Origin of the sequence: Desulfofustis glycolicus DSM 9705, assembly GCF_900130015.1 — a bacterium.
GTDB lineage: Bacteria > Desulfobacterota > Desulfobulbia > Desulfobulbales > Desulfocapsaceae > Desulfofustis > Desulfofustis glycolicus.
This window is the reverse complement of record NZ_FQXS01000010.1, coordinates 1-115,343: the sequence shown is the minus strand read 5'-3', so window position 1 is coordinate 115,343 and position 115,343 is coordinate 1. Positions and strand designations below refer to the sequence as shown.

Here is a 115,343-nt window from a genome sequence, read left to right as displayed (position 1 = left end):
TGAGGTCTTTGTCCGCCATTTCGATGTCTATGATGAGGGGTTGCCGCCGCTGTGGGTTATCTGCGAGATAATGACTCTCGGGCAGCTTTCCAAGTGGTATTCGAATCTGTGTCATGGCAAAGATCGGAACGCAATCGCCAAGGTTTATGGTCTTGATGAAGTCAATCTGACCTCCTTTCTGCACCACCTGAGTATAGTCCGCAATCTTTGTGCTCACCACGCAAGGCTATGGAACCGAGAGTTTGTATTCGCATGGAAACTCCCGCGACTGACCCCTTCGGAGCTCTTGGAAAATTTCAATACTGAGGATGGTAAAAGGCTTTACAACACATTGGTTATGCTGGCGTATTTGATGGACCAGATCAATCCTCACAGCTGGAAAAAACGGCTAGGGATACTATTGACCAAACACCCAGACGTAAGAGACCGCCATATGGGTTTTCCAGATGATTGGCGGCATCGGCCAATTTGGCATGGTCATATATAAAAATGGGCATGATGCCTTTTTTACAAAGGTTACTGTTATGGAAAAATTGAAAATGCACTCCCCGAACCTGACCCAGGAAAACATCGCCCGTATCCGCGAGCTTTTTCCCGACTGCGTGACCGAGGGCCAGGGCGAAGGCGGTCAGTTAAGGCTGGCAGTCGACTTCGACCAGTTGCGGCAGGAGTTATCCGAGTCCATCGTGGAAGGCCCGCAGGAGCGCTACCACCTCAACTGGCCAGGCAAGCGGGAAGCCCTGCTCACCGCCAACGCGCCCATCGCCAGGACCCTGCGCCCCTGTCGGGAAGAGAGTGTATATTTCGATACCACGAAGAACCTGTTTATCGAGGGCGACAACCTGGAGGCCTTGAAACTGCTCCAGGAGACCTACCTCGGCAAGGTCAAGATGATCTACATCGACCCACCTTACAACACGGGTAACGACTTTATTTATGAGGACGATTTTGCGGAAAACGCAAAAGAATTCCTGATAAGGTCGAATCAGAAGGATGAGGAAGGTAATCGGCTGATAGCAAACACAGAGGCAAATGGGCGATTCCACTCTGATTGGCTTTCAATGATTTATCCACGATTGAGACTGGCGAGAAACCTTCTACGAGATGATGGGCTGATTTTTATCAGTATTGACGATGGTGAGGTGCATAATTTAAGGAAAGTCCTTGATGAGATTTTCGGAGAACAGAATTTTGTAGCTGTTAACGTTTGGAAAAAGTCTTATGGGGGCGGGGCAAAATCAAAGCATGTCATTGTTCTTCATGAATATGTGATGATGTATGCAAAGTGTAAAGATAATCTTGGAACTATCGTATTACCTCCTGATGATGGCGTATTGAAATATTACAAATTCAAAGATGAAAAATTCAACTTTAGAGGGCCCTACAGAAAACAGCCTCTTGCAACTAACAGTATGGATGAACGACCCAATTTACGATTCCCAATAAAGTGGAGAGGACTTGAAATATGGCCAGAAAAACAATGGCAATGGTCAAAGAAAAGAGTGGACAACGCTCTAGAACAAGATGAGCTCGTATTCACGCAGAAGAAGGGTGGATGGACAGTTGATTATAAACAATATTTAAAGGACGAGGATGGACAAATTCGCGGATCAAAAATGTTTTCTATTTGTGAGGGACCATATACTCAGGCCGGAACTGGAGAAATTAACGAAATGTTTGGTAATGGAAAGATATTCTCTTTTCCAAAGCCATCTAAGTTAATCAAGCATTTTGTACAAATTACTTCGTCGAATGATGTTATTCTCGATTTTTTTGCTGGATCTTCTCCTACCGCTCATGCCGTTATGCAACTCAATGCAGAAGACGGCGGCAACCGTAGGTTCATCATGGCACAACTGCCTGAACTCTGCGACGAGAAATCAGAGGCATTTAAAGCTAATTACAAAAACATTGCAGAAATCAGCAAGGAGCGTATCCGCCGCTCTGGCAAAAAGATTCTCGAAGGCGAATGCCATGAAGGCTGGAAAAAGGATATCGGCTTCCGTGTTCTCAAAATCGATTCATCCAACATGACCGACGTCTACTATAAACCGGACGCCATCGAGCAAGGCCAGTTGAAGTTATACTCCGACAACATCAAGCCGGACCGTAAACCCGAAGACCTGTTATTTCAGGTATTGCTGGACTGGGGCGTGGATCTTTCACTGCCCATCCGAAAAGAGACCATCCAGGGCAAGACTGTCTTCTTTGTCAATGAGCCGCCCTACGATCTTGTCGCCTGCTTCGATACCAGCGTGAATGAGGACTTGGTCAAGGAGCTGGCCCGGTTTGAGCCGCTAAGAGTTGTGTTCCGTGACACCGGTTTTGTCTCCGATGCCGTCAAGATCAACGTGGAGCAGATCTTCAAACAGTTGTCTCCAGGCACTGAAGTGAAATCGATATAAGGAGGGCTTGGCATGAAACTGAAGTTCAAAGTCCAGGCCTATCAGACTAACGCTGTTGAGTCCGTGGTTGACTGCTTTGCCGCGCAGGTGAATACCACTGGTATTGCATATCGTATTGATCCCGGAGTTGGAAAGAGGGATGAGCAAGGCCAATACCAGACTTCATTTTTAGCGTTGTCAGGTTTCAAGAACGCCGACATTCAGTTGACCGACACCCAGCTGCTCGCCAACATCCAGGCAGTGCAGCGACGGCAGAACCTACCTTTGTCACAGGCATTAGATGATTTCCATGTAAAAGATTCTCGCAAAGATATTTATGTAGCTGCACCAGCCATATACAAGAAGGAAGCGAAAACCATTTGCCCCCTTCATCTTGATGTCGAGATGGAAACCGGGACCGGCAAGACCTACTGCTACGTCAAGACCTTCTTCGAGATGAACAAGCGGTACGGCTGGACCAAGTTCATTGTGGTCGTCCCCAGCATAGCCATCCGCGAGGGCGTGCTCAAGTCGCTGGAAATTACCGCCGAGCATTTCACCGAGAGTTACGGCAAGAAGGCCCTCTTTTTTGCCTACAACTCAAAGCAGCTGCACCATCTGGAAAGCTTCTCTTCCGATGCGGGCATTAATGTCATGGTCATCAATATCCAGGCATTTAATGCCACGGGAAAGGATAACCGCCGCATCTATGACGAGTTGGACGACTTCCAGTCGCGCAAGCCTATTGATGTGATCAGCAGCAACCGCCCTATCCTGATCCTGGATGAACCACAGAAGATGGAGGGCAAAAAGACGCTGGAGGCGTTGGCCAAGTTCAAACCGCTGATGATCCTGCGTTATTCGGCCACCCACCGGACCACGCACAACAAAATCCACCGCCTCGATGCCCTGGACGCCTATAACCAGAAGCTGGTGAAGAAGATCGCGGTGCGTGGAATTGCCGTCAAGGGCCTGGCTGGCACCAACGCCTATCTCTACCTGGAATCCATAGAAATTTCCCAAAAGGCACCAGTTGCCCGAATCGAAATGGAAGTGCGCCAGGGCGGCGGGATCAAGCGGATCGTCAAACGCCTGGAGCAAGGCAAGGATCTGTTCGTTGAATCAAACGAGCTGGACCAATATCGCGGCTTTGTTATCGCCCAGATCGACGCCAACAAGGACACGGTGGAGTTCACCAATGGCCATGTTCTGTGTGCGGGAGATGCAACCGGCGACATCACGGAAATGGCTATCCGGCGGATTCAGATCCGGGAGGCGATCAGGGCTCACCTTGAGAAGGAGCAGGTTCTTTTTGCCCAGGGCATCAAGGTGCTGTCCCTTTTCTTTATCGACGAGGTGGTCAAATACCGGGACTATAGCCAGGCCGATGAACAGGGAGAATACGCCAGGATTTTTGAAGAAGAGTACGAACGGCTAAGGGCCGAATATTTAAGCCTTCTTCCATTGGATGGTGGGATGTACCAGGAATATCTGAAAGGTATTCCCGTCGGTCGCACCCACAACGGTTACTTCTCCATCGACAAGAAAACCAAGAAGCTCACCGATCCGAGCTTCAAGACGCGTGGAGAGGAAGCCGGGCTTTCCGATGACGTGGATGCCTATGATCTGATCCTGAAGGACAAGGAACGGCTGCTCTCCTTCACGGAACCGGTCCGGTTTATTTTCTCCCACTCTGCCCTGCGGGAAGGCTGGGACAACCCCAATGTCTTCGTCATGTGCATGCTCAAGCACAGCGACAACACGATCTCGCGCCGCCAGGAAGTTGGCCGGGGGTTGCGGATTAGTGTCAATCAGCATGGGGACCGCATGGACAACCCGGCGACGGTCCATGACGTGAATATCCTTACCGTTGTCGCCAGTGAGAGCTACAAGGACTTTGTCGGAAATCTTCAGCGTGAGATCAGCGATTCCCTCTCTGCGCGCCCCCACAAAGCGGACGAAGCCTACTTCACAGGAAAGACCATCACCACGGAAACCGGCACGTTGGAAATTACGCTGGTCCTGGCCAAGCAGATATACAAGTATCTGCTCAAGAACGACTACACCGATGACGTTGATCAGGTTGCCGAAGCCTACCACGAGGCAAAAGCCAATGGGACCCTGGCGGCGCTTCCGCCCGAACTCGCCTCTTATGCGGAGCAGATTTTCGGCCTGATCGACAGCGTCTTCAGCGAGTCCCAGCTGCCCGACGTGGGTGATGACCGCAAGCCGAAGACCAATCCGCTCAATGCCAACTTCGACAAAAAAGAGTTTAAGGCGCTCTGGAGTCGGATCAATCAAAAGGCGGTCTACCGTGTCGAATTTGATTCCAGTGAACTCATTCGAAACAGCATCCAGGCTCTGGACAAAGAGCTGCGAGTGACGCCGCTGCAATACACCATCCAAAGCGGTGTCCAGGGCAATCAGATCACCGATGGCCAACTCAGAAGCGGTGACGGATTCACGCTGACTAATACATCAGTCGAAACCCATAATGCCTCAATCCATTCCATGGTCACCTATGACTTGCTCGGGAAAGTCGCCGAAAGCACCCAACTGACAAGAAAGACCATCGCCGAGATATTGAGCGGCGTTCAGACGGCGGTTTTCAAGCAATTCAAGCAGAACCCGGAGCATTTCATTGCCGAAAGCTCACGGCTTATCAATGAGCAGAAGGCCACGATCATCATCGAGCGGCTGAGTTACGACAACATTACCGAGACTCACGATATCGATATTTTCACTGCAGGCCAAAGCAAGCAGGACTTTACCAAAGCCAGCGAGAAGCTGAAGAACCACATCTATGACTACGTGATTACTGACTCCAAGGTTGAGCGGGAGTTTGTCAAAGAGCTGGACACCAGCACCGAGGTGGTCGTTTATGCAAAGCTCCCCAGAGGCTTCCTGATTCCTACTCCCGTCGGCGACTACAACCCGGACTGGGCCATTTCCTTCAAGGAAGGCTCGGTCAAGCACATTTATTTCGTTGCCGAGACCAAAGGCTCCATGTCCAGCATGGAGCTGCGGGCAATCGAACAAACCAAAATCGAATGCGCCCGTAAGTTTTTTGCGGAGGTCAACCGCAAAATTGATCCCGAACACGTGAAATACGACGTGGTGACCGACTACGGGAAGCTGATGGAGATTATCGGTGCGGGAGGTGCATACAATTGAATGTGCAAGCTGCTGCATTGGAGATTTTGAAAGGAGCTGAAAGGCCTCTCCATGCTAAAGAGATTGCCGAGCGGATTATGGCTGCTGGTCTCTGGCACTCCGAAGGAAAGACCCCAGACGCCACCGTCAGCGCCCGCCTCTACTCCGACATCAAGCGCAATGGGGACAAGTCGCCTTTTATAAAGGTCGGTCCTCAGACCTTCGCACTTCGGGATTCAACTTCAGTATCGAGCGGCGCCGCGCCGGTTCCTGCAACCATCCAAAAGGCTCCAGAACCTAACTCTGGTTTTTCGTTCACTGATTGTGCTCAGAAAGTGCTTGAGGAGTTCGGCGGCAAGAAGCCGATGCATTACAAGGAAATTACCAAGAAGGCCCTGCAAAAAAGTTGGCTAGTGACAGGCGGCAAAACGCCCGAGGCCACCATGTACGCCCAGGTAATTACCGAAATCAAACGCCAGCAGAAACGCGGTGAGCGCCCTCGCTTTGTCCAACACGGCCGTGGCTATGTGGGCCTGAGCCGATGGATGGGACAAGGCCTCGCGTTCCAAATCGAGCAGCACAACCACCAGATTCGAAGAACCCTGCGCGAGAGGTTGCTGGACATGAAGCCTGGTGAGTTCGAGGAGCTCATCTCACAGTTGCTGGCGGAGATGGGTTTTGAGATGGTCGAAGTGACCAAGCTCAGCGGCGACGGCGGCATTGATGTTCGGGGCACCCTGGTGGTGGGTGACGTGGTCCGCATCAAGATGGCCGTCCAGGTCAAGAAGTGGAGGATTAAAAACAACATACAGGCTCCGGTGGTGCAGCAGGTGCGCGGCAGTCTGGGGGCGCACGAACAAGGTTTGATCATCACCACGAGCGACTTCAGCTCAGGAGCCGTCAAGGAAGCTGCCCAGTCTGACAAGACCCCCATCGCCCTGATGAATGGCGAACAGCTCGTGATGCTCCTGATGGAACACGGCATCGGCGTTCATCGCTCGACGCCTGACTTGTTTGAAATTGATGAAGAATATACGGCAGGAGGAGAGTAAGAAAATGCAGGGGAAAGCCTTGGTTCACGGAGCGGTTGCGAAGCATCTTAGCGACGTAGCCGGGCAGCTCGCCGTATTTCTAGAAAGAGTGTTACCTCCGCTGTTTGACGACTGGTGGAACAAAGCGGTCGTAAACACCCTGTCGTTTCAGCAAAAGAGACGGTTGGAGCAACGCAACATCACGTCACTGGGTGGCCTTGACCTCGCTGGACTTCTTCGGGTGTTGGACCAGAACTGGTATCAGATTTCCAACAGCCTGGACCTGACCTCCGAAGCCCGTCACTTCGTCAAGGAAATGCAAACGGTCCGTAATCACTGGGCACACGCGGACACAGAGGGCTTCCCCGTTGACGACATATACCGAGATCTGGACACCCTTCAGCGTTTTGCGGTTGTTATCGGCGCGGATGACACGTTGATTCAAGAATTACGGAAGACAAAGGCGGCTCTCCTCGCGACGGAGATCCAGCCGCAACCTGACCCAGGCGCAGAGACGTCCTCCGCGCCTCAAGAAAGGAAAAACGATGCAGCCGAATTCGAACCCGGCCAAATCGTCTTCGCCAAATCAAACCCATCAAGCCGTGGCGCTGTGATTGCCGTGTTGCCCGGAAAGCCGGAGAACCGATTCAAGGTCTTCTTAGACGGGACAACCCAAACGTTTTACGCGTCGCAATTGCAAGCCGAAGATCAGCGTGAGGAAAAGGTAGAAGCCTTACCCTGCGACCAATTCCATGCCTATCTCACCGCGCTACAGATAAAGTATCCGGGACTATCCACCCTCTACTCACTCAACGCCGCCCGTGTTGACTTCATCCCGTATCAATTCAGACCGGTGTTGCGATTTATCCGGTCGGATCGCCCACGCTTGCTCATTGCCGACGGCGTTGGTGTAGGAAAGACCATTGAAGCCGGCCTCATCCTGCGCGAGCTCCAGGCGCGGCGAGAGATACGTTCCGTGCTCATTGTCTGCCCGCGCCCGCTGGTTACCGAGAAAAAGTGGCAGAACGAGATGAAACGCTTCGAGGAGCGTTTTACCCATCTTGATGGCGCTACCTTGCGGTATTGCATTAACGAGATGGATCTGGATGGTGTCTGGCCGGAGCAACACCAGAAAAGCATCGTCCCGTACTCCCAGTTCGATGAAACACTCCTGTATGGCTCGGCTCCCGAAGGAAAGCGTAAGCGGAAAAAAGGCCTCCTGGACCTTGATCCGCCACCGCGCTTCGATCTGGTTATTGTCGATGAGGCTCACCACATTCGAAACCAGGATACATTCAGCCATAAGGCCGTGAAGTTTTTCTGCGATCATGCTGAAGCGGTAGTTTTCTTGACGGCTACCCCGATCCAGCTCGGCAGCAACGACCTCTTTGTTCTTCTTAACATGCTCCGCCCCGATCTCATCATCGACCATGAGAGCTTCTCGCACATGGCTGAGCCAAACCCGTTTATTAATCAGGCGGTGTCGGCGATGCGGTCTCAAATGCGGGAATGGCAAAACCTGGCGATAGAAGCTCTCGATCAGGCGGCATCCACGCCCTGGGGCCAGTCCATACTCAGGCATAATCCGGATTTTGGTCGGGTCCGCTCTAAACTCTTGGAGAGCGCGGTTACACACGAGGAACGCATAAGGATGATCTCCGACACAGAGGGGATGCACACCTTCACCGGTATCATCAACAGAACCCGCCGCCGCGACATTGGGAATTTCACGGTCAGGAAACCCGAGACGGTCGTCGTGCCATTCACTCCAGCTCAGCAGCATTTGCATGACGAACTTTTGAGAATCCAGGCTGAAATATTCAACCAGATTCACAATGGGGTTAACGTGAAGTTCATGATGACCACCATCAGGCGACAAGCGGCCAGTTGCCTCTTTGGTCTTGCCCCCTTTCTTGAGGAAATCCTCAATCGCCATCTCGACGAACTGTCCTGGGAAGAAGCGGATGACACCGGAGTCCCTGAGGACGAGGCCATCATTCCCATCCAAAGCCAAATCGAGAATCTGCTGAAGGCGGCTCGTACCCTGGAGGCAAGCGACCCCAAGCTCGAAGCTTTACGCAACATCATCCGCGACAAGCAAAGCCTCCCGAACAACAAGGTCATGCTGTTCAGCAGCTTCCGGCATACCCTAAGCTACCTCTTCGACCATCTCAGCAAGGACGGTTTCCGCGTCGGGTTGGTCCATGGTGGAACGCCTGATGAGGATCGTGTGTCCCTTCGCGCCCGTTTTGAGAAGCCGAAGGAGGATGAGGACTGTCTCGACCTGTTGCTGTTTTCCGAAATCGGCTGCGAAGGTCTCGATTATCAGTTCTGCGACTGCATTGTGAACTACGATCTTCCCTGGAATCCCATGCGAGTAGAACAGCGCATCGGCCGTATCGACAGAAACGGGCAGAAGAGCGAGAGCGTCGCCATCGTCAACTTGATCACGCCGGGAACCGTGGATGCGGATATCTACGAGCGGTGCCTGGTGCGCATCGGGGTCTTCAATAACGCCCTCGGAGGGAGCGAGGAAATACTCGGGGAAATCACTCGTGAGATCAAAAACATCGTGGAAAACTACGAGCTGAGTGAGGAGGAGCGCAAGGGGAAGCTCCAGCAACTATCCGACAACAAAATCCGGCTCATCCTGGAGCAGGAAGACCTGGAGCAGAAGCAGGCGGAGCTGTTTGGCATTCGCCTTCCCCAAGAGCAGATGAACCGCGAAATTGCCGACGCGGCGAGTTTCTGGCTATCACCGGCTTCACTCCGCAGGCTGGTGACCTTTTACCTGCAGCGCGTGTGCGGTAAAGACCAGGAGTTTATTCTGGGCGAAAAGCCGCTCAAGACCCTCCGGCTGGCCCAGGAATCCCGTGGCCACCTTTTAAAGGATTTTCAGCAGCTCCCCCGGCAGAACACTTCCGCTTACCGCGAATGGGAAAATTGGCTCAAGGGCGGGAGCCAGCATTTGGCCATCACCTTCGAGTCTGATTGCGCCATGCAGCATCCCGAGGCCGCCTTCATCATGCCCCTCCATCCATTGGTCAAACAGGCGGCCCTGTCATATGATACCAAACAACGGGTCATAACCAATCTGGAGGTAGCGTCGAACGAGATACCTATTGGGCGCTACAAATTCGCCATTTACCAGTGGCACTTCCACGGCATCAGGGAAGACTTGGTGCTTAAGCCTATCGCCTCGAACACCATGGTGAACGAACATCTTGGTCGCCTTTTGGAGAATGCGGCGGATTGTCCTGGCGCTATGCCAAGCGGGCTTGGCGCTTCAGTTTGGGACGCTTTGGATGCTCACCACTACAACTCATGGAGCGACGCGAGAAGCAGACACCGGCAAAAGACCCAGGAACAGGCCGAATACCGGCGGGAAAGCCTAACCACCAGTCACCGGGCGCGAATCGCTCTTTTAGAAGAACAGCTCAGCCAAGCGACCAACGAAAAGATACAAAAAATGCGTCGGTCTCAAATCGCCGCCGCAGAGGCAGACTACGCAAGGCGAAGCCAAGAGCTGGACATCGCTCTGGAGAGAGCGGATATCGTCGCTGGTCCTGTTGCGTATGGTGTGCTTCATGTTTCCGGGGGAAGAGCCAATGCCGACTGACTACGACAAGATACGAGAGGACAATATCCGTGAGTACGGTCAAGGGACACGCCACCTGTCCTTTCTGGGTCGACTGTACACAGATCGAACGCATTTCGTTTTCGAGCTTCTTCAGAATGCGGAGGATGCTGGCGCTACCCGGATACTCTTCAGCCTTTTTGACGACAGACTGGAGGTTACCCATGACGGCCGCCTTTTTAATGAGCGGGATGTCAGGGGGGTATGTGGTGTAGGTGAAGGAACCAAAGCCGAAGATCTGACGCAAATTGGAAAGTTTGGGATTGGTTTCAAGTCGGTCTACGCCTACACGGCTACTCCGGAAGTTCACTCAGGCGGCGAAGGTTTCAGGATAGAGAACTACGTGCGCCCTTACGCGGTGACCTCAAAGCCAGCCGGTAACTCCTGGACCACGCTCTTTGTCTTTCCCTTCAATACTGAAGAAATAGCACCCGAAACCGCATGCAAGGAAATCGGCGCTCGCCTCCACAACCTGAGCGCCAGAACGCTTTTATTCCTCCGAAGGATCAACGAAATCGAGTACAGGCTGCCAAACTCAACAGGCGGTGTCTATCTGCGAGAAGAGATTCCACGAGGGCCCGCCCGACAAGTCAGCGTCATCGGTCAAAACAACGGCAAGGAAGAGGAGGAAAACTGGCTCATTTTTGAACGACCGCTACCAGTACCGGGAAATTCGGAAACTGTGCGTGTTGAGGTCAGCTTCCGGCTGGAGGCTGAAGACAAAGGCGGAAAGAAGCCCGAACGTATAGTTAAAGTCAAGGATTCTCCCCTGGTCGTTTATTTCCCCACAGAGAAGGCCACAAGGTTCGGATTCCTCATCCAAGGACCATATAGGACAACCCCATCTCGTGACAATATACCAAAAAACGACGAATGGAATGAGACTCTGGTAAAAGAAACCGCTGAACTCATCGGAGACATTCTTTCTGAGATAAAAGATCTTGGCTTACTCTCGGTATCCTTCCTCGAGGCGCTTCCTATTAGAACCGAAGATTTCCCAGACGACAGCATGTTTTATCCAATTGTCGAGTCGGTTCGGAACACGTTGATCAAAGATGAACTCCTACCAGCCGATGACGGTTCCTTCGTTTCCGCCGGGAACGCAAAACTCGCTCGAGGTGCTGACCTCAGAAAACTACTGAGCCAGAAGCAGCTTGGTCAGTTGTTTCAGTCCCCAGCCGCCGCGATAAAATGGCTTGCCGCGGATATAACCCGGGAACGAACGCTTGACCTACGGTTTTATTTGATTCTTGAACTTGATGTGGAGGAAGTGACTCCTGACGTTTTAGCCCGAAGAATCAACCATGCCTTTCTGTCTAGCCAGTCAGATGAATGGTTTGTTGATTTTTATGGATATTTATCCGGCCAGGAAGCGCTTTGGAGACCAAAAGGTGTTCATGGGCATCCAGCAGAAGGTCCCCTTCGCAGGAAACCGATTATCAGATGTCAGGACGGACGGCAACGCACTCCTTTCGATGAATTAGGTAATCCCAACGTCTTTCTCCCTGTCGAGTCAAGGGTGGAGTACCACGTTGTCCGCAAGTCTATCTACGAAAACGAGAAGGTAGCGGAGTTTATGCAGCGGCTTGGTATAGTCGCTCCTGACATCTGCACGCGTGTGCTTAATGACATCATCCCTCTTTATCAGGACGATTCTGAAATAGAAGATGACACACACACAGACCATGTTTCGGTCATCGCCGATGCCATGGACTTGGAAGATTCTCCACATTACAGCAAAATGATATCCGCACTTAAGGACACCACTTGGGCGCTGGCTACTAACGCAAAAACAAGCGAGCAATTCTACGACAGGCCAACTAATTTGTTCTTTCAGTCTCCGGAGTTGCAAACCTTTTTCGAGGAAAATGTGAATATCTGGTTCCTGGCCGAACAAGTGGAGAACATCGACTGGCAGAAGCTGGGCGTCCGCACTGGTCCGGTCATCAATTGTCGCGGCCTCCATACAAGTCGCAATCACTTTGTTCCTTTGTGTTCATATCATGGATGGCATAAGCGTGGGGCCGAGGGGTTTGACCCCGATACGAGTATCGACGATTTGGAACACGCACTCATGCACATCTCACTTCCAAAGGCGGTTTACATCTGGAACGAGTTGTTGCCTCCTCTAATTAGGTTTCTACACGGCCGCTACCAACATGCCACCCACCAGAACTACGACAATGCCACCACCTACGAAGAGGACTCGAAGTTGTGCAAGATGTTAAAGAACCATGCGTGGTTACCCGTTGCTGTCGACGAATTCAAGAAGCCTTCTGAATGCAGAATCGCCGACTTGGTTGGTGAATTAAAGCGTAACGAAGAGCTTGCAGAGGCTCTTGGTGTTCAACCCGACCCCGAGAAGGCGGATCAGGATGTGCTGAAGAGCGAGGATGAGCTGAAACGTGAACACGCAACAGAACTCGGAGTTAGCCTCGAGGACATCGATTTCCTGAAAAGCCATCGTGGCGAGATTGAGCAGTTGAAAGCCGCCTTGGCTGGCCGAAAAGAACGCCCAACATTTCCAACCCGGCAAGTGTCAAATCCGGAACGACGTCAAGAGCGCCTTGGCGAGCAACTATCCGACGCGCCCGATAAGGAATACGAGAAACGCGAAAGAAGTGTTCGAACCACCAACGGTACCATTGATCCGATCACATGGCTCCGGAACCAATACACGAATGAGGCAGACCAAATGGTCTGCCAGATATGCAAAGAAGAGATGCCCTTTCGAAAGCGAGATGGAGCACACTACTTCGAGAAAAAGGAAGTGCTCTCCAAAAAATATCTGCCGAAGGAACATGAAACTCAGTATCTGGCCCTTTGCCCCCTATGCGCGGCTATGTACGAGGAGTTTGTAAAGAGCGACGACGATGCGATGGCTGACCTAAGAGACAAATTGGTCAGTACGGTAGATTGCGACATCCCAATTACGCTCGGTGATCAGGAAACGAGCATTCGCTTCGTCGAGACACACCATCACGATTTGAAGGTGATAATTGAGGGAACGGAATGACTCTGGGGATATCATGACATATCTGGAAAGCACATATCTATTGGGTCTCGTGACACGCTTCTGGATGGAATGGAAGAATCTGCACTAACCAGCTCTCTAATTGGGCGTACCTTGCCATCGGCATCCGCATAAGAAAGTGAAATATGGCTTTTTGGCCGATGTTGAGCGAGCAAAGGATAGTCTGTGACACCTAATCGTCAATTTTCTAAAAAAGCATTCTGTAAATACAGGAGTTGCGTACCCACAGACACCAGTTTTCAGAACAAGAAATCGTCAACAGATAAAAATGAAAAATCCGATGATCCCATATAGGTGGATAGAATTGTATGTTGTTATCTGTTAAATAATCGCATCAATATTTTCTTTATAATACATACTGCAAATACATATTTTTCTGTTAAATAATTGTTAAAATAATTTTATTAAAATGGCAGGAACTATCGATGGAAAAAACAAGTAAGTGGAACAACTTTCAGTCCACCTTTGAAGAATTCATGATTAAATGCAAAATCAAGCAGTTTTTTCAGATATTTGGACTTGTTATTGCCCCTTTTATTTTTATTAGAACTCTTGGATTTTTTATAAATATTGGAGAGCAAACTTATGATCTAGTCCTGACAGTTACAGTTTCCATAGTCTTGTTGTTATTGTTAGCATATGTGATAGCACGTGAATATCTTTCTTCTAGAAAAGAAAAATATGCAAATATAACAGAATTTCACCATAATTGTTTGCACAATACTCGAGACTTATTCACGTTTTTAAGCGAAGTAGATACAAAAGATTTAAGTGAAAAAGAACTTAATCGAATATTCACTGTAACAACTCATGGTCTTATAAAAGTCCTCGATTCACTTTCTTCTATTTTCACACTGTTAACTGGGACAAGTTGCAGAGCATGTATAAAAGTTATTTATGAACATGATGGCAAATTGTTCGTTAGAACACTCGCTAGAGATAACTCTTCGTACTTGTACAATGCTTTAATCGACAAAAAGCGTTATAACAATCATGAAGATCAATTGATGGAAAATATTGATTTTCAGATGCTTTACAATAAAGGGTACCCAGGACAAAGTAGCTTTTTTTGTAATAATCTGGCCGCTAGAGAAGATTATCAGAGTAGTAGTTTTGGTGTTTATGGGAAAATCCCTGAAAAGCGAAGCTGGTACTCAAAACTCACATGTAAAGACTGGACCTTACCTTATAGGAGTGCTATAGTGTGGCCAATACAGCAGGTGGAAAGCCCTTACTTTCATTTTAACGCAGCCGGATGTATAGGTTTTCTTGCAGTTGACAGCAACTCTCGAGGAGTTTTCAATAGGAAATGGGATGTTTGGATTGGAGCAGGAATCGGAGACGCGCTATTCCATGTGATCAATTTACTATATGTTATCAGTGGATTACAACTTGAAAACCAAGAGAAAACCAATGGCAAGCAAATCGAATCATAGCAACTGGAAAATGGACGATGTAAAGTCCTATGAGATTCACGAAATTCCTGGTCAAAGGACAAGAACGGTAGAAATCGTGGTAACCGAGGGCGCATTAAAAGGCAATAAGGCCATTGTTATTACGATGCCAGACAAGCTCAGAGGTTTTTTCCCTGAAATCGATACAAAAATTTTTCGGGATGAGAAGCCAAGGATTTTTTCTCTGAAAAAGATTTACCATAACTACCTTAATCGTAAGAGAAATCCTTTACAAAAGGAGTCCCAACCTATTTAGACTGTTTTATTTCGGTCTCTCACAGACCATGAGGCCTGCCCCACTCTCTTCCTTGAATTGACCGTTCAAGCTCTACGCGTCAATTGCATTCACTGCGTTTTTGGTATCAAATAGATAAAGATTATATCAGGCCGAAGACGTTCCATTATTCCAGGCTAGTCTTCTCTTTTAAGATTTCGTGACACGATCACGCACGGTTGGCTTTCATTATGGCTATTGCGTCGGCCATGCTTCTTCTAACCGGGTCAAGGTTCAATCTTTCATACACTGCCGTCGACTTCTTGTCTCGATGACCTAGTCCTTTCCCAACAACGGTTGTTGTTGCACCTGCTATGGTCATATATGATCCCATACTTCGCCTTAAATCATGGAAACGCAAATTTTCTACTCCGGCTCTCTGCAAAAGAGATGCCCAGCTTTTTCTTGGCGCTTGCAAATGACCTTCTTTACTCTTTTCAACTGGGAAAACAAATTTAGAGCGTGATTCCTTTTTTCTCCTTTCAAGAATAATTATAACCTCATCTGCAAGCGGGATAACCATCTCCTCCTTATTTTTTGAGTCGGATGCTGGTATTGTCCAAGTTCGAAGATCTAGGCTAATATCCTCCCATTTCATGCTCCCAACATTTCCACGCCTGGCTCCAGTAAACAGAGAGAGATAGACAAAATCTCGTAAATAGAGTGGAGTCTGTGATGATTCCAATGCATTAAAAAAATTAATCAGTTCGTCAGGCTGTAGGAACCGAGACCTGCTTTGCTCTCTGAAAGGAACGACCCCCACAGTTGGATTTGGGAAATCCGGTCGTTGACTATTAAATACTGTAGAAACCAATGCTAGACACCGATTAGCTGTGTGCGGCCCGAGCATTCTCATCCCCTTGCCTCTCTGACTTGGAATACCTTTTAATCCAGAATGCCAACGCTTTATTCTCTCCCTCGTAAACCAAGACAATTTTTTGCTCCCCAATGGTTTTTTAATATAGAGCTCATAGCGCCGCTGGTCGGTCTCCCATGTCTTCTTTTCTCGATGCCTTGCCTCAATCAACCAATTTGAAAAAAGAGCCTCAAATGTTTGTTCCTCACGTATATCTCTGGAAATCTGCTCAATATCCTTCCCTTCGATTAGGTCTGCAAGATAATGAGCGGCCATCTCACGCGCTTTGGCAATACCCAGACCATTCGGTTCGTATGTACCGAGAGTTTTCGTTAAAACTTTCTTTAACCTAGCGCTCCAACGTTGAAACTGAAAAGTAATTACGCCTTTTGGTGTAAGCTGTATCCTCAAACCAGGTTGTACAGTGTCTTGAAAATATTGGCGTTTTTTTGTGTGTGGCTGCAGTTTTGCGAACTGCGCATCGGTAAACTTGAATTTGCTAGCTACCATAAACACCCCACTTCGGTTCTAATTCGGTTCTAATTAACAGGTCAAAAGAAAGCGAACTCCGTCAACTTCCAATTCAATAGTATCATGCTGTTCTAACTCGATTACGAAGAAATATCAACTTGTATCAATCAATGTAATTGAATAATTTACTAAGGACCCTTTGAATGGCATTCAAGAGGTCGTCGGTTCGATCCCGTCTAGCTCCACCAATTCATAAAAGCGGTTACGAGAAAACTCCTCGTAACCGCTTTTTCCATATTGGTGATACATTCTCTTCTTTCACCTTCCCCGTTCGTTTCGTTACTGTTGTGGAGAATTGCAACATTGGCAAACGTCTTCAGACTGGGTGCTCGACATCACCACCGTCATAGATCTCGAAGCCCGAGGAATTTGGTCTCGATTTTTAAGGCTATCTCGACAGAAGGGCCGCCGGCGCCCGTAGCGCTTCATTCCTCATCTGTTCCCTGGAAAATCATTGCTGAGCAATTATACTAGGTCAAGGATCAGCTTTGTCGTCAGCGTGCCGCGCCCGGTCGCATCCGGCAATCACAGCCTGTCCGGCAGTTACCTCTTGCACCCGGGTTGCCCGGCAGCGGTATTGGCCGCTACACGATATACAGTGGTTGCCATGGTACGAATTGCCGTCAAGGCAGATGCCTGAGACACCCCCCATGAACGGGAGTCACAACGAACAGTGAAAATCGGCGTCGCGGTTGAAAGGGCTGGCCGGGCCTCCGCGATGTAGCCTCCGGCAGAACCGGTCAGCCCGGGAAAATGATTTTCATATACAAAAGCAGTTGAATCCGAAGGAGGTCGGTAATGCAAATCGGGGTTCCGAAGGAAGTTTGGCCGGGAGAGAAAAGAGTTGCGACAACTCCCGAGGTCGTGCGTCTGCTCATCAAGCTCGGCTACGACGTCGCCATCGAGTCCGGCGCCGGCGTCCCGGCTGCATTCAGCGATGCCACCTATGTCGAAGCGGGGGCGGAGATTCTCGCCGATGCCCCTGAGCTCTACCGAAAATCCGACATTATCCTGAAAGTCAGGCCACCACAGGGTGATGCCAGCCAAGGTCTCAACGAGGTCGAGCAGGTCAGGGAGGGGCAGGTCCTGATCAGCTTTCTGCAGCCGGCCCAGAACGAGGCCCTGCTCAATGACCTGGCCAAACGGCAGGCTACGGTGTTGGCCATCGATGCGGTACCCCGGATCTCTCGGGCCCAGAAAATGGATGCGCTCAGTTCCATGGCCAATATCGCCGGCTATCGGGCCGTCATTGAGGCTGCGCAGCATTTCGGCCGTTTTTTTACCGGCCAGATTACCGCCGCCGGTAAAATCCCGCCGGCCAAAGTGCTGGTCATCGGGGCCGGAGTTGCGGGACTTGCCGCCATTGCTGCCGCGCGCAGCATGGGGGCGATCGTTCGGGCCTTCGATACCCGCCCCGAAGTCAAGGAGCAGGTCGAGAGTCTCGATGCCGAGTTCCTGCTGCTCGAATTCGGCAGCGAAGACGGTACCGGGGAAGGCGGCTACGCGAAGGTCATGAGCGATGAGTTTATCAAGGCCGAAATGGAACTATTCGCCCGGCAGGCCGAAGAAGTGGACATCGTCGTCACCACCGCCTTGATTCCCGGTCGCCCTGCCCCGGAATTGATTACCGAGACGATGGTCATGAGCATGAAGGATGGCAGCGTCATTGTCGACCTTGCCGCCGAAATGGGTGGCAACTGCAAACTGACAGAGGCTGACCGGGTCGTCGTCAAGCACGGGGTAACGATCATCGGCTACACCAATTTACCCTCACGGCTGGCAGCACAGTCCAGCCAGCTCTATGCCACCAATCTCCGGCACCTGCTTGTCGATCTCACGCCCGGCAAGGACGGACGGCTGGTGATCAACATGGATGACGAGGTCATCCGCGGCGCCACTGTAATCCGTGACGGCGCCATTACCTGGCCGCCACCGCTAGTCAAACAGGTGCCGGCAAGCCCCAAGCCCAAACCGGCCACGGCCCAGCCGGCCCCGCCGCAGAAACCGCGCGCTGCCGGTCTGGTACTGCCCTTTGCCCTCGGCGCCCTGGCACTGCTGGGACTTGGCGGCTCCGCCCCACCCGAATTCATGTCGCATCTCACCGTATTCGTGCTGGCCTGCTTCGTCGGCTACATGGTGGTCTGGAATGTCACCCCCGCCTTGCACACCCCGCTGATGAGCGTCACCAACGCCATCAGCAGTATCATCATCATCGGGGCGCTGTTGCAGATATCATCTACTAACGTATTGATCATGATCCTGGCAGGCATCTCGATTCTGATCACCAGCATCAACATCTTCGGCGGCTTCGCCGTCACCCAGCGGATGCTGGCCATGTTCAGGAAATAGGGAGGCGCAGATGACACACGGCTATATCTCAGTCGCCTATATCGGCGCCACAATTCTTTTCATTCTTGCCCTCGGCGGTCTGAGCAGACAGGAGACCTCACGGCGGGGTAACATCTTCGGCATCATCGGCATGTCCATTGCCCTGTTGGCCACCATTGGTGGCATTGTCACGGATAACTATGCCATCCTGCTGGGCGGATTTCTCATCGGCGGAACCATCGGGCTAGTGCTGGCCCGCCGGGTTGCAATGACCCAGATGCCGGAGCTGGTGGCCATCCTGCACAGTTTTGTCGGCCTGGCTGCGGTGCTGGTCGGCTTCGCCAATTTTCTCGACCACGGCCTGCAGCTTTCCGGCGCCGCGAAGACAATCCACGATATCGAAACCTATCTCGGCATCCTGATCGGTGCCTTGACCTTTTCCGCTTCCGTTGTCGCCTTTCTCAAACTCAGCGCCAGGATCGGCGGAAAACCGCTGTTGTTGCCCGGCAGGCACTGGATCAATCTGGGCCTGCTGCTCGCTGCCGTTTGGTTCGGGGTACTGTTCGTGCAACAGTCCGCGACCGGGGGCGGCAGCACACCGCTGGTTCTGATGACCATCATTGCCCTGGTCTTCGGCGTGCACATGGTCATGGCGATCGGCGGCGCCGACATGCCGGTGGTCGTGTCGCTGCTCAACAGCTATTCAGGGTGGGCCGCCGCGGCCACCGGGTTCATGCTCAGCAATGATCTGCTGATCGTCGTCGGCGCACTGGTCGGCAGCAGCGGCGCCATCCTCAGTTATATCATGTGCCGGGCGATGAATCGCAGGTTCCTGGCGGTGATCGCCGGCGGTTTCGGCACCGGAGGCGGCGGAGTGACTGCTGCAACCGGCGAACCGGCCGGCGATGTCCTGCCGATCGAAGCGGATGAAGCAGCGGAGCTGCTGCTCGACGCCCGCGAGATTATGATCATCCCCGGATACGGCATGGCTGTCGCCCAGGCGCAGCATGTCGTGTACGAGATAACCAGGATACTTCGAGAACGCAAAATCAACGTCCGCTTCGGCATTCACCCGGTTGCCGGCCGCATGCCGGGGCACATGAACGTCCTGCTCGCCGAGGCGAAGGTGCCCTACGACATTGTTTTCGAACTGGACGAGGTAAACGATGATTTTCCTGCCGTCGATGTATCGATCGTCATCGGCGCCAACGATATCGTCAACCCGGCAGCACAGGAGGTTCCCGGCAGTCCGATCGCCGGCATGCCGGTACTCCAGTGCTGGAAAGGGAAAACCACCATCGTCCTCAAGCGCTCGCTGGCAACCGGCTATGCCGGCGTCGACAACCCGCTGTTCTACAAGGACAACACGAGGATGCTGTTCGGCGACGCCAAGGACAGTCTGGAAGCGGTACTGCGCGGTCTGCACTAGCACCACCGCGCATGCGTTGCTTTCGCGCCGGCAGATTCCGTAACTTCGATCATTGTCGAGCATGTCCTCCGAACGGCCTGGCGGCCGGTCTCGGAGGCCTGCTCGGCAAACCGGCGATCCAGGTCTCCAAGATGCCCGGCAAGGGGGCTAGTGTACCTTGTCTGCAACCGGCTTGATATTCTGGTTCATCCGGAAAAAATTGGCCGGGTCATATTTCGTTTTGACTGCAACCAGTTTCCGATAGTTATTACCGTAGCTCGATCGCCATAAATGCTGTGGGTTCTCCCCGAACCCGGGAAAATTGACGTACACTCCGCCATTTGAGTAGCGGCTCATGGCTTCCCAAAACCCCCGGATCCAGGCGATATTTCGTTCCGACTCGGCGGGATCGGTCCAGGCCCCATCAATGCTGAACATAAATTGAGCCGCCCGGTTCTGGTAAGCGGTCGCATCCTCGGCAACCCGGCTGATGGCACCACCCAGATGCCGGATGATGACCAGCAGGCGCGGGTTGGGACGCCGCCTGACCCAGGACATCATGGTGCCGATCGCATCGTCGCTCATCTCGTTCAGGTAGAGCGACTTCCAGTAGTACAGGTCGCCATCCCGCATGAATTCGTCGAAGCTCTTCTGGGCCTCGAGATAAGTGGTGGGACCGCCGAGGTCCATGATCGGCTCAGCCACTTCACGAAGCGGTTGAAAGAGCGCTTCGCCCTGTGGTCGCGGACCGGAATACATGCCGTCCAGCAGGCACACCGGCATGCCGTGCAGTTCAACCGGAAGGTCGGGATGTTCGGGGATACCCCAGATGGCAAACGCGGTCGAGGCCTCATCGGGCGCGGTGTCGGTGAACCGGCGCCAGGCCTCGAGCAGGGAGCGGGCCTGGTCGAACGGATAGATCGGGTTCAGGGTGACGACCTCCGGGCCGACCGGGTGCAAACGAAATTCAAAGGCGGTGACCACCCCGAAATTGCCGCCACCGCCGCGCAGGGCCCAGAAGAGATCGCTGTTTTCACTCTGGCTTGCCCGGCGTTTCTGGCCGTCGGCGGTGACGATTTCCACGGCCAGCAGGTTGTCGCAGGACAGGCCGAATTTGCGCCGCACATAGCCGACACCGCCTCCCAGGGTCAACCCTGCCACACCGGTCAGCGAGACCTCGCCGCCGGGGGTGGCCAGTCCGTGGGGCTGGGCCGCACCATCCACATCTGCCCAGAGGGCGCCGGCCTGCACCCGGGCGGTTCGCGCCTGAGGATCGATGTCTACCCTGCGCATTGCCGACATGTCAATCATCATGCCGTCATCGCATACGGCATAACCCGCCACATGATGGCCTCCACCGCGGATCGAGACCAGCAGATCATTCTCCCGGGCAAAGAGAACAGACCTGACCACGTCATCTGCGCTGGTACAGCGCGCGATAAGGGCCGGTCGCCTGTCGATCAGTCCGTTCCATACCGTGCGGGCGGCATCGTAATCGGTGGCATCGGGATGGATGAGCCGGCCGCCGAAACTTTCTGCATAGCGTGTGAAACTGTCGCTGTCTATCGTTGTTGCTGTCATGGTGCTTCTCCTGTTGGTGGTTGGCTTGGACGTCAGTCGCTTCTCCCGGAAGCGAACAGATTTTCTTTCAACAAAGTCCGGGCAGGACTCGATCGTCTCTTCGCAGAAAGTGTGCCAACCGGCGTATCTTTCTCTATTAGTGTGATTTCAGATCAGTGTACGCGAGCAAACAGGATGGTTGCAGAGCGGGGCACCATCGGAAAACCGAGAAATCGCAAAAACCGGTAGCGAAAATTGGAAAATCAACGATATGTCGAAAATTGGGCCAACCGACAGCGAGGGGCTCCGATCAATCGGAACGTTTGATCCCCAGTGACTTAATGCGCGAATTCAGCGTGGAAGAGGGAAGACCAAGCAGCCGGGCGGCACCCTTTGTCCCCGATACCCGCCAATTGCTCGCTTTGAGGGCATTGACGATATTTCGTTTTTCGTATGCTTTCACCTGAGCATCCGTCAAGATCCGCTCTTCCGTGGCCACGGCCTGCGCGGCAGATGCATCGTCAAGGTCGTGGAGGGCGTCCGGCAGACATCGGCAGAGATCTAGCCAGCCATCTTTGGCGGTAATAACCGCCCGTTCCATGACATTTTGCAGTTCCCGGACATTGCCGGGCCAGGCATATGATTTCAGGCGGAGCTCGTCGACAGGCCTGAACGGCATAACGCGACGACCCATCCGGCGGGCAAATCGCTCGACAAAGTACGTGGCCAGCAGGATCACATCGTCCCCGCGGTCGCGCAGCGGCGGCAGCACAATCGGAAACACGTTCAGCCGGTAATACAGGTCCTGCCGGAACTGGCCGGCGGCCATCACCTTTTCCAAATCTTTGTTGGTGGCCGCCACGACGCGCACATCAACGCTGCGTGTTTGCGAACTGCCCACCGGCTCAAATTCACCCTCCTGCAGTACCCGCAACAGTTTGGACTGAAGCTCCAGCGGTAATTCTGCTATTTCGTCAAGAAAAAGAGTGCCGCCATCGGCCAGTGCAAATCGGCCCTCACGGTTCTGAGTAGCGCCGGTAAAGGCACCTCTGCGATGACCGAACAACTCGCTTTCCATCAATCCGGTCGGGATGGTCGCGCAGTTGAGTTTGATCAGTGGCTTTTCTTTTCTGTGGCTTGCGGCGTGAACCATGCGAGCCAGCAACTCTTTGCCCGTACCCGTTTCCCCGCACAGCAGGACGGTAGCGTCGGTATCTGCCACCTGGCTGACATCATTGAGAACACTTAACAGTGCCTGGCTGCTGCCGATAATCTCGTCAAAACCGCCAATATCTTTGAGCTCTTCTTTGAGCTGTTCGGCCTCCGTGCGCAGGGTTCGGATCTTTGCTTCAGCATCCAGGCGCTCGGTGATGTTGCGCAAGATAAGGATTATCGAGCAGTACGTGGCGACCTCGAACCGGGATATGGTGGCCTCGGCTCTGAATTCGGATCCATCCGCAGCGCAGACGATCAGATGGTCGGGCAGCCAACATTTTTTTGCCAGGTGTTGATCGGCGGCCATCTGCCCAACCACATCGCGTAGCAGGGCGGCACCTGATGCCGACAAAAAATCGGTAAAGCGCCGCCCCCGGGCCCGATCAACGGAAATGTGCAAGGCGTTGACGGCCTCGGCGTTAATCAGGCGAATAGCCAGCTGATCGTCGAGTTCGACAATCGCATCCGGGGCCGTGTCGAGCAGCCGACTCAACCGCTGTTCACGCTCCAGTACACGGTTTTCAGCCTCGATGCGACGTAACTCAGCTGCGGCACGCGCGGCAAAAATACGCATGATGGCGAGCGTGATTTCCTTGTGAGGCATCGGCTTTCGATCCATGACCGCCAAGTGCCCCAGAATCTTTCCGGCGGTGTCTTTGAAGGGGATTCCGAGATAGCTGACCATGCCCATAGCGGCCAGATCCGGATCATTCGGAAAGGTTCCGGCAACCTCATCGGCCACATGGTAAATCTGCCCGCTTTTGACGACCACTTCACAAGGTGTGCCCCTGACGGCTGCTTCGACATCGCCCCGCAAACGGCCGTCCAGGAAAAACGCCAGCGGCCTGAGTGTTTCGTATTTGGCGGTGTACTCGGTTACCCAGGCCGCAGGCACCTGAAGCGCACCGGCCAGATTGACCACCAGCGCTGAAAAAAATGCTTCTCCGGTCTCAGTGGCAGTCCCATCGAGGATTGTGCACAAAACGGAATTCATGCTCTGCTGGTCGACAAGATTTTTCATCTGTCCCGTGCCCCCGGCATGATGCTTTCAAGGTTCCCTGTAAAGGGGCGCTTGAAAAATTCGGAATTTCGTTCAAGATCAAGGCGCACAAGAAAATTTTACCGCAGGCATATAGATGATATTCCGAGGATAAAATTTGATTGCGCAACGATGAGATTGAGCGAAATGACATTTTTTCAAGGTCCCCTAAAACAGATCCCGGCTCCCGTCCGGCAATGATTCCCGCCTGTGTATGCCGAACGACGGAACAGAAACCTGCGAGTGATAGGTTCCGATACTATAAGCCCTCTGTAACTGACTGGTAAGTGACATAAAGGGATGCCCTTGATTTCTACATTGTTAAAATGCCCGAGTGGCTGAGATTCGCGGCGGGCATTCACCTGTCACGTTGTGGCATGGTGTTGGAATGACATTGCATTTTGCCTAACAGAAGATGCAAAATGTCTTGCTATTTATCGGCAGGTCTCTATATTGACGAGCTGTGAGGAAGGTTTTTATCCCGTTATAAATACTCACCAAATGAGGAACAATCGATGAAAACCGTGGCAAACATACTGGTGTACGCTGTTCTCGCAGTCGGAGCTTTCGCTATGGCGTCCTCTTGTTACGCCGGTTTCATGGACAATGTAACCGATACGCTGTCCAAGACCGGCAAGAGTATCGCTAAAACCACCGAAGAGATTGTCGACAGTGCTGTTGACACGGCAAAGACCGTGGGTAAGGAAACCGGCATTGTCACAGACGAGGACAACAAACAGAAGGAACCGGCAACAACTGCAGCACCGAGCGAAAAACTGCCCGGCGGCGTGACGAACAGAATCGAGAAAATGTACAAGGAGCTCGACACGGTCGAGAAAAAACTCACCACCGGAGTCGGGTCACCGGCAGACCGTGCGCAGCGGGCAAAGCTCGACCTGAACAGGGCCGAAGGGTATATGCAGGAAATCGAAAAGCGGTATCAGGGACAATTTTCTCCGGACCATCCCGTCTTCGTCGCGGCAGTCAATCGTCTGACCGACGTCAGGGAGACATGGAACCAAGCGCTCACCCGGGCGGTCACCGTTGAAGCGGAGACCGATCAGCGAGACAAAGCACAGCAAACGGCCGAAGCGAACCGACAGAAGCAGCTGGCCGAACAACAGAACCGGGAACGGATCGAGCAGCAGGCCTCACGAAAGGCTGCTGAAGCCAGTTGTGACGAGTGGAGCGCCATGCTGCAGCAATTCATGCAAGGGGAAAAAGTATTATCCGCCTATCCAACCGACGATCAGGCCCTGTTTGCCAAATGGCGGCTCATCTTCGGTGAAGCCCGGACAACGGTGAACGACTATCCCGAAGGGCTCTGCCCCGAAGCGGACAGCCGAGCCAAATATATTCGGGGCAAACTGACTGATTTTGATGAACTGGACAAGGCTTTCAGCGCCGAGTTGGCACAGGCACAAGCGGATCAGGGCAATTTTGTGTTCAGCCGGTCCCCCATCAAAAATGCGGATGCTGTTGCTGCGCAGGATACGTTCACAGCGGGTGACCACATCTACGGCATCATCAAACTGACACGGCCCTTGGCTGAAATATACGAAAAGGAGAAGGATTTCAGCGTACGAGTGAACGTTGCCATCGACGGCGCACCAATTCACGCCCAATTTGTGACGATTACGAGCCGTGAATATGCCAACCGAAACTACCTGGTCTTCGATATTGCCCCGCAGCTCTCTGAACTGAAAGCCTACAGCGACCCCAACATCACGTACGGAAAATCAAACCCGACAACCGTCCAGGGGCCGAATGAACTGACTGATCATCTCGGGAAACTGCAACCCGGCAGCCATACGATCACCTTCGATCTGCCGTATTACGGCAAGAGTTGGGCTTCCGGTCAATTGACGATCAAAGGAGACGATTATCGGCCCTACACACGTCTCCATGAAGCCATTGCCAGCGGTGTCGTCGCGGCGAGGACCTTGCCGCCGGCCGGGATGAAGGATGAACACATCGCCAAGAGCATGCGTTCTCTCCTGAAAAATGCCGGCTGGGACAATGTTTACAGGCTGAACATCACCGATAAGGATTGGTGGATTGAGCGAGTGAACGGCGGCAATACCCCCGTCAAATCGAGATACCTGGCCGCGGTTGCACTGGCGAAAAAATCAGACGGCAGCTACTTTTACAAAAAATGCACGTTCCACCAGGACAAACTGATAACCGGCGGATTTGGTGAGCTTTATCTGAGCCACCAGGGCGAAGAAGTTCCCATCAACAAGGAAAACATCGATAAATAGCCGATAGAGGGCTGAAGACAGGTGATAAATCTGTCCCACCGTTCATTTAGTCAGCGGAGGACAGGTTAAAACCTGTCCCGCCGGTGGTTTAGATACTCATTCGAGCAGTTCCGGACGATCCCGGTACTGCTCCAGGGCCTCGGGGTTGGCCAGGGCGCCGAGATTTTGCACCGGCCGCCGGTGGATGACCTCGCGTACTGCGGTCTCGACGATCTTGCCCGATTTGGTCCGGGGGATCGTTTCAACCCGGACGATTTTTGCCGGTACATGACGCGGACTGCAGCCCTCGCGCACGGCCCGGCGAATCTTGCCGGATATCTCTTCGGTCAGCGACAGCGGCGGCCGCAGTACGACGAAGAGAACGATCCGGGTGTCCCCCTGCCACTGTTGACCGACGGCGATGCATTCCAACACCTCGTCGAGTTGTTCGACGCAACGGTAGATTTCCGCGGTGCCGATGCGTACGCCGCCGGGATTGAGGGTGGTGTCGGAACGCCCGTGGATAATCACCGTGCCGCGACCGGTCAGGGTGATGTAATCGCCGTGATGCCAGATACCGTCGTAGGTGGCGAAATAGGCCCGGCGGTAGCTGCTGCCGTCCGTATCCCCCCAGAAACCGAGCGGCTGCGACGGAAACGGCTGGGTACAGACCAACTCGCCCTGCTCGTCAATCACCGGTTGGCCCGCCTCATCGAAGACCTCGACGGCCATGCCGAGCCCGCGGCATTGGCACTCGCCGCGATAGACCGGCAGCAGCGGACAGCCGAGCACAAAGCAGGAGACGATATCGGTCCCGCCGGAGATCGAGGCCAGGCAGACATCCCGTTTGATCGAGCGGTAGACGTAATCGAAACTCTCCGGCGCCAGCACCGAACCGGTCGAGCAGACGGTGCGCAGTGCGGGCAGCGGGAAAGAGCGAATCGGCTCGAACTGTTGCTTTTTGAGCAGATCAAGATACTTGGCCGAGGTACCAAACAGGCTCGCCTGGCTCTGTTCGGCATAGTCCCACAGGACCCCAGCGTCGGGATAGAGCGGCGAGCCGTCGTAGAGGACCGGTGCCGCCCGGCTGGCCAGCACGCTGGCCAACCAGTTCCACATCATCCAGCCACAGGTCGTAAAATAAAAGACGCGATCACCGGACCTGATATCGCAGTGGAGCTGGTGCTCCTTGAGATGCTGCAGCAGGGTGCCGCCGATACCGTGAACGATGCACTTGGGCTTGCCGGTGGTCCCCGAGGAATAGAGGATGTAGAGCGGATCGTTGAAACCGCAGCGGACAAAGTCGATGTTTCCGTCATGGTCGGTGGCGACGACATCCTGCCAGGCGTGCATCGATCCGTCTGGAGCCCCACCGCTCTCACCATCACCGACGATCACGGTCCGCTCGATGGAACCAATGGCGGCGGTCACCGTTTCAATCCTGGCCCGATGGTCGTGCCATTTGCCGTTGTAGGTGGAGACGGCTCCGGCAAAAAGAATTTTCGGGGACGTCTGGCCGAAGCGTTCGATGACGCTGTCCGCACCGAAATCGGGTGATGTCGACGTCCAGACGGCGCCGATACTGGTTGTGGCCAGCATGGCCACGACGGTTTCGGAAATATTGGGAAGATACCCGGCAACCCGGTCGCCGCGAACAACGCCGGCCTGCCTGAGCCAGGCGGCAACCGCCGCCACCTGGCGATACAACTCGGTAAAAGAGAGCCGCCGAATCGGGCCGCCTTCGATCCGGGAAAAAATGGCCGTTTTGTCCGGACCGGGCCGCAGCAGGTTTTCGGCAAAATTGAGCCGCGCCTCGGGAAACCAGCGGGCCCGAACCATGTCATCGCCGTCGATGAGTACCTGTTCACCCTTATCGCCGATCACCTCGCAGAATTCCCAGAGCAACGACCAGAATTGCCGGCTATCGCTGATAGACCATCGGTACAGCGACCGATAATCCGGGCAGGCAACGCCCGTCCGCTGTGCGACCGTGGTCATGAAAGCGTGCAGTAAAGACTGCTCGACCCGGGTTTGGCTCGGCACCCACAATAGTGTCGGCTCCTGCATTTCAGGCCTCCTGCTGCTTATGGGAACGTTGAAAAATTGCCATTCCACCCAACCTCATCATTGCGCAATCAAATTTTATACTCGGAATATCTTATATATACCTGCGGGAAAATCTCCATGCGCGTCTCGATCTTGAACGAAATTTCGAATTTTCCAAGCTCCCCTTATGTTACAGATCGGCCAGCCAGTCGACGACCCGGCGCACCGCTTCGATAGTCCTGCCGCAGTTCTCTCCGATAAAAGCTTCATCAACGACGCCCTGGTCCGGATAGGCGGCCAACGCCTGCTCACCGTCAAAATCGACAAAGGCCAGCCGTGCCGTGAGCTCCCGTTCGTCACGCCCGAAATCGCAACCGGGCAGGAGAGCCACGCCGGTATCGGCGAGCAGCTGTTGACAGAGCTGCCTGCTGCCGCCGATGTTTCGCCGAGTCAGCCGCTGCCGGTACGGTTCAAAATCGGGGAAAACGTAAAACCCCCCGGTCGGCGGCAACACCTCAATCTCGAGCACACCGAGCATATCCATGATGACCCGGGCCAGACCGCCGAGGATGTCCCGGCACCGCTCGACATATCGATCCAGATCAACATTGGGCTGGAAGGCGGCGATTGCCGCATACTGGATCGGCGCACTGGTCGAGGTATAGGTCTCGCTGGCCACGGTGGCCATGGCGTCGCTGAGCCAGGCCGCCGCTTCGGGTACCACGAAAAAGCCGAGCCGCCAGCCGCCGGCGCCGCACCACTTGCTCAGACCGCTGCTGAAGATGGTGCCTTCGGGGTACAGTGCGACCAGCGAGGTATGATCATCATCGTAGGTGGTTTTGCCGTAGATCTCGTCTGAAAGAACGAGAATCCGGTATCTGCGACAGACTCGAACCAGCGGTTCCAACTCGTCGCGCCGATAGGTCTGCCCGGTCGGGTTGGCCGGGTAATTGAGGATCAACAACCTGGGCCGGTTGGGGTCAAGCCGGCAAACCGCCTCCAGCAGATCCGGGGTGATCTTCCAGCCGGTGGCCAAAGCGGTCTGGATGGCGTTGACCCGCCGCCCGGCAATACGCGCCTGAGGCAGGTAGGAGACCCAGGACGGCATCGGGATCAGGATTTCACCGTCGTAGACCAGCTGCAGGATGAACATCAGTTCTTTGGAACCGGGCCCGACGATAATGTTCTCCCGGCCGCAGTCGAGGTCAAACGAGCGGCGATGATGCTCCACCAGGGTCTGCCGCAGCTCCGGCAGTCCCTTTACCGGCAGATAATCTTTCTGGTGGGCGTTGTCCTGCAGGGCCCTGACCACCGAATCGGGCACCGGAAACGGTGACTGGCCAAGACCGAGCCGGAAGACCTGCCGCCCTTCGCCGGCCAGTTGCCGGCACTGCTGGGCAATGGCAATGGTCGCAGACGTCGATAGGCCGGCCAGGTTGGGGCTGATGTGTTTGTCGATCAAGGAAACGGGGGCAGTCACGGCAGTCCTCCGGAACTGAGGTTTTTGTGTCCACCCGGGGAGGCCGGAGTAGCGGCGATGGCCGGACACGTCATCTCACAGCTGTCGGTAGTCGGTCCGAGAGCGGCACAATGTAGTATCATTGTCACACTATAAGCGCTCTTCGCCTGTTTAGTAAGGAGTTCCCGGCATCCGGCAAACAGGACCGGGGCATGGTATCCTGCCGGCAGCTCTCCTACCTTGTCGGAAACGTTGCTTTACACTATGATAGACATATCATCACGCGATCTTGATCGGCATGCACGGATCAGCTCATCACCTGTCACGGACATACCGTCATGAAAAAGACGAGGACCTTCTTCTGGAAACTGGTTTTCCTGGCCTTGGCGGCGACGCTGGTCTTTGTCTTTACGGTATTGCTGCTGATCTGGCACCAACTTGAACCAGGCCAGATCCGTCAGATGCAGACCATCGCTTTTGACCACGCCTATTATCTGCTGGCCCTGATTACCATTGTGCCGGTGGCTCTCTGGGTGATCTTCGAAGTCTGCTACACCAGGTTTTACCTCCCTCTCAAACGAATTCCAGCTGAGATTCCGGTTATCTACCAGACTAACCCGGCCCATCGCCTCGAGCTGCAGGGAAACCAGGACGTCATGGATCTGGCCGAAGCGATCAACGATTTTGCCAAACGCTATGAATACCTCAACGACCATATCGCGGAAGAGATCGGCTCCGCGCGGGAAGAGACGGAAAAGGACCGTAACCTGCTGGCCGCGATCATGGCAGAACTGCCTTTGGGCATCATTATCTGCAATAGTTACGGACGGATTCTGCTTTTCAATTCCCAGGCCAAACAACTCTTTGCACGCACGCGAAGGCAAGAATCATCCGAGTATTTCCTCGGCCTCGGACGATCGATCTTCCACCTTGTCGACCGTGGGCTGATCGGCCGAGCCCTCGAAGAGATCCAGGAACGGCTAGTCGGCGGCAAGACAAAGATCGCCTCCTATTTCGTCAGCCAGCTCGGGGACGAGACGCTCTGCCTGGTTGAAACCATTCCGGTTCTTGACGAGCACCAGGCCATCACCGGGTTCGTGCTGAGCCTGCAGCACCTCTCCGAAACCCTGGATCGCTATGAGGCGATCAGTGAACAGCTGATTTCCTTTCGCCAGGCTCTGCATACCGAACTGGGCCGGATCGAGCTCGAGTTTCCGGCAACTGGAGACGAAAGCGCGCTGCCGAACCGGATCCGAAACCGGCTTGCCGTCATTCGCGACGAATTCGAGATCACCTCCGCCGCCATCGTCGATGCAGCCTTTGAGACGATGCCGCTCGGCCGTCTCGATATCGAACGGTTGCTCTTCCTGATCCAGAAGAGTGCCGGCAGCGAAAAAAACATCAGACTCAATGTCGCCCCGTTCGACCGGCAGACCAGGATGCTCGGTGACACCTACTCCTTTGCCGCCGCTTTCGTGCTGCTGCTCGAACACCTGGCGGCGCTGGGCAACACCGACGAGTTCGGGCTGCAGGTCTCATCGGCGGCCGGCGACGTCGTCTTCGTGTTGTCCTGGGAGGCACTGCCGATCAGCTGCGAGCGCATCAGGCAGCTTCTCGATAAGAAAAGCAGCAGCCTGCCCCGATTGAGCTACGTGCTCAGACAGAACAAAGCCGTCCTACAGCCGCTCCCCGCCCCGGACCATACCTGCCGACAGCTGCGAATCACCGCCCGGGCGGCGCCGGCCCTTGCCCGGACTACGGAATACCAGTCGCCGGTCATCACCGGTTCCCGACCGGAGTATTACGACTTTAATCTCTTCGAGGGTGACACCGACAACCAGGACCTGCTCAATGCCGCCCTCAGCTCCCTGACCTTCAGTGTCATCGACACCGAGACCACCGGCCTCGATCCCGGCAGCGACGATATCGTTGCCCTCGGGGCGGTGCGGATCGTTAAGAACCGGATCGTCTATCAGGATCGTTTCGAACAACTGGTCAACCCGGGCCGCGATATCCCCTTCGAGTCATACAAAATCCATGGTATCGACCAATCAATGGTTGCCGATCAACCGTCCATCGACACGGTCTTGCCGGCCTTTCACCACTACCTCGCAGACACGGTGCTGATCGGCCACGATGTCAGCTTCGACTTGAAGATCCTCAAGCGTGCGGAACAGCGGTGCGGGATTTCCGTCAACAACCTGGCCCTCGACACTCTGCTCCTCTCGGCCGCCCTGCATCCGGTCCACAAGCAGCACGACCTGCAGAGCCTTTCCAAGCGCTACGGCGTCACCATCGTCGGTCGCCATACCGCCCTGGGAGACGCGATCGCTACGGCGGAAATATTTCTGCGACTGATTCCGATTCTGCAGAGCAAGGGCATTATCACACTGGAAGATGCGATTGCGGCGTCGAAACGTATCTACTTCCGGAGGATACGTTACTGATCCACGGTTTTTCACCGGCAACCAACGAGGTCGTTCATGGAAGAAGCCTATCGCTACAAGCCCTACTGCTTGCTGTCCGAAGACGAATTCGCCGCCGTTGCCGAGCACCTCTACCGCGAGGCCGCGCCGAAGAAAACAGTCCTGCTGACACAGGAAATTACCCCGGTCGATCGGTTTCGCGTGCTGACCTTCGGCGCCGCCCGGTTTTTCTTCGAATTCAATTTCAGCGAGACACTGAAACGGGACTTGCACCCGGGCGACAGCTTCGGCGGCATCTCGATCCTGCTCAACGAGGGAATTGCCACGAAAACCCTGCGGATCGAAGAAGACGCCGAGATGATCACCCTGGATGCCAATCATTTCCTTTCCTTGTGCGAAAAGAGCGACGCCTTTACCGAATTTTTTACCAACGCCTTCGGCAAGAGCATGATCAACCGGACCTATGCCGGCATCATCTCCCGCCAGGTCAAGGACAAGGAGCTCAACCTGCCCTTTTTCAACCAACCGATCGCCGCGATGTACCGAGCCGCCGTAGCCTCCTGCAGTGCCGACACCCCGATCAGCCAGGCCGCCCGTACGATGGCCGAATCCAACAGCAGCGCCCTGCTCGTACGGGATGACGAACGGATTGCCGGCATCCTCACCGACGCCGATCTGCGGAAAAAGGCGGTTGCCAGACAACTGGACCTGTCCGGCCCGGTCGGGGCGATCATGTCGTCGCCGGTCATCAGCATCAGTGACCAGTCCCTGGTCTATGAAGCGTTTCTGGAAATGATCGACCAGGATGTCCGTCATCTGATGCTTCTCGACCAACAGCGAGATGTTACCGGTATTATAACCGAAAAGGACCTTATAGTAGCCCAGACCAAATCGACGTATCTGCTGATCAAAACCGTCAAGGCGGCAAAAAACATCAGACAGCTGGAAAACATTCATGCCCGGCTGACCAGAATGCTGCTGACGCCGATCCAGAACGGGGCCAGCACCGAGTATATCACCAAACTGATCACCGCCTTCTCCGATGCCATCATCGACAAGACCATCAGCTTCGCCATCGATGAACTCGGGCCGCCGCCCTGTCAGTTCGCCTTCATGATCATGGGTTCGGAAGGCCGCGAGGAACAGACGTTCATCTCGGACCAGGACAACGCCATCGTTTATCAGGATCAGCAGGACCAAGCCGCGGCCGCCGCGGCTGAAGACTATTTTAACCGCCTTGCCGAACGGGTCTGCAACCAACTCGATCGTGCTGGTTACCGGCTCTGCACCGGCGATAACATGGCGAAAAACCCGAAATGGTGCCAGCCGATGTCGGTCTGGCAGCACTACTTTCGGTCCTGGATCCGTACGGCCAACCCGCAGGACCTGCTCCACTCAAGCATATTTTTCGATTTTCGCGGGATCTGGGGCGAGGTAGCGCTGGCCGACAAACTCAAAGAGAACCTGCTCGGATCGATCGATCGCTGGCCGGGGTTCCTCAGAAACCTGACGGAGAACACGCTCTTTTTCAAACCGCCGGTAAATTTTTTCGGAAAACTGCTGGTCGAGAAAAAAGGCGCTCACAAGGGCTGTTTCGATATCAAGCTGGCCATCCTGCCGATTATCGATTTTGCCCGTATCTACGCATTGAAAAACAAGATCGCCGACAACAACACGCTCAGACGGCTATTTCGGTTGCACAAGATGCGCGTTTTTTCCGACAAAGACTACCGCGATCTGGTGCAGACCTACAATTATCTCATGCGGCTCAGATTTCTTCGTCAAATTACGGTAATCATCGATGAACAGCAGCAGCCGGACAATTATATCAATCCGGAACACCTCTCCTATCTCGACCGGGCTATGCTGAAAAGCGCCTTCAAACGGATCGAAAAATTTCAGCAGAAACTCAATTTCGACTTTACCGGCACTCTCTGACTCAATCGCCCGGGTGTCGGTCAGCATCGGGAACCGCTCAATATTTCAACACAAGAGAGACCTGGAAAAGTGATGCGGCGACTTCCGGCAGGACATTTTTTCCTTGAGCAATACTTAAATGCATGATAAGGAAAATTGATATATAAGCTAGGTTATTACTGTTTCGCAGTACCCCATGGGCACCATATCCGGTTATCTCCCCCTGCGTTAACCGGACACCGGGTTCTGCCAACCGGCGGCACGGAGATGATGGTGCCGGTACCTGGTCGCTTGCCGTCGTCTTCTTCGATTCGAAACGCCTCAGCACGACTCAAGGTTTCGCCGCTTGCGGCCGAGGCCTGAGATAGTTCCCGGACAGGTCCGGTCGGTCCAGTAGCGGGCCTGCCGACAGCCTCGTGTACGCTTGTTCCACACCCCCGGCGAGGTCCCTTTTCCCGCCGGGGACACCCGGTTTTGGCGACCGGTGGCAGTGTTTGCAGCACAACGGTTACCGTCGCCGAACCGCCCGAAAACGGCGTGTATTTGACCGGCTGGCCCGGCTTCTTTTCGATAAGCAGGGCGACTCGAGAAACAAAAGGAAATCTTGAACGAAATTTCGAAATTTTCAAGCCTCCCAAAAACGAACAAGGAGCGACAACCATGAGCGAAAAGAACATCGTTGAAACCTCTGCAGCCGAAATAGCCGTCCATTGGCAGGAAGAGGACTATTTTGCTCCCTCTCCAGCCTTCATCCACCAGGCCAACCTGGTCGATGAAACTCTTGCCGATCGCTTCAGCCTGGATAATTTTCCCGATTATTATACCGAATTTGCCGAATTGCTCACCTGGTACAAATACTGGGATGAGGTACTCGACACCAGCGACGCACCCTGCTGGAAGTGGTTCAGAGGTGGTAAACTCAACGCCAGTTACAATTGTATCGACCGTCATCTGGCCAAAAACAAAAATAAGACCGCCATTCACTTCGTCCCGGAACTGGAGACCGAACGGGTCGATCACATCACCTATCAGGAACTCTACGTCCGGGTCAACGAATTTGCCGCACTGCTGCGCAACAGCGCCGGGCTCAAGCGCGGTGACCGAGTCACCATCCATATGCCGATGTCGGTTGAACTGCCGATCACCATGCTCGCCTGCGCCCGGCTCGGCGTCATCCACTCGGTGGTTTTCGGCGGTTTTTCGGCCAGCGCCTGCGCCGACCGGATCATCGACTCGAACAGCCGTGTTTTGATCACCATGGACGCCTATTATCGCGGCGGCAAGCTGCTTGACCACAAAACAGTCGACAACGAAGCCTGCGGGCTCGCCGAAAAAGAAGGGCAGAAGGTCGACAAACTGCTGGTCTGGCAACGCTATCCCGGCAAGATGTCATCAAATGCCGAGATCGTCGAAGGGCGCGATGTAATCGTCAACGACGAACTGAAGAAATACTACGGTGCCCGTATCGAGCCGGAGCAGATGCTCGCCGAAGAGCCGCTCTTCCTGATGTACACCAGCGGCACCACCGGCAAACCGAAGGGGGCGCAGCACGGTACCGGCGGCTATCTCGCCTACGTCACCGCTATGTCCAAATACATCCAGGACATCCATCCGGAAGACGTCTACTGGTGCATGGCCGATATCGGCTGGATCACCGGCCACAGCTTCATCGTCTACGGCCCGCTCGCCTTGTGCGCCTCGACCGTCATCTACGAGGGTATCCCGACCTATCCCGACGCCGGCCGCTGCTGGCGTATCGCTCAGGATCTCGGCGTCAGCATCTTCCATACCGCGCCGACGGCAATCCGCGCCCTGCGCAAGGTGGGACCGGATGAACCGGCCAAGTACAACTACAACTTCAAGCATATGACCACCGTCGGCGAGCCAATCGAACCGGAGGTCTGGAAATGGTACCACAAGGTGGTCGGCAAGGGCAAAGCGGTCATCGTCGACACCTATTGGCAGACCGAAACCGGCGGCTTCCTCTGCGCCACGGTGCCGGGCATGCAGTTGATGAAGCCGGGCAGCGCCGGACCGGGCGTTCCGGGCATTCACCCGATCATCTACGACGAAAACGGCACGGTGATTCCGCCCGGCGCCGGCAAGGCCGGCAACATCTGCATCCAGAACCCGTGGCCCGGCTGCTTCCAGACCATCTGGGGCAATCGTGAACGGTTCGTCGACACCTATTTCAAGATGTACAACAAGAACCCGAACAGCAAGGACTGGCGCGACTGGCCATATCTGACCGGCGATGCCGCGATGGAGGCTGCAGACGGCTATATTCGCGTGTTGGGACGGATCGACGACGTGATCAACGTTTCCGGTCACCGCCTCGGCACCAAGGAAATCGAATCGGCGGCACTGACTGTTCCCGAAGTCGCCGAAGCGGCGGTGGTACCGGTCATCCATGAGGTCAAAGGCACCGAACCGGAACTCTACGTGTCGCTGCGGCCCGGTTTCGAACCCTCGGCGGAACTTCGTCAGAAAGTGGCCGATGCCATTGTCACTCAAATCGGCAAGATCGCCCGCTGCAAGAACGTTTATATCGTTCCCGATATGCCGAAGACCCGCTCCGGCAAAATCATGCGGCGGGTTCTCGGCGCCATTTCCAACAAGGGTGATGTCGGCAACGTGATGACCCTGGCCAACCCCGAAATCGTCGATCAGATCAAAGGCATGGTCGACTGACCGGTTTGGCGCCGACTCTGCCGCTCAACAGGGCGGCGAGATCGACTGCGGGGCAGCCGCCGCATCGACCGAAGGCTGCACCGCGCAAAGAGGTGTTGCTTGCCAGGCGCAGGGCAGCTGGCTGATCATGGTATTACCGTCGCTCCGCATTGCCCGGCAATAACTCCAACAGGAAAAGGATTTTTCATGAACGACACGACCGGCGTCGCCACCGCTGCCCCGCCCACCCATCAGTACGGCAAGAGTAGGATCACGCTGCTCAAATTCCTGATCATCTGTCTGCCGCTCTGGCTCAGCGCCAAATTCTACGCCGGCCCGTATCACGAGCACGTTGGGCTCTATCTGGCCGGCATTTTTTATCTCATCTGCTGGGCGCTGCTCATCCAGATAGCCCTGCCGTGGTTGCGTGAGACGCCGCTGTTGATCGCGCTGTTCCTGGTCTTTTGCGCCATTGAACTACTTGCTTGGCAGGCACCCGAACTGCTGCAAGGATTTTCCGTGAGCCTCGATAACCGAACCGTTATCGGCGCCCATTATTCGCTGAACAAGATTCCCTATTACGGCGTCGGCGCCTTTATCTGCTATTTCATACTGAAGGCCTGCCGAACCAATTAAGGGCAATGTCTTAGAGCCTGGTGGATTGCGTTCAACAGCCCGCCACCTGCTCAACCTGCCCCCCCTCTCACCGGGCAGTACAGCCCGGTGAGAAGGTACCTGCCGCCCAAAACAAACCTGACTGCCCCGCAGCAATTAAAAAGGGAGCTGCCGATTATTCGGCAGCCCCCTTCTTTCGTACACTACCAGTTGTCAGTTACCTAGCCCCACAACCCCCAACCGAAGGAAGCGGTAAACAAAATGGCGAAGGCGACAACGATGATCAGCCAAATGTCTTCTCTTGCCATGACGATCTCCTAATCAATGGATGGTTGTAATCGTTAGATCTCCTTGACAACGATGTTCTGATCGGTGTCGGCCCGGGCGATCTGCTCGGCGGACGTCGTCGACATCTCGGCCTTGAAGCACAGGGCCCACATCAACACGATACCGACGATCCACCAGACGATCTGCCAGGACCAGAGCGGTGCGAACCCGGCGAAGGAAAAGGCCGAGTTGCCGAGCATACACAGCGGTCCAATGGCAAAGACGTACCAGAGCGGAACCAGGAACTTCATTGCATTTCGCCATTTCTGGCCAGTTTCGGACGGCGAGTCGATGGAGGTCAGCCATTCACGAACCTCGGCCTGCCGCTTGATCGTCTCCTCGTTATCCTTGATCCCCAGGCCGCGACACAGGTACGCCAGTACCAGACCGGCGAACAGACCCCAGAACGCGGTGTGCATTGACAACGGGTACTGGTACCAGAAATAGGTGATGAAACAGGCAACGATGGCACCGAGCAGGCCGATGACCACGCCGATGGACGGGTACTTGAAGCCGTAATGGACACCCATCAGCATCAGGTACATGATAAAACCGAACGATGTGGCGAACCCACCGATCATGACAATCGCCCCCGGCGCCGTCAGGCTGACGCCCACCGCCAAAACGGTGAGCACCGTGACGAAGATCCGATTAGCCCAGATCTGTTCGGCATGGCCGGCTTCCTGCTTCTTGAAATAGCGCCAGTAGACATCACGCAGGATGATCGTGCCGCCGGTGCCGATATAAGGTGCGGCGGTCGAGTGGATGGCGGCAATGATGCCAAGGAAGACGATAGCCATCATCGGACCGGGCAACAGATAGTTCATCAACATCGGCACCAGGTCACCGTCGACTTGCGGGGCGATGAGCCCCTGGTTCATCAGGATGCGCCCGCCCATGCCCTGGAAAGCGGTGAAGAAGAACAGGGCCAGACCGACAACGAAGGTAGACATGAAGACCTGTTGCCAGGCCAGCGGTTTCGGCGAGGACATGCCATAGTTCCACAGGATGAAGGCCGGCGAGGACTGGATGCCCATCAACGCGAACATATAGGTGAGGATCATCACCGCAGTCCAGCCGCCGGTCCCGAGGCCGAATTTCATCAGGCTCGGCACCTCCACGTATTTCGCTTCAAACCCCTGAACAGCCTGGGTGAACGAACTCCAGCCGCCGATCGCATCGGCGGTGACGGTGTACCAGCCGAGGATGACGATACTGGTCACCAACAGGATGAACTGGATGACCCCGACCCAGGTCGACGCCTTGAGGCCGCCGGTCACCACGTAGAACCAGACGATAAAGGCCATGAAGAAGAGGCCGGCGGTATAGGGTACGCCGGCGACGATTTCAAACAGCTTGGCGGCGGCGATCAATTGCAGACCGGTATAGAACATCGAGTAGAGCACGGCCGACAGTACGGTCAGCCAGCGGATCGCCTCGTTGTTGTAGTAGTAGGCAAACATATCGCCCGGGGTGACAAAACCGTAGCGCTTGCCCATCAGCCAGTTCCGTTTGGCGAAAAAGGCGCCGGTAATCGGAATGGTCAGAACGTAGAACGAGGCAAAGGCATAGGCCAGGCCGTCACGCCAGATCAGGCCGGGGTGACCGACCGTGGTCCAGCCCGAAAACGAGGCGGCCGTTGCCGCCATCAAAAAGGCGATAAAGGGGATCGAACGACCACCGATGGCATACCCGGAGGCGGTTTTCTCGGTGAAGTATCCCCTCAAACCCCACCAGAAGCAATAGATTATGTATAGTCCCAGAAAGATATACACCCATGTTCTTGGTTCCATCGTACCTCCCCTCCTTTCATCGTCTCGCGATTGATCTGGCTGGTTAACAGAATGGTTACCAATTGATGGCAGATCTCCGGGATGCCGCATCACCTCCTTTCCCGGCCGAGGTGCTCGAGTTTCACGCTTGTTGCCGTTCCGTCCCCCTGACACGGCCAGCAATCGTGGAGCCGCCGGTGTTACCGTCGACCAAAACATTCACAAATAATGATAAGAAACGCCACTTTTATTTATTACTGTATAGATTCGCTGATGGCAAGCATCATTTTATTTTATTTGCAGTCTCGTATTCCCCATGATCGGTGGTGCTTGTCTGATACCCCGGTTTGAACTATGATTGTGCGTGGAGGCGATTCCCGCCGCCGCCACATTATTTTAAGCCTGCGCCTCTTGCCATGGAGATTGCCATGCCCCCTGAACAAACCACTTCGGACGGACCAAGCTCTCCTTATCCGTCGGCTCTCCAGGATTTCCGGGATATTCTATTCAATGCCCCGATCGGCATCTTCACCTCCACGCCTCAGGGGCGTTTTGTCTACGCTAACCCCGCCCTCGCCAGAATGTACGGTTATGACTCCGTTAAGGAACTGCTCGGTTCGGTCGATGATCTCGTCAGGCAGACGTACGTCGAACCGGCCGACCGGGCATTCTTTGTCAGCCAGCTCGAAAAATATGGTGAAATCATCAACGACGAATGTCGTCTGCGTCGCAAGGACGGCTCTTTCTTTTGGGTTTCCCGCACCGCCCGACTGATCAAGGAACTTGACAGTAAAACAATTTATTATCAGGGCTTTACAACCGATATCACCGCTCGCAAAGAGGCCGAGCAGGAACTTCAGACAAGCCGTGAGCGGCTCCACAGTATCTTCCGGATAGCGCCAACCGGCATCGGCGTGGTCAAGCAGCGCGTTCTCGTCGACGTCAATCGACGAATCTGCGAGATGACCGGCTATCACGCCGACGAGTTGATCGGCCGAAACGCCCGGATGCTCTACCCGAGCCGTGCCGATTATGAATTTGTCGGCAAAGAAAAATACCGGCAGATCGCCATCAACGGCACCGGTTCGGTGGAGACCCGCTGGCAACGCAAAGACGGTAAAATCATCGATGTGCTGATGGCCTCGACGCCGCTAGACCCGAACAATCTGGCCAAAGGGGTCACCTTCACCGCGCTGGACATCACCGAACGTAAACAGGCAGCGGAAGCGCTCCGCCAGAGCGAGGAGCGGTTTCGCTCAATGGTCGTGGGCGCGCCCGAACCGATCTTCATTCAGACGCAGCTGCGTTTTTCCTACCTCAATCCGAAAGCAATCGAGTTGTTTGGAGCGAGTCGCGCCGAAGAGCTTGTCAACACTCCGGTGATGGAGCACTTTCACCCGGATTTTCACGATATAGTTCGCGAGCGAATCCAGGTGCTCAACGAAGAGCAGCGCTCGATCGACGAACGCCAGGAACTGCAGTTCATCCGTCTCGACGGGTCGACCGTCTGGGTGGAAACAAGCGGTTACCCGATCGTCTATCAAGGGCAACGCGGCGCCCTGGTCTTTGTCAGAGATATTTCGCAGCGCAAGGAAGCGGAGAAGGAACGCGACATGCTCCAGCAGCAATTGGTGCAATCCCAGAAGATGGAATCAATCGGCCGACTGGCCGGCGGCATCGCTCACGACTTCAACAACATGCTCGGGGTGATTCTTGGCCATACCGAAATGGCCATGGAAGACCTGCCCCCCGACCATCCGCTCTTTGTCAGCCTTCTGGAAATCGACAAGGCGGCTGAGCGTTCGGCAAAACTCACGGGGCAATTGCTCGCCTTTGCCCGCAGGCAGATCGTTGCGCCCCGGATCATCGATCTCAACGATACGGTAACCGGCATGCTGCAGATGCTGCGTCGCCTGATCGGCGAGCAAATCGATCTACTCTGGCTGCCCGGCGCAGAACCCAAACTGGTTAAAATGGATCCCACCCAGATCGATCAGATCCTGGCCAATCTCTGCGTCAACGCCCGCGATGCCATTGCTGACTTCGGCAGTATTACCATCGAGACGGATAGCGTGCTGGTCGACCAGTCCTATTGCGCCGCGCATCCGGATGCCCAACCGGGCGACTATGTGCTGCTTATCGTCAGCGACGACGGTTGCGGCATGGGTCCGGCAACCATCGAACACCTTTTCGAACCCTTCTTTACCACCAAAGAAGTAGGCACCGGGACCGGACTCGGTTTGGCGACGGTCTATGGCATCGTCCGACAAAACGGGGGGTTTATCAATATCTACAGTGAGACCGGGCACGGCACGACATGCCGGATCTACCTGCCGCGCCACCGGAGGCAACAGGAAACCACCGGCGACGACGCCAGCCACACACCGGAAGCGACCGGCCATGAAACCATCCTACTGGTCGAGGATGAACCGATGATTCTCGACATGACCCGTGCCATGCTCCAGCGCCAAGGATACCGGGTACTGGCCGCCGCCCGGCCGGGTGAAGCGAAAAAACTCGCGGCAAGAGAGAGCGGGACCATTGACCTGTTGATCACCGACGTGGTCATGCCCGAGATGAACGGACGTGATCTGGCCGAACAGCTCAAAGAGCTTACTCCCGGCCTGAAGACGCTCTTCATGTCTGGTTATACGGCCAATGTTATCGCACACCACGGCGTCTTGGACGGAGGCGTGTCGTTCATCCAGAAGCCGTTTTGCAAAAAGGAGCTTCTCGCCAAGGTCAGAGAGGTGCTGGACCGGCACGACAAACCTCCTTCCTGATTGGTGCCGGCGTTACGGGCCCGTCAGCCTCATTTTTCGACACCACAGCAGTGTTCACCAGAGAGGAAGAAAATATTATGGAATTGTTGAACAAAATACTTTCTCACATCGACTGGAAGCTCCTCCTGACCACTTCGCTCCGTATCGTACTCGTCCTGGCGATCGCCTGGATTGCATTGATCATGCTGCATAAAGTACTCGAACGGCTGGAACGACGCCTGATCAGAAAGAGCGTCGATAGCGCCGAACCGCCGACCGAATCGGCAAAGCGAGCGGAAACGCTGGTTCGGCTCATCCGCCAGGCGCTCCATATCGCGCTGTGGCTGACGGTCGTACTGATCCTGCTGCGTGAGCTGGGCATGGACATCGCTCCACTGCTGGCCAGCGCCGGAGTGGTCGGTCTGGCCATCGGTTTCGGTGCCCAGAACCTGGTGCGCGATTTTATTTCCGGCTTTTTCTTCATCCTGGAAAACCAGATCCGGGTCGGCGACGTCGCCGTCATCAACGGTACCGGCGGTCTGGTTGAGCAGATCAACTTTCGGACCATCGTGCTGCGCGACCTGTCCGGTGTCGTGCACACCTTTCCCAACGGGACGGTGACCACCCTGGCCAACCTGACCAGGGACTGGTCGGCCTACGTTTTCAATATCGGCGTTGCCTACAAAGAGGACACCGACCGGGTGATCGTCATCATGAATCAGGTCGGAGCTGAACTCCTGGCAGATCCCGAATATGGGAGCGCCATGCTGGAGGAACCGGAAATCTTCGGCGTGGACCGTCTCGCCGATTCGGCTGTGATCATCAAGGGGCGGATCAGGACCAAACCGAGCCGTCAATGGGCCGTCGGCCGGGAATATCTGCGCCGGATCAAAGCCGCCTTCGACCGTGAACAGATCGAGATACCGTTTCCGCACAGCACTATCTATTTCGGCGACAAAGAGCTGTCTCCCGAGATGAAGCTGCTGAAAGCTTTTCACCAAGAAGACAACGGACAGGCGAGTCCATAACCTGATTAGCACACGATGAAACGATTCAAGAATATTCTTTTTCTCAATCAGAGTGGCACAGACCACGCTGCGGCGCTGGAACGGGCCGTTTCTCTTGCCGAACACAATTCCGCCGAACTAACCATCCTTCAAGTCATCCCGGATGATTCTGACGATAAAATTCGCTCCGCACACCACCAAGACCTTGACATGTTGAGCACACCCTATCGCCGGCGCCTGCCGATCCGCACCGAGATACGACAAGGAAGATGTTTTCTTGAAGCAATTCGCGCAGTCGTTTACAACGGTCATGATCTGGTAATCAAAACCGTCGAGGATCCCGACTTTCTGGAAAGGCTGTTCGGCAGCACCGACATGCACTTGCTACGGAAATGTCCATGTCCTCTATGGTTGCTGAAACCGTCGGAACGGACGACGTATCGATCAATCATCGCTGCGGTTGACTTCAATCCGCTCCAGACCAATGGCGATGAATCGGAGCTGAATCAAAAAATACTCGAGTTGGCTGCTTCGCAGGCACTTGCCGATTTCGCCGATTTACACCTGGTTCACAGCTGGCAGGTATTTGGTGAACGACTCGTTCGCGGGCAAACCGACAGTCACGGCAAAAGCATTGCCGGCTATGTCGAGAAAGAGGAGCTGCTTCATCGCAATGGGCTGCGTCAGCTGGGAGAAAGACTGCGCGCTGCCATCGGCAACGATACTTATAGCTATCTCTCGCCGACCCTCCATGTCCTGAAAGGAACGGCGCACCACGCTATCCCGAAACTCGCCCAAGAGATTGACGCAAATCTTGTCGTCATGGGAACACTTGCTCGAACCGGTATCGCGGGCTTGCTGATCGGCAATACTGCCGAAACGATCCTCGAGCAATTGAGGTGCTCGGTATTAGCTGTCAAACCGGACGGATTCGTCTCCCCGGTTGCAGCAGCCGGATCATCATCGAGCAGCTGACGTACCACGGGCGCCATTGACAGTTCACCCCGACAGGCTTAGCATTTAACCTCCGGCCGAGCCCCGCGACAACACATCGATGACGGCTCATGATGGCTGCCGGCATGTACAAACGGTGGGGCACGGCCTACCCGAAAAGTGCCGGCGAGCCTGTCCGTGAGCTGTAAGGAGGTCCGTAATGGCCCACACCTGTCAAAACTGCGGCGCCGTTGCCGATGACCCCGGTCATCTGTGCAACCCCGCCGATGTCCACCTGCACTGCGAGTATTGCGGAGCACACAACGTCTCGGTCAACCATGTCTGCAAAGGCAAACTAGCCGCGATGAACTATTCCTGCAGTACCTGCGGAAGGGTCGCCGAAGAGCGCGATCAGCTCTGCAACCCGACAGACATCACCTGACCAGGCCGGCGGGGTCCTCTCTCTCAGCACGTCCGATCCCGCCGCCTGCCGGGTGAATCCGCCCCGCCTCGCCCCTCCGTTTCCCGCCCCGTCGCCATAGTCTGCCGCAACGAGCCAGGTTGATTGGTGAAATGCGATGACTTTCCTGAACATGTTGGCTATTATGAATCGGTTCCGATCGACGCCATTGCTTGATTTCTTCACGCCGGAACAGCGTGGCTGGACAGCGCACCGCACCCCGGCTGTATCCATCAGGAGGGAGTTCATGAGACACCGGTCGTTTTTCCGATACCTCTGCACCGCCACGCTGTTACTCTACGGTTCAACCGCCGTCCAAGCAGGCCAGGTCATTTCCCGGGAAGAGCGCGACTGGGCACGGCAAGTCGTCAGCGGTCAGGTTCAGCCCGACGAGGTAACAAACTCCAAGACTATTGCCGTGCTCAATTTCCATAACCGCACCGGTCAAAAACGACTGGATGCACTGCAGAAGGGAATGGCTCTGCTGCTGAGCCATGACCTGGCGAAAATCGAGTCGATTACCGTGATCCAGCGCACAAAAGTGCAAGCATTACTCGACGAAGTACAGCCGGGCACCGGTGACGCCGTTGAGGACAGCGCTGCGCCACGCATCGGCAAATTGCTGGACGCCTATTACATGGTCAATGGTGCGATCACCGAAGGATCGATCGAGCAGCTGGCCGTGAACACCTCTCTGATCGACGTGCCCTTCGGCACCACCTCTCCGTTGCCTTCAGCCGCCGGTCCCATCGACGAGTTGTATCGCATCCAGAAGGACGTGCTGTTCCACGTCCTCGACAGTCTCAATATCTATCTACCGACAAAAGAACGCCGCGGCCTGGAAGTTCCGCCATCGGCCAGCACTCCGGCCCTGCTCGCCTTTTTTCTCGGAATCGACGCCTCCGATCGGGGCCAGTACCGGCAGGCCGCCGATCTGTACACCCGGGCACTGGCCGAGGACCCGAGTTTCGATCTGGCCCGCGAGGCCCTGCAGGAACTGACCGAGGGCAATCTGCTCGCTGATCTCGAGGCCGCCCCTGTTGCCCGGACACCGGAACCGCTGCCGCCGCCCCCGGAATCGGAGATGAGTTCATCGATGAAAATCGGCCTCGGCGTTGCCGCCGTTGCCGGCGGGGTTGCCCTGATCGCGGCCGCCGGTGGTGGTGGCGGTGGCGGCGGCAGCAGTGAACCGCCGCCGGCCGAGCCGGAGCCGACCGTCGCCATTGATACTACCAGCGTCACCTGCGCAGAAGATGCCGTGACCTTTACCTTCTCGGAACCGATGGACACCCGTTTCGGCTATGCTGACAGCAGCGAGGCGTCCTTTACCGTGACCGGCAGCTGGCTCGATGTCCAGCATTACCGGACCAGCTGGAGTGGTCAGGAAACCTTTTGCGAAGGAACGGTAACCTCGGTCGATATCATCCTGACCAATTTCCAAAGCGAAGACGCCACCCCGCTCAGCGGCCGGACCGCCTTTACGCTGGAATTCGAATAAAAACGGGACAGTCCCCCTTTTTACTTCGGCAAAAAGGAGGATGTCCCGTTTTTTGTCCTTTTTTCCGTCTGTTACTCCCCATAACCCAGCGCCTGCAACGGATCCATCCGGGCCGCCTTGAAGGCCGGGTAGATACCAAACAGGCAACCGGTGGCCAGCGCCATCAGCAGCGGCAGCACGATGGTCGCCGACGAGATCACTATCGGCCAGCCGGCATAGAGCGAAACCCCGCGGGCCAGCGCCCAGCCGCCGGCCAGGCCGAGCAGACCGCCGAGCGTGGTCAGCAAGACGGCCTCACTGAGGAACTGTACGACGATATGATCGGGCCGGGCGCCAACCGCACGACGCAGCCCGATCTCCCTGACCCGCTCGGAAATACCGGCGAGCATGATATTCATGATACCGACGCCGCCGATGATCAGGGACAACGTGCCGATCGAACCGAAGACGATGGTGAATAACCGCTGGATTTCTCTGGCTTGGCTCAGCAGTTCATTCGGGACAATCACCGAAAAATCATCGACGCCATGATGGGCTGCCCGGACGGTGCCGGCAATCACTACCGTCGCTGCCTCGATCCGTTCCACCGTTGCCAGCTCGACGATCAATTCACTGACCGGTTCACCGTCTGCCGCTGCACCCAGCGTGCCGAGCGGGACGATGATCATCGTATTAATGTCGAGCAACGAAATCCGGCCGGTTTCCGCTGCGTCGACATCCCGCCGGTCGAGCACCCCGACTACCTGCCACAACTCGGAACCGATCCGGATCAGGGCACCCGGCTTGCCGTCCGCGCCAAGAGCTGCGGAAACAGACCAGCCGAGAACACAAACCCGATTACGATCGGCCAGATCCCGGTCGGCCAGGAACCGCCCCGCGGCCATGGTCAAGCCGAGAACAGCCCGATAATCACGGGTCGCTTCGATAACCCGCCCTTGCACATCGTCGGGCAGACCGGCCAGCTCGACCCGCTGGTCCCGACTGGCCGCCGTTCGCCTGATCGGCAGGCCGGTCGTCTGCAGACGCGTCAAGTCGCCGATCTGCAGACCACGGGACTGGTACCTCCGAGCCCGGGCAATCTGCTGTTCGGTCAGGTTGTCGGCGCGCAGATAGATATTGTTCAAGCCGAGCTGACCGATACGCCGCATAGTCTCCGCCTCGGCACCGGCGCCGATGGCAAAGATCGCCAGCACCGTCGACACACCGCAGACAATGCCGACAATGCTGAGCAGCGAGCGCAGCTTGTGCTGCGCCAGGGAGGTGATCGCCGTGCGGACGCTGTCGGAGAAAAATTCAGCCATCGTGCAGTGTCCCGTCCCGCAGCGTCACCAGGCGCCCGGCCCGGGAAGCCACGTGGCGATCATGGGTGACCATGACAATGGTATGGCCGTCGTCGTTCATCGCCTGAAACAGGTCGAGGATATCACCGCCGGTGCGCGCATCGAGATTGCCGGTCGGCTCATCGGCCAGGATCAGATCGGGGCGGGGCGCCAGTGCCCGGGCAATAGCCACCCGCTGCAACTCGCCGCCGGACAGCTCAGCCGGCCGGTGTTTGCGTCGCTGCCCAAGCCCGACCCGGTCAATGGCATCGTCAACCCGGTAGCGCACCTCGGATCTGGACAGTCCCTCCTGATAGAGAAAAGGCAACGCGACGTTCTGCACGACATCGAGATGCGGTAGCAGGTAAAACATCTGGAAGACATGAGCGATCCGGCGTGAACGTAGTGCGGCCAGTTCCCGTTCCGGTCGTCCCTGCAGCTGCTCACCGTCGAGCAGATAGCTGCCGCCGGCCGGGCGCAACAGACAGCCGAGGATATGCAGCAGCGTCGATTTGCCGGTCCCGGAAGCACCCATGACCGCCACAAAATCGCCCGGATCAAGACACAGATCGACCCCGCCGAGCACCTCTACCAGGTCGGCGCCGCGCCGATAGCCATGGCACACCCCACGCAGCTCGACGATCACGGCGCTTCCTGTCGGCGTTTGCCGGAACGGGGCACCGGCGTATCCGGCACCACCTGCGAGACACGGTCGCCGACATCGAGCCCGGCAACGATTTCCACGAAATCCTCGTTACGCCGGCCGACGGTGACCGAGCGCCGCTCGTAAAACGCGCCGGTGGAAAGATAGCAATAGTCCCCGCCGGCATCGCGAAACACCGCCTGGATAGGCAGTGTCGGCACCCGGCTCAGAGAAGCGACATGGATGACCACTCGGGCAGACATGCCGGGCCTGAGCCGATCATCGGTCTCGGCCAGAGAAATGTCCACCTGAAAAAATTTCTCTTCTCCCTGTCCACCCTTGCGCGCCAAGGCCCCGATAGCAGCCAGGCGGCCGGCAAACCGCTCTTCCGGGTACGCGTCGATAAAGACCGTTGCCTGCTGACCGGCCCGAATACGATGCAGATCAGACTCCCGTACCCGGCTTTTGACCGTCAGACTGGAGATATCGGGAAAGTACATGATCGGCTGATTGACGATGACCGTATCACCCTCGCGCGGGGTACGCATCTCGCCGTCACGGTAGGTCTCGTAGTGCACGATCATACCGTCAAACGGCGCCCGTAGCACCGTCTTGTCCAATTCCTCGAGAGCCCTGGCCAACGCCTCCTCGGCGGCCCTGAGCCGGCCCCTGGCCTGCATCAGGGTTGCCTCGGCATTGGCAATCTTGTGCACGCTGGCCTGGCGGATTTGCTCGATCGACAATCTCGTGTTCTGTTCCTTGGCCCGGGCGGTCTCGATCAGCAGCGGCAGCACATAGTCCTGATAGCTGTCGAATTGTCGTTTCGCCGAACGATGGGTCTCTTCGAGAATCTTGACGTCTTCGCCGACCCGATCCAACTCCGCCGGATTGGCGATCCCTTCTTTGGCCAACTCCTGCAAATCCTCAAGGTAGGCCCGATGACGCTGCAGGGCCAGAGCCGCCTCGTCCAGTTCATCACTGAGCTGCGCCAGCTTGAGCGGCCCTTCGCCCTCCACCAGGCGGCGCAGATCGAGCTGGGCCACTTTATGCTGGTATTCAGCGGTGATGATCCGCTGACCGGCTTCGTTTTTTTCCCACTCGACCAATTGCTCCGCGGCCTCGAGTGCGGCGGTCAGGTTGTGTGCCTCGATCCGCAGTTCCTCGACGGCCGTCTCGAAGGGCTGGGCGTCGAAACGGACCAGAATCTCGTCCTTGGCGACAAAGCGGCCGTTGCCGGCAAGATAGATGATCTTTGCCCCCGGTCCTTTGATCTGCGACGAGATCATGTGGGCCTGCTGCGCCTCCAGCGTACCGATGGTCCTGATCTCGACAGCCAGGTCGCGCACTTCGACCTGCACCAGGTAGGGATCTTGTTGCGGCGGTGTCTGGGGGGCGCCGAAAAGATAATAACCCGCGGATACCAACGCCGTGAGCACCAACAGACCGATCACCACCCGCCTGCCTTTCATTGCGCCACCCCGTCCCCGTCGAGCAGCGTACCGATGGCGGCCCGCAATCGATAGCCGTTGATGATATAGTTGATCTCCTCGGTAACCAGATCGGCCCGTGCCTGCTGAACCTGCCCCTGGGACTCGATTAGATCGAAGTTGTCGGCCTCGCCGTGGCGAAACTTGATCTGGGCGAGGCGAAATTTGCCGGTGGCCTGAGCGATCTGCTGGCGACGCAACGCCATCCGCTCCGCCGATTTTTCCAGTGCATTGAGCACCCGGCGAACCTCCCGGACAATGCTTTCGGTCAGCGCGGCGTACTGCAGCTGTCGCCGGCTCACCGCTATCCGGCTTTGCTGCCACTTCGCCTTTTCGGTCGACCGGGCCAGATCCGTCGAGCTGGAAAGCGTGACGTTCAACAGGTTCTCGTCATAATCCGACACATAATCGTCGCCGTCGATCCTGCCGCCACGGGTATAGGCGGCCTCCAGCTGCAAATCGGGCATGATGTTGTGATAGGCTATCTGGGCCTTCCGCCGCGCCTCGGCGATATCGGCCTCACCTTGTCTGATTTCAACCCGCTGCTCCAGGGCCACATCGACCGCTTCGTCCAGACCGATGGTGATCAGCGAGTAGGACAGCGGCGCCCGCACCGTCAGCGGTTGCTCGAGCGGCACGGCCAGCAGGGTCTTGAGCTGATCGGCCATGGTGTCGGCCCGTTCTCGGGCCAGGTTGAGACTGTCTTCGGTCTCCTTGATGCGGATCTCCACCCGATAGACATCCATCGACCGGGCCAGACCAATCCGTTCCTTACCGGCGGTCACCCGCAGATGTCGCTGCAATTCTTCGAGTTGCTGCCGGTAGAGACCGATCAACTGCTCTTCTCTGACCAGGCCGTACACGGCGGCAACGGTCTCCACAACCGTATCTACCCGCTGCCGGTGTAATTGGCGCCGGGCGGCGGCGACGGCAAATTCGTTGGTGTAAACCTCGTCGAGGACCACCTCTCGGCCCAACCCGCGCAGCAGCGGAACGGTAATCGAGAAGCCGACATCCGCGTCATAGCCAGCATCTCCCTTGGCGACGCTCGGCATAACGGCCGCCGTGACCCCGGTCTCAAAGGTTCTCGATACCGACCCGCCGACCTCCCAGACCGCGATGTCCCGCTCGTCGCTGCTGGAATAGTTGATACTGGAGAGCGGCCGCACCTTGACGGCAAATGCCTGCCGGGCAGCGATAACACCGTGCTCACTGCTATCAATCGCCAAGCGGGCGTCCCGGATCGAGCGGTTGTCGCGTAGCGCCCAGTCAATCGCTTCTTCCAGCCGCAGTTCGAGCGGCTCGACGGCCCCGGCCATCGGGGCCGTCAGCGGCAGCACCCAGGCGGTCAGCAAAACCACCCACACGAAGCGTCCTCGCCGGTGGCACGTGGGAGCGCCGGCGGCCTTTGTCTTCAAGATCGATCGCTTATTCATCGTCGTAACACCGGGGACCGAACTCATCATCTTCGGTAGCATTCTTTGTACCATGACAACCCAGTTGCGGAAAAATGCTTTTGTCTCCTCGCGAAAAAAAGAAGGCAGCTCCCTTCTGACATCCGCAGCTCGCGCCCCTAATTCAGGCCCCAAGAGAGTGATGAAAGGAAAAACAAGAAGCACCTGTCGTTGACGCAACCGTTTTTCTTGTTGACTTTTTATGATTGTTTGTGATCACTTTAGATATCTATTCCTGTTTTCTTCCCGGATTGGCCCATGACCGTCACGCAGAAAAAAGCGGATCTCATTCCTGCCCAGCGCCGCCATCTGATCTTGGAACTGATCCGCCGCAAGGGAGCCATTTCCGTTCACGAGCTTGCCCAGTCCACCGAGGCCTCGCTGCCGACCATCCGCCGCGACCTGGACTGGCTGGCCCGAACCGGCGCGATTCAACGCAGTCATGGCGGCGCCTCGCTGAAAACCGCGCCCGGCACGACCTTTGAACCTGACTACCATATCACGTCGCGGGTCGCCCGTGAGGAAAAGTCACGGATCGGCAGATGCGCCGCTGAGAGGCTGCGTGACGGCCAGAGCGTTATTTTCGACTCCAGTTCCACCGTCTACGAGGCCGCCTATCGGGTCGTTGAAATGGGCCTCAACCTGACCGCCATCACCAACGATCTGCGGATCGGCGAACTGCTCGCCGGTTGTCCGTCGATCAATCTGCTGATCAGCGGCGGCACCCTGCGCCCCGGCTCCTATACCCTGTTTGGAGAACCGGGCGTCTCGTTTCTGCAAGACCTGCATGTCGACGTGGCGCTGATGGGAATCCACGCAATTACCGACGAATCGTCGTGCTGCGACACCAGTCTCGACATCGCCTATGCAAAACGCTACATGGTCGCCGCCGCCGGATCGATCATGATTCTTGCCGATGCCACCAAATTCGGTCATGTCGCCTTCTATCACGCCTTCGACATCGACGACCGTTTTACGATCATCACCGACCGTCCCTTGCCAGCCGCGATCCAGAGCAATCTGGCGGCACACGGCGCCCCGGTGATTGTCGCAACCGATGCCGGAACGGCCGGCGCCGATCAGCCACCGAACCGGCGGCCGCACAAAAACCAATCCAACCCGAACCCAAGCACCAATCCAGGAGGACCTCGTTTTGAAGAAAAAACTGACCAGATTTGATCTGCAAACCATGAAGGACGAAGGCAGGCGGGCAGTGTGGATGACCGCCTACGATTATGTAACCGCACAGCTGGCGGAAGAAGCGGGCATGGACATGCTGCTGGTCGGCGACAGCCTTGGCATGGCTGTCTACGGCTATTCCGGCACCGTGCCGGTCACTATGGACCAGTGTATCTATCACTGCGAAGCGGTTCGCCGCGCCGCACCGAACACCTTCATTATCGGCGACATGCCGTTCGGCGCCTATCAGGTCGGTATCGAAGACGCCTGTCGCAACGCGGTTCGCTTTCACAAGCAAGCCGCAGTCGACTGTGTCAAGCTCGAAGGCGGTGTCCGGGTCGCCCCGGTGATCAAGGCCATCAGTGACGGCGGCATGCTGGTCATGGGCCATATCGGCCTGACCCCGCAGAGTTCCGGCGCACAGGGAGGCTTTCGGGCCCAGGGGCGGACCGCCGACAGCGCCCAGGCGATCATCGACGATGCACACGCGGTCTACGAGGCCGGCGCCTTTTCGATGCTGGTCGAGGGGGTACCGCCTGAAGTCACCAAGATCATTCGCGACGAGTTGCCCATCCCGATCTACGGCATCGGCGCCGGCGACTGTGACGGCCAGGTCATGATCTGCTCCGACATTCTCGGGCTGTTCCAGGCCTTTACGCCGAAATTCGTAAAGCGTTACGGCGACGTCGCCGGGGAATACCGCAAGGTCTTCGCGGCCTACATCGACGAGGTCCGCCAGGGCATTTTCCCCGGCGACGAGCATGTCTACAAAATGGTCGAAGGGGAAGCCGCCAAGCTGGCCGCCCGGCACAACAAGTAGGATGGACGGCACCGTGAACTATCGTGAATTTTCGCTGAAAATCGGCAAGGGGACAACCAGCTTTTCGATCCCCGAGTCGCAATTGCTCTATGAACTGGTCGGCAACAACCGCCCCCCGCCAGATGATCTGACCGCGACCTACCGCCACGCTCTCGATCACCCGATCGACAGTCCGCCGCTGCGTCAGATCGTTAAACCGGGTGAGCGGGTGGTGATCACCGTCAGTGACATCACCAGGGGCTGGCAGCGCAACGAGCTGACCCTGCCGCTGCTCATCGATTACCTCAACGAGGCCGGCATCAGAGACGAGGACATCACGGTCATTATCGCCGTCGGCGCCCATCGTCAGAACAGTCCCGACGAGTTTGTCGAGCTTTGCAGCGCCAAGGTCTGCCATCGCATCCGGGTGGTCAACCACAACGCCTGGGACACCGACAACATGGTTTATTACGGCACTACCAGCCGCGGCACCGAGGTCTCGGTCAACCGCCTGGTGGCCGAAGCCGACCGGGTCATCCTGACCGGCGGCGTCATCTATCATTACATGGTCGGCTACGGCGGCGGCCGCAAATCAATCATGCCCGGCGTTTCTTCCCTCAAGACCATCCAGCAGAGCCACATGTGGGCCATGGCCCGCACCGTCGGCGACGGCTCCAACCCGCTGGCCGCCAATATGAAAACCGCCGGAAATCCAGCCCACGAAGACATGATGGAGGTCGCCGCCTTCATCAAGCCCGATTTCATCGTCAACGTGGTACCCAACCTGGACGGCGAGTTGACCGGCTTTTTCGCCGGCAACTGGGTGTCGGCCTGGCAGGCAGCCACCCGGCTGGTCGATGAAATTTTCGGCGTTCCGATCAAGGAGCAGGCCGACATCGTCATCGCCTCGGCCGGCGGTTACCCGAAAGACATCAACCTCTACCAGGCCCAGAAGACCATCGACAATGGTGTCTACGCGATGAAACCGGGCGGTGTTGTCATCCTGCTGGCCGAATGCCCGGACATCGAGGAGCCAAGCGAATTTTTCGACTGGTTCGACAACGAGACCCTTGTCGATCTGGAAAAAGCGGTGCGCGCCAATTTCCTGATCTCAGGCTGGGTGGCGGTTCGCCAGCTCGAATACGTCAACAGCGGCTACATGATCATGGTTACCCACGAGAACAATATCGAACTGGCTCGCAAGGCCGGCGTGCATGGCGTCGCCACCATTGAGGAGGCCCTGCAGCTCGCCTATGAAAAATGTGGCAACGGCAACCCGACCGTCACGGTCATGCCGCAAGGTGCCAACACCTTCCCGATCCTGACGCCCTGACGGGCTCGGGCGGGACGGTAGCGGCGATATCGCAGTCAATCTACCACGAGGAGGAAGTTATGAGCAGAAAACGGTTTCTTGCAGCAACAGTCCTATGCCTGGCGGTTCTCATCATCTCTCCGGCATGCTACGCCAAAACCATCCTCAAACTGGGCACATCAACCCAGCCGACCCACATCTACAACCAGGCCGCCGAATATTTCGGCAAGCTGGTCGCCGAGCGGACCAGCGGCGACATCGAAGTCCAGGTCTTTCCGGCCGCCCAGCTCGGCTCCGAGCGGGACATGGTCGAGGGATTGCAGCTCGGCTCGCTGGAAATGACGCTGACCTCCACCGGCCCGATGGGCAACTTCGTCCCCCAGGTCAAACTCTTCAACCTGCCGTTCCTGTTCAAGGATCGCGAATCCTGCTACCGCGTGCTTGACGGCGAGATCGGCACCAGCATCGCCGATCGTTTCACCACTGTCGGTATCCGTTCGCTCGGCTGGTTCGAAAACGGCTTCCGCAATATCACCAACTCCAAACGGCCGATCAACACTCCGGAGGATATGGCAGGGCTGAAAATCAGGGTCATGGAAGACGACGTCTTCATCCTGACCATGAAAGCCCTGGGCGCCAGCCCGCTGCCGATGGCTTTCGGCGAACTCTATACCGCCCTAGAGCAAAAGACCGTCGACGCCCAGGAAAACCCGCTGGCCGTCATCCATTCGTCGCGCTTCTTCGAGGTCCAGAAGCACCTGGCGATGACCGGTCATTTTTACTCGCCGGCGGTTCTGCTGATCAGCGAGATCACCTGGAAGACACTGACTCCGGAACAGCAGCAGATCATCACCGAAGCAGCCGCCGAGGCCCGCACCTACGAACGTGAAATCTCCATGAAAGCCGACCAGGAACTGGAAGCAGCCTGCGCCAAGGAAGGCATGGAAGTCACCCATCCTGACAAGGCCCCGTTTGCCGCAGCCGTGGCTGGCGTCTATACCACCCCGTCGGTGGTCAAAGCCATCGGCGGCGGTGATGCCGAAGCCGGCCAGCAGCTGATCGACGCGGCCATCGCCGCGGCGAAATAGCTACAGCATCACCAGCCAACCCAGCCCCGGCCGAGCCGATCACTGCGCTGATCGGCTCGGCCGGACCGGAAGCCGTATCCCGGCGCAATCATCAGTGACAAGGGGCCGCCGTGTTTGTCAGGAATTGTTTCGAAGTCTTCGACCGCTGCATCAACTGGTTCCTCGCCCTGCTGATGGCGGCGATGGTGGTGATCATTGCCGCCCAGGTATGGTACCGTTTCATCCATAACGATCCGCTGTCCTGGTCCGAGGAGGCGGGACGCTATCTCTTTGTCTGGATTTCCTTCGTCGGTGCGGCGGCCGGGGTCCGCTACCAGGTCCATCTCGGCATCGACCTGATGGACAAGCTGCTGCCACCCAACGCTTACCGCTACGCCATTGTCGTCGTCAACCTGATCATCCAGATTTTTCTGCTGGTCATTATTTACTGGGGCTTCAAGATCCTCGGCATCATCCAGTTCCAGGAATCCCCGTCGATGAACATCTCCATGCGCTACCCCTATATGGCCGTACCGGTAGGCAGCATCCTGATGCTGATCAACTCGCTGCGGGTCATGGTGGCCGCGATCCAGAACCGCACGTTGGACCGGGAGGTGCGAATATGACCATCATCCTCTTCGTCTCCCTGGTGCTCTGTTTTATCATCGGCGTGCCGATCGCCTTCTCCCTCGGCGTCGCCTCGGTGGCCACCCTACAGTTCGGCTCCGACCTGCCACTGACGCTTGCGGCCCAACGGCTCTTTACCGGTACCGATTCCTTCCCGCTGATGGCCATTCCGTTTTTCATGCTGGCCGGCGAATTGATGGAATCGGGCGGTATTTCCCGCCGTCTGTTCGATTTCGCCCACGCGCTGGTCGGTTTTATCGCCGGCGGCCTGGCCATGGTGGCGGTGGTGGCGGCGATGTTTTTCGCCGGCATCTCCGGCGCGGCTGCGGCGGATACCGCCGCCGTCGGCGCGGTCTCCATCCCGGCGATGATCCGCAAGGGGTATAATCGCGGTTTCGCCGCCGCCGTCCAGGCGGCCGGTGGCTCGATCGGCGTCATCATTCCACCGTCGATCCCGATGATCATCTTCGGCGTGGTCGGCGGCGTCTCCATCGGCAAGATGTTTCTCGGCGGCTTCATCCCCGGCCTGCTGATCGGCGGCAGTCTGATGATCGTCAGCTATTTCATGGCCAAGAAGGCCGGCTACGAACGTGATTCCTTCCTCGGTTTCGCGGCCATGGGCCGCACGTTTTTCGGCGCTTTCTGGGCCCTTTTGATGCCGATCATCATTCTCGGCGGCATCCTCGGCGGCATCTTCACCCCGACCGAAGCCGCGGTGGTCGCGGCCATTTACGGGATGATCGTCGGCTTTGCTGTTTACCGCGAGTTGAAGCTGCGCGATCTGCCGAAAATCTTCGCCAAGGCCGCCGTTTCCACGTCGACGGTGATGCTGCTCATTGCCACCGCCAATATCTTCGGCTGGATACTGACCGCCGAACGGGTACCGCAGAACGTCGCCGCCTACCTGGTCAACCTGACCTCCTCGCCGGCGGTACTCTACGCGCTGATCCTGATCTGCCTGCTGGCCATAGGCACCTTCATGGAAACCTCGGCTTCGCTGATCATCCTGACCCCGGTCTTTCTGCCGGTGATCCAGCAGTTCGGCATCGACCCGGTCCATTTCGGCGTCATCATGGTCACCGCCCTGGCTATCGGCATGTTGACCCCGCCGCTCGGTATCTGCCTGTTCATTGCCTGCAATATCGCACAGATCCAGCTATCCGAAATCGTTCGCTATATCCTCCCCTTTCTAACCGTGATGATCGGAGTGCTGCTGCTGATGACTTACGTCCCCGATATTGTCATGTTTATCCCGAACACCTTTGGAGATTAACCCATGGCCAGTGTCACCATCCCCTTCAACGGCTCACCCCTTGCTTTCGACGTTCCCGAGCGCAATCTCGCCGAGGTATTGAGTCCGCAGCCGTCAACGCCGCTGCCCGACCTGGACCGATCCATCGAGGCCGCCCTGTCTCGACCGATCAACCAGCAGCCGCTGGAAACACTCGTCAAGCCGGGCGACCGGGTCATGCTCGTCAGTGACGACGTGACCCGGCTGACCCCGGTCGACCGGATCATCCCCCGCCTACTCGACCGACTCAACCGGGCCGGGGTCGCCGATGAACATATCAGTTGCATCATGGCGCTCGGCACCCATCGCTACATGACCGAGGAAGAATTGGAGAGCCGGGTCGGCTCAACCGTCTACGGGCGGATCCGGGTCTTCAATCATGAATGGCGCCAGCAGGACAACCTGGTCGACCTCGGCTTTTCAGCCCAGGGTACGCCGCTGCAGGTCAACCGGCTCGTGGCCGAAGCGGATGTGGTCATCGGTCTCGGCGCCATCGTGCCGCACCACATCGCCGGTTTTTCCGGCTCGTCGAAGATCATCCAGCCGGGCGTCTGCGGACCGCGCACCACCGCGGAAACGCACATGCTCTCCTGCAGCGGCGGCGATTCGTTTCTCGGCATGGCCGACAACCCGGTCCGCCGCGACATGGACGACATGGCCGACCGGGTCGGCATGCGCACCATCTGCAACGTGGTCATGGACAGCGAAGGCCGCTCCGTCGGCGTCTTCTACGGCGAGATGCGCGGCTGTTTCGCCGCCGGCATCGAGTTGGCCAGGAAGATCTACGGCGTGACTTACCGGGAAACCCCGGATATCGTCGTGGCCAATTCGTATCCCTGCGACCTCGACTTCTGGCAGTCCCATAAATCGCTCTATCCGGCCCAGCGCATGGTGCGGCCGGGCGGTACGATCATCGTCTGCACGCCGGCACCGGAAGGCATCAGCCCGGTGCACACCGATCTGCTCGATTACACGTCATGGTCTTCGGAGCAGATAACGACCGCCTATCGCAGCGGCGAGATCCGCAACGGCGTGGCGGCGGCGCTGGCCACCGCCTGGGCCCTGGCCCGGGAGAAGGCCTCGATCATCATGTACTCCCCGGGCATCCCGGCAGCGGATAAGGTGCGGCTCGGCCACACCCACGCCGCCACCGTCGACGACGCGGTGGCCGAGGCACTGCGCCGCCAGGGCCCGGACGCCCGGCTCACGGTGTTGACCCATGCCCCGGACATGCTGCCCATCCCGGCCCCCTCCGGCGATCGGTAACGATGAGGGAGCGGCTGCGCATCGCGGTCATCGCCGACGACCTGACCGGGGCGGCCGATACCGGGGTGCAGTTCTGCCCGGCAGTCGGTCCGGTGCTGCTGACCACCGGCGCCAACGGATTGCCGGCCGGCCTACTGGATCCGCCGGCCGGCCTGGCCGTCAGCACCGACAGCAGACACCTGGACGACCGATCCGCCGGACTCGCCGTGCAACGGAGTGCGAGCCGCATCACCGCACTGGCACCGGAGGTAATCTACAAGAAGATCGACTCCTGCCTGCGGGGCAATCTCGGCGCCGAACTCGACACTTTGCTCGAGGCCACCGGGGCCACCGCCAGTTTTGTCGCCCCCGCCTATCCGGCCCAGGGACGCACCACCGTCGACGATGTCCATCGATTACACGGAGTGCCGGTAGCCGACACGGAAATCGGCCGCGACCCGCTCGGACCGGTCCGGGAATCACGCCTGTCAATACTCCTGGCCGGCCAAAGCCGTCTCACCGTTGGCCGAATCGGTCTTGACCAGCTCGATACATCCGCCGATCGGTTGTCGGCCCGGGTCCAGGCCCTGATCGACAGCGGCTGTCACCACTTGGTCTTTGATGCTAAAACGACCGGTCATCTCGATAGCATCGCCCGCCTGGCCCGCCGCTACGGCAGCACCATCCTGCCGGTCGGCTCGGCCGGGCTGGCCGCCAGCCTGGCCCGTATCATGGCCGCTGAGCACGCCGCGCCGCCCCGGGCACATCGACCGATGGTAAAGCGTTGGCTGTTCGTTTGCGGTTCCGCCTCCGCTGTGCTGGCCCGGCAGGCGAACCGTCTTGCCGCCGCCACCGGCTGGCCGCTGCTGAGTTTTTCGCCGGCGACGCTGCTCGCCGGCGTCGACGCCGCCGTTCAAGCGATCGATCGACCACAGAGCCTGATCCTGACAATCGCGGCAGACGCCGCCGAACCGGCCGAAGCCCCCGACCGGATCGTTCGCTCCCTGGCCGGAATTGGTGCCGACCTGCTACCCAGGATTCAACCGGATGCTTTGTTCCTGTCCGGCGGCGACACCGCCGAGGCCGTTCGCCGCTGCGTCGGCGCCGATGGCCTGCTGCTTCACGAAGAGATGCTGCCCGGTTTGGTTTGCAGTGAACTTGTCGGCGGCCGCTACAGCGGCCTGACGGTTATTACCAAGGCTGGCAGTTTCGGCGAAGACGACACCCTGATCACGCTCGTCAACCATTGAATCCCGTAAAGGATAATCAATTATGCACACCCCTGACTCCCTCCCCCTGCTCGGCATCACCATGGGCGACCCCGGCGGCGTCGGCCCGGAAGTCTGCGCCAGGGCCTTGGCCGACCCGGACGTCTACCGGATCTGCCGGCCGCTGATCATCGGCGACGCCGCCATCATGACCAATGCCGTGGCCTTCAGCCATCTCGACCTGGCGATCAACGGCTGCTCCGCTGTTACCGACGGCCGCTTTGCCTGGCAGACCATCGACGTGCTCGACTTGGCCAACCTGCCTCTGGCCGAGCTACGCCACAAGACCGACACTGCCGCCCAGGGCCGCGCCTCGTTTCAGTACATCAAACGAGCCATCGACCTGGCGCTGGCCGGAGAAATCGACGGTACGGTCACCGCACCGATCAGCAAGGCGGCCATCAACCTCGCCGGCTTTCACTATAGCGGTCACACTGAAATCTACGGTGAACTGACAGAGACCACCGACTATGCGATGATGCTTGCCGACGGCCGTTTTCGAGTCACCCATGTCTCCACCCACGTCTCCTTACGCGAAGCATGCGACCGGGTAAAAAAAGAACGGGTCCTGAGAGTGATCGAGTTGACCGCCGCCACCCTGCACCAGCTCGGCATCGAGCAGCCACGCATCGCCGTCGCCGGCCTCAATCCCCATTGCGGCGAGGGCGGCCTGTTCGGCACCGAAGACGACAGGGAAATCGCCCCGGCGGTAACCGCCGCCGTTGCCGAGGGAATTGCCGCCGAGGGACCGTTACCGGCGGATACGGTTTTTTCCAAGATGCAGGGCGGCCTCTACGATTCGGTCGTCGTCATGTACCACGACCAGGGCCATATCCCGGCCAAACTGGTCGGCTTTCATTACGACGAAAAAACCGACTCCTGGGACCAGATGGCCGGGGTCAACGTAACCATCGGGCTACCGATCATTCGCACCTCGGTCGATCATGGCACCGCCTATGACCGGGCCGGTGACGGCCGGGCCAACCCGCAATCGATGATCGAGGCGATCAGACTGGCCGCCCGCCTGGCCGCCTGAGATCTGCCGGGACACAAGCGCGAGACGGCCGCATGAAACACCTCATTGCCAGAGGAGAGACGCTATGACGACACGGCGCAGCAGCAGGATCCTGAAACGGCCGGAATGGAGCATCAACCGCGCCTATTACAAATCGATGGGCTATAGCGACAGCGACCTGGAGCGACCGATGATCGCCATCGCCAACGCCTGGAGCACCACCGTCCCCGGCCATTATAACCTCCGCCAGGTGGCGGCGGCGGTCAGCGACGGCATCCGGGACGGTGGCGGCACCCCGGTAGAATTCGGAGTAATCGGCGCCTGCGACGGGATTGCCGAAGGCCATGACGGGATGCGCTACATCCTGCCGACCCGCGATCTCATCGCCCACTGTATCGAGTTGATGGTCCAGGCCCACCAGTATGACGGTCTGGTCCTGCTCGGCTCCTGCGACAAGATCGTGCCCGGCATGCTGATGGCCGCCGCCCGCCTCGATCTTCCGGCCATACTGGTCAATGGCGGCCCGATGCTCGGCGGCCCGCAGATCCATGGCCGCACCGCCGACAGCACCTCGATCATCGAGGGCGTCGGTCGTCTCCAGAAAGGCGAGATCAGCCGGGACGAGCTGGTCTGGATGGAAGACGTCTGCGCCCCGACCTGCGGTTCCTGCTCGTTTCTCGGCACCGCCAATACCATGTGCTGCATCGCCGAGGCCCTCGGCATGTCGCTGCCCGGCTCGGCGATGATCCCGGCCGTACACGCCGGCCGGCTGCAGGTGGCCCGTAGTTCCGGCCGGGCCATCGTCGATCTGGTCGATCGCGGTATCACCGCCCGGCAGATCATCACCGCGGACTCACTGGAAAATGCCATTCGCCTGACCTCGGCCATCGGCGGTTCGACCAACGCCGCCCTGCACCTGCCGGCGATCGCCTACGAGGCGGAAATCGAGCTCGACATCCGGCTGTTCGACCGGATCAGCCGCTCCACCCCGTTGATCGCCAAGATGAATCCGGCCGCATCGGCCAACGTCATCGATTTTTTTGAATCAGGCGGGGTGCCGGCGGTACTCGGCGAACTCACTCCGCTGCTGCACACTTCAGCGCTGACCGTCACCGGCCGCAGCCTCGGTGACAACATCGCCGGCAAGACATCCCCGGACGACGAGGTCATCAAGACCATGGCCCGGCCCTTCAGCACCGGCGGCGGCCTGGCGGTGCTCTTCGGCACCCTGGCCCCCGACTCGGCGGTCACCAAACCGGCAGCCATCCGAGACGATATGCAGGCCTTCACCGGACCGGCCCGGGTGTTCGAGTCCGAAGCGGCGGCCAACGAGGCAATTATGGCCGGACAGGTGCAGCCCGGCGAGGTAGTGGTGATCCGCTACGAGGGGCCGAAAGGGGGGCCGGGCATGCCGGAGATGTTCAAGGCAATGAAACTGTTGCACGGCCTCGGCCTGAGCGACCGGGTGGCCCTGGTCACCGACGGGCGCTTTTCGGGGACCAACAATGGTTGCTTCATCGGCCATATCTCACCGGAAGCGATGGAGGGCGGACCGATCGCCCTGGTCGAAGACGGCGACATCATCGCCATCGACATTCCCGGCAAGACCCTGGATCTGCAGGTTACCGCAAGCGAGCTGGATCGTCGCCGGACCGCCTGGCGCCCGCCGCCGCCGCGCGTATCCAAGGGATACCTCTATCTCTACGCCCGACTGGCCGCATCGGCGGACAAAGGCGCGATCATCCCCACCCGTGCCACTTGAAAATCATGATCTCCCCACCCCCTAACTATGAAGGAGAGGAATGATGAGACCCTCCGGTAGCCAACCATTACATCTCAACCTGCGCGACCTCGCCAGGCTGTTTGTCTGCTTTCTGTTGCCAGCGCTTTTTCTCAACGGCTGCGCCGGCACATCGTCGCTGCCGCCGAGCAAGACGACGGCCTTTTCCCCGCCGGTGCCGACTGGCGTCGACACTGGTCATGTACCGATCTTTGTCGTTGAAAACAGCGAACAACCCTATAACCTGATCGGCACGCCGGCGACGCAGCGAAACCCTGACGGCAGTCCGTTCATCGTCGTCGATCCGGTAGCGGCCACCGTCTATTACGAACGCGACAGCTTTACGACAGATCAAGGGCGCTATCGCAACGAGATTTACCGCATCCACCACGAACGTGTGCCTTTCGGCTGGGGCGCCCTGAATCTGACCGCCGGCACCAACCCGGGACTGCTCGTCATTTACACGCTCAACGAAGCGGACACGGTGGTGTTGATCACGACGGTTCATACCTGCGGCTGCTATCTCGCCTTTCTGCCGACCCCCGCCCTTCCCGAAGACGCCTATCCGGCCGATTGGCCACAGGATCGCCAATGGATTTACGGACACACGCTCCCGAGCCGCATGGAACTCCCCGAGCAGGGCCGGCAGATCGCCTTCACGCTGGCCGACCAGACCCATCGCGTCTCCGAGGTCTCGCTGATTGATCCGGACAACCTTCCGCCGGCAACGGAGCGTGTGCAGACTGACCTTGCACCGTTATCCGCCCTTTACCGGCTGCCGTTCGGAGAGACGATTGTTTCCTTCTTCGAAACCGACGGTCCCCGGTCCGGTTACGTGAAGAACAACAGCAAGCCGCTGGAGCGACTGCTGATCGGCTGGTGGGCCCTTGACTTTCGCGTCGGCGAGGACAAGGCGTACCGCGGCGGCGACAGCAGCGAAACCATCTTCTATACCAGTCTCAAGTTCTGGGCCCGGGAAGAATCCGACCTGAAGGATTTCCCCCGGTTTCTTGCCTATTGGGGCTGGAACCTCTAAACTATCTGTCGGCAGCAGCGATATCTTCGCTACCTGTTCGAGCAAACCGCCACGCCCCACTCCTGACGATCACCGACAAAACCCTTGCCTTGACAGAAACCACCGGCTAGGTTCTTTGTCAAAGCATCCCGCACCGAAATAATCCGGCCACCGGTTGAACCATTTGCCACAACCAAGGGACGTAGTGTTAGACGAGCCTTTTCAGCGGTCCACCACACGGGCATGGCTCAAACCATCGCAAGAGGGCAAAACCATGAAACAGCTCCGCATCATTTCCCTGATCATTTTCCTGCTGAGTTCTGCCGGCCTGGCAATCGACGGCACCGCTGCACCACTCGGCACGGTCACCGAAAAACCGGCCACCGTAAAACAAGTGCCTCCGACGATGCAATCGCCGCAAAAAAAAACGGCAGCGCCACCGGCTGTTATCAAGCCAGCATCGCCACCTCTGCAACAGATGCAGCGGACCGAAACACCGACCAGTGTCGCCGATCTGGTGATCAGGTCGTTTTCCTGCTCTCCGGCGACGATCAAAGCCGGATCCTCAACCACGCTGCGGGCCGTTGTCGCCAATGTCGGTACGGCCAAAGCACTCGATGTCGAAATCGGCTTTTACCTGGATGGTAAAAAGATTGCCACCCACCGAAAACTCGTCGTCGAGCCGAAACGATCCGTGCCGGCGACCGCCACGTTTCGACCGGAGCAGAGCGGCCGACTGAATCTCGAGGCCCGCGTCGACAGCAGAGAGGGATTGCAGAAAGCAAACCGGAAGCAGCACGTTGCCGATGCGCAGCTGATCGTCTCGAAGCCCCGACAACCGATGCAGCTGAAACCGGGCCCGCCGTCGTTGACGGAGATGAGAAAACCGGGAACCATCGCCCCGACTCGGCCAACCGAGTCCATTGCCGATGCCGCCACCCTGCGGCCGCTGCCCGCTGACCTGTCCGTAGCACAACTGCGCTACCACGACGATCCGGCATCATTGTCAACGCCCGGCACGCACTCCACGCAACCGGGCATTTCCTTTGTCCTGAGAAACAATGGCCCGGCTCACCTTGACCAGCACCAGTACCGCCGGAGCCTGGTGCGGCTCCTTGTCGACAACAAACCGCTGCCCGGCTACACCCGCATGGAACAACTCGCCGACTATGCCAAGCTCGGCAAACCGGGCAGCCAGTTCACCGTTGTCATACCGGGCGAATTAGCGAAACGGGTGCCCGTCGCCATCACCGTCAACAGTAACGACTCGGTCTTCGAACTGGATAAAAACAACAATACCGACCAAACCATACTCGGCCCGTCTGCTGCGCAGCCACAGACCGGCACCAGGCTCGACTCGGTCCGACAAAAAAACGCCACCGATCGTCTGCACCCCGCCTCCAGTCAAATCACAACCGGCTCCAACGCAGGGAAGGACAGCAACCGGAATCACAGGACACGACCACGGCCGCAGCTGGGCCTAAACCACGCATTGCCAACGCCGCAGACGACGGTGCCCGAGGCAACGCCGAAAATGCTGGATCTTGGCATCGAAATAACCTCGCCGAGCGGTAGCGATACCTTCCTCCGCGGCAGATCAATTCCGATCCGCTACCGGTTCAGCCGGCCCGTCGCTCCCGGCGGTTCGGTGGTCTTCTCGGCCATCAGGACAGGAGTCGGCGGCGAGGAAGCGACCATGTCCATCAGAAACGACAATCCACCCGGACCCGGCGATCCGTATCGTGAAGTCCAACTCCAGCTGCCGGCCGACGCCCCCACCGGTCTCTACCTGCTCTCCGTCAGCCACGCCGACTCGGCCGCCGCCGGCCTGAGCGATATGTTCCACGTCACGTCGCTGGACGCCTATGAGGTCGGCGGTGACGACGAAGCAATCGGCGATGGTGGCGGTTTCGGCGGCTCCGGAGAAGCGGGTTTTCATTTCACCCCATTCGAGGTAGTCGAGATCGTTGGAGACGACCCTCCTATCGGTGACGGCGGCGCCTTTGGCGGGCCGGGTGCACCGACGCTGTCTCTCGTCACGCCGAGGGCCGGCAGCCACATCGTCGAGTCGGAGAGAGACGGCAGGCTGCGGATGGATCTCAGCTGGCGCTACCACGGGCCGCTCGCCTCGCTGCCGGAACACTGGCAGATGGAACTCATCGACCCCACTACCGACGAAGTGGTGCGCAGCGAAAACCTGGCCTGCCTCGAAGCCCGCGATAGTCCCGCTTCGGAAACCCAGCCGCTGCCGTCCCGAACCTGCCAGGCCAGCTATGTCGACGACACCTTGAGCGGCAGCTATCGTCTGCGCATCAGCGGCGCCGGACTGGAGGCCGAAACCGCCGGCATCATTCACTGGGGGGTCGACGTTGATCGACCGTTTATCAGCCTGTATACCCATCCCCGCATCATCATTCAGGGCGAGCAGATACCGGTCAATTTCCAATTCAGACCGGCCCGCAGCGATATCGTCATTGAACTGTTCCGCGACGGTGAGCGCGCCTATACGCATGTCGTCCCGCGACTCAGTTGCGGTATCCTCGATGAAACGGATGTCAACGGCTATGGGACTTCCGACTGGTGCGAGCACGACATCGCGACAGACACGCTTGAGCCGGGCATCAATAACTACCTTCTCGTCGTACGCTCATTGACCACCGGAGTCGGCCGGGAGGCGGGACCTTTTTCCATCCAGGAGCCTCCGTTCAGCGAAACCGACGAGAACAGTGCCGATTTCCGGCTGGCCGGCTTGCGCGTGAGCGAAGAGGGGCTGGTACAAGTCTACACCGCTATCACTCCGGCAGCGACGGGCGGCAGAGTGCTCTCCTATCGCCTCGCCTTCTTGGTCGGTAAAACCGATGAACCGGGGCGGTATCAACGTGTTGAGAGAAATGTACCGGCATCCGGCGGCTGGGTCGATCTCGGGCATATCAACGGCTTCACCACCGCAGAAGACCGGGCCGCTCATAGCCAACTGGCGTTCACCGTCATCGTCAATCAACCGGTGGAAATCGTCGAACCGACCTACGACAACAACCGCACGACCGACAGTCTCAGAATCCGCAGCAGTGATACCTTTTGCCGGCTGAGGGCGCATCCTGGCTCCACCTTTTATGATGGAGACGCACACGTCCTGCATTACGAGATCGATCAATTCCGGCAAGTCATCACCGAAGTTGATATCATCTGCACGGACTTTGGCTTCAACCCGTCAGCCGGTAACGGCTCCGTAGCGGTAACCCAGATTATCAGGTCAATCCCCGGAGAACTCGGAAACCGCGAAGAAACCGTCTCGCTTGGCCGAAAAGCCATCAACCTGGCAACCGCCGCTTCCGTCGTCGGCGAAGCCGATACAAAACGGATCAGCCTCTTCAGCGGCGGGATCGACTGGCCGCGATACGGCGATGGAGAACTACGGCTTACGCTAGGCGGCAATCTGTTCTTCTCACGGAGCAGCCACCGGCAACAATTTGAAGTTTCCTTCCGCTATAGACGCTGATACCGGCGAAACGGACCCAACCACCGCAGGCACATCGCATGATGCGGTGGTTGGGACACCCCCGATATCTGAGATACGGGCCCACACTAGCCGCCCATAGATCCTGTTCCTGATCAAGATTCAAAAACCTGCAGTACCAGCCATTAAAGCGATAGTAACAACAAAAGAAAAATAGTTGATATTATCCGAGAAGGAAGAGATAGGTAAAACAAGCCGTTCAACCAGACGCAGAGGCCCGCCGCGCAGCTAATCGCGGCAAGTCTGTTGATATGGTTATAAACAATGTCCAACACTGATCTGAAACCAATGATAAGAGAAGCAAAAATTGAAGAAGCAGAAATTTTAACAAACATCTCTTTCAGTTCAAAAGGATATTGGAAATATCCAAAAGAGTATTACGAAGTATGGGCCAAGGAACTGACCATAAGCTCAGACTACGTTCAAAATAACGACGTGTTTGTTTTTGAAACCGATGGAAAGATTATCGGCTATTATTCGATTGTCGAGCTTACCGATGATATAGAAAGATCCGGTATCAAAATAAGCAAGGGTTGCTGGCTCGAGCATATGTTCATTGAGCCTCAGAGCATCGGCAAAGGTATAGGGACAAAAATGTTTGAACATTTACGGGAAAGGTGCACGTCCCGTGGTGTCTGTGAAGTGGGAATTCTTGCCGATCCAAATACCAAGGGTTTCTACCTAAAAATGGGATGTGAATATAAGATGGAGTATCCATCAACTATCAAGAATCGCACAACTCCTTTTCTTCAATTGAAAATCAGGAGGCGCTAACCACCGCATGAGTGGGCGCGGAAAAGCGTCGCTCCTCTAATGCGGAACGTTTAGCACAGCGGATGAATACCAGAATGTTAAAAGCCGTGGCGTGGTTCGAAATTGTAGCGTCGACAGTCCTTCTTGGCTTGCCGGATGGCCCTTTTCGGTGTTTTGCTCCGGCAGGTTAATGGGCCTTGATTGTGAAAGTCGAGCCATATTTGGTTTGAACATGTTTGGCCCCATAGGCATCCTCGCGCTCATTTGTTCAGTATGGTCACTGAAAGCCAAGTCCGTTGCGCCACAGTTTATTTTGTCTTTCGGGCTTATTGCAATTCTGCTCTACTGGCTCTCTCATGCATTTTGACCAACGCCAGCAATCATTGCTTTGCACAAAAGTGGGCCGCTTTGGGGAACTGCAAAACCACTTGAAAAGCCAAGCGTGGTCAAATCTTTATTCTTGACAGCTGAAAATTGTCAAAGATAAAGATTTGTCCCCCACTCGACGGTCAGTTCAAAACAGCGCCACCCGCCTCGATCCGCACTGCGGTAACCTTGTATTCCGGCGTCCCTGTTATAGGATCCCGGTGTGACGAAGTCAACAGGTTGGTCAACGCATCCCGATGATGAAAGGTCATAAAGACCGATCCCGGCTCCGATCGATCGGTGACCTTTGCCTTGACGGAGATAGTGCCGCGGCGTGACGTGATATTGACCCATTGCTGATGCTCGATACCGAGTCTTTCGGCATCAAGGGGATTAATCTCGACCATCTCCTCGGGGACCAGCTCACTGATGCCAAGCGATCGACTGGTCATTGAACCATTGTTGTAATGCTCACGAATTCGACCGGTTATGAGCGTGATAGGATAATCGTCATCCGTCGTTTCACCCGACTCCTGCTGGTCCAGCGCGACAAACTGAGCCTTACCGCCCGGCCTGGAGAAGAGATCGGTATAGAGCGTTGTCGTCCCGGGATGATCATCCGTCGGGCAAGGCCATTGCAGACCACCGTTTTCCAGACGATGATAGTGAATACCGCCATACGCCGGCACCAAACGGGCGATCTCATCCATAATATATGACGGATGTTCGTACGACATGGGGTATCCCATCAAGGTCGATATTCTGCACATTACCTCCCACTCGGCCATGCCGGCCAGCGGCTCGATGGCCTTGCGGACCCGTTGCACACGGCGCTCTCCGTTGGTGAAAGTGCCGTCTTTTTCAGCAAAGCTCGCGCCGGGCAGGATCACGTCGGCATAACGAGTCGTTTCAGTTGGAAAAATATCCTGAACAACCAGGAAATCAACATTTTCCAACGCCTTTCGGATATGCCCTATATCCGGGTCTGTTTGTGCCGGGTCCTCGCCAAGAATGAAAAGTGCCTTAAAGCTGCCCTTGACACATTCGTCGAGCATCTCGACCGATTTGAGACCCGTCCGGTCGGTCAACGGGACCTTCCATTCGCTCTCGAACTTCTTGCGATTGGCCGGATCGGCAACCGGCTGATACCCGGGAAACGTTGCCGGCAGAGGGCCGAGATCGGACGCGCCCTGAACGTTATTTTGGCCGCGCAAAGCCATGATGCCAGTCGACGGCCTCCCGATGTGACCGCAGACCAACGCCAGGTTGGCGATGGCCATCGCGTTCTCGGTGCCGCTTCGATGCTCGGTTACACCTAGGCCGTAAATTATCATCGATTTACCGGCTTGGGAGTAGATACGGGCAGCCTCGACGATTTTATCCCCCTCGACGCCGGTGATGCCCTGCACGCGCTCGAGATCGTATTGCGCAACCTTATTCCGCAATTCGCCGAACTGTTCGGTACGAGCCTCGATAAACACCTTGTTTTCCCACCCCCGTTCAAGGATGACGTTGATCATGCCGTTGAGCAGAGCGATGTTTTTCCCCGGTTTCAGGTTCAGCCACACATCGGCTCTGGCAGCCATCCAGGTCTTGCGCGGATCGGCGACCACCAGTCGGGCACCATTTTGCAAGGCTTTCTTCAGGTATAACGAGACTACCGGATGCGCTTCCGTTGGGTTCGAGCCGAACAGAAAAATCGTATCAAGTTCCGGTATCTGAGCTAGTGAGTTGGTTGCAGCTCCCGCGCCAAGGCTCGTGGCCAGACCGGCCACCGTCGGGGCGTGTCAGACCCGGGCGCAGTTGTCGACGTTGTTCGACCCGATCGCGCAACGCACCCATTTCGACAGCAGGTAGTTCTCTTCATTGGTACAACGCGACGAAGAGAAGGCCCCAGCGGAATCAGGTCCGTGCGCTGCAATTGCCTCCTTGAATTTATCGGCAACCAGTTGCAACGCCTCGTCCCAGCCCACCTCGCGAAAACCGTCCGTGTTACGAATCAAAGGGGTTTTGATACGCTCTTCACTGTGGATGAAATCGTAGCCATATCGTCCTTTGATGCAGAGATTCCCTTGATTGACCGGACCATCGTAGTCCGAAGTTACCTTGACCACCTTGCCGTCTTTGACGTTAAGGAAGAAGCTGCAACCGGTACCACAATACGAGCAGGTAGTACGCACCCTGGTGAGCTCGCTATACCGGCCTTTACCCCGGCTTTTCGTGTCAGTCAAAGCACCGGTGGGGCACGACGAAACACACTGCCCGCAAAACTCGCAGTTTTCTAGCGATCGGGGCTTGCCATAGGCGGTGTTCGGCATTGCGTTGAAGCCCCGCTTGGTCATAGTCAAGGTGCCGGCCATGACAACCTCGTTGCAAATCCTGACACAACGCCCGCACACCACACATTTGTTCGGATCAAAGGTGATGAAGGGATTGTCTTGTCGAAGCGGCAGTCCCCACATGGCGCCCCGGTACTTTCCAGGCCGGATCCCGAACTGATAGGCAAGCTCTTGCAGCAGGCAATCGCCGGTGGCCTCACAGGTCATGCAATCGTTGGGATGGTTGGATAACAGCAGCTCAAGGACGGTTTTACGCAACCGGGTCAAATGGGCATTCGAGGTGGTAACAACCATCCCGTTCTCCGCCGGCGTGGTACATGACGCCAACGGTTTCGGCACCCCTTTTATTTCAACCAGGCAAAGGCGGCAGCCGCCATGAGGAAGCAATCGTTTGTCGTGGCAAAGCGTCGGTACGAATATGTTGTTTTCCCGGCACACCGCAAGAATTGTCTTGCCGGCGGAAAAGCTGAATTCCTTCCCGTCGACGATCATGGAGAGCGTACGAATCACGAAAAACCTCCCGGCTCTTGAGGCTGGAAGAAAAATGCGTAACCTGCCTGTCCCTTTGCCAAAAGGCAGTACATAGCAGGTTCGGGAGGGTTATGCAAAACGCAAACAAAGAGGCCTATTGCCTTACCAAGGATAACCGGTTTTCTCAGCTCAGATTGTTTTCTCCGATGAAAGGGGTCACCCATTAAAAGGCCTCTTGTCAAGGAATAGACTCCTCCGATCAAGGAAAAGGGGATTTTCCTTACGAGAGTATTACTTCCACCTACCGTGTGCATTGTTTGTCCGTTCTTTTCTGCACCCGTGATTTCGGCGATACCGTGTCAGTGGTGAGCCACTGCACCAGTCACCCATCCGGTTCAATGCTGAAGCAGAGATGAGACGAGCGGAACGAAGAAACCCGCGCACAATCTCGTCGTGGAACTCGTCTGCTCTCGGGCCACGCCCCCTGTCCGACGTTTCGGACCCAGAAAACTCGGTACCAACTGTAAATCAGGAAAATCGGTAGCCGCGCTGTTCCAGTTCCTTATCTAGGTCATCCAGCAGGATGTCAGCCAACAGTGGTGAAAGAGTGGGCTGCTCTGGGGAACTGGAAAACCACTTGAAAAATGTGCATATTAATTCCAGACTCAATGTATGGATTCGATATACAAAAAAATATTGAGCCAATGTGACGGTTTTGAGCGGGATGACGGAATTGTAAATAAAAATTGACTGAGACATAAAGTCAGCTCTGCGGAGTGCGAACAGGTATTTTTCAATAGACCTTTAGCAATCCAAGATGACCCAAAAAAATCAGAGGCAGAAAAAAGATTCTATACACTCGGAAGAACCGATTCTAAACGAAACCTCTTCATTGCATTTACTGTGAGAGGCAAGGCGATTCGTATCATTTCAGCAAGAGACATGAGTCGTAAAGAAAGGGACGTATATAGTAATGAGTAAGCAAATACCAAAATTTAAAAGTGAAGATGAAGAAAGAGAATTTTGGGAAAATCATGATTCTACTGACTACATTAACTGGAGCAAAGCTGAGAAAATCACATTTTCAAACCTCAAGCCTTCAGTTAAAAAAAAGCTCTACGTCTTCCGGAAACTATGATTGAAGAACTCAAACTTCTAGCAAACAAAAGGGATGTTCCATATCAATATCTTTTAAAGATATTTCTTGCTGAACGTATAGAAAAAGAACTTAGCGCACGCTAATAACGCACAAGGATCATTAGTAATAAATCTGACACAAAAGAATTAGGAGGGTGGTTTTATCGCCATCCCACCTACACCACCCGACATTCGAGTCCACACCAAGCGGTTCCCAGAGCTACCGAGTCGTAGCCGGGTAATGCATCTGTAGGAGGGATCTTTGAAGCTCATAATAGGGAATAAAAATTACTCGTCGTGGTCGCTGAGAGCATGGTTGCTGCTGTCGGTCCACGAACTCCCTTTTGAAGAAGTGCGGATTGCCTTGGGTCAGGACGACACCTCCGCCTTGCTTGTCCGGTACACGGAAGCGGGGAAAGTGCCGGTCCTTCTGGACGATGATCTGACTGTTTGGGATTCGATGGCTATTTGTGAGTACGTTTCAGAACAATACCTGAGTGGTGACGGGTGGCCGAGTGCCGCTCGGGCCCGCGCGGAAGCGAGATCTTGCAGCGCTGAAATGCACTCCGGTTTCCCGGAGATCCGGGGCCAATTACCGATGAACTGCCGGGCGACCGGGCGTAAGGTTCCTCTCAATGCTGCCCTTGAGAAGGAGTTGGCCCGGATGGATCGAATATGGTCGAGGTGCCGGGACACGTATGCAGGTGCCGGTCCTTGGCTGTTCGGTGGGTTCTCCATTGCCGATTGCATGTTCGCTCCGGTTGCGTCGAGGTTTCAAACCTACGGGATCGAGCTATCGAAGACAGCTGCGCACTACATGGATTTTGTGCTGGATAATGAAAAAGTGCGGCAGTGGATCGAGCAGGCTGGCGCGGAGCCCGAAATCATCGAGATGGCCGAGGCCGGGGTATAACCGGGCAATGCAGGAACCCATCGATCACCCGTTTGAACGTCTTTACTCGCGCTGCTATCGTCCTCTACGGTTCAGCCGGTCTAATAGCGGCTTATTCATCCGGTCTCCCTCGGCATAGCCTTCACGTGACACGGGCTGACTGCGGTCAACGATCGGCGAACGAACCCTCACCTCCGGAGCAGACCTGCGGGGCGGCTCGAAGTACCGAGACTGGTCACGCATGCCCCGTGTCGATGATGGTTGTCGGTAATATCGTTCGGCGGTCCGATGGTCACGGTAGACGATACCGCGACGATGCCGTGGCGAGTGGTACCAGGGGTCCGGATCAGGTGCCCAGCGATGATATCTGATAAATCTCGATGGGCGGTAGGTATCGAAATAGATGTAGCGGCGTTGCCAATCGAACTGACTCCAGCGGTTCAAAGCAAACTCAAAGGATATACCCGGCCAGTAGGTTATTCCCCTTCCGACCCTGAGACCTGAAGGAATCCAATAATACGGGGGGTAGGCCGGATACCGCCAGCTCCCGTAGATGTGATAGGGATTGTAGTACGGGACATAGATGATCCGCGGATCAGACGGCTCAATGCTGATCGTCTCCCGTTCGACAACCACCTGATGCCGGGTGGTGGTATTGAGATTCCCCTCGGCGTAGGCCCGGGCGCGGAGTTCCTGAACGGTGTCCATGACATCTTCCTCCTGGGCCAGGAAGGCATTGCCCAGGTCGGTGGTTTGCGCGATGCGCTCACTCATCAGGTTCAGGACTGTTGGAAAATGGCACAGGGCCTTGACGCTTGGTTCCCAATCCAGGTGCAGGAGGGCATTATCGAGCGCATCGCCGCTCAGTGAGGGATTGTTTTTCAGCCAGCGCTCGGCCTCTATCACCTCGATCGGATAAGTCGATGCCATCAGGATCTGCGACAGAAGCGCATCGGGATAGAGCGCTATCGGGGCGAGCATCTGAGTGAGTTCTTCCCGACTGAACGGGGCGGGAGGATCCATCGCCGCATCTTCTTGAGCTACCGCTGCGGCTGCCAAACAGAAGATTGCCAACATCAGAGCAAGCGCCGCTCCGAATCGTTTTGCTGCTTTCATCATAACCGTAAAAACCTCCCGACTTCTCCGACTCTCCCCGTCGATAACCCGATGGTTACACTATAATGACGGAAAGCCGGGCCTGCCGGAAAAACATGACGACGCCGGGTCGCAATCATGCCGGTGGAACGCCGGCGCTTCAGGGATCGATCTTCTTCTTGATATCAATGATGGGCGTACCATCCAGGACATCGAGACCGGTCACCTGCAGACGATTTCCGTCCCGGGCGATCACCTTGAGCTCGGAAAGCGCGATCGGGTTTGGCCGCACCGGGCTGCGGGTGGCAAAGACGCCACGCAAACCGCGGGATCGATCGCCACGCGGATACACCTTGAGCCGGTCGCGGTCGGCCAGATGCAGCCAAAACAAGACGACGACGGTCTGGCCGGCACCGATGCCGTCCAGACCGTCGCCATAGCGCGGGTATATCTCCAGCGTGCCGCTGCGATCCGATTCACTGTAGTTTTTCGGGGCGTCGTCACGAGTGGTGATGTCACCGTGCACCACCCCGATCGGGGTAACAATAACGTCATCCATCAGCCATCTCCATGGCTCTCGGTTTTATAACTCGGCAACACCAAAGGTGAGCATGAAAAATCAGGACTCTCCTGCTCACTCGTCTTCGAAATCGAGCATGCCCATCAGTTCCTCCTGGAACTGCTCGTCGTGCATCAATTTATGGACGATCGCCTGACACAGGGCGCCGCTCAGTCCCTGATGATCGGCAGAGGCGACTTCAACGGAGATTTCGCCGTTTTCGTCGGCGCCGAGGATGATAGCTGACTGATGCTGATGCAAGGTAATTGACTGATTATCCACGCTATTCTCCTGAATAAAAGTAACGGCACAGAGGACTTTTTCGGTTATCGGGGGACGCCGCAGCCGCCAAATCCTCTCCTCATGCTCTACTCAACTGCCTTCTCGGCGGACGATCAATTGGAATACATCCGGCCGATCATAGTGGCCGACCGGATCAAAGTCCAGCGCCGTCCGGGTCAAGGCCCCGAGATCGAGGTCAGCGAGCAGCATGCCCTCCTCACCCAGCAGCGGGCCCGCCACATAGTCGCCATACGGGTCGATGATGCAACTGCCGCCGGGGCACATTACCTCGGGCTGCGAGTCCAGTTCGGAGCGATATTCGAGGTCGTCGGGATACATGCTCTTTTCCACGTACTGGTTGCAGGCCAGCACGAAACAACGCCCCTCAACGGCGATATGGCGCATGGTGCTCTGCCAGACCTCGCGAAAATCAGCGGTCGGTGCCAGATAGATTCGCACTCCCTGCTGATACATTGCGGCCCGGGCCAGCACCATATAGTTTTCCCAGCAGATCAGGCCGCCGACCCGACCGAAGGGGGTGTCGATAACGGTCAACGTCGAACCGTCGCCCTCTCCCCAGATCAGCCGTTCCGAGCCGGTCGGCTTGAGTTTCCGGTGCTTGCCGAGCAGCGTCCCGTCGGGACCGAAGTAGAGCAGCGTGCAATACAGGGTCCGGTTGATGTGGTCTCGTTCGGTCACCCCGATCGTCACGTAGACACCGGCTTCAGCAGCGGCCGCGCCGATGTGCTCGGTCTCCGGCCCGGGCACGACCACCGAATTATCGAAGTATCGCTGCCAGTCCCGGCGCCCCGCCTCGGTTCGACTGCCGACCAGAAAACCGAAACTGAGGCCGCGGGGATAAGCGGGAATGAAGACCTCGGGAAAGACGATCAATTGCGCTCCCCGGGCGGCAGCCTGCCCGATCAACTCCACCGTCTTCGTTACCGTCGCCGGTCCGTTCATAATAACCGGGGCCGCTTGCATAACCGCAACTTTCATCGTCAGCTGTTCGATTTTGTGCATCGTCGTCCTCCTTGTATCCAGTGGTCAGACTCAATGAGCTAGCTTTGATTACGCGATCAACATACCGCCGGCGGTGGTCGTCGCTGAACCGGAGAGAGAGACCAGGGTAACCGGCCCGACCATTCAACTCGACGGTACTCTTTAGGGAATCTTGAACGAAATTCCGAATTTTTCAAGCTCCCTTTTACTATAGCGTGCCGCCCGGCGATCAACGAGCAAAACCGTGACTCGATAACGGAAAACATCGTCCGGTATGGTTCTTGAAGTATACAAGCAGAAGACATCGACACTCTTCGGCAGCAGACCGGGAGGATTGTCAAGAAAACAATAATGACAAGAGGTTAGCACCAGCGACATGCGCCATGCCCCGATTTATCATGATCGATTAAATCCAATGACATCAGAGCAGTCCAGAAAAACCGGACTTATCGTATCTGATGCATTCCACCCAACCACTCAAACAAAAGGGAACCTTGAAAAATTGTCATTTCTTCCAATCTCATGGTTGCGTAATCAATTTTTATCCTCGGAATATCATGTATATGCCTACGGCAAAATTTCCTTGCGCGCCTCGATCTTGAACGAAATTCCGATTTTTCCAAGCTCCCCAAAAGGAGGAAGGAGATGCTGAGACGACTCTTTCCCTGGAGATTTCTGCTCAGACTGGCAGCAAAGCGTTTTCAGGTTATCGACCCGCTCATGGTAGCCGCCCGCATCAGGAGTTTCGCCCAGCCTTCCGAGGTCCAGGAACCCATAGAACTCCTGCGCGCCGGCATTGTTTTTCATGCCCGGGGCCTGCTCAATACCAAGGCTATCCAGCACAATCTCGACTGGGTCTGGCCGTATTGGGTGGAGAGGCAATTCAACCCGGATGACAGCTCGTTCATCCCTCGCGCCTTTTCGTTCTCCCATATCAATCTCACCCATCGCAACTGGACGGCGATCGGTCTGCCCGATCTGCCGCTCTATCCGATCGTCGATCCGCGGGGCCTGGTGACACCGTTGTACGACGGCTGGTCACTCGACTGCTGGTTCATCGAAGATCAGGGGGTGGTGCTCTGCCCATCGCGAATGGACTCGGTCGATCAATATCTGATAGACGACAGCAGCCGCGCCGTCGTGACTCGGGCCCAAGCCGGGAACACGACCCTGACGACGAAGGCGTCCCTGTCGATCACCGACGGTCAGCCAACCCTACACCTGTCGGCGGATGCCGAATCAACAGGCAGCGGCTGGCTGATCTTCTCACTGCGGCCTTATAACCCGGAAGGGGTTCAATTCATAGAACGTGCGGCACTTCTTGAGAAGGAAGACGGCTGGCTGGTCAATGACGAGGTGGTCATCCGTCTGCACGCCCCACCCAATAAATATCTCTTTTCCGATTACCGGTCAGGCGACGTTTTTTTTCATCTCGATCAGCAGCAGAGCGCCAGTGCCAAGACCTGTCGAATCGGCATGGTGACCGCAGCGGCCTGTTATCGGGTCGAACCAGGTAAAACAAGGCCCGACTACCAGCTCGACCTGGCCCTGCCGGAACCTACCGGCCAGGACAACCGGGCCGTGACGACCAGCTGGCCTGAGGCGCAAAAGAACACGGCCCAATTGCAGATTCCCGACCGACATCTGCAATTCCTGCACGATACCGCAGTCCGTACATTGATCCATCTTTCCGCCGGGGACGTCATACCCGGACCGTATACCTATAATCGTTTCTGGTTTCGAGACGCCTGCTTCATGCTCAACGCCCTACTGACCATCGGCCTCAAAGAGCGGTGCCGACGTCACCTCGATACCTTTGCCGACCACCAAACTCCGACCGGTTTCTTCCATTCCCAGGACGGTGAATGGGATTCCAACGGCCAGGTGCTCTGGTTCCTCAACCGTTTCCGGCTGCTCGCCGGCGATCTCTTCAACCCTGACTGGCTTGACCCGTTGCGCCGCGGCGCTGATTGGATTGCGACCAAGCGGCGGCAGGAAAACGGCGATGAGCGGACCAGAGGGCTCCTGCCACCCGGTTTTAGTGCCGAACATTTCGGTCCCAATGATTACTATTATTGGGATGACTTGTGGGCCGTTGCCGGACTACAGGCGGCAGCCGACACCTTGGCCGCCATGAATCGCGGCAAGGAGGCCGCCGCCGTCGGCGAAGAAGCCGCTGCCATGAGAGATGATGTGTGGCGCAGTATCCGACTGGTTACCGCAGAGAAAGCGAACCGGGCACTGCCGATTTCGCCGAACCGGCGCCTGGATTCCGGAGCCATCGGCTGTCTGGTCGCCGATTATCCATTACAGTTGCTGCCTGCCGGCGAGCAACAAATGATGGCTACCGCCGATTATCTTTTTGCCAATTGTCTCAAAAACGGTTGTTTCTTCCAGGACATGATCCACTCCGGCAACAATATCTACATGACGCTGGAACTTGCCCAGGTCTACCTCCGGGCGGGAGATGACCGGTTCCGCCCGCTCCTCGAGGCAGCTGCATTGCTCGCCTCACCGACCGGCCAGTGGCCGGAGGCCATTCACCCGCTCACCGGCGGCGGTTGCATGGGAGACGGTCAACACGGCTGGGCCGCGGCGGAATGGCTGATGCTGCTGCGCAACATGTTTATCATGGAGGAAGATCAATCACTGGTCATCGGTCGCGGCGTGCTGCCTCACTGGTTAACGACCGGGCAACCGATCTCCTACGGCCCGACGCTGACGCCGTATGGCAGCGTCAGCGTTGCACTGACCGGAAACGGACAAACCACCGACGTCACCGTAACCGGTGACTGGCAGCCGCACCGACCGCAGACCATCAGCATCGAGCTACCGGGACATAACCCCGCGCTGCTAAACCCTTCCGATACGAGTTGCACCATAGCGAGAAAAACATGAAAATCAGCATGTTCACCAACACCTATCTCCCACATGTCGGGGGTGTGGCTCGTTCGGTATCGACCTTTGCCGACGAACTTAGAAACCGTGGACATCGTGTCCAGGTTATCGCACCGACCTTTGCCGACACTCCGGCAGAAGACGACAAGACCGTTGTCCGGGTACCGGCGATCCAGCACTTCAACGGCAGCGATTTCTCCGTGCGCATTCCGTTACCGGGTATTATCAGCGAAGCACTCTCCGATTTTGCCCCGGACATCATCCACAGCCATCACCCCTTTCTGCTTGGCGATGCCGCGCTCCGCCTGGCACGCACCATGGAACTGCCGCTGGTTTTTACACACCATACGCTCTATGAGCAATACACCCACTATGTTCCGCTTGATTCCCCGGCCTTGAAACGATTCGTCATCGAATTGGCAACAGGCTATGCCAATCTGTGCAACCGGGTGGTCGCCCCAAGTTCTTCCGTGAAAGACCTGCTCTTGAAGCGGGGGGTAAAGTCCACTATTACCGTCCTTGCCACCGGCATCGACATCGATCTTTTCTCCCGGGGATATGGTCGGCGATGCCGCCAACGACACGGTATCAGCGACCAAACGATAATAATCGGACATGTCGGCAGGCTGGCCCGGGAAAAAAACCTGCCGTACCTGGCAAAGGCCGTGGCCACTGTCGTCCAGCAGCGCGAAGGAGTCTGTTTCCTCGTTGTCGGATCGGGTGATGCCGAACAGGAAATCAAGACTATTTTCAATGAGAGAGGCTGCGTAGAGCGGCTGGTCATGGCGGGCCGTCTGACCGGTGAGCAGTTGGCCGACGCCTATGCGGCCATGGATCTCTTCGCCTTCGCTTCACGTTCCGAAACCCAGGGGCTCGTCCTGGCGGAAGCGATGGCCGCCTCGACTCCCGTCGTTGCATTGAAGGCCTCAGGCGTCGAGGACGTGGTTCGACACCACGTCAACGGCCTGGTACTTGGTGCTGACTCATCCTCGGACGCGTTTGCCGGCGCGCTCAGTGCCCTGCTCGACGACAGCGACCAGCTGGCATCCTTGCGCCGCGCTGCCCGCACAACCGCACCCCAATTTTCGAAAGAGAGCTGTACCGATCGTCTGGTCGACTTGTACCGGGAAACGATCGGCAACGGCCACCGCCCCCACCATACCGACCGTGATTTCTTCGATTCAGTACGGCTGGCAATCAGAGCGGAGTGGGAACTCTTCCAGGAGAAAACGAAAGCCGCCCTCACGTCGTTGGTTGAGAGCGAGGATCAGGCATAACGGTGTTTACCGAATTCGGCAGAAAATGGCGCTCCTTGCGCCGGACGCTGAGCCCCGGCGAATGGGCGGCCCGGCACATCAGACCGGAATCTGGCGACGACCACGAACTGAACGTCAACACCCCCGGTATCCTGATGATCCAGATTGACGGTCTGAGCTATCGGCAGTTGCAGCGGGCACTTGCAAAAAAGCGCCTGCCCTTTCTCAGTCGCCTGCTCCGGCAAGATCATTTTGTCCTCAAAGAATTTTACTCAGGACTGCCGTCGGCAACGCCCGCCGTCCAGGCTGAACTCTTTTTCGGTGAAAAGAGCGTTGTTCCGGCCTTCATGTATTACGACCGCAGCGGACAGCAGGAAAAGACCATGTTCGACCCCCGGGCGGTCGATGACGTAGCCCGCACGCTGGAAAAACGTAGCAATGGGCTGCTGCGCGGCGGCAGTTCCTACGCAAACATCTTTTCCGGCGGAGCTGATGAAGCGCCGTTCTGCATCCAATCGATGCAACTGCGATCCATCTTTCGCGGCTTCAGCATCCACACCATCCTCTGGTTCGTAGCGGTTAACCTGGGCAAGATCGCGCGTATCATCGGCCTGAGCGCGCTCGAAACCGGCCTGGCCATCAGCGATTTCTGCGTCGGCGTCTATCGCCGCAGAAACCCGTTCAAAGAATTGAAATTCATTTTTTCGCGAATCGGGGTCTGCATCGTGCTTCGGGAATTGGTGCGGCTCCATGTGAAAATAGACATCGCCCGCGGCCTTCCGATTATCCACGCGAATTTCATCGGTTACGACGAACACGCCCATCGTCGGGGGCCCGGCTCTGCTTTTGCGCTGTGGACTCTCAAGGGTATCGACGGCACCATCAGAGATCTTGTCCACACGGCCAGGAGGTCGGAAAAAAGGGATTATCGGATTTTCATCTACTCCGACCACGGCCAGGAGGCCTGTCTAGCTTATGAACGGAAAGCCGGCAGGACCATCCACCAGGCCGTGGCCGCCGTTTTCCGCCACGGCCCCCTGCAACGCTTCGATGTCGCCGAACCGGAACCGGCAATCATTCCGCACATCAGCCTGCAGCAACGCAGCAGCGGCTTGCTCCGCCGACTTGCCGAACAGGCAGACGGCGCCGGAAAACGGCAGGACCCGAACACGGACAGGATCCACCTGGCCGCGATGGGCCCCCTCGGCCATGTCTACCTCCCCGAACGCCCCGATGCATCAGCAATGCAGTACTATGCCGACGAGTTGGTGAAGACGGCCGCTGTGCCGCTCGTTTTGTATCGACGCGGCGACCGGATCATCTGCGTGGCACCGGCGGGTTCCGGGGAATTAGCGACGATGGCGCCCCAGGCATTCGGTCAGGAGCACCCCTTCCTGGCAGAGGTAACCCGCGACATGGAAACAATCTGTCGTCACGAAAACAGTGGCGACTTCATCATTTCCGGCTGGCGACCGGATCACCGCTCACTGAGTTTCGCCGCTGAAAACGGTTCGCACGGCGGCCCCGGCAGCACGGAGACCAAGGGCTTTCTGATACTGCCCGACACGCTTACCAGCGAAGAACAGCTCTCGTTTCGACCACTCGACCTCCGGCATGTGGTCAGCGACATCCGGAATCAACGGTTGCCGGTACCGCTGTCCGCTGCCCGTGCAGCAAATGAAGCACCGGAGATTTTTACCGTACTGTCCTACAATATCCATCATTGCCGCGGTCTGGACGGTAAACTCTTCCCCACTCGTATCGCCCGGGTTATCGATCGCCAAGCTCCCGATCTGGTGGCCCTGCAGGAAGTGGATAAAAACATGAGGCGTACCGATCACCTCGATCAGGCCGCCGAGATCGGCCAACTCCTGGGCATGGAGCACCGGTTCCTGCCACTGCTCCGCGACCAGACAGGCGAATATGGCCTGGCGGTGCTCAGCCGCTTCCCGCTGACGGCCACTCATTACACGCCGCTGCCGCAGCTGCCGGTCAACGGACGGACGGAGCCCCGCGGCATCATCCGGGTAACGATCGCGACCAGGCACGGACCGGTGCACCTGTGCAATACCCATTTGAGCATCAACAGAAAAGAACGGCTCGCCCAGATGCGTTATCTTGTCGATCAATATCTCCCCGGCGAGATTCCTGCATCGGATCCGGTAATCGTCTGCGGCGATCTCAACGCCTCACTGCTGTCTCCGGCTTACCGGCTTCTGTCGACCAAACTCCTCGACGCTCACCGGGTATCTGCAACCGAATCGCCGAAACCGACATTCATCGCCTCGTATCCACTGGTTCGACTCGATCATATCTTTGCCTCCCGACACCTTGCTCCGGTCAAAGGGCAGGTAATTCGTGAAGGGGAGTGTAGCTTCGCTTCCGATCATCTGCCGGTGGTCAGCACCTTCCTCTACGATCCGGTCCAATCGGACGGCCATCGGAGAAACAACCATGGATGATCGATCAACGCGCCGGATCGTCGTCGCCCGAATCAGAGTAATCGTTCTGGTCATCATTTTTCTCGCCTTGCTCGCCGTTGCCATCTATGCCGTGATCAATCACGAACCGGTCACGGTCCTGAAGAACTATCTGGAAAACCGGGTCCATCCGGCACTCTTTATCCTGCTGATGGCCGTTCTTCCGATAGGTGGCGTACCAATTTCCATATTCCTGGTACTGGTCGGCATGAGATTCGGCATCGTCGTCGGTGTTGTGCTGGCAGCGGTAACCATGCTCTTTCACCTAAGCGTTACCTACTATCTCGTCCACTCGTTTCTGCGTGTGTGGATCACCGGCTTGCTGCAACGTTTTCACATCCCGGTTCCGGAATTGCAGATAATGTCGAACAAACGCTACGCCATCGTTTTCATGCTCGTCCCCGGCCTTCCCTACATGGTCAAAAACAACCTTCTCGCGTTGACCGGGATGCCCCTTGTCCCCTTCCTGCTCATCGGCTGGCTCAGCCAATACCTCACCAGTATCCCGTTTATCATTTTCGGCGGCGCCGTCATGGAGATGGATTATTCCGTCCTGGCCCTGGCACTTGTCTTGATTCTGACTGGCTTCCTTCTCCAGCGCTTTATCCGCGACAACCTGCCGGCATCGGTAAAGCGGCTGCTCTCCGGAGCCGAGGCCGAAGACCGTAACGATCCCGACGTTTGACCAGGCACCGATGCCCGGTATTGCACTGAAAGTTTTGATATTACAATCGGTTCCCCGAGCTGGCCGGTCCTGCCAGGGGCTGCATCGCGAAGGCCCGGAGGGCTGGAGGATCGAGCCCGAAGGGCTGCGGACAGGATGTCCATGATAGGAACAGGGGGGACAGGTTAAGACTTGTCCCGCCGTTGATTGAAAGTAACCGGTTTTCAAGAGAACGGATGGTCTACAGGGATGGATTATCCTGCGGCGACCGACCGGTGAGACCATATTTGTTGAGCAGATCGTAGAGGCGTGAGCGCGAAATGCCGGCCAGTGCGCAACTTTTTTTTATATCACCACCGGTAACGCGCAGGAGCCGGGTCAGGTACGTCTTCTCCTGCAGCGCAACGGCCCGCTCCCGGACCTCTTTGAGCGTCGGCAGGTGCTCATCATCGCCCGCCGACAACGAAGGGGGCGGCAGGTCATCCGGGCCGGCGGACTGCTCCTGGCTCAATTTCTTCCGGGTTACCTGGATTCTGATGCCTGATGGCAGATGCTTCGGGTAGAGCGTCGGGCTTTCCTGCGCCTCGGTCATAGAGCGCTCGATGGCGTGCTGTAACTCACGGACATTGCCGGGCCAATCATAGGCTGTCAGCAGCATCAGGTAATCGGGCGAAAATGTTTTCTTCTTGAGTTTCTGCCGTCGACAAAAGCTATCCCGGCAATAATACGCCAACTCGGCAATATCGCTGCGGCGCAGCCGCAGCGGCGGCAACTCCAGGTAAAAGGTTTTCAGACGAAAGAGCAGGTCTTCGCGGAAACTGCCCGCCTCGACCATGGCATTGAGATTCCTGTTGGAGGCGGCAATGAGCCGGAAATCGCTTTTCTGCTCGCTCGATGCGCCGACCGGCAGATACGTACGTTCCTGAATAACGCGCAGCAATTTTTTCTGGGACGACAGCGGCAGTTCGCCGATCTCGTCAAGAAACAGGGTGCCGCCGTGGGATTGCTGGATCAGACCTTGCTGGGCTCGATCCGCACCGGTAAACGACCCCTTGGTATGACCGAACAAGGTGCTTTCGATCAGCGATGGGGCCAGGGCCGCGCAATCGACAACCGTCAGTTCATGGTCGGCCCGGGAACTCAGGCTGTGGATGGCCGAGGCAAAGAGTTCCTTGCCGGTTCCCGATTCACCGTAAATCAGGATATTCCCCTCGGTCTGGGCAATCCGCACCGCCTGATCAACACAATTCTGCATAATGGCGCTCCGGCCGATAATGCCGCGACGCGCCAGCTGCGAGCGAATGACCTGCAAACTGTCCGTTGCTTCGGTGGCCTTGTTACGACGATATTTGAGCGCGCGTTTGAGGACGGTGGCCAGCGCCTCAGCCGGCAAGGGATCGACCAGATATTCCCAGACTCCCGCTTTCAAGGCGTGCTCCGCCTGGTCGACCTGTCCGGTCTCGGAAAAAATGATGATCTCGGGCGAGTCGGTAACGGCCTGAAATTCGGCAATGGCAAAGCTTGCCGGTCCGTCGGTCAACTCATCGCGCAGAATCATAATGTCAAATGAACACTCGGTGCATGTCTCGAGACCGTCATGAACGGAGGCGGCATAGCTGATGGATGCATCGCCGTCGGCCACTACTTTCTGCAGCGGGGCCAGCAACGACTGATCGTTGTCTATCAGCAGAATGGAAAAACCGCTTTTCGCTTCCATGTTCAGGTCGGGGGTGAGAGAAGAGACATGACCGATTCCCTTTGAGCCAACCGGTACCAATGCCATATTTTACTTGATTACGGCAGGATGGCAACGATAATAGTCTTCGCTCGTGGCCAACACCCTGCGTTGGCGCGAAAAAAATGCACACCGGTCATTTCGGTAACGGCTTACTCATTGCCGCCGGATAAGCACCGGCGCCAGACAAAACTGATTGCGCTTTTGTCTACAATTGCATCCTTTTTGCATAAACCGGGTTAAAGATACCCGCTGACCGGGCACACATCCCGAGTCTGCCATATTAACTCCAGCCCAGAGCACGTAGTCATGGAAAACCTGGCAATTCTGATCGTTGAAAGCAACCCCACGGATAGTCACCTGATCAAGGACTATCTCTTCCGCGCACCGCTGAAGGCTGGGATAATCGATAGAGCAGAATCGTTGCACGCCGCGTTGGAACGTCTCGCACAGACCGCCTACGATGTGATTCTGGTCAACCTGATACTCAGCGACAGCAACGGTTTGGAAACCATCCGCAGTATCGCCAATGGTGCACCGGAAGCGGCAATTATCGTTATCTCGGAAGGTGACAACCATGCTCTGGCAAGCAAGAGTGTCCGCTTCGGCGCCCAGGATCATTTGGAGAAGCAGCACATCTCGCCGATCATGCTGCACAAATCCCTGCACTACGCCATTGAACGACGAACCATGCTCCAAGAAAGGGAGGATGTCCTCAACGATCTGGGCACGGCCCTGGAAAAACTCGACTCACTGGAAAACATCCTGCCATTTTGTGTAAATTGCCGGAAAATACGTAACGCTGCAGGTCAATGGCTTGATCTGGAAGAATATATCAATGAGCAGGATCGTCGCGGAGGAAATCGACTGATCTGTCCGATCTGCCGACAAAACTTCTGACACCGGCCCACCGCTCGTGCCGCCACGATCGCTCCGTCACCGACGAGCAGGGAGCGCCCGCAACTCAGTGAGAAGAGCCAACGTCCAGCGACGGTGGACGCAGTCCTCTCCGGCAGGACACCCCCCGACAGCCCCGCCGGACATCATCAACCGTTTTGATCCTGGTAGGGAACGACAAGGGTCGGTACCGGTGCATGCCGGATCACCGATTCGGCAACGGACCCAAGCATCAGGTGAGAAAGCCCCTGACGGCCGTGGGTCGCCATGACGATCAAATCGACGCCGTTGTCACGGGCAAAATCAAGAATCACTGTTTTGGCCGTTCCCGTTGTCACATGAATAGCCGTCTCCACCTCCTCGGGAACATTATCGGCAACCGTCTTGGCCAAGGCCTCTCGGGCCGCGTCAACCAATTGTTGCTCATATACAGGCAGGTCGAATGCCGGCAAGGTCGTTCCGGCCAGTCCGATCTCCGCCATCGTCGGCACCCGCTGAACAACCTGCAAGGCGTGAATCTTCGCGCCGAACTGTTGTGCCAACAGAACTGCCTTGGCCAGTGCCTTCAGGGCGGACTCACTGGCATCGGTCGGCCAGAGAATGGTCTTGATTGTTTCCATAGATACCTCCTTGACTGGATGGAGTAGATGGATACTCGATAACAGGCGAGTTCAACCGGTGTGATCATTCGCCACTGATCGACGGTCCAGGACCGGTACGTATCATTCACCGATGGTTGTTACGGTCGGGGGACCGGTCGCTGTCCCGTCGCGGGTCGCTCTTTTGCGCAGGTTTCCGTCGAGGAGATTGGCGTTCGGTAGGCACGGATAGCGTATCGTTTTTCTCTTTCACAATGGTTTCAAGATGCTGAAACGTTCTGTCCAACACCGATTCGACTGTTGTATCTTTCATCACGATCCCCCTATTCGGCAATAGATGCAACGAGACAGCAGCGGGCAAACCGCTGCTTGGTCATTTCTTTACAATTCTTGTGCCAAGGAGGCTCTTGAGAACCATTTTGTTTCAACAGCGCTCCTTTCTCTTCGATATTCAAAACAAAACGGGTATGATTGCTGTATCGAACCCTTTCGCTGCCGCTGCCGCTGATACGTGCCATCGGGGGCGAAAAGCAAACTTCAGACGAGCCTTTTGCAAAACTTCGATTTTCGTTCAAAATCAAGGCATGCGAGAAATTTTACCGCAGGCATATACATGATATTCCGAGGATAAAATTTTGAGCATAACGCAGATTTTGGGCGAAAAGATTGTTTTGCAAATGGCTCAGACGACGACCAGCAGCACCTTCACTCGCTTTTGACTATCATATTCTCTTAGCAAAACGACCATGGACAATCGGGCTTACCAGATCAGCAAATCGTTTCTTGAGACTCTTTACGAGCGACTGACCGGCTCCACCGAAGCAATCGTTCCCGACGACAATCTGAGCGACGTCTTTTTGCGCGGCGACACCCCTTCCCGGGAGCATTTGGCGGAGATGATCAACGTCGCCCACTGGGCGAGTTACACCACCGAGGAAGGACATCCGGTTATCGTCTCGCTGATCTATCGCGAATTGCCCAGCACCAACGACGCCTTCCATTTCGATATCCCGTTGGATTTTTGCGACAAGACGCTCGGCAAACTCGGACCAGCATTGACGTCACCCCATGCCGATATCGCCGTCTGGCCAGATGGCTCGGGGCAACTCAAAATCTGGGGATTTACCAGTATCCCGGACGAAACAACGATCAAATCAGACCTGTGGGTCCAGATTCTCGGACCGGGTCGGATCCTCATCATGTACAGCGGCCGGGCTGTCGCGGCACTGAGTGCCAATCAGGCGGTTTTTATCGACCCCCGGAGCTTCCTCCACTCGATCATGCCAAAAATCGTTGCCCAGGCGAAGGCTAGCGACATTACCCTGACCAACCTTTTCCGCTACAACGCCATTCTGAAAATCGCCCAGCAGATGCGCCTGCACGGTCGAGGCGGCACTGTCCTGATCGTGCCTGCCGGCAAAAGCTGGGAAAAATCGATCGCCACACCGGTCAAATACACCGGCGGCACCGATTTTCTCGATGCCGAAGCGATGGTGCCGACTCCATCGCGCACCGAATTGGCCGACGCGGAAAACCTGACCAGAATCGTCAGCGAGATGAACCTGACCCTGAAAAAGGACTGGCTGCAAAACTGGCAGCAGGTCCAGCGGCAGTGTTCGCGCATCGCCCGTCTGACCGCAGTGGATGGCGCCCTGGTTATGACCTTCGATCGCTACGTCCATTGTTTCGGCGCCAAGATCAAAGCACTCGACCCACGTAGCGCCGCCGGCGAGTTAAGCGTCATTGAACCGTTTGAGAACCGGCCGGTGACGAGGCGGTCGTTTTCCGATCTCAGCGGCACCCGCCATCTCTCCGCCGCCCAATTCGCTTTCGATCAGCCGGAGGCCCTTGTCATCGTCGCCTCTCAGGATGGCAACGTGACCTTTTTCACCAAAACCTCGGACGGCAAGGGAATACTCACCGTACAACAGGCGGAAATGGCCCTGCTTCATGAAGGACTTGGCAGTCTGGCCTGGAATCTCTCCTTTTTTTCCGAGATGGGCTGGCTCGAGAAAGGGGTCGGCAAAAACGAAAAGGGCTACCTGGCCGGGGTGCTCGCCTGGATGCGCAACGCTTTTCGCAAAGACGGGTGAAACACCGGACTGCCGGCAATCCATGCCCGTTGCCAGACAGACGCAGCCATCCGTCCCGATATTTATTTTTTAGCTTTTTCAATCGGTCAGGCACACGCATTGTCCCCCGTCATCGGATGCCAATGAGAATCATTCATCTATTTGCTTGAGAGGAATGGTGGAACACGGTATGGTCTGGTGTAGTTGGTCACAAATGTGACCAGATCTTGTGAGGACTCCAGCTTGTTCCTCGCACAACTTTTTTCAAGGGAGGGTGTATGAAAAAAGAGATGAAAAAACTGTTGGCCGGCCTCGGCGTCGCAGGCCTGCTCAGCACCGGCGGCATAGGACTGCCCGGTGCCATGGCTGCCGGCAGCGGATGAGGGGCCAAACCCAGTGCCGGCGGCACTGAAGAAACCAAACCGGCAGCAGGAAGCGGCTGAAGCGGCCAATCCGGTGCCGGGAGCACCGAGGCCGTAACGCCACCCGTAGAAGGAGCGGCTCAAGAAACCCCGCCCGCAGCGGGCAGCGGCTGAAGCGGCAGTAAAGACAGCGCCGGGAGCGCTGACGAACAGCCGATCGAAGAGCCGCAACAAGATAAAACCAAAAAAAGCGGCTGAAGCGGTTGATTAATCGTGCGGTCGCACGACTCCATGCCGAGGTTCGCTGCCCGCATCCGGGAGCGAACCTCGATTTCATTTTCAGGGAACCTTGTTCTTGAACGAAATTCCGATTTTTTCAAGCTCCTCTACAGCCGTGCAGTTCTTCAAAAGAGGACCGACCCGGTGAGCTTCTTCGCAGACATCAGCCATGGACCCTGAACTGCATTCCATCTATCCGGTCAGCAGCTACCTGTTGCCACAGGGTTTTGCAGGGTGTCCGGCGGCAACGCTGCCGGAGCTGCTCCGGGAGCATCCGGAACTCTGCACTCATGCACCGTTTCTTGCCGATCTTGCGACGATCGAACGGGCGGTCCACCAACTGAACCTCGCCCCGATCGAACCACTGGCCCCGGTGACTGAATTGACAGTTCGCCCGGAGGTCAAGTTGTTCGAGGTCGACTGGACGGCCCTTCCCGAACTGCTCGCAGGCCAAGACACCAGCCCCCGACAGCGCCGCTCCCTGGTCCTGATCGTACCGCCGGTTACCGGACGACCGGCGCGGGCGCTGAGTCCGACCGACCACCAGCTGTTGGCTTTGAAAATTGCCGCCGAACAGCTCGACCACCGAACAGTGGCACGCCAGGGCGGCGTCTCTGTCCAGCTGGTAGATCGGTTGGTGGTTGAAGCGGTCCATTCCGGATTGCTGCTGGCCCCCACTTCACGCATCACCAGACCACCATCCTTTTATACCGAGCCGCCTCGTTTTCCGAACCGACTGCGTGCCGAAGTATTTACCCTGCAATGGCATATCACCCAGGCCTGCGACCTGCATTGCCGCCATTGCTATGATCGCAGCAGCAGGCAGGCTGTAACCGCCGAACAGGGAAACCGCGTCCTCGATCAATTTTCTGCGTTCTGCAAAGGCCACCACGTCGACGGGCAGGTATCGTTCAGCGGCGGCAATCCTCTGCTGCACCCCCGTTTCTTCGAATTCTACACCGCTGCTGCCGAGCGTGGCCTGATGACCGCGATCCTCGGCAATCCGACCGACCGGTCGACCCTGCAGGCTGTCAAAAAGATCCAGGTGCCCGAGTTTTACCAGGTCAGCCTGGAGGGACTGCGGGAGCACAACGACTACATCCGGGGTACCGGTCATTTCGACCGGACACTCGCTTTCCTTGAACTGGCCCGGGAGTTGAACGTCTATACGATGGTCATGCTGACCCTGACCCGGGACAATCTGGACCAGGTATTGCCGCTGGCCGAACAGCTCCGGGGCCGGGTCGACCTGTTTACCTTCAACCGGTTGGCAATGATGGGCGAAGGCGCCGCGCTGGCCGCACCGCCCATCGACCGTTACGAATCGTTTCTCGAAAACTATCTCGAGGCGGCGGCGACCAATCCGATCATGAGCACCAAGGACAGCCTGTTCAATATCATCCTGGAAAGGCAGGGTCGGCCGGTCCGGGGAGGCTGTGCCGGCTTCGGCTGCGGGGCCGCCTTCAATTTCGTCGCACTGCTGCCCGACGGCGAGATCCACGCCTGCCGCAAGCTTCCGTCGCTGCTCGGCAACCTCTACCAACACTCATTGGCCGAAATCTACCTCAGTCCGCTGGCCGAGCGATACCGTGAAGGGAGCAGCGCCTGTCGATCGTGCCGGTTGCGCCCGGTCTGCCGCGGCTGTCCGGCAGTGGTCTCCGGCCTGGGGCAAGACATTTTCAAAGAGTGCGATCCGTATTGCTTTATCACATCAAGCTCTCCATAAGTGAGGCCGACGCCCCGATCAAAGCCTACCCCGGTGCCCCTTGCATCAATTTTGCCGGAGGATGATACCGGCCTTCAACAGCGCTCCCTGTTCCTGACGGGCGCTCATCTCGATCGTCGCTTGCCCGCCGGACACGCCGAATAATTCCTGCAGCGCATCCATATCTTCCATGGTGGCCCAGCGCTGTGAATCCGGGCTGAAGGCTATCGAGGTGCTGCTCACCAGGACAAAGACGTCCTGTTTGAATACCAGTATATTGTCTGAACTGACGGTTTCGGCGAACGGGGCGTCCAGACTCAAGTGCACCGGCAGGCGATGTCCGGCCGGAATCTTCAGGATGAGCGGTTCTTCAAGCTCGCCCTGCTGCTTGATTTTCTCCAGCTGCGCCAGCTGATTTCCGGGAGCAGCAAGATCGATGACCGTGACTCCGTCAAGGGAGCGCGTCTCTATCCCGGAATGACGACTGCAACTGCTCAACAAAACGGCTCCGGCGAGCACCAGGCCCCACGCCATCATCATGGCCGGAAAGAAAATAGTGTTCTTCATGTGATTTGGTCTCCTTTATACCAATTTTTCAAGGTTCACTTGTGTTGTGGAAAAGCTGAACCGATACGGTCCGGAAGATTCTTACTGCCGGCGCTCCTCATCGACATATTCCAGAAGATCGCCCGGCTGACACTGCAGGTGACGACAGAGGGCCTCCAGGGTCGAGAGCCTGATGGCCTTGGCTTTGCCGGTCTTCAGGATCGACAGATTTTGCACCGTTATACCGATCATCTGGGCAAGCTCGTTCGATCTGATTTTCCGTTTCGCCAACATGACATCAATGTTGATCCTGATGGCCATCGAATCTCCTACACCGTCAAGTCCACTTCAGTCTGCAACCGCTCACCGTCTTCCATGACGGCGGCAATCACCGCGAGCATTCCGCCGACGACCAGGGCGGTCAGGTCGGCCGACTGGAGTGTGACTTCCACGACCCGTTGCCCGGGCGGATTGTTCATCGTCAGCACGACGGAGAGCAGCGGTGTGACCAGTACACCGGCAAAGGCCCACAGCACCAGCGTCCGGGATAGATGTTTGAAACATCGCACATTTTCCGCCTGGAAGAAAATTCCCTTCTGATAGAGCTTGAACAAACGGATCAATACCCACAGGCCATACATGACGACGATCCCCTTGATCATCGAAACGGCGAACCCGAGCACCCGGGTCAACGGCGAAACACCGCCGACAATAGCGTAGGATCGCGGCCGCAGCCAATCTGCCGGGAGATGCTCAAAAAACAGCCACACAGCCCCGTGTGCAACCGGCACAAGGACCAGCAAAATAGTGAGCAACACCACATAGCAGCGGCTGGTACGGGCAATCTTATGATACTGGTTCATCGTCTTTTCTCCGCCATATCCGTCCCGACTCACGCCACGAGTCGGCAGCAGTTCGGCAGGCACGGCCCCACGGGGCAAGGGCGCACGGTTGTCGTCAAAAATCGGAACGCATGGTAATTATGGCCGATAATCGTTCATTAATTATTGTTTGTCAATCATTTTTTATTGCTTATCGAACAACTGATTTATCATGGCAAAAAGGGCCGGACTTCTTCTTGATCATGTCTCAATTCTGTGGCACGCTTACATATGGAAACCTTGAAAGATTGTCATTTCGTCCCATCTCATCGTTGCCAGACCCGGCGGTGTTCCATCACGGTCAATGACATCCTGCGACAGACACACTGGGCCTGCCTGCTGCTGATCTTCTGCATCGCAGCCTCCTGCACCGGTGCCGATGATCGCGAGTTTCTCGACGATCAGGCAAATCTCCTGAACAAAGAGTCCGGGCAACGCATCATCACCTACCACCGCGCCCTGCTGACGGATTTCGATATTCACTGTAAACTTGTCACCCTCGCCCGCCCGAGCCAGGACATCAATGGTGCTGCGATCGAGCTTTTCGACAATCTCGGCGCCTCGACGGGACAGGCCCGCGGTCTGCTCTTTCTCGTCGACCCGCTCGGCGAGCAGGTACGCATCGAAGTCGGATACGACCTCGAGCACATCTTTCCCGACGCTTTCGTCGGCCACATCGAACGCCGCCAAATGGTTCCCTTTTTTCAGCGGGGGCTGGTCGGAGCCGGAATCGAGGCAACCGAGGAATTATTCATCACCCGAATCCAGCGATCTTCTGCCGGGCAACCGTTCGACGCCGCGGTCGAACTTGGCGCCATCGGTCATTACTCGGGCGGAGGCGGCGCCCGGCAACAGGTTGTTATCGGTTCGGAAGAACTCGCCAACCAGCCTTCCACAACCGATCCGGATAACTACCAGCCCGGAGCCTCACCGGAACAGAGCCTGGCCGTCTACCGGCAGGTCTTGCTTGATAAAGTAAAAGATCCGAACCTGCCCCTCTACACCCCGCAAACACGAAAGTTCCTGTCGGCCTGGGTGGTCACCGACGCCCAGCAAGACAACGCCCTCCGCAGTCTTAGGGATGCGACGATCGACCAGGTGCTCGTTTCCGGCAGTCGGGCGGTCATCCGCTTTCCACTGCCGCATCGAACCCACCCACCTTATTTATTAAAAAATAATGGGCAGGGCTGGGAAATCGATTTTGCCACGATGAACCAAGTCATCCGTATGAACCACCGAAACATGTGGCATTTCACTACGCAAGAGCACCCGTATAGGTTCGGCTTTACCGATTGGAACTTCGATAATCACGGTTTCCCGGTTGCCGAACCCTGAGTTGCAGCAATCCCCACCCCGGATCACGCCTCCTCCCTGCACAATCTGCGTTCATCACTTGCTAACGGGAGCCCCTTGTGCTGCTCGCGCAACGTTCTCCCGACAAAGAACTTCTTTTCAAACGGGTCGACCACTCTTGGCAAAACGCCCGCAGGAGAAAAACAGATACTTTTATTATTGACTTCAATTCTGCTTATTGATATTCTGGTCATACCAGTATTTATTGATTAATAACTGTTTTAATGTAATTTAATCTTGGTATGTCCAATTAAATTACAGAGCAAGTAGCCGGTTCTTCCTGCAGATGGGCCCCTTGTCGCCACAGGGAGCGATACGCTATCATACTGTATCCTCCCCGCAGGCAAGCCCCGGAGACAGCCCACCAGAGACGACCCGTACGGCGCGCCTGTATACAGAACCACGCGACAGGCAATTAAGAACACGAAGATCATGGAGGAACGGCAATGGCACGAATGAGCGCAATTGAGGCAGCAGTCCATATCCTGAAAATAGAGGGGTTCGCCGCCGCCTTCGGCGTGCCCGGTGCCGCCATCAACCCCCTCTATGCGGCGATGAAGAAACTGGGCGGCATCCAGCATTATCTCGCCCGCCACGTCGAAGGGGCCTCGCATATGGCTGAAGGATACAGCAGGGCGGCGGCCGGCAACATCGGCCTGTGCATCGGCACCTCGGGGCCGGCGGGCACCGATATGATCACCGGCTTGTATGCCGCCTCCGCCGATTCCGTCCCCATTCTCTGCCTGACCGGCCAGGCGCCTCGCGACAAACTGGACAAGGAAGATTTTCAGGCAGTGGACATTGCCGCCATCGCCAAGCCGCTGACCAAGATGGCCATAACCGTCATGGAACCGGCCCGGCTGCCGAGCATCTTCCAGAAAGCGATGTACCTGATGCGCTCGGACCGGCCCGGCCCGGTGCTGATCGACCTGCCCATCGACGTGCAGATGGCACAGATCGATTTCGAGCCCGACAATTACCAGCCGCTGCCGCCAAGCAAACCGGCGGCAACCCGGTCCCAGGCTGAGAAAGCGCTGGACATGCTGGGCGGTGCAGAGCGGCCGGTCATCGTCGCCGGGGGCGGCATCATCAATGCAGATGCCTCGGATCTGCTGGTCACTTTTGCCGAGTTGGTCAATGTTCCGGTTATTCCGACCCTGATGGGCCTGGGAACGATCCCCTACGATCACCCCCTGATGCAGGGCAAGGTCGGCCTGCAGACTAACGACCGGTATGGCAATGCCACCTACCTGCGCTCGGACTTCGTCTTCGGTATCGGCAATCGTTGGGCTAACCGGCACACCGGCTCGATCGAAACCTACACCAAGGGACGCACCTTTATCCACGTCGACATCGAACCGATGCAGATCGGCAGGATTTTTGCCCCGGACCTGGGTATCGTCTCCGACGCCGGCGCCGCCCTGCAACGCCTCATCGAGGTAGCCGAGGAGCGACGGGCCGCCGGCCTGCTGCCGGACCGCTCGGCATGGGTTGCCGAATGCCAGCACCGCAAGAAGAATATGCTTCGCCGAACCGACTATGACCAGGTACCGATGAAACCGCAGCGGGTCTACCAGGCGATGAACGATATGCTCGACCGGGACACCTGCTATGTGACGACCATCGGTCTGTCGCAGATCGCCGGCGCCCAGTTCCTCAGGGTCTATAACCCGAGGAACTGGATCAACGCCGCCCAGGCCGGTCCGTTGGGCTGGACCATGCCGGCGGCACTCGGCGTTCGAGCGGCCTTGCCGGACAAGAAGATCGTCGCCCTGTCAGGCGACTACGATTTCCAGTTTCTTGTCGAAGAACTCGCCGTCGGCGCGCAACACAAGCTGCCCTACCTGCACATCCTGGTGAACAACTCCTATCTCGGATTGATCCGCCAGTCGCAACGCAGCTACGACATGGAATTTCAGGTCAGTCTCGGGTTTGACAACATCAACATCACCGAGGAGGATGACGCTCCGGCCCACTATGGGGTCGATCATGTCGCGCTGGCGGAGGCTCTCGGCTGCAAGGCGATCCGCGTCCATAAACCGGAGGATTTCAAGGCGGCATTCGCCCGGGCGGAAGCACTGATGGAGCAGTATCAGGTACCGGTCGTCATTGAGTGCATCCTCGAACCGGTCACCAACATCTCGATGGGACTTGACCTGAACTGCATCAACGAGTTCGAGGACATCCTCTGTCTGGATGAGACCCTCAAGGCTGAAAGCGATTGGGTTGCCGCCCCGAAATCCGAGTAACCGGGAAGCTGCCGGATTGCATTGCGCTCCGGACACCGACAGTGGCTTTCTTCAGCGTTATCTTATAAGGTAGAGCTGTCTATTGAACTGCTTCTTCCTTGACGCACTGCTGCCGGTGTTCGGCCAATCCGATGTGAAATGAGCACTGAACCGTCATCATCCGGTGGCCACGGCCACAACCTGTTGCTGGTATTGCTTCTGGTAACGGGCGTACAGGCAATGGCCACCCTCTCGGTCCTGTCACTGGCGACACTGGCGCCGGCTGTTTCGGCACATTTCGGGGTCGGTGCTCATTTCGTCGGTTACCAGGTCAGTATTATCTACATCAGTGCGGCCGCCATTTCCCTGATCGCCGGCACCCTGGTACGGCGCTGGGGAGCGGTGGCCACCAGTCAGTACGCGTTGCTGCTCTGCATTGCCGGAGTGCTCGGTCTTTCGACCGGCAACCTGTTGATCGTCGTTGCCGGCTCGCTGCTGATCGGAGCCGGCTACGGGTTGACCAACCCGGCGGCCTCCCACCTGCTCTTTCGCTTTGCCCCGGCAGCGCATCGGAACCTGCTGTTTTCCATCAAACAGACGGCTGTGCCGCTCGGCGGCGTACTCGCCGGCCTGATGCTGCCCGCCCTGACCGCTCTGGCCGGCTGGCGTGTCGCCCTGCTGGCCGGTTCCGGTCTTTCCGCCGCTTTGTTCCTCATCCTGCACCTCTACCGCCGACACTTCGACAGTGATCGGGAACCAGGAAGACCGCTGCGCAAGAATCTGCACTACGCGATGCGCCTGCTTGCCCAACGCAGGGATCTGATCCGGCTCTCGATCATGGCGTTCTGCTTTTCCGCCACGCAACTCTCGCTGATGTCCTTCGCCGTATCGATGCTCGTCCAGGATCTGGCCACGTCACTGGTCATCGCCGGCACCGTGGTTTCCCTGATGCAGGGTTTCGGCGCCTTCGGCAGGATATTCTGGGGTACGATCGCCGACCGATTCACCTCGGGAATACCGGTTCTAATCATCATCGGCATCCTCTCCATCGCCTCGTCGCTGGTCATGGTGTTTATCGACCGGACCTGGCCGTTCGCCGCCGTGATTGCCCTGTTATGCGTCTTCGGCGCCTGCGCCATCGGCTGGAACGGGGTCTTTCTCGCCGAGGTTGCCCGGGTCAGCAGGCCGGAGGAAGTCGGCTCGATGACCGGCATGGTGCTGTTCTTCACCTTCTCCGGAGTGGTTGTCGGCCCGACTTTTTTTGCCACCGTCTACGGAATAATCGGCTCGTACCCGATGGCCTACGGGATCATGGCGCTTTTCCCGATCATCGGCACCCTGTCGCTGCGTGGTTTAGGGAGCACCTCACCCAGGCATTGATCGCTGGCTTCGCGCCAACCTGACGGAGGAAACACAGACCGGCATCACGGCCTTGCATTGCTCTATCTCTTGCGGTTTTCTCACCCGGAACAAACAAAAAACGGCGTTTTTTTGACCTGAAAGGGTCGCTTTGTGGCGCAAGATCTGTTAACTGGTGACTCACCCTTTATGCACCACTGAAGGTCAGGGCCGGAACCGATCGGCTCCCCGTTCAGGTGCCGGTCAGGGTGGTTGTACCGATATTTCAGCACAAGAGGTAAAACGTATGCGTATTTCACAGAGAATACGGGACAAACTCACCCTCTCCACTCGGGAAAAAATTATCCGTATCGGTGTCCAGCAGAGCATGATGGTCATCGGCGGTATCCTCTCGGCGCTGGGTTATGTGGTTTTTCAAGTCCCCTACAAAATTGCCGCCGGCGGCATCGCCGGTCTGGGGATCATCGTCAACGAATTCACCGGAGTTCCGGTCGGCGCCTTCTTTCTGGTGGCCAATATTCCACTGTTCATCCTCGGCTATTACTTTCTCGGGCGCTGGTCGTTCGTCTGGTCGAGCATCGTTGCCGTCGTCGTCTTTTCCGTGGCCACCGAACTGTTCACGTACTACATCCCCATCTGGGACCCGTCCTTTCCGTTGACCGACGACGTGTTGCTTGCCGCCATCTATGCCGGCGTTCTCTACGGCATCGGATCCGGGTTGGTCTATCGCTTTGGCGGCACGGTCGGTGGCACATCGATCACCGCGCGGATCATCTACAACAAGACCGGCTTTCCCATGAGCCAGTCGTATCTGGCGACCGATCTGGTCATCATCTTGCTCGCCGGTATTACCTTTTCCATGGAAGTTGCGCTACTCGCCCTAATCACCCTGGTACTGGTGGGCATCTTTTCCGACTTCGTCCTCGAGGGGATCAGCCAGACCCGGACCGTAACGATCATTACCGAACACCCCGGCCCGATCCGCGATGCAATCATGCACGAATTGCGCCGTGGTGTTTCGCATTGGGAAGTGACTGGCGGCTATTCCGGAAAGTCGCGGACCATGCTCTATCTGACGGTACTCCGCTCGCGGATCTACGATGTGAAATTCATCACCTCCCGCGTCGATCCGCAGGCCTTCGTTGTCGTCGGCGTCTCACAGCAGACGTGGGGCGGGTACAACGCCCGGCGGGCCAAATAACACACCGGCCTCCATCAAACCCGATTTGTCGATTGATACCGACCATATCCATGCAAAATAGTGCGGCATGCATTGGTGCAGCACCCTGGCAAGCATCTTCCTCTCATCTCCTCTGACGGGAAGCGTCTCAAAAACAGAAGGTTTTCAAAAGAATGATTCACCCATTAGTTGGGTTGAAATCGACATCGGGAGAAGAGAGTTTTCGTTGCCTGGCATATGATCTGCGAACCATCATCGTCTGTTTTCGCGAGGAGGACACGGTCTGCTGCTCGTACAATTCCTGCCAATTTGACGGCGGCTGTATATACACCGCGATGGCGTTCACATGACGGTCTATTAACGAACCGTCTGCCGTCTTGATGATTACCCCTCCTGCTTTTGTGATTTCCTGAACAACTCCATAAAACCTGACAGACTCCCTTCCGCGACTGTCAGGGTGATCAGCCATGACGCTGTCACCTTTTCGCATAGTTTGCTCCTCTTCCCAAAACACATAACTACTCAATTTAAAATAAATTTTGACTGACTATTGTCAAATTCCGCCGACATTCTCTTCGTTTTTAATCCGGCTTTTCAGGGCATACATCGTTGTCGACCCCGAAGACCAAAACATAAGCTTTCCTTCCTTAACCAGAGCATTGGCCACATTTTTCAGCTCACGCGGCTTCGTCTCCGGATCACAGGCATAGAAATCTTTAATGTACAACTGCGCTTTCGGTGATTTTTCGGCTTTCTCAAGGATCGCAATCTTGAGCGCTTCTTTCGTTAATTGCATAAGAAACCTCCTGAAAATTCTATTAGCAGCAGATCTGCCGGGCTGTGACCTCTCTTGCTTTCACACACATGATACGCTGGTCACCGTATCGTTCACGTGATCGCAAAAAACTTTCGATCATAGAACATAAAGCAATCTTCGCGCCACTTGCCGCTGTTCGAGCAAAGCAACACAATGTTCTGTTTTTAAAAATAAATTAAACTGACCGAGAAGAATCCACGGCCAATGGAACAGGGAAATCGAGGTCATATATGACCACTGGTCGCATATAACCCCCATCGGTCCTGCCGATCGCGACGGTACGCAACCCAGTTGCAGGCCATGTGTCCCATGAAAACAGAAGGTTGTCGGGCAACCCGGAGCAAATGAATGCACGGCACAAAGATTGCTTTATATAGGGCAGTCAGGGGCAAGATTATTGAGCCATACGCACCGTCATCTGAGCATTGCGTTCTTACCGGTACCGGACCCCTTGGTCCAAATCGGAGAAAACCGTGCGAGAGAGAACGGGCCCCGGGAACCGCAGCCGGTTTTACTACACCTAAAAAAGCAAGAGTGAAGGAGGTGCTTCAACCATGGGAGACAAGGGCGGCAAGAAAGGCAAGGATAAGAGCCAGAAACAGAGCGACAAAAAACAAAAGCAGAAAGACAAGGACAAAATCGACAAGCAGCCGAAGAGCAGACTGTTGCCGTAACAGGTTTGTCAGCCGTGATTAATGTTAACCGATAGGGCAATCAGGATTTGTGGATATTGAGCTTGATCATACGGGCGCGCAGGGTGCTCCTGTCTAACCCGAGAATCTCAGCGGCGCTGTTCTTCCCACTCACCTTCCAATTGGTCTGTTCGAGCACCCGGAGGATATGGTTTCTCTCCACCGCTTCCAACGTGCCCGTGCCGGTGGAGAGATATTTGGGTGGTTTCCTCAATTGATCGGCAAGGTGCAGTTTGGAACCCGACGAGTTGATTACCGCCCGCTCCAGGACGTTTTCCAATTCCCGGATATTGCCCGGCCAACGATAACTCTGCAGCTCTCCCATGACACTGGTGGGAATATGGGTAATGTTCTTGCCCATCCGTTTGGCAATCTTTTCGACATAATATTCAACCAGTAAGGGGATATCATCCAGTCGCTCACGCAGCGGCGGCATGGTAATGGGAAAGATGTTCAGCCTATACCAGAGATCCTCGCGAAAGCCACCCTTCCGGACTTCCTCCTCCAGATCGCGGTTGGTGGCGGCAATGATTCGGACATCGACTTTCTTCGTGTGCGAGCCGCCCAACCGCTCGAATTCCCCGTCCTGGACCACTCTCAAGAGCTTAGCCTGCAGTTCGATTGGTAATTCTCCGATTTCATCAAGAAAAAGGGTGGCGCCGTCGGCGACTTCGAAGCGCCCGAGATGTTTTGTCTGGGCGCCGGTGAAGGCCCCCTTCTCATGACCGAACAATTCGCTTTCGATCAGGTTGGCGGGAAGGGCGGCACAGTTGACCTTGATCAGAGGCCTGCTCTTGCGCAGACTCAGGTCGTGTATGGCCCGGGCGACCAGCTCCTTGCCAGTTCCGGTCTCGCCCAAGACCAAGACGGTGGTGTCGCTGCTGGCGATCTGCTCAACCTTGTAGAGGACATATTTGAGACCGTCGCTGTGCCCGACGATTTTCTCGTGGTTGTATTCCAGCTTGATCTCTTCCCGCAGATAGATCGTTTCCGCTTCAAGCTGGGCCTTGAGCATCTTTATTTCACCAAGGGCTCTTTCTGCCGCGTCTTTTTCTTTCTCGGCTTCTTCCTTGGCAACAATGAGTTCAGCCGTCCGCCTGGTTACCAGTTCCTCCAGATCTTTCTTCTGATCTTCCCGCTCGGTCACATCCTCGATCGCCAGGAGGATCAGTTCGGGCTGGCCTGTTTTGTGAAAGATCCGCCGGGCGTTCAAGTGCATGACCTTGCGGCCGATGGTCTCGAAGGTATGCTCCACCTCCAGATCGTCGAAGACCATATTCTGAGGCAGGACCTTTACCAGTAATTCCCTCAGCTTGGGAATATCCCATTGGCGGTTGCCAAGATTGAAGATCACCTCGCCCTCGGTCTCCTCCGGCTTTACGTCGAAAGTCTGGTAGAAAGCACGGTTGGCCTTGACCACCTGCAGATAAGAGTCCAGGAATACCAACGGTTCGCGAATCGAATCGAGGATGTTGCCGAAGACCTTGAACACAATCTGCAGCCGTGCTGACCCGTTATTATTTTTGTCGACGATATGGCCCATTAGTTCCAGATGGCGGATTGCTTTTCGTGGGGAAACAAGCACAAGACGATCGGCAATGACCTGAGAAGATACCCGGAGAAACAGATATGTTTCATCTTATCATATGACTCGGGGTTCTTTAAGAGATGATTCCGTGTTGTTTTTTTGCTTCGCTTCAGAACGACTGAGACAGCTGCCGGAAAATGCCGGATGGATCTGCCGATATTCAGCAGCCCAGGTAATTTCTCAGTCACCGGAGGACCAGTAGCGCAACTCTTCTTCCCGCGCCTCCCCCCATCTTCAAGTCATTAGAAAATGCCACTATCCAAGGCATTGACTACATCGACACCGAGATCCCCGGACAAGGATAATTATCATATCGTCAATCTCCTTCCCGCATGAATTTGCACGGAACGGTTTCTTTTCTCCGCAGCGCACTGACAGCCTCCATACCTTCCGTTTCTGAAATGGTCAGGATTTGAATGTCCAACGGTTCGCACAACAGGCTCCTGGTCCCGAGCAGGACGCTGAATCTTTCGGACGAAATATATCGGTTGAGTTGCCGGCGGGTCTGCCATTCCGATATCAAGTTGATAACATTTTTGTTCTCGATATCGCCTAGGATATCGTAGCTCAAGCAGCCCTCGTTAACCGGCGGCTGGGGCAGTGACAACAATGTCTGCACTATTTCTTTCTGCTTACCCGGCAGCACCTTCATGATGGTCCTGATGATGTTTGTCATGTGCTCTTCCTGAAGCTCCTCATAGTGGTGATCATTTCAGCCGCCATGCGACCGGTTCTTCATATGGTTCCGGGCAATGCTGATAGAATCGTCGGCACTCTTGCCGAAGATCTTCCAACTCTTTTCTCAAGTGGAACCGGTGAAAATCATCGCGGCGTAGAGGGAAGCTTGAAAAATTGTCATTCCGCCCAATCTCGTTGTTGCACAATCAAATTTTATCCTCGAAATATCATGTATATGCCTGCGGTAAAATTTTCTTGCGCGCCTCGATCTTGAACGGGATTCCGGATTTTTCAAGCTCCCCTAGAGAATTCAGCCGACACTCCCACACAAAGCAAGCGCTGTGCCAGCACTTTATGACTCGCTGGAAGCAATTCCATCACTATGTTTTTAATGAACAATCTGCTGAAAATGTAAATTCCGGACACCATGGCGAGTCGGGCGTTCATGGTCATATATCACCACTGGTTATATCTAGCCCCCTTGATCGGCGCCCGAGCCGGCATTGGATGGTCCTACATAGGCTATATCGACCACCTGACCCGTTCAGCCTTCATCGCACCCTCCGTTCGGAAAGGATGGCACCTCCTGTGCTCCGCCTCTTCATCTCCGGGCCCTGGCGGAGAGTGTCGGGTAGCAGATCCCTCCATCGGTCCTTCCGGTCGTATCTCCGGCAAAATGTCGTCTTCAGTCCTTGCATGAAAATTGCAACATCGTGTCACGGGAAACGCTGGTCGGCAAACCGCCTCAACAGTTTCACCAACGTCAGCGCTCTCCACTCTCACCGGGATCGATTGTCCCGGATCCCGCCATCAACCAAACGCTTCGATGTTGGTCAAAGATCCGGATAGCGCAGCTGAACAACAAACGAAGAAACATAGGATACATGTGGGCTCAGCCATTCTTATCGGATATTTCACCAAGCAGCAGGAAGGCCGCGATGCTCTCCGGGGACTGATCCGGCAGGGATATAACCGGAGCGCCCTGGTGCATAAGGACGAGGACGGCGATATCCAGGTCACGGATTCGTTTTTCCGCCGTCTTGTCTTAACGGTCAGCGTGGTCGCCACCCTGTCCGCGGGGGGAGCGGCGCTGGTGCTTTTGGCCTGGATCGGGTGGTCGTCCCCGCCGGTATGGAACCTTTCCGTTTCGCTGGTTTTGATCCTCGGCTGTGGAGCCATCGGGGCCGCGGTAACACTTGCCTGGCTGCGACGTTCCCGGCATGGTGTCGAGTCCGAGGTGACCGACGCTCACAGCCGCCGGCTGATGCCCGGTGAATCCGTCCTGATCCTCCAGACGTCCGTCGACTCCCTGCGGCGTCCGATGGCCCTCTTACGCGAAAATGGCGAGGCCCACCCTTCACTGTTCGTCATCCACCCCAGATGCGAGAGACGGGACAGAGAGCGAGTGCGGGTGGTGAAGCTATCTTCTACCCAGATCCATGAGCATGCCCGGCGCCATGCCGGTGAGCAGGTGCTGGACTCACGGCCGAATCGTTCCGTTGAGTTGTTAAAACGGCTGAGAAAATCGCAGACGTGGATACGGCAGGTCTGCGCCGATCTCTCCGCCGCAACCCACCTGGAACAGAAAACGACGCCGGCGGCCGACTGGATACTTGACAACGAATACATCCTCGAGGGCAATACTCGCGATGTCCTGGTTAACCTTCCCCGGAGCTTTTACCGGCGCCTGCCGGTTCTGGCCTCTGCCCACTACCGCGGACTGCCGTGCATCTACGGCCTGGCCAAGGACCTGGTCTCCCATACCGATCTGCGTCTTGACCGGGAGAATGTGCTGGCCTTTATCGACGCGTACCAGTCCGTACGGACCTTGACCATCGGTGAACTTTGGGCAGTCCCCCAAATGCTGCGCATCGCCCTGATCGAAAACATCCAGAGCTTCGCCGTCACCGCCCTTGAAGACTTGCGCGAACGCCAGCTGGCCGATCTCTGGACCAATCGGCTGAGTGCCGCCAATCGTCACGGGTCCAATCAACTCTTCAAGACCCTGGCGGAACTGGCCACGGCCGAGCCGACCCCAAGCCCCTATTTCGGAGCCCAACTGATCGGCCTGCTCTATGACGAGGACGTGGTTCTGTCGCCGGTCCGAAGCTGGCTCGAACGGAGCTTCAAGGACTCGCTCTACGACATCACGCTACGGGAGCAGAATCGGCAAACCAGAGAACAGCTGTCCTGCGGCAACGCCTTTACCAGTTTGCGCCAGCTCGCCCTGCTGGACTGGCGGGAAGTGTTCGAGAACATCAGCCGGGTGGAGCAGATACTGCGCCGCGATCCGTCCGGGTTCTACGCCGGGACGGATTTTCCCACCCGCGATCGCTGCCGGCGGGCGATCGAGGAACTCGCCTTGGCTGCAGCCCTCAGCGAGGAACAGGTCGCCGAAGAGGCGATCGAACAGTCGAGTCGAGCGGAAAGCGAGGCAGACCTCGATAGGCGTCGCAGCCATGTCGGCACCTGGCTGACCGGCGAAGGCAGGTCCGAACTGGCCCAGTTGCTGGCCTGCCGCGAAACACGCCGATACCGGCTGCTGGCATGGATCTATCAACACCACACCACCTTCTATCTGTCGGCCGTCGGTACCGTTTCCCTGCTGCTGGCGGTGCCGATTGCTCTTGTTGCCTTCGATCCCGACCGCCCTGCCGAAGGATCACTCGCGCTGCATGCCGCTCTGGTGCTGCTTCTGTTGGTTCCGGTCAGCCAGCTGGCGATCGAGGTGGTCAATTATCTGATCTCACGACTATTGCCGCCCCGAACCCTACCGAAGATGGATTTCAGGGAGCAGGGAATTCCCGACGCCTTCCGCACCCTGGTAGTCGTGCCGATGATGCTGGTGGATGATGATACGATTCATGCCGAGGTGGAAAAGGTGGAAATTCGCTTCCTCGCCAACAAGGATGCCAATCTCTTCTTCAGCCTGTTCGCGGACTATACCGACTCACCGACACTCTCCGACCTGGAAGATGCCCACCTGCTCGATACGGCGTCCGCACTCATTACAGAGCTCAACCACCGGCATGGTGGTGAGCGTTTCTTTCTCTTTCACCGGCCCCGCACCTGGTGCCCATCAGAGCTGCAATTCATCGGCTGGGAGCGCAAGCGGGGCAAGCTGGAGGAACTCAACCGCCTGATTGACGGGACACGTCCCGAGACGGCCTGCCCCCTGGTCGCCGTCGGCGACCGGCAGCGGCTGACCGACGTCCGCTTTGTCATCACTCTCGACAGCGACACCCAGCTACCGCACGGCACAGCCCGTCGACTGATCGAGACCCTGGCCCACCCTCTCAACCAGCCGCGCTTCGATGCGGCCGGGCACATCATCGCCGGCACGTATACCATCATCCAGCCGCGGGTGAGTCCAACCCTGGACAGCACCAACCGATCGATCTTCAGCCGGCTGTTTGCCGATGCCATCGGTGTCGATCCCTATACCGAAGCGGTTGCCGATGTCTACCAGGACCTGAGCGGTGAAGGCTCCTACCAGGGCAAGGGGATTTATGATGTCCACGCCTTCAGCCGACTGCTGTCGGAACGATTTCCGGACGGGAGGATACTGAGCCATGACTTGCTCGAAGGAGCCCATGTCCGGGTCGGTCTGGCCAGTGACATAGAACTCTTTGATGATTTCCCGCAGAACTACCGGAGCTACTCCAGCCGCGCTCATCGCTGGATCCGCGGCGACTGGCAGATCGCGGCCTGGCTGCTGCCATGGGTCCCGCAGCCGGCCGGCGGCCGGGGTAAAAATGCACTATCGCTGATGGATCGCTGGAAAATCCTCGACAACCTGCGCCGCAGCCTGCTGCCGGCCGCAAGTCTGGGCCTGTTGCTCATCTCCTGGATCATCTCCCCGAGCGTCGGCACCATAGCCGGCCTGGTGATCGGATTACAGCTCCTTATCCACCCCCTGACCCAGCCGCTGACCATGGCCACCAGTCGCGGCGGCTTGAAGTATCTCGACCTGGCCAAAATCCGGCACGATCTGTTGCGGGCAACGGCCGATGCTGCGTTACTGCCGCACCAGGCGGCGGTAGCCCTCGACGCCATCGGCCGCGCCTGGTACCGATGCCTGATCTCCCGGCGCGATCTGCTCCAATGGAAGACTCAGGCCAGCCATTGGAGCACCGGACAGCGACACCCCCTGTTCGTGGCCGGCCTGGCCCTGGTTCCTCTCTTCAGCAGTGTAGCCGGCTTAGCAGTCTGGCAAATCATGCCGGCCAGCCTGCCGCAGGCAGCCCCCTGGCTCGTTCTCTGGCTGGCGGCGCCACTGCTCGGCTGGCTGTTGAACCTGCCGCCGGGAGCCGGGCGGCGACGCCAACCGCTACCGGAACAGGACCGCCTCTTGCTCAGGCAGGTTGCCCGGCGGACCTGGCGATATTTCTCGTCCTTTGTCAGCGCCGACACCAGCTGGCTACCACCGGACAACTACCAGGTGTCGCACCAGGGCCGCCTGGCCATGCGCACCAGTCCGACCAATATCGGCCTGTGGCTGACCAGTACTCTCGGCGCCTCTGATTGCGGCTACCTGACCGTCAACCAGGTGGTGGACAGACTGCGTGGCAGCATGAACAGCATCGCCCGTCTCGACCGATACCAGGGACACCTGCTGAACTGGTACGATATCCAGACACTGGCACCGCTCGAACCACGCTACGTCTCCACCGTCGACAGCGGCAACCTGCTCGGCTCCCTGTGGGTTCTTGAGCAGGGTCTGAACGAGCTGCTGCACCAGCCACTTTTCGGACACAAGACCTTCACCGGTCTGGCCGACACCGGCGAAATCCTGAAAGGAGACCTGCTTCAGTCGGGGGCCGGAGGAGGCGCCCTGCCGTTGGTTGATGCCCTGTTGCGGGAATGGCACGGCCCCCCGTCAACCGTGGTCGACCAGCTCGATCTGCAGCAGCGGACGGTAACAGAGCTCACCGCCATCGTCGCGGCCGCGGGAGAAAGTCCATGGGCAACGGAACTGATGGAGCAGGCGACCGGTTGGCAGGTGAGCGCAGACCGTTATCTGAGCTGGATCGAAATCCTGGCGGAAAAAACCGCAGAAGAGCTTGCCCCGCTGGGAGAAGTGGCCTGTACCGCCATCCGTCGGGATCTGGTCCGGGCGCCCTCGCTCGCCGCGCTGGCCCATGGCCAGATCGAAGCCATGACCGTCCTCCGGCAAATTCGGGAGCAGTCTCTGCCGGCCGAATCGGCTCTACTGCCCTGGTTCGATCGACTACTGGCTGCCTTTGCCTCCGCCCAATGGCTGGCCGGCGAAACCCTGGCCGTGGCCGAGCAACTCATCGAGACCGTCCAGGAATTGTCGTCCGGGATGGACATGCGCTTTCTCTACGATCCCAAGCACAAGCTGTTTACCATCGGCTACAACGTCTCGCTGAACCGTCTTGATGACGCCAATTACGACCTGCTGGCCAGCGAAGCCCGGCTCGGCAGTTTCCTGTCCATCGCCCGGGGAGATGTCCCCCTCGATCACTGGTTTTCCATGAGTCGGCCTTATGGCGCAATCGGCCGGCGCCGCGTGCTTCTCAGCTGGACAGGGACCATGTTTGAATACCTGATGCCCTTGCTGTTCCAGCGCTCCTACGACAATTCACTGCTCGACAAAGCGGCCGGGGAAGCGGTGGCAGTGCAGATTGCTTACGGCCGCAGCCACCACGTACCGTGGGGCATTTCCGAATCGGCCTTCGCCGACCTCGACATGGAGAAGACCTATCAGTACAAGGCCTTCGGCGTGCCGACCCTCGGCCTGAAACGTGGCCTTGAAGAGAAGCTGGTGGTCGCCCCCTACGCCACCCTGCTGGCCCTGCACGTTTCCCCGAGCAAGGCCGTGCGAAACCTCAAGCGGCTGGCTGATTTGGGAATGCTGGCCGAGTACGGCTTTTTCGAAGCGATCGATTTCAGCCGGCAGGCCCAGCATGATCTCGCTCTCCAGGATCCCAAGCGTGGAGTCATCATCAAGGCCTATATGGCCCACCATCAGGGCATGGCTTTTCTGGCATTAATCAACTTCCTGCATGGCGACCCATTTCCGCGCCGCTTCCACAGCGACCCGCGGGTCCAGGCCTTTGAAGCCTTGCTGCAGGAACGCATCCCGACCCTGCCGCCGCTACACCTGGTCTCGACCCGAAACAGCGAACCGGTGCCCCTGAGCGGCGACCTGGCCGCACCGACAGCCAGCACCTTTACCACCCCGCATACGATCACCCCGATGACCTTGCTTTTGTCCAATGGTCGCTATGATCTGATGATCACCAACAGCGGCGGCGGTTATAGCAGCTGGAAAGGCCAGGAGATCAGCCGCTGGCGCTCAGACCAGACCTGCGATGCCATGGGAGTCTTCTGTTATTTTCACGAGACGGAGCCCGATCGCCTGTGGTCCGCCGCCCATCATCCGGTCGGCGGCACGACTGAAGGCTATTCGGTGGACTTCACTCTGGACCGGGCCATATTCCGGTGCAGTGATGATGACATCTACACCGAAACAGAGGTCAGCATTTCGCCGGAAGACGACGTGGAGGTGCGCCGAATTACCCTGGTAAATCACTCCAGCCGCCGCCGTCAGGTCAATCTGACCAGCTATGTTGAATTGTCCATGGCCGCTCACAACGCCGATCGCCAGCACCCGGCTTTCAACAAGCTGTTCATCCAGACCGAGGCACTTGCCGACTCCCAGGTGCTCCTCGCCTACCGACGACCACGCAGCAACGACGACCCACCGTTGTTTGTCGCCCACCGCCTTACCTCCGCCCCCGCCGAAGAGGGTTTCACCGCCGATGACAATTGGCAGTTCGAAACCGACCGGGCCCGGTTTATCGGGCGTGGACGGGATCTTGCCAGACCCATGGGAGCGGTACAGAGTCTCGGCAACAGCCAGGGGTTTGTCCTTGATCCGATTCTCAGCCTGCGGCAGAACATTACCCTGGAGCCAGGGCAGCGTTACCAGGTCTGCACGGTACTCGCGGCCGGAGCCAGCCGCGAAGAAGTTCTTCTCCTGATGGACAAATACAGTGAGCTCCACGCCGCCGGACGGGCCATGGATTTCGCCTGGCATTCGGCTCAGCAGCAGCTGCAGATGCTGCACATCCAGCCCGACGAGGCGCGCCGCTTCCAGCAATTGGCCAGTCATTTGCTGTTCCCAAATAGTCTGCTGCGCACGTCTGCCAAACGGTTGGCAGACAATCGCAAGGGGCAGGCTGGACTGTGGCCGTACGGTATATCGGGCGATCTACCCATCGTCCTGGTCAGCATCGGCGAGCAACGGGAAATCGCCTTGGTGCGCCAGACGCTCCAGGCCCGCACGTTCTGGCAATTGCACGGGCTGTCGGTCGACCTGGTGATTCTCAACGAGGAGGCGGGGGGCTATGAGCAACCGGTCCAGGAACGACTTGAACAGCTGGTCCAGGCCCATTCCCTGGCAGCCGCCACTGATCGGGCCGGCTCAGTATTTCTCAGGAACGCCAGCCAGCTCCCGGAAGAAGACCTGACGCTTCTCAGCGCTGCCGCCAGTATCGTTCTGGTTGGTGCTCGGGGGCCGTTATCCCGGCAACTGCAAGCACCGGTCGATTCCCCCAAGCCGCCGACGAAAATGGCACGGAAAAGGGTTCCCCCGGAGCCTTCCGCCCCACTGCCCTTCATGGAGCTGGAATATTTCAACAGCCTTGGCGGTTTTACCCAAGACGGGCGGGAATACGCGATCTATCTCGGTCCCGACACGAACACCCCGGCGCCATGGGTCAATGTCATCGCCAACCCGAATTTCGGAACGTTGGTCAGTGAAACCGGGGCCGGCTTCACCTGGTACGGCAACAGCCAAAGCAACCGCCTGACCGGCTGGTCCAACGATCCGGTACTCGATCCGGCCTCGGAGGCGCTCTACATCCGTGACGAGGAAAGCGGCAACTTCTGGTCGCCGACCGTAGCGCCGATCCGGGAACCAGTGGCCTATCGGGCACGGCACGGGGCGGGATATTCCGTCTTCGAGCATAACAGCCATGGCATCGAACAGGAACTGACAGTCTTCGTCCCCGTCGACGACAGCGGCGGCCAACCGGTCAAGCTGCAGCGGTTGCGACTGACCAATGCATCCCGTAAGAAGCGCAGGATATCGATAACCTATTACGTCGAATTGACCCTGGGCGAGAACCGCGAGACCTCCCGGATGCATGTCGTCACCCGCCGAGATGAAGAAACCCGGGCCATTTTCGCACAAAATCGTTACCACCCGGACTATGGCGATCGTGTCACCTTTGTCGCCATGACCCCGGCGCCGGAGTCCTACAGCGGCGACCGCACCGCCTTCATCGGCCGCAATCGCTCCCTGGCCCGGCCGATAGGCATGGAACTTCCCGGGTTGTCCGAGCGGGTCGGCGCGGGGCTTGACCCCGGTGCCGCACTCCGAGCAACCGTTGAACTGGCGCCCGGCGAATACCATGATATCGTCTGCATGCTGGGACAGGCTGAATCGTCGTTCCGGGCCCGGGAACTGGTGCTCGCTTTCCAGCACGAGCTCGCCTTGGAAGACGCCCTCGTCCGGACCACAGCCTGGTGGGACGATCTCCTGGGAACGGTTGAAGTGCGTACCCCCGAGCGTTCCGCCGATCTGCTGCTCAATCGCTGGCTGCGCTACCAGTCCCTGAGCAGCCGTATCTGGGGGCGATCCGGTTTCTATCAGTCAAGCGGTGCCTATGGTTTTCGCGATCAGCTGCAGGACATCATGGCCTTCTGCGCCACCAGGCCTCAACTGGCCCGGGACCAGATCCTGCTGGCCGCCGGCCGCCAGTTCAGGGAGGGAGATGTTCAGCATTGGTGGCACCCGCCGGGCGGCGCCGGAATCCGTTCCCGGATCTCCGACGACCTGCTCTGGCTGCCCTATGTGACCGCCCACTATGTCCGGACCACCGGCGACGCGGCGATCCTGGAAACGGACATTCCCTTTCTTGAAGCCACAGCGCTGGCCGACGGCCAGCACGAGCAGTACGCCGTACCGGCTATCTCCGCTGAACAAGCCTCCCTGTTCGAGCACTGCCGGCGGGCGGTGACTCGGGGGCAGACGGCCGGATCTCTAGGGCTGCCGCTGATCGGGACCGGGGATTGGAACGATGGCATGAACCTGGTGGGTGCCGAGGGGAAAGGAGAGAGCATCTGGCTGGCCTGGTTCCTCTGTGATGTGTTGCAGGGAATGGGCGAGCTGGCGGACATACTGCGGCATCCGGAACTGGGCCGGAGCTATCGACAGGACAGAGAAATTCTGGCCGAGCGGATAGAACAATCCGGCTGGGACGGCCAGTGGTATCTGCGCGGCACCTTTGACGATGGCACCCCGCTCGGCTCGGCCGCCAGCACCGAGGCGAGAATCGATTCCCTGCCCCAATCGTGGGCCTGGCTGACCGGGGCAGCAGAACCAGCCCGGGCAGTGCAGGCGCTGGAATCGGCCTGGCACCATCTTGTTCGTGAGGATGAAGCTCTGGTGCTGCTCTTCACACCGCCGTTCGACACCTCCGAACCATCACCGGGATATATCAAGGGGTATCCACCGGGAGTTCGCGAAAATGGCGGACAGTACACCCACGCCGCCCTGTGGCTTGCCATGGCCATGGCCCGAAGCGGAGACGGGAAACGGGCGGTGCGCCTGCTGCGGATGCTCAATCCGATCGAGCACACCCGCGATGCGGCGGCAGCCTGGCGATACGGCATCGAACCCTATGCAGTGGCGGCCGACATCTACCGGTTGCCCGGCAGGATTGGCCGGGGGGGTTGGTCCTGGTACACCGGCTCGGCGGCATGGATGTATCGAGCCTGGCTTGAAGAAATCCTCGGCCTGCAGGTACACGGCGAACAGATGCGGATTGCACCGGTCATCCCGGCAACCTGGCCGGGGTTCAACCTGCACTACCGCCACGGTGAAGCAATTTACGCAATCGAGGTCGAAAACCCTGACGCATGCGAGCACGGGGTAGCCTGGGTCGAGGTGGACGGCTTGCGTCTCTCCGGCAATCTCATCCCCCTGGAACGATGTTTGATCAAACATCAGGTGCGCGTGCGCATGGGAAAAAATACTGGGGACGTTGTTTAATTGTTGAATCAGATCACTGCCATTATCCCGTCGATCAGATTATCGTTATCCTCTATGATCCGCTCTCCTCGCCGCACAGCATGCGATACAGCAGAACGGCCAATACCGAGAATCTCACCCGCATGAGTTCCGCTGTATCGCAAAATCCTTACCGCCATATAGCAATAAACATCACGCGCTACCTTCATTTCCTGGTTGTTACTGCGTCGCTTGATACTGTTTTTCTCAAGATTGAAAAATGCTTCAACTCGACCGGCCAATTCTGGCAGCGACATGCCACTCATCATCTTTTCTCGCAAAAATTCCTCATGACGAAGACGCTCAACAAAAACTCCGCTCCCCAAGACCCGGCTGTCAGAAATTTCCAGGTCATCTTGTCGCTCCACCTGCTTCTTCATGCTTCTTTGAGGTCCGCCGACAATCAAGTCATCCCTTCTTCCCTGAAAGGCGCCATCCCTGATAAAATCAGAATAACCCTGGCGTGATTGCCCAAGATTTGTGCCAAACAGTGTCAATATTTCTTCAATATCCTGTCCTGGCAATTCCTGATTTCCCATTAAAACTGAATGACCGCACCAAGGAAACTCGCTCAAGGCCACCAGGTCGGAGACGAGTCTCGCCCGTAATGGATTGAGATGGATGTAGCGCACCAATTCCAACAGATACGTTTCCTCTTCGCAAACAATTGACTTATATCTGTTTTGGAAGACATGGCCGGATCGTTTGTGGCGGGTATTGAAGTTTATAGCATAGCCGGTGAGCAATCGTCTCATAAACTGCTTCAGCTCAAGTCGATTGGCTCGAAGCAGTAGATGGAAGTGATTGGGAATCAATGCCCAAGCAAAACAATCTGTGTCGGTTTCCTCCAACAAATCGGACAATCGCTCGACAAACCGTTTTCTGTCGAAATCATCGATAAATATTTTCCTTCTTTCTATTCCTCTGACTATGACGTGTTGAAGGAGGCCAGGTATGTCCAATCGTGTTTGTCTCGGCATGGGGCTGAGATATCAGAGATTCTTGCAAAATTCAACAATTAAACAACGTCCCCCTACTAATACTTCAATCCTCTTCTTGACCGGAATTTGTTTCTTCTAATAGCAATTCGTTGCATTGAAGCGAAATATCGCCCCTGGAAGCGAAGTCAAATAGTAATTCCCACTCTCCTGTTGAGGACTGCCTAAAATGAGCATCCCACGTAAATGGATATCCAAGTTCATTGTCAGCTGAAATGAGATCAATTTTAACAGCAGAAGCCCAAAAACAAGTCAATGTTCGCAGAACATTGTTAGGACACTGCCATCTTAAAATGAGGTCTCTGCCGTCATTTAACCATGCAATTTCGGTTAATTCTATATCACACCAATTGGTGTTCATTTCTTGTTGTGTGCTCATTTCTTATCCAGAAGTGTGAAGGGCCCTAACGTTTTTTGGGTTTGGACCTTTTTGCATCGCCATTTTGTATGTTTTTTACATCTGAAGCTGAAACTGCACGACCTGGCTTCGTCTTGCCATTTACATACCTTTTTCCTGTCTTTTTATCTACATTTACGATTGGGTCATGTGTGTGTGATTGGCCTGCACCATGATCCTCTTTTTGTAAGACATCAGTTCTCCCTCCATCAGGTTGATCATAAGAACCAGGAGGTGTTTCATTAATGTCAACGATTGTACCATCTGGCTGACCTACAAAATCAGGTGTTGAAGAATTTTTACTGTTTTCGTTTAAATACTGCCAAGTTTTGTAGGTTTTGTAACCTGCATAGACTGAGGATCCGGCAACGGCGGCACCATAAACTATTCGTGCACCTGGGATTGGTGTTACTATGAGTGGTGATAACGCGACTGCAACCGGAGACTCCCCATCTGGATCAATATACCGATACGGATTATTTAAGCCATAGGCATAACGGTTCAACCGCTGCGGGTTACCCAGGATTTCAAGGTTGACCGCCCCGGTCAACGGGTCGACCAACCCCACCGGGTCGGCGGAGAGGAACCGGCCCACCGGGCTGTCAAGGTACCGTGCTCCGAAATAGAGCAGACCGGTCTCGGGGTCAAGTTCCTTGCCGAGATAGCGCCGCTTGTTCAACGCTCCCAGACCGGTCTCTTCATACACTTCGCCAAACGGCAGGGTATCGGTCTGCCACAGTACGTCGCCCGTTTCGTCGCTGAGCGTCATCGGGCTGCCGAGATAATCAGTATCGTACCAGAACAGCTCGTAAGACTCATTGGGTAACTGACCTGCCACCACCCGCAGGTCATGCACGGATTCGGTCAGTCCGAGCCGGCCGTCGCCGCCAATGTCGCCTTCCCGGGTAAACGGGACACTCACCGGCCTGCCGGCGACAAGCTGCAGGCCGACCATGGCATCGGTCAGCTCGATCCTGCCGTCCCGAAGCAGATCGCCGGGCCGGTTGGTGCTGCGCCGGGCGACCAGGGTATCGCCCAGGTAGATATAGTTTTCCAGCACCCGGCCGTCTTCGCTCAGCTCGCTCAGCACGGTGCCGTCCGGGTCGTGGATAGAGAGTGTGACCCGGTCGCCGACCGTCTTGCTGACCCGCTGTCGGTCCCCGTCATAGCCGTAGGTGACCGATGGTTCACCGTCCTGCGTCACCGTCACCAGAGAGTGGAAGCGGTCGTAGCCAAAGCTCAGGGGGCCGTTTCGGGTCATGTCCCCGTCGCCGTTGAAGGCGTAGCCGGATCCGGACAGCAGGTGGTTGCTGTAGCTGTAGGTCGTGGTGGCGCTGCCGATCCGTTTCTGCAGCCGGTTACCGGACGTGGTGTACTGGTAGCTGCCGGTGCCCCAGAGGCCGTTGAAGCTGGTCAGCCTACTGAGCTGATCGTAGCCGAACGATTTGTCGCGGCTGCGGTCTTTGTAGTCGTACAGCGTCGTCAGGTTGCCCCGGGAATCGAAGCGGTACCCTTGGTCGGTGGCCGGATAGGTGGAACGGTACGGCCGGCGTCTGGAGTCGTACGTGAAGGCGACCTGCTGGTTGTTGGACCGGGTGTACTGGCGCAGCAGGCCGAGTTCGGG

At 56.8% G+C, this 115,343-nt stretch carries 75 protein-coding genes and 2 pseudogenes (1 of these 77 running past the window's edge); 49 read left to right on the top strand and 28 right to left on the bottom strand.

Annotated elements, in window-relative coordinates; genetic code table 11:
* The 8 genes from BUC26_RS10065 to BUC26_RS10030 form a co-directional block, all read left to right on the top strand.
* Positions 1–487 carry the 3' portion of an Abi family protein gene (locus BUC26_RS10065; protein ID WP_208609764.1) on the top strand. It extends 347 nt beyond the left edge of the window, so 487 of the gene's 834 nt are visible here — the last part of the coding sequence; the start codon falls outside the window, past its left edge; the stop codon is at positions 485–487.
* A gap of 37 nt (positions 488–524) precedes the next feature.
* The gene (locus BUC26_RS10060; protein WP_073375717.1) at positions 525–2,405 is read left to right on the top strand and encodes a site-specific DNA-methyltransferase; all 1,881 of its coding nucleotides are present in this window, start codon (positions 525–527) and stop codon (positions 2,403–2,405) included.
* Positions 2,406–2,417: 12 nt separating this feature from the next.
* Entirely contained in the window at positions 2,418–5,558 is a 3,141-nt protein-coding gene (locus BUC26_RS10055) for a type III restriction-modification system endonuclease (protein ID WP_073375715.1), read from the top strand.
* Between the two features lie 2 nt (positions 5,559–5,560).
* Positions 5,561–6,589 (top strand): HTH domain-containing protein, encoded by a 1,029-nt coding sequence (locus BUC26_RS10050; RefSeq protein ID WP_244155830.1) that lies wholly within the window; start codon positions 5,561–5,563, stop codon positions 6,587–6,589.
* A gap of 4 nt (positions 6,590–6,593) precedes the next feature.
* The gene (locus tag BUC26_RS10045; RefSeq protein WP_073375711.1) at positions 6,594–10,187 is read left to right on the top strand and encodes a DEAD/DEAH box helicase; all 3,594 of its coding nucleotides are present in this window, start codon (positions 6,594–6,596) and stop codon (positions 10,185–10,187) included.
* The gene (locus BUC26_RS10040) at positions 10,177–13,221 is read left to right on the top strand and encodes a sacsin N-terminal ATP-binding-like domain-containing protein (RefSeq protein ID WP_073375710.1); all 3,045 of its coding nucleotides are present in this window, start codon (positions 10,177–10,179) and stop codon (positions 13,219–13,221) included. The genes BUC26_RS10045 and BUC26_RS10040 overlap by 11 nt, the downstream gene beginning before the upstream one ends.
* A 443-nt stretch (positions 13,222–13,664) precedes the next feature.
* On the top strand, positions 13,665–14,675 hold the full coding sequence (locus tag BUC26_RS10035; RefSeq protein WP_073375708.1) for a hypothetical protein: 1,011 nt from the start codon (positions 13,665–13,667) through the stop codon (positions 14,673–14,675).
* Positions 14,653–14,949: a hypothetical protein gene (locus BUC26_RS10030; RefSeq protein ID WP_143165976.1), complete on the top strand. Its 297-nt coding sequence runs from the start codon at positions 14,653–14,655 to the stop codon at positions 14,947–14,949. Before BUC26_RS10035 ends, BUC26_RS10030 begins: the two co-directional genes overlap by 23 nt.
* A gap of 187 nt (positions 14,950–15,136) precedes the next feature.
* On the opposite strand, the gene BUC26_RS10025 is transcribed toward BUC26_RS10030, so the two are convergent.
* Positions 15,137–16,333, bottom strand: a complete 1,197-nt coding sequence (locus tag BUC26_RS10025; protein ID WP_073375704.1) for a tyrosine-type recombinase/integrase — start codon at positions 16,331–16,333, stop codon at positions 15,137–15,139.
* 819 nt (positions 16,334–17,152) lie between these two features.
* On the opposite strand from BUC26_RS10025, the gene BUC26_RS10020 reads away from it, so the two are divergent.
* Positions 17,153–18,703, top strand: coding sequence for a Re/Si-specific NAD(P)(+) transhydrogenase subunit alpha (locus BUC26_RS10020; RefSeq protein ID WP_073375703.1), 1,551 nt, complete (start codon positions 17,153–17,155; stop codon positions 18,701–18,703).
* 10 nt (positions 18,704–18,713) lie between these two features.
* Positions 18,714–20,111 (top strand): NAD(P)(+) transhydrogenase (Re/Si-specific) subunit beta, encoded by a 1,398-nt coding sequence (locus BUC26_RS10015; protein WP_073375701.1) that lies wholly within the window; start codon positions 18,714–18,716, stop codon positions 20,109–20,111.
* A gap of 147 nt (positions 20,112–20,258) precedes the next feature.
* On the opposite strand, the gene BUC26_RS10010 is transcribed toward BUC26_RS10015, so the two are convergent.
* Positions 20,259–21,671: an FAD-binding oxidoreductase gene (locus BUC26_RS10010; RefSeq protein WP_073375699.1), complete on the bottom strand. Its 1,413-nt coding sequence runs from the start codon at positions 21,669–21,671 to the stop codon at positions 20,259–20,261.
* Between the two features lie 289 nt (positions 21,672–21,960).
* The gene (locus BUC26_RS10005) at positions 21,961–23,886 is read right to left on the bottom strand and encodes a sigma-54 interaction domain-containing protein (protein WP_073375697.1); all 1,926 of its coding nucleotides are present in this window, start codon (positions 23,884–23,886) and stop codon (positions 21,961–21,963) included.
* A 533-nt stretch (positions 23,887–24,419) separates the two neighbouring features.
* Here BUC26_RS10005 and BUC26_RS10000 point away from each other — a divergent pair.
* A complete protein-coding gene (locus tag BUC26_RS10000) occupies positions 24,420–26,165 on the top strand; it encodes a hypothetical protein (RefSeq protein ID WP_073375696.1) in 1,746 nt (581 codons plus the stop codon).
* 96 nt (positions 26,166–26,261) lie between these two features.
* Here the strand turns inward: BUC26_RS10000 and BUC26_RS09995 are convergent, their stop codons facing one another.
* Entirely contained in the window at positions 26,262–28,211 is a 1,950-nt protein-coding gene (locus BUC26_RS09995; protein WP_073375694.1) for an acetoacetate--CoA ligase, read from the bottom strand.
* Positions 28,212–28,380: 169 nt separating this feature from the next.
* Positions 28,381–29,670 (bottom strand): pyridoxal phosphate-dependent aminotransferase, encoded by a 1,290-nt coding sequence (locus tag BUC26_RS09990; protein WP_073375692.1) that lies wholly within the window; start codon positions 29,668–29,670, stop codon positions 28,381–28,383.
* Between the two features lie 317 nt (positions 29,671–29,987).
* Between BUC26_RS09990 and BUC26_RS09985 the strand changes: the two genes are divergently transcribed.
* The 4 genes from BUC26_RS09985 to BUC26_RS09970 all read left to right on the top strand — a co-directional run bounded on the left by BUC26_RS09985 (position 29,988) and on the right by BUC26_RS09970 (position 37,298).
* The gene (locus BUC26_RS09985) at positions 29,988–32,096 is read left to right on the top strand and encodes a 3'-5' exonuclease (RefSeq protein WP_073375691.1); all 2,109 of its coding nucleotides are present in this window, start codon (positions 29,988–29,990) and stop codon (positions 32,094–32,096) included.
* Between the two features lie 36 nt (positions 32,097–32,132).
* A complete protein-coding gene (locus BUC26_RS09980; RefSeq protein WP_073375688.1) occupies positions 32,133–34,013 on the top strand; it encodes a DUF294 nucleotidyltransferase-like domain-containing protein in 1,881 nt (626 codons plus the stop codon).
* A 639-nt stretch (positions 34,014–34,652) separates the two neighbouring features.
* On the top strand, positions 34,653–36,683 hold the full coding sequence (gene acs / locus BUC26_RS09975) for an acetate--CoA ligase (protein ID WP_073375687.1): 2,031 nt from the start codon (positions 34,653–34,655) through the stop codon (positions 36,681–36,683).
* Positions 36,684–36,869: 186 nt separating this feature from the next.
* A complete protein-coding gene (locus tag BUC26_RS09970) occupies positions 36,870–37,298 on the top strand; it encodes a DUF2809 domain-containing protein (protein ID WP_073375685.1) in 429 nt (142 codons plus the stop codon).
* Positions 37,299–37,618: 320 nt separating this feature from the next.
* On the opposite strand, the gene BUC26_RS09965 is transcribed toward BUC26_RS09970, so the two are convergent.
* Positions 37,619–39,397, bottom strand: coding sequence for a sodium:solute symporter family protein (locus BUC26_RS09965; RefSeq protein ID WP_073375683.1), 1,779 nt, complete (start codon positions 39,395–39,397; stop codon positions 37,619–37,621).
* A 407-nt stretch (positions 39,398–39,804) separates the two neighbouring features.
* Between BUC26_RS09965 and BUC26_RS09960 the strand changes: the two genes are divergently transcribed.
* From BUC26_RS09960 to BUC26_RS09940, 5 genes are all read left to right on the top strand, one after another.
* The gene (locus BUC26_RS09960) at positions 39,805–42,159 is read left to right on the top strand and encodes a PAS domain S-box protein (protein ID WP_073375681.1); all 2,355 of its coding nucleotides are present in this window, start codon (positions 39,805–39,807) and stop codon (positions 42,157–42,159) included.
* A gap of 77 nt (positions 42,160–42,236) precedes the next feature.
* Positions 42,237–43,166, top strand: a complete 930-nt coding sequence (locus tag BUC26_RS09955) for a mechanosensitive ion channel family protein (protein ID WP_073375679.1) — start codon at positions 42,237–42,239, stop codon at positions 43,164–43,166.
* 15 nt (positions 43,167–43,181) lie between these two features.
* The gene (locus BUC26_RS09950; protein WP_073375678.1) at positions 43,182–44,120 is read left to right on the top strand and encodes a universal stress protein; all 939 of its coding nucleotides are present in this window, start codon (positions 43,182–43,184) and stop codon (positions 44,118–44,120) included.
* Positions 44,121–44,298: 178 nt separating this feature from the next.
* Positions 44,299–44,520 carry a hypothetical protein gene (locus BUC26_RS09945; protein ID WP_073375676.1) on the top strand — a complete coding sequence of 74 codons (222 nt, stop codon included), beginning with the start codon at positions 44,299–44,301 and terminating at the stop codon, positions 44,518–44,520.
* Positions 44,521–44,785: 265 nt separating this feature from the next.
* Positions 44,786–46,036 carry a CsgG/HfaB family protein gene (locus BUC26_RS09940; protein ID WP_073375675.1) on the top strand — a complete coding sequence of 417 codons (1,251 nt, stop codon included), beginning with the start codon at positions 44,786–44,788 and terminating at the stop codon, positions 46,034–46,036.
* 71 nt (positions 46,037–46,107) lie between these two features.
* On the opposite strand, the gene BUC26_RS09935 is transcribed toward BUC26_RS09940, so the two are convergent.
* From BUC26_RS09935 to BUC26_RS09920, 4 genes are read right to left on the bottom strand one after another with little or no spacing between them, the layout of a single operon-like run.
* Positions 46,108–47,337, bottom strand: a complete 1,230-nt coding sequence (locus tag BUC26_RS09935) for an ABC transporter permease (protein WP_073375674.1) — start codon at positions 47,335–47,337, stop codon at positions 46,108–46,110.
* Complete coding sequence (locus BUC26_RS09930) at positions 47,330–48,001, bottom strand: ABC transporter ATP-binding protein (protein WP_208609762.1); 672 nt, start codon at positions 47,999–48,001, stop codon at positions 47,330–47,332. Before BUC26_RS09930 ends, BUC26_RS09935 begins: the two co-directional genes overlap by 8 nt.
* The gene (locus BUC26_RS09925) at positions 47,998–49,467 is read right to left on the bottom strand and encodes an efflux RND transporter periplasmic adaptor subunit (RefSeq protein ID WP_073375673.1); all 1,470 of its coding nucleotides are present in this window, start codon (positions 49,465–49,467) and stop codon (positions 47,998–48,000) included. The genes BUC26_RS09930 and BUC26_RS09925 overlap by 4 nt, the downstream gene beginning before the upstream one ends.
* Positions 49,464–50,921, bottom strand: a complete 1,458-nt coding sequence (locus BUC26_RS09920) for a TolC family protein (protein ID WP_073375672.1) — start codon at positions 50,919–50,921, stop codon at positions 49,464–49,466. The genes BUC26_RS09925 and BUC26_RS09920 overlap by 4 nt, the downstream gene beginning before the upstream one ends.
* A gap of 276 nt (positions 50,922–51,197) precedes the next feature.
* On the opposite strand from BUC26_RS09920, the gene BUC26_RS09915 reads away from it, so the two are divergent.
* From BUC26_RS09915 to BUC26_RS09855, 13 genes are all read left to right on the top strand, one after another.
* Positions 51,198–52,118, top strand: coding sequence for a DeoR/GlpR family DNA-binding transcription regulator (locus BUC26_RS09915; protein WP_073375671.1), 921 nt, complete (start codon positions 51,198–51,200; stop codon positions 52,116–52,118).
* On the top strand, positions 52,093–52,938 hold the full coding sequence (gene panB, locus BUC26_RS09910) for a 3-methyl-2-oxobutanoate hydroxymethyltransferase (protein ID WP_073375670.1): 846 nt from the start codon (positions 52,093–52,095) through the stop codon (positions 52,936–52,938). The genes BUC26_RS09915 and panB overlap by 26 nt, the downstream gene beginning before the upstream one ends.
* A gap of 13 nt (positions 52,939–52,951) precedes the next feature.
* Complete coding sequence (larAH10, locus tag BUC26_RS09905) at positions 52,952–54,250, top strand: NPN-dependent 2-hydroxyacid racemase, LarAH10 family (protein ID WP_161949833.1); 1,299 nt, start codon at positions 52,952–52,954, stop codon at positions 54,248–54,250.
* Positions 54,251–54,309: 59 nt separating this feature from the next.
* Positions 54,310–55,317: a TRAP transporter substrate-binding protein gene (locus BUC26_RS09900; RefSeq protein WP_073375669.1), complete on the top strand. Its 1,008-nt coding sequence runs from the start codon at positions 54,310–54,312 to the stop codon at positions 55,315–55,317.
* Between the two features lie 110 nt (positions 55,318–55,427).
* Positions 55,428–55,922 (top strand): TRAP transporter small permease, encoded by a 495-nt coding sequence (locus BUC26_RS09895; protein WP_073375668.1) that lies wholly within the window; start codon positions 55,428–55,430, stop codon positions 55,920–55,922.
* On the top strand, positions 55,919–57,196 hold the full coding sequence (locus tag BUC26_RS09890) for a TRAP transporter large permease (RefSeq protein WP_073375667.1): 1,278 nt from the start codon (positions 55,919–55,921) through the stop codon (positions 57,194–57,196). Before BUC26_RS09895 ends, BUC26_RS09890 begins: the two co-directional genes overlap by 4 nt.
* A gap of 3 nt (positions 57,197–57,199) precedes the next feature.
* Positions 57,200–58,480, top strand: coding sequence for a nickel-dependent lactate racemase family protein (locus BUC26_RS09885; protein ID WP_073375666.1), 1,281 nt, complete (start codon positions 57,200–57,202; stop codon positions 58,478–58,480).
* 2 nt (positions 58,481–58,482) lie between these two features.
* Positions 58,483–59,709 carry a four-carbon acid sugar kinase family protein gene (locus BUC26_RS09880; protein ID WP_073375665.1) on the top strand — a complete coding sequence of 409 codons (1,227 nt, stop codon included), beginning with the start codon at positions 58,483–58,485 and terminating at the stop codon, positions 59,707–59,709.
* Between the two features lie 22 nt (positions 59,710–59,731).
* Positions 59,732–60,763 (top strand): 4-hydroxythreonine-4-phosphate dehydrogenase PdxA, encoded by a 1,032-nt coding sequence (gene pdxA / locus BUC26_RS09875; protein ID WP_073375664.1) that lies wholly within the window; start codon positions 59,732–59,734, stop codon positions 60,761–60,763.
* A gap of 64 nt (positions 60,764–60,827) precedes the next feature.
* Positions 60,828–62,504: a dihydroxy-acid dehydratase gene (gene ilvD, locus BUC26_RS09870; RefSeq protein ID WP_073375662.1), complete on the top strand. Its 1,677-nt coding sequence runs from the start codon at positions 60,828–60,830 to the stop codon at positions 62,502–62,504.
* 40 nt (positions 62,505–62,544) lie between these two features.
* Positions 62,545–63,558 (top strand): hypothetical protein, encoded by a 1,014-nt coding sequence (locus BUC26_RS09865; protein ID WP_143165975.1) that lies wholly within the window; start codon positions 62,545–62,547, stop codon positions 63,556–63,558.
* Positions 63,559–63,811: 253 nt separating this feature from the next.
* Positions 63,812–67,036 carry a CARDB domain-containing protein gene (locus BUC26_RS09860; protein ID WP_073375658.1) on the top strand — a complete coding sequence of 1,075 codons (3,225 nt, stop codon included), beginning with the start codon at positions 63,812–63,814 and terminating at the stop codon, positions 67,034–67,036.
* A gap of 282 nt (positions 67,037–67,318) precedes the next feature.
* Positions 67,319–67,828 (top strand): GNAT family N-acetyltransferase, encoded by a 510-nt coding sequence (locus BUC26_RS09855; protein WP_073375656.1) that lies wholly within the window; start codon positions 67,319–67,321, stop codon positions 67,826–67,828.
* Between the two features lie 488 nt (positions 67,829–68,316).
* Here BUC26_RS09855 and fdhF read toward each other — a convergent pair whose 3' ends face one another.
* Complete coding sequence (gene fdhF / locus BUC26_RS24140; protein WP_143165977.1) at positions 68,317–71,019, bottom strand: formate dehydrogenase subunit alpha; 2,703 nt, start codon at positions 71,017–71,019, stop codon at positions 68,317–68,319.
* Positions 71,020–71,733: 714 nt separating this feature from the next.
* Here fdhF and BUC26_RS24525 point away from each other — a divergent pair.
* The 3 genes and pseudogenes from BUC26_RS24525 (at position 71,734) to BUC26_RS09830 (ending at position 73,033) form a co-directional block, all read left to right on the top strand.
* Positions 71,734–71,964 carry a BrnT family toxin gene (locus BUC26_RS24525; RefSeq protein ID WP_208609765.1) on the top strand — a complete coding sequence of 77 codons (231 nt, stop codon included), beginning with the start codon at positions 71,734–71,736 and terminating at the stop codon, positions 71,962–71,964.
* Positions 71,957–72,225, top strand: a pseudogene (locus tag BUC26_RS24520) (BrnA antitoxin family protein). Before BUC26_RS24525 ends, BUC26_RS24520 begins: the two are co-directional and overlap by 8 nt.
* 157 nt (positions 72,226–72,382) lie before the next feature.
* Positions 72,383–73,033 (top strand): glutathione S-transferase family protein, encoded by a 651-nt coding sequence (locus BUC26_RS09830; RefSeq protein ID WP_073375650.1) that lies wholly within the window; start codon positions 72,383–72,385, stop codon positions 73,031–73,033.
* Between the two features lie 54 nt (positions 73,034–73,087).
* On the opposite strand, the gene BUC26_RS09825 is transcribed toward BUC26_RS09830, so the two are convergent.
* The 4 genes from BUC26_RS09825 to BUC26_RS09810 form a co-directional block, all read right to left on the bottom strand.
* Positions 73,088–74,131: a DUF3300 domain-containing protein gene (locus BUC26_RS09825; RefSeq protein ID WP_073375648.1), complete on the bottom strand. Its 1,044-nt coding sequence runs from the start codon at positions 74,129–74,131 to the stop codon at positions 73,088–73,090.
* 136 nt (positions 74,132–74,267) lie between these two features.
* Positions 74,268–74,666 carry a tRNA (N6-threonylcarbamoyladenosine(37)-N6)-methyltransferase TrmO gene (tsaA, locus tag BUC26_RS09820; protein ID WP_073375646.1) on the bottom strand — a complete coding sequence of 133 codons (399 nt, stop codon included), beginning with the start codon at positions 74,664–74,666 and terminating at the stop codon, positions 74,268–74,270.
* A gap of 75 nt (positions 74,667–74,741) precedes the next feature.
* The gene (locus tag BUC26_RS09815) at positions 74,742–74,948 is read right to left on the bottom strand and encodes a twitching motility protein (RefSeq protein WP_244155829.1); all 207 of its coding nucleotides are present in this window, start codon (positions 74,946–74,948) and stop codon (positions 74,742–74,744) included.
* Positions 74,949–75,038: 90 nt separating this feature from the next.
* Positions 75,039–75,971 (bottom strand): carbon-nitrogen hydrolase family protein, encoded by a 933-nt coding sequence (locus tag BUC26_RS09810; RefSeq protein ID WP_073375644.1) that lies wholly within the window; start codon positions 75,969–75,971, stop codon positions 75,039–75,041.
* A gap of 624 nt (positions 75,972–76,595) precedes the next feature.
* Here BUC26_RS09810 and BUC26_RS09805 point away from each other — a divergent pair.
* The 4 genes from BUC26_RS09805 to BUC26_RS09790 are packed head-to-tail and all read left to right on the top strand — an operon-like array spanning position 76,596 to position 83,269.
* On the top strand, positions 76,596–78,848 hold the full coding sequence (locus BUC26_RS09805) for a glucosidase family protein (RefSeq protein ID WP_073375642.1): 2,253 nt from the start codon (positions 76,596–76,598) through the stop codon (positions 78,846–78,848).
* Complete coding sequence (locus BUC26_RS09800; RefSeq protein WP_073375640.1) at positions 78,845–80,125, top strand: glycosyltransferase; 1,281 nt, start codon at positions 78,845–78,847, stop codon at positions 80,123–80,125. Before BUC26_RS09805 ends, BUC26_RS09800 begins: the two co-directional genes overlap by 4 nt.
* Before the next feature lie 2 nt (positions 80,126–80,127).
* Complete coding sequence (locus BUC26_RS09795; protein WP_073375638.1) at positions 80,128–82,566, top strand: endonuclease/exonuclease/phosphatase family protein; 2,439 nt, start codon at positions 80,128–80,130, stop codon at positions 82,564–82,566.
* A complete protein-coding gene (locus BUC26_RS09790) occupies positions 82,559–83,269 on the top strand; it encodes a TVP38/TMEM64 family protein (RefSeq protein ID WP_073375636.1) in 711 nt (236 codons plus the stop codon). The genes BUC26_RS09795 and BUC26_RS09790 overlap by 8 nt, the downstream gene beginning before the upstream one ends.
* Before the next feature lie 220 nt (positions 83,270–83,489).
* On the opposite strand, the gene BUC26_RS09785 is transcribed toward BUC26_RS09790, so the two are convergent.
* Complete coding sequence (locus tag BUC26_RS09785; RefSeq protein ID WP_084540582.1) at positions 83,490–85,031, bottom strand: sigma-54-dependent transcriptional regulator; 1,542 nt, start codon at positions 85,029–85,031, stop codon at positions 83,490–83,492.
* A gap of 261 nt (positions 85,032–85,292) precedes the next feature.
* Here BUC26_RS09785 and BUC26_RS09780 point away from each other — a divergent pair, with 261 nt between their 5' ends.
* Positions 85,293–85,883, top strand: a complete 591-nt coding sequence (locus tag BUC26_RS09780; RefSeq protein ID WP_073375632.1) for a response regulator — start codon at positions 85,293–85,295, stop codon at positions 85,881–85,883.
* A 146-nt stretch (positions 85,884–86,029) separates the two neighbouring features.
* On the opposite strand, the gene BUC26_RS09775 is transcribed toward BUC26_RS09780, so the two are convergent.
* Both BUC26_RS09775 and BUC26_RS22960 read right to left on the bottom strand, forming a co-directional pair.
* A complete protein-coding gene (locus tag BUC26_RS09775) occupies positions 86,030–86,500 on the bottom strand; it encodes a universal stress protein (protein ID WP_073375630.1) in 471 nt (156 codons plus the stop codon).
* Between the two features lie 302 nt (positions 86,501–86,802).
* A complete protein-coding gene (locus BUC26_RS22960) occupies positions 86,803–87,054 on the bottom strand; it encodes a hypothetical protein (RefSeq protein WP_143165974.1) in 252 nt (83 codons plus the stop codon).
* Between the two features lie 171 nt (positions 87,055–87,225).
* Between BUC26_RS22960 and BUC26_RS09770 the strand changes: the two genes are divergently transcribed.
* The 3 genes and pseudogenes from BUC26_RS09770 (at position 87,226) to sbtM (ending at position 90,918) form a co-directional block, all read left to right on the top strand.
* Positions 87,226–88,572, top strand: coding sequence for a putative sensor domain DACNV-containing protein (locus BUC26_RS09770; RefSeq protein ID WP_073375628.1), 1,347 nt, complete (start codon positions 87,226–87,228; stop codon positions 88,570–88,572).
* A 257-nt stretch (positions 88,573–88,829) separates the two neighbouring features.
* Positions 88,830–88,931, top strand: a pseudogene (gene sbtA / locus BUC26_RS24515) (SbtA family thio(seleno)oxazole RiPP natural product precursor); the annotation flags it as partial.
* 430 nt (positions 88,932–89,361) lie between these two features.
* The gene (gene sbtM / locus BUC26_RS09765; RefSeq protein WP_073375626.1) at positions 89,362–90,918 is read left to right on the top strand and encodes a thio(seleno)oxazole modification radical SAM maturase SbtM; all 1,557 of its coding nucleotides are present in this window, start codon (positions 89,362–89,364) and stop codon (positions 90,916–90,918) included.
* Positions 90,919–90,963: 45 nt separating this feature from the next.
* Here the strand turns inward: sbtM and BUC26_RS09760 are convergent, their stop codons facing one another.
* The 3 genes from BUC26_RS09760 to BUC26_RS09750 all read right to left on the bottom strand — a co-directional run bounded on the left by BUC26_RS09760 (position 90,964) and on the right by BUC26_RS09750 (position 92,306).
* Positions 90,964–91,464 (bottom strand): hypothetical protein, encoded by a 501-nt coding sequence (locus tag BUC26_RS09760; protein WP_073375624.1) that lies wholly within the window; start codon positions 91,462–91,464, stop codon positions 90,964–90,966.
* Between the two features lie 81 nt (positions 91,465–91,545).
* A complete protein-coding gene (locus BUC26_RS09755; protein WP_073375622.1) occupies positions 91,546–91,764 on the bottom strand; it encodes a helix-turn-helix domain-containing protein in 219 nt (72 codons plus the stop codon).
* An 8-nt stretch (positions 91,765–91,772) separates the two neighbouring features.
* Positions 91,773–92,306, bottom strand: a complete 534-nt coding sequence (locus tag BUC26_RS09750; protein ID WP_073375620.1) for a DUF2975 domain-containing protein — start codon at positions 92,304–92,306, stop codon at positions 91,773–91,775.
* 249 nt (positions 92,307–92,555) lie between these two features.
* Here BUC26_RS09750 and BUC26_RS09745 point away from each other — a divergent pair, with 249 nt between their 5' ends.
* The 4 genes from BUC26_RS09745 to BUC26_RS09730 all read left to right on the top strand — a co-directional run bounded on the left by BUC26_RS09745 (position 92,556) and on the right by BUC26_RS09730 (position 98,465).
* Positions 92,556–93,659: a TPM domain-containing protein gene (locus BUC26_RS09745; RefSeq protein ID WP_073375618.1), complete on the top strand. Its 1,104-nt coding sequence runs from the start codon at positions 92,556–92,558 to the stop codon at positions 93,657–93,659.
* A gap of 464 nt (positions 93,660–94,123) precedes the next feature.
* Positions 94,124–95,926, top strand: coding sequence for a glyoxylate carboligase (gcl, locus tag BUC26_RS09740; RefSeq protein WP_073375616.1), 1,803 nt, complete (start codon positions 94,124–94,126; stop codon positions 95,924–95,926).
* A 138-nt stretch (positions 95,927–96,064) separates the two neighbouring features.
* On the top strand, positions 96,065–97,285 hold the full coding sequence (locus tag BUC26_RS09735; protein WP_084540581.1) for an MFS transporter: 1,221 nt from the start codon (positions 96,065–96,067) through the stop codon (positions 97,283–97,285).
* Positions 97,286–97,550: 265 nt separating this feature from the next.
* The gene (locus BUC26_RS09730; RefSeq protein ID WP_073375614.1) at positions 97,551–98,465 is read left to right on the top strand and encodes a YitT family protein; all 915 of its coding nucleotides are present in this window, start codon (positions 97,551–97,553) and stop codon (positions 98,463–98,465) included.
* Between the two features lie 157 nt (positions 98,466–98,622).
* Here the strand turns inward: BUC26_RS09730 and BUC26_RS09725 are convergent, their stop codons facing one another.
* The 4 genes from BUC26_RS09725 to BUC26_RS09710 form a co-directional block, all read right to left on the bottom strand.
* Positions 98,623–98,934, bottom strand: coding sequence for a hypothetical protein (locus BUC26_RS09725; RefSeq protein ID WP_073375612.1), 312 nt, complete (start codon positions 98,932–98,934; stop codon positions 98,623–98,625).
* A 63-nt stretch (positions 98,935–98,997) separates the two neighbouring features.
* On the bottom strand, positions 98,998–99,240 hold the full coding sequence (locus BUC26_RS09720; protein ID WP_073375610.1) for a dissimilatory sulfite reductase D family protein: 243 nt from the start codon (positions 99,238–99,240) through the stop codon (positions 98,998–99,000).
* Positions 99,241–99,975: 735 nt separating this feature from the next.
* Complete coding sequence (locus tag BUC26_RS09715; RefSeq protein ID WP_073375608.1) at positions 99,976–101,496, bottom strand: sigma-54 interaction domain-containing protein; 1,521 nt, start codon at positions 101,494–101,496, stop codon at positions 99,976–99,978.
* Positions 101,497–101,857: 361 nt separating this feature from the next.
* On the bottom strand, positions 101,858–102,217 hold the full coding sequence (locus tag BUC26_RS09710) for a putative quinol monooxygenase (protein ID WP_073375606.1): 360 nt from the start codon (positions 102,215–102,217) through the stop codon (positions 101,858–101,860).
* An 888-nt stretch (positions 102,218–103,105) separates the two neighbouring features.
* Between BUC26_RS09710 and BUC26_RS09705 the strand changes: the two genes are divergently transcribed.
* Positions 103,106–112,306 carry a GH36-type glycosyl hydrolase domain-containing protein gene (locus tag BUC26_RS09705; RefSeq protein WP_073375796.1) on the top strand — a complete coding sequence of 3,067 codons (9,201 nt, stop codon included), beginning with the start codon at positions 103,106–103,108 and terminating at the stop codon, positions 112,304–112,306.
* 8 nt (positions 112,307–112,314) lie between these two features.
* On the opposite strand, the gene BUC26_RS09700 is transcribed toward BUC26_RS09705, so the two are convergent.
* The 3 genes from BUC26_RS09700 to BUC26_RS09695 form a co-directional block, all read right to left on the bottom strand.
* A complete protein-coding gene (locus BUC26_RS09700) occupies positions 112,315–113,286 on the bottom strand; it encodes a transposase (RefSeq protein WP_244155828.1) in 972 nt (323 codons plus the stop codon).
* A gap of 82 nt (positions 113,287–113,368) precedes the next feature.
* Positions 113,369–113,701 carry a hypothetical protein gene (locus tag BUC26_RS22950; protein WP_143165973.1) on the bottom strand — a complete coding sequence of 111 codons (333 nt, stop codon included), beginning with the start codon at positions 113,699–113,701 and terminating at the stop codon, positions 113,369–113,371.
* Positions 113,702–113,726: 25 nt separating this feature from the next.
* A partial coding sequence (locus tag BUC26_RS09695) for an RHS repeat-associated core domain-containing protein (protein WP_143165972.1) occupies positions 113,727–115,343 on the bottom strand: 1,617 nt, incomplete at its 5' end.

Coding starts and splice junctions, on each gene's coding strand:
- BUC26_RS10060 (WP_073375717.1), top strand. CDS start 525: ATGGAAAAATTGAAAATGCACTCCCCGAACCTGACCCAGGAAAACATC.
- BUC26_RS10055 (WP_073375715.1), top strand. CDS start 2,418: ATGAAACTGAAGTTCAAAGTCCAGGCCTATCAGACTAACGCTGTTGAG.
- BUC26_RS10045 (WP_073375711.1), top strand. CDS start 6,594: ATGCAGGGGAAAGCCTTGGTTCACGGAGCGGTTGCGAAGCATCTTAGC.
- BUC26_RS10040 (WP_073375710.1), top strand. CDS start 10,177: ATGCCGACTGACTACGACAAGATACGAGAGGACAATATCCGTGAGTAC.
- BUC26_RS10035 (WP_073375708.1), top strand. CDS start 13,665: ATGGAAAAAACAAGTAAGTGGAACAACTTTCAGTCCACCTTTGAAGAA.
- BUC26_RS10030 (WP_143165976.1), top strand. CDS start 14,653: ATGGCAAGCAAATCGAATCATAGCAACTGGAAAATGGACGATGTAAAG.
- BUC26_RS10025 (WP_073375704.1), bottom strand. CDS start 16,333: ATGGTAGCTAGCAAATTCAAGTTTACCGATGCGCAGTTCGCAAAACTG.
- BUC26_RS10020 (WP_073375703.1), top strand. CDS start 17,153: ATGCAAATCGGGGTTCCGAAGGAAGTTTGGCCGGGAGAGAAAAGAGTT.
- BUC26_RS10015 (WP_073375701.1), top strand. CDS start 18,714: ATGACACACGGCTATATCTCAGTCGCCTATATCGGCGCCACAATTCTT.
- BUC26_RS10010 (WP_073375699.1), bottom strand. CDS start 21,671: ATGACAGCAACAACGATAGACAGCGACAGTTTCACACGCTATGCAGAA.
- BUC26_RS10005 (WP_073375697.1), bottom strand. CDS start 23,886: ATGAAAAATCTTGTCGACCAGCAGAGCATGAATTCCGTTTTGTGCACA.
- BUC26_RS10000 (WP_073375696.1), top strand. CDS start 24,420: ATGAAAACCGTGGCAAACATACTGGTGTACGCTGTTCTCGCAGTCGGA.
- BUC26_RS09995 (WP_073375694.1), bottom strand. CDS start 28,211: ATGCAGGAGCCGACACTATTGTGGGTGCCGAGCCAAACCCGGGTCGAG.
- BUC26_RS09985 (WP_073375691.1), top strand. CDS start 29,988: ATGAAAAAGACGAGGACCTTCTTCTGGAAACTGGTTTTCCTGGCCTTG.
- BUC26_RS09980 (WP_073375688.1), top strand. CDS start 32,133: ATGGAAGAAGCCTATCGCTACAAGCCCTACTGCTTGCTGTCCGAAGAC.
- acs (WP_073375687.1), top strand. CDS start 34,653: ATGAGCGAAAAGAACATCGTTGAAACCTCTGCAGCCGAAATAGCCGTC.
- BUC26_RS09970 (WP_073375685.1), top strand. CDS start 36,870: ATGAACGACACGACCGGCGTCGCCACCGCTGCCCCGCCCACCCATCAG.
- BUC26_RS09965 (WP_073375683.1), bottom strand. CDS start 39,397: ATGGAACCAAGAACATGGGTGTATATCTTTCTGGGACTATACATAATC.
- BUC26_RS09960 (WP_073375681.1), top strand. CDS start 39,805: ATGCCCCCTGAACAAACCACTTCGGACGGACCAAGCTCTCCTTATCCG.
- BUC26_RS09955 (WP_073375679.1), top strand. CDS start 42,237: ATGGAATTGTTGAACAAAATACTTTCTCACATCGACTGGAAGCTCCTC.
- BUC26_RS09950 (WP_073375678.1), top strand. CDS start 43,182: ATGAAACGATTCAAGAATATTCTTTTTCTCAATCAGAGTGGCACAGAC.
- BUC26_RS09945 (WP_073375676.1), top strand. CDS start 44,299: ATGGCCCACACCTGTCAAAACTGCGGCGCCGTTGCCGATGACCCCGGT.
- BUC26_RS09940 (WP_073375675.1), top strand. CDS start 44,786: ATGAGACACCGGTCGTTTTTCCGATACCTCTGCACCGCCACGCTGTTA.
- BUC26_RS09935 (WP_073375674.1), bottom strand. CDS start 47,337: ATGGCTGAATTTTTCTCCGACAGCGTCCGCACGGCGATCACCTCCCTG.
- BUC26_RS09925 (WP_073375673.1), bottom strand. CDS start 49,467: ATGAAAGGCAGGCGGGTGGTGATCGGTCTGTTGGTGCTCACGGCGTTG.
- BUC26_RS09920 (WP_073375672.1), bottom strand. CDS start 50,921: ATGAATAAGCGATCGATCTTGAAGACAAAGGCCGCCGGCGCTCCCACG.
- BUC26_RS09915 (WP_073375671.1), top strand. CDS start 51,198: ATGACCGTCACGCAGAAAAAAGCGGATCTCATTCCTGCCCAGCGCCGC.
- BUC26_RS09900 (WP_073375669.1), top strand. CDS start 54,310: ATGAGCAGAAAACGGTTTCTTGCAGCAACAGTCCTATGCCTGGCGGTT.
- BUC26_RS09890 (WP_073375667.1), top strand. CDS start 55,919: ATGACCATCATCCTCTTCGTCTCCCTGGTGCTCTGTTTTATCATCGGC.
- BUC26_RS09885 (WP_073375666.1), top strand. CDS start 57,200: ATGGCCAGTGTCACCATCCCCTTCAACGGCTCACCCCTTGCTTTCGAC.
- BUC26_RS09880 (WP_073375665.1), top strand. CDS start 58,483: ATGAGGGAGCGGCTGCGCATCGCGGTCATCGCCGACGACCTGACCGGG.
- pdxA (WP_073375664.1), top strand. CDS start 59,732: ATGCACACCCCTGACTCCCTCCCCCTGCTCGGCATCACCATGGGCGAC.
- ilvD (WP_073375662.1), top strand. CDS start 60,828: ATGACGACACGGCGCAGCAGCAGGATCCTGAAACGGCCGGAATGGAGC.
- BUC26_RS09865 (WP_143165975.1), top strand. CDS start 62,545: ATGATGAGACCCTCCGGTAGCCAACCATTACATCTCAACCTGCGCGAC.
- BUC26_RS09860 (WP_073375658.1), top strand. CDS start 63,812: ATGAAACAGCTCCGCATCATTTCCCTGATCATTTTCCTGCTGAGTTCT.
- BUC26_RS09855 (WP_073375656.1), top strand. CDS start 67,319: ATGTCCAACACTGATCTGAAACCAATGATAAGAGAAGCAAAAATTGAA.
- BUC26_RS09825 (WP_073375648.1), bottom strand. CDS start 74,131: ATGATGAAAGCAGCAAAACGATTCGGAGCGGCGCTTGCTCTGATGTTG.
- tsaA (WP_073375646.1), bottom strand. CDS start 74,666: ATGGATGACGTTATTGTTACCCCGATCGGGGTGGTGCACGGTGACATC.
- BUC26_RS09810 (WP_073375644.1), bottom strand. CDS start 75,971: ATGCACAAAATCGAACAGCTGACGATGAAAGTTGCGGTTATGCAAGCG.
- BUC26_RS09805 (WP_073375642.1), top strand. CDS start 76,596: ATGCTGAGACGACTCTTTCCCTGGAGATTTCTGCTCAGACTGGCAGCA.
- BUC26_RS09800 (WP_073375640.1), top strand. CDS start 78,845: ATGAAAATCAGCATGTTCACCAACACCTATCTCCCACATGTCGGGGGT.
- BUC26_RS09790 (WP_073375636.1), top strand. CDS start 82,559: ATGGATGATCGATCAACGCGCCGGATCGTCGTCGCCCGAATCAGAGTA.
- BUC26_RS09785 (WP_084540582.1), bottom strand. CDS start 85,031: ATGGCATTGGTACCGGTTGGCTCAAAGGGAATCGGTCATGTCTCTTCT.
- BUC26_RS09780 (WP_073375632.1), top strand. CDS start 85,293: ATGGAAAACCTGGCAATTCTGATCGTTGAAAGCAACCCCACGGATAGT.
- BUC26_RS09775 (WP_073375630.1), bottom strand. CDS start 86,500: ATGGAAACAATCAAGACCATTCTCTGGCCGACCGATGCCAGTGAGTCC.
- BUC26_RS09770 (WP_073375628.1), top strand. CDS start 87,226: ATGGACAATCGGGCTTACCAGATCAGCAAATCGTTTCTTGAGACTCTT.
- sbtM (WP_073375626.1), top strand. CDS start 89,362: ATGGACCCTGAACTGCATTCCATCTATCCGGTCAGCAGCTACCTGTTG.
- BUC26_RS09760 (WP_073375624.1), bottom strand. CDS start 91,464: ATGAAGAACACTATTTTCTTTCCGGCCATGATGATGGCGTGGGGCCTG.
- BUC26_RS09755 (WP_073375622.1), bottom strand. CDS start 91,764: ATGGCCATCAGGATCAACATTGATGTCATGTTGGCGAAACGGAAAATC.
- BUC26_RS09750 (WP_073375620.1), bottom strand. CDS start 92,306: ATGAACCAGTATCATAAGATTGCCCGTACCAGCCGCTGCTATGTGGTG.
- BUC26_RS09745 (WP_073375618.1), top strand. CDS start 92,556: ATGGAAACCTTGAAAGATTGTCATTTCGTCCCATCTCATCGTTGCCAG.
- gcl (WP_073375616.1), top strand. CDS start 94,124: ATGGCACGAATGAGCGCAATTGAGGCAGCAGTCCATATCCTGAAAATA.
- BUC26_RS09735 (WP_084540581.1), top strand. CDS start 96,065: ATGAGCACTGAACCGTCATCATCCGGTGGCCACGGCCACAACCTGTTG.
- BUC26_RS09730 (WP_073375614.1), top strand. CDS start 97,551: ATGCGTATTTCACAGAGAATACGGGACAAACTCACCCTCTCCACTCGG.
- BUC26_RS09725 (WP_073375612.1), bottom strand. CDS start 98,934: ATGCGAAAAGGTGACAGCGTCATGGCTGATCACCCTGACAGTCGCGGA.
- BUC26_RS09720 (WP_073375610.1), bottom strand. CDS start 99,240: ATGCAATTAACGAAAGAAGCGCTCAAGATTGCGATCCTTGAGAAAGCC.
- BUC26_RS09715 (WP_073375608.1), bottom strand. CDS start 101,496: ATGGGCCATATCGTCGACAAAAATAATAACGGGTCAGCACGGCTGCAG.
- BUC26_RS09710 (WP_073375606.1), bottom strand. CDS start 102,217: ATGACAAACATCATCAGGACCATCATGAAGGTGCTGCCGGGTAAGCAG.
- BUC26_RS22950 (WP_143165973.1), bottom strand. CDS start 113,701: ATGAGCACACAACAAGAAATGAACACCAATTGGTGTGATATAGAATTA.